101 protein-coding genes (1 of these 101 running past the window's edge) are annotated in these 114,223 nt (G+C 60.5%); 34 read left to right on the top strand and 67 right to left on the bottom strand.

Going from position 1 to position 114,223, the window contains the following annotated elements; genetic code table 11:
• Positions 1–50 precede the first annotated feature (50 nt).
• Positions 51–2,678: an alanine--tRNA ligase gene (gene alaS, locus ACF8MC_RS19585; protein WP_164105358.1), complete on the bottom strand. Its 2,628-nt coding sequence runs from the start codon at positions 2,676–2,678 to the stop codon at positions 51–53.
• Between alaS and ACF8MC_RS19580 the strand changes: the two genes are divergently transcribed.
• Entirely contained in the window at positions 2,628–2,771 is a 144-nt protein-coding gene (locus ACF8MC_RS19580) for a hypothetical protein (protein ID WP_162091232.1), read from the top strand. The genes alaS and ACF8MC_RS19580 overlap by 51 nt on opposite strands.
• Before the next feature lie 40 nt (positions 2,772–2,811).
• On the opposite strand, the gene recX is transcribed toward ACF8MC_RS19580, so the two are convergent.
• The 3 genes from recX to pncC all read right to left on the bottom strand — a co-directional run bounded on the left by recX (position 2,812) and on the right by pncC (position 5,049).
• Positions 2,812–3,324, bottom strand: coding sequence for a recombination regulator RecX (gene recX, locus ACF8MC_RS19575; protein WP_047569255.1), 513 nt, complete (start codon positions 3,322–3,324; stop codon positions 2,812–2,814).
• Between the two features lie 60 nt (positions 3,325–3,384).
• A complete protein-coding gene (recA, locus tag ACF8MC_RS19570) occupies positions 3,385–4,449 on the bottom strand; it encodes a recombinase RecA (protein ID WP_004932541.1) in 1,065 nt (354 codons plus the stop codon).
• Between the two features lie 111 nt (positions 4,450–4,560).
• A complete protein-coding gene (gene pncC / locus ACF8MC_RS19565) occupies positions 4,561–5,049 on the bottom strand; it encodes a nicotinamide-nucleotide amidase (RefSeq protein WP_033649270.1) in 489 nt (162 codons plus the stop codon).
• Positions 5,050–5,292: 243 nt separating this feature from the next.
• Here pncC and ACF8MC_RS19560 point away from each other — a divergent pair, with 243 nt between their 5' ends.
• Entirely contained in the window at positions 5,293–6,672 is a 1,380-nt protein-coding gene (locus ACF8MC_RS19560) for an MFS transporter (RefSeq protein WP_049213106.1), read from the top strand.
• 11 nt (positions 6,673–6,683) lie between these two features.
• Here the strand turns inward: ACF8MC_RS19560 and chbG are convergent, their stop codons facing one another.
• From chbG to ACF8MC_RS19530, 6 genes are all read right to left on the bottom strand, one after another.
• On the bottom strand, positions 6,684–7,445 hold the full coding sequence (chbG, locus tag ACF8MC_RS19555; protein WP_060423406.1) for a chitin disaccharide deacetylase: 762 nt from the start codon (positions 7,443–7,445) through the stop codon (positions 6,684–6,686).
• A gap of 148 nt (positions 7,446–7,593) precedes the next feature.
• Positions 7,594–8,442 (bottom strand): transcriptional regulator ChbR, encoded by an 849-nt coding sequence (gene chbR, locus ACF8MC_RS19550; RefSeq protein WP_033637170.1) that lies wholly within the window; start codon positions 8,440–8,442, stop codon positions 7,594–7,596.
• 15 nt (positions 8,443–8,457) lie between these two features.
• Positions 8,458–9,843, bottom strand: coding sequence for a glycoside hydrolase family 1 protein (locus ACF8MC_RS19545; RefSeq protein ID WP_164105359.1), 1,386 nt, complete (start codon positions 9,841–9,843; stop codon positions 8,458–8,460).
• A gap of 43 nt (positions 9,844–9,886) precedes the next feature.
• On the bottom strand, positions 9,887–11,248 hold the full coding sequence (chbC, locus tag ACF8MC_RS19540; RefSeq protein WP_004932557.1) for a PTS N,N'-diacetylchitobiose transporter subunit IIC: 1,362 nt from the start codon (positions 11,246–11,248) through the stop codon (positions 9,887–9,889).
• A gap of 12 nt (positions 11,249–11,260) precedes the next feature.
• On the bottom strand, positions 11,261–11,578 hold the full coding sequence (locus ACF8MC_RS19535; RefSeq protein WP_004932561.1) for a PTS sugar transporter subunit IIB: 318 nt from the start codon (positions 11,576–11,578) through the stop codon (positions 11,261–11,263).
• 417 nt (positions 11,579–11,995) lie between these two features.
• Positions 11,996–12,889: a LysR family transcriptional regulator gene (locus ACF8MC_RS19530; protein ID WP_164105362.1), complete on the bottom strand. Its 894-nt coding sequence runs from the start codon at positions 12,887–12,889 to the stop codon at positions 11,996–11,998.
• Positions 12,890–12,995: 106 nt separating this feature from the next.
• Here ACF8MC_RS19530 and ACF8MC_RS19525 point away from each other — a divergent pair, with 106 nt between their 5' ends.
• From ACF8MC_RS19525 to ACF8MC_RS19510, 4 genes are all read left to right on the top strand, one after another.
• Positions 12,996–13,796: an SDR family NAD(P)-dependent oxidoreductase gene (locus ACF8MC_RS19525; protein ID WP_051917591.1), complete on the top strand. Its 801-nt coding sequence runs from the start codon at positions 12,996–12,998 to the stop codon at positions 13,794–13,796.
• Between the two features lie 12 nt (positions 13,797–13,808).
• Positions 13,809–14,780, top strand: a complete 972-nt coding sequence (locus tag ACF8MC_RS19520; RefSeq protein WP_060430858.1) for an aldo/keto reductase — start codon at positions 13,809–13,811, stop codon at positions 14,778–14,780.
• Between the two features lie 29 nt (positions 14,781–14,809).
• Positions 14,810–15,802 carry a hypothetical protein gene (locus ACF8MC_RS19515; protein ID WP_239506365.1) on the top strand — a complete coding sequence of 331 codons (993 nt, stop codon included), beginning with the start codon at positions 14,810–14,812 and terminating at the stop codon, positions 15,800–15,802.
• 196 nt (positions 15,803–15,998) lie between these two features.
• A complete protein-coding gene (locus ACF8MC_RS19510) occupies positions 15,999–16,616 on the top strand; it encodes a Fic family protein (RefSeq protein ID WP_060439082.1) in 618 nt (205 codons plus the stop codon).
• Here the strand turns inward: ACF8MC_RS19510 and ACF8MC_RS19505 are convergent.
• Positions 16,613–16,780 (bottom strand): hypothetical protein, encoded by a 168-nt coding sequence (locus tag ACF8MC_RS19505; RefSeq protein ID WP_162846236.1) that lies wholly within the window; start codon positions 16,778–16,780, stop codon positions 16,613–16,615. The genes ACF8MC_RS19510 and ACF8MC_RS19505 overlap by 4 nt on opposite strands.
• 392 nt (positions 16,781–17,172) lie before the next feature.
• On the opposite strand from ACF8MC_RS19505, the gene mutS reads away from it, so the two are divergent.
• Complete coding sequence (gene mutS, locus ACF8MC_RS19500; protein WP_060422784.1) at positions 17,173–19,728, top strand: DNA mismatch repair protein MutS; 2,556 nt, start codon at positions 17,173–17,175, stop codon at positions 19,726–19,728.
• A gap of 79 nt (positions 19,729–19,807) precedes the next feature.
• Here the strand turns inward: mutS and rpoS are convergent, their stop codons facing one another.
• The 8 genes from rpoS to ftsB form a co-directional block, all read right to left on the bottom strand.
• Positions 19,808–20,806, bottom strand: a complete 999-nt coding sequence (gene rpoS, locus ACF8MC_RS19495; protein ID WP_004932578.1) for an RNA polymerase sigma factor RpoS — start codon at positions 20,804–20,806, stop codon at positions 19,808–19,810.
• Between the two features lie 54 nt (positions 20,807–20,860).
• Positions 20,861–21,859, bottom strand: a complete 999-nt coding sequence (nlpD, locus tag ACF8MC_RS19490) for a murein hydrolase activator NlpD (protein ID WP_033649258.1) — start codon at positions 21,857–21,859, stop codon at positions 20,861–20,863.
• A 325-nt stretch (positions 21,860–22,184) separates the two neighbouring features.
• Positions 22,185–22,811, bottom strand: coding sequence for a protein-L-isoaspartate(D-aspartate) O-methyltransferase (locus ACF8MC_RS19485; protein ID WP_033637164.1), 627 nt, complete (start codon positions 22,809–22,811; stop codon positions 22,185–22,187).
• Positions 22,805–23,566: a 5'/3'-nucleotidase SurE gene (surE, locus tag ACF8MC_RS19480; protein ID WP_103774043.1), complete on the bottom strand. Its 762-nt coding sequence runs from the start codon at positions 23,564–23,566 to the stop codon at positions 22,805–22,807. The genes ACF8MC_RS19485 and surE overlap by 7 nt, the downstream gene beginning before the upstream one ends.
• The gene (gene truD / locus ACF8MC_RS19475) at positions 23,547–24,593 is read right to left on the bottom strand and encodes a tRNA pseudouridine(13) synthase TruD (RefSeq protein WP_164105364.1); all 1,047 of its coding nucleotides are present in this window, start codon (positions 24,591–24,593) and stop codon (positions 23,547–23,549) included. Before truD ends, surE begins: the two co-directional genes overlap by 20 nt.
• A gap of 4 nt (positions 24,594–24,597) precedes the next feature.
• On the bottom strand, positions 24,598–25,071 hold the full coding sequence (gene ispF / locus ACF8MC_RS19470) for a 2-C-methyl-D-erythritol 2,4-cyclodiphosphate synthase (protein ID WP_004932594.1): 474 nt from the start codon (positions 25,069–25,071) through the stop codon (positions 24,598–24,600).
• A 10-nt stretch (positions 25,072–25,081) separates the two neighbouring features.
• Entirely contained in the window at positions 25,082–25,789 is a 708-nt protein-coding gene (ispD, locus tag ACF8MC_RS19465) for a 2-C-methyl-D-erythritol 4-phosphate cytidylyltransferase (RefSeq protein WP_060430866.1), read from the bottom strand.
• 3 nt (positions 25,790–25,792) lie between these two features.
• Positions 25,793–26,113, bottom strand: coding sequence for a cell division protein FtsB (gene ftsB / locus ACF8MC_RS19460; RefSeq protein ID WP_016929043.1), 321 nt, complete (start codon positions 26,111–26,113; stop codon positions 25,793–25,795).
• Positions 26,114–26,516: 403 nt separating this feature from the next.
• On the opposite strand from ftsB, the gene ACF8MC_RS19455 reads away from it, so the two are divergent.
• The 3 genes from ACF8MC_RS19455 (at position 26,517) to ACF8MC_RS19445 (ending at position 28,941) form a co-directional block, all read left to right on the top strand.
• Positions 26,517–27,287, top strand: a complete 771-nt coding sequence (locus tag ACF8MC_RS19455; RefSeq protein ID WP_033637160.1) for a basic amino acid ABC transporter substrate-binding protein — start codon at positions 26,517–26,519, stop codon at positions 27,285–27,287.
• 180 nt (positions 27,288–27,467) lie between these two features.
• A complete protein-coding gene (locus tag ACF8MC_RS19450) occupies positions 27,468–28,235 on the top strand; it encodes an amino acid ABC transporter permease (protein WP_086556831.1) in 768 nt (255 codons plus the stop codon).
• The gene (locus ACF8MC_RS19445) at positions 28,219–28,941 is read left to right on the top strand and encodes an amino acid ABC transporter ATP-binding protein (protein ID WP_039568894.1); all 723 of its coding nucleotides are present in this window, start codon (positions 28,219–28,221) and stop codon (positions 28,939–28,941) included. Before ACF8MC_RS19450 ends, ACF8MC_RS19445 begins: the two co-directional genes overlap by 17 nt.
• A gap of 52 nt (positions 28,942–28,993) precedes the next feature.
• On the opposite strand, the gene ACF8MC_RS19440 is transcribed toward ACF8MC_RS19445, so the two are convergent.
• From ACF8MC_RS19440 to cysG, 5 genes are all read right to left on the bottom strand, one after another.
• On the bottom strand, positions 28,994–29,320 hold the full coding sequence (locus ACF8MC_RS19440) for a DUF3561 family protein (RefSeq protein ID WP_004932611.1): 327 nt from the start codon (positions 29,318–29,320) through the stop codon (positions 28,994–28,996).
• Between the two features lie 84 nt (positions 29,321–29,404).
• Positions 29,405–30,094, bottom strand: a complete 690-nt coding sequence (cysC, locus tag ACF8MC_RS19435) for an adenylyl-sulfate kinase (protein ID WP_077791443.1) — start codon at positions 30,092–30,094, stop codon at positions 29,405–29,407.
• Positions 30,033–31,460 carry a sulfate adenylyltransferase subunit CysN gene (cysN, locus tag ACF8MC_RS19430; protein WP_164105366.1) on the bottom strand — a complete coding sequence of 476 codons (1,428 nt, stop codon included), beginning with the start codon at positions 31,458–31,460 and terminating at the stop codon, positions 30,033–30,035. Before cysN ends, cysC begins: the two co-directional genes overlap by 62 nt.
• A gap of 11 nt (positions 31,461–31,471) precedes the next feature.
• Positions 31,472–32,380 (bottom strand): sulfate adenylyltransferase subunit CysD, encoded by a 909-nt coding sequence (cysD, locus tag ACF8MC_RS19425; RefSeq protein ID WP_164105368.1) that lies wholly within the window; start codon positions 32,378–32,380, stop codon positions 31,472–31,474.
• A gap of 22 nt (positions 32,381–32,402) precedes the next feature.
• Positions 32,403–33,833 (bottom strand): siroheme synthase CysG, encoded by a 1,431-nt coding sequence (gene cysG / locus ACF8MC_RS19420; RefSeq protein WP_033652938.1) that lies wholly within the window; start codon positions 33,831–33,833, stop codon positions 32,403–32,405.
• Positions 33,834–34,094: 261 nt separating this feature from the next.
• On the opposite strand from cysG, the gene ACF8MC_RS19415 reads away from it, so the two are divergent.
• Positions 34,095–35,165 (top strand): aminopeptidase, encoded by a 1,071-nt coding sequence (locus ACF8MC_RS19415; RefSeq protein ID WP_033649282.1) that lies wholly within the window; start codon positions 34,095–34,097, stop codon positions 35,163–35,165.
• Between the two features lie 55 nt (positions 35,166–35,220).
• Here ACF8MC_RS19415 and ACF8MC_RS19410 read toward each other — a convergent pair whose 3' ends face one another.
• The 3 genes from ACF8MC_RS19410 to cysJ all read right to left on the bottom strand — a co-directional run bounded on the left by ACF8MC_RS19410 (position 35,221) and on the right by cysJ (position 39,535).
• Positions 35,221–35,955 carry a phosphoadenylyl-sulfate reductase gene (locus ACF8MC_RS19410; RefSeq protein WP_016929052.1) on the bottom strand — a complete coding sequence of 245 codons (735 nt, stop codon included), beginning with the start codon at positions 35,953–35,955 and terminating at the stop codon, positions 35,221–35,223.
• Positions 35,956–36,017: 62 nt separating this feature from the next.
• Positions 36,018–37,733, bottom strand: a complete 1,716-nt coding sequence (gene cysI, locus ACF8MC_RS19405) for an assimilatory sulfite reductase (NADPH) hemoprotein subunit (RefSeq protein ID WP_164105370.1) — start codon at positions 37,731–37,733, stop codon at positions 36,018–36,020.
• Positions 37,733–39,535: an NADPH-dependent assimilatory sulfite reductase flavoprotein subunit gene (gene cysJ / locus ACF8MC_RS19400; protein ID WP_033649245.1), complete on the bottom strand. Its 1,803-nt coding sequence runs from the start codon at positions 39,533–39,535 to the stop codon at positions 37,733–37,735. Before cysJ ends, cysI begins: the two co-directional genes overlap by 1 nt.
• Positions 39,536–39,971: 436 nt before the next feature.
• Between cysJ and queD the strand changes: the two genes are divergently transcribed.
• Positions 39,972–40,331 carry a 6-carboxytetrahydropterin synthase QueD gene (gene queD, locus ACF8MC_RS19395; protein ID WP_004932638.1) on the top strand — a complete coding sequence of 120 codons (360 nt, stop codon included), beginning with the start codon at positions 39,972–39,974 and terminating at the stop codon, positions 40,329–40,331.
• A 29-nt stretch (positions 40,332–40,360) separates the two neighbouring features.
• On the opposite strand, the gene queE is transcribed toward queD, so the two are convergent.
• A complete protein-coding gene (gene queE / locus ACF8MC_RS19390; RefSeq protein ID WP_074026011.1) occupies positions 40,361–41,032 on the bottom strand; it encodes a 7-carboxy-7-deazaguanine synthase QueE in 672 nt (223 codons plus the stop codon).
• A 326-nt stretch (positions 41,033–41,358) separates the two neighbouring features.
• Between queE and ACF8MC_RS19385 the strand changes: the two genes are divergently transcribed.
• From ACF8MC_RS19385 to ACF8MC_RS19370, 4 genes are all read left to right on the top strand, one after another.
• On the top strand, positions 41,359–42,699 hold the full coding sequence (locus ACF8MC_RS19385) for an aromatic acid/H+ symport family MFS transporter (protein WP_164105372.1): 1,341 nt from the start codon (positions 41,359–41,361) through the stop codon (positions 42,697–42,699).
• A 379-nt stretch (positions 42,700–43,078) separates the two neighbouring features.
• Positions 43,079–44,770, top strand: a complete 1,692-nt coding sequence (hutU, locus tag ACF8MC_RS19380) for a urocanate hydratase (RefSeq protein WP_025159649.1) — start codon at positions 43,079–43,081, stop codon at positions 44,768–44,770.
• Positions 44,767–46,302, top strand: a complete 1,536-nt coding sequence (gene hutH, locus ACF8MC_RS19375; protein WP_164105374.1) for a histidine ammonia-lyase — start codon at positions 44,767–44,769, stop codon at positions 46,300–46,302. The genes hutU and hutH overlap by 4 nt, the downstream gene beginning before the upstream one ends.
• 102 nt (positions 46,303–46,404) lie before the next feature.
• The gene (locus ACF8MC_RS19370; RefSeq protein ID WP_033649240.1) at positions 46,405–47,799 is read left to right on the top strand and encodes an amino acid permease; all 1,395 of its coding nucleotides are present in this window, start codon (positions 46,405–46,407) and stop codon (positions 47,797–47,799) included.
• 36 nt (positions 47,800–47,835) lie between these two features.
• Here ACF8MC_RS19370 and ACF8MC_RS19365 read toward each other — a convergent pair whose 3' ends face one another.
• The 8 genes from ACF8MC_RS19365 to rlmD form a co-directional block, all read right to left on the bottom strand.
• On the bottom strand, positions 47,836–49,029 hold the full coding sequence (locus ACF8MC_RS19365; protein WP_164105376.1) for a methionine gamma-lyase: 1,194 nt from the start codon (positions 49,027–49,029) through the stop codon (positions 47,836–47,838).
• Positions 49,030–49,065: 36 nt separating this feature from the next.
• Positions 49,066–49,461 carry a hypothetical protein gene (locus ACF8MC_RS19360; RefSeq protein WP_077791442.1) on the bottom strand — a complete coding sequence of 132 codons (396 nt, stop codon included), beginning with the start codon at positions 49,459–49,461 and terminating at the stop codon, positions 49,066–49,068.
• Positions 49,458–50,648, bottom strand: coding sequence for an NAD(P)/FAD-dependent oxidoreductase (locus ACF8MC_RS19355; RefSeq protein ID WP_039568868.1), 1,191 nt, complete (start codon positions 50,646–50,648; stop codon positions 49,458–49,460). The genes ACF8MC_RS19360 and ACF8MC_RS19355 overlap by 4 nt, the downstream gene beginning before the upstream one ends.
• 298 nt (positions 50,649–50,946) lie before the next feature.
• A complete protein-coding gene (gene eno / locus ACF8MC_RS19350) occupies positions 50,947–52,242 on the bottom strand; it encodes a phosphopyruvate hydratase (RefSeq protein ID WP_033637140.1) in 1,296 nt (431 codons plus the stop codon).
• 81 nt (positions 52,243–52,323) lie between these two features.
• Positions 52,324–53,961, bottom strand: a complete 1,638-nt coding sequence (gene pyrG / locus ACF8MC_RS19345; RefSeq protein WP_033637139.1) for a glutamine hydrolyzing CTP synthase — start codon at positions 53,959–53,961, stop codon at positions 52,324–52,326.
• Between the two features lie 348 nt (positions 53,962–54,309).
• A complete protein-coding gene (gene mazG, locus ACF8MC_RS19340) occupies positions 54,310–55,104 on the bottom strand; it encodes a nucleoside triphosphate pyrophosphohydrolase (protein ID WP_033649234.1) in 795 nt (264 codons plus the stop codon).
• Positions 55,105–55,206: 102 nt separating this feature from the next.
• Positions 55,207–57,438, bottom strand: a complete 2,232-nt coding sequence (relA, locus tag ACF8MC_RS19335) for a GTP diphosphokinase (RefSeq protein ID WP_392423751.1) — start codon at positions 57,436–57,438, stop codon at positions 55,207–55,209.
• Positions 57,439–57,447: 9 nt separating this feature from the next.
• Positions 57,448–58,797, bottom strand: coding sequence for a 23S rRNA (uracil(1939)-C(5))-methyltransferase RlmD (gene rlmD / locus ACF8MC_RS19330; RefSeq protein ID WP_033649231.1), 1,350 nt, complete (start codon positions 58,795–58,797; stop codon positions 57,448–57,450).
• 66 nt (positions 58,798–58,863) lie between these two features.
• Here rlmD and barA point away from each other — a divergent pair, with 66 nt between their 5' ends.
• Positions 58,864–61,590, top strand: a complete 2,727-nt coding sequence (gene barA, locus ACF8MC_RS19325; protein WP_353038557.1) for a two-component sensor histidine kinase BarA — start codon at positions 58,864–58,866, stop codon at positions 61,588–61,590.
• Positions 61,591–61,655: 65 nt separating this feature from the next.
• Here barA and degP read toward each other — a convergent pair whose 3' ends face one another.
• Together degP and dgt are read right to left on the bottom strand one after the other, a co-directional pair.
• Entirely contained in the window at positions 61,656–63,095 is a 1,440-nt protein-coding gene (gene degP, locus ACF8MC_RS19320) for a serine endoprotease DegP (RefSeq protein WP_033649228.1), read from the bottom strand.
• A gap of 180 nt (positions 63,096–63,275) precedes the next feature.
• Positions 63,276–64,793 (bottom strand): dGTPase, encoded by a 1,518-nt coding sequence (gene dgt / locus ACF8MC_RS19315; RefSeq protein ID WP_049234089.1) that lies wholly within the window; start codon positions 64,791–64,793, stop codon positions 63,276–63,278.
• 129 nt (positions 64,794–64,922) lie between these two features.
• Between dgt and mtnN the strand changes: the two genes are divergently transcribed.
• From mtnN to ACF8MC_RS19295, 4 genes are all read left to right on the top strand, one after another.
• A complete protein-coding gene (gene mtnN, locus ACF8MC_RS19310; RefSeq protein ID WP_033652925.1) occupies positions 64,923–65,624 on the top strand; it encodes a 5'-methylthioadenosine/S-adenosylhomocysteine nucleosidase in 702 nt (233 codons plus the stop codon).
• A 52-nt stretch (positions 65,625–65,676) separates the two neighbouring features.
• Positions 65,677–66,432 carry a vitamin B12 ABC transporter substrate-binding protein BtuF gene (gene btuF / locus ACF8MC_RS19305; RefSeq protein WP_392423812.1) on the top strand — a complete coding sequence of 252 codons (756 nt, stop codon included), beginning with the start codon at positions 65,677–65,679 and terminating at the stop codon, positions 66,430–66,432.
• Entirely contained in the window at positions 66,432–67,046 is a 615-nt protein-coding gene (locus ACF8MC_RS19300; protein WP_049213097.1) for a TRIC cation channel family protein, read from the top strand. The genes btuF and ACF8MC_RS19300 overlap by 1 nt, the downstream gene beginning before the upstream one ends.
• 200 nt (positions 67,047–67,246) lie before the next feature.
• Positions 67,247–67,492: a hypothetical protein gene (locus ACF8MC_RS19295; protein WP_152692914.1), complete on the top strand. Its 246-nt coding sequence runs from the start codon at positions 67,247–67,249 to the stop codon at positions 67,490–67,492.
• A 56-nt stretch (positions 67,493–67,548) separates the two neighbouring features.
• On the opposite strand, the gene erpA is transcribed toward ACF8MC_RS19295, so the two are convergent.
• Both erpA and clcA read right to left on the bottom strand, forming a co-directional pair.
• Positions 67,549–67,893, bottom strand: a complete 345-nt coding sequence (gene erpA, locus ACF8MC_RS19290; protein WP_033649222.1) for an iron-sulfur cluster insertion protein ErpA — start codon at positions 67,891–67,893, stop codon at positions 67,549–67,551.
• A gap of 89 nt (positions 67,894–67,982) precedes the next feature.
• Positions 67,983–69,422 (bottom strand): H(+)/Cl(-) exchange transporter ClcA, encoded by a 1,440-nt coding sequence (clcA, locus tag ACF8MC_RS19285; protein WP_033652923.1) that lies wholly within the window; start codon positions 69,420–69,422, stop codon positions 67,983–67,985.
• 174 nt (positions 69,423–69,596) lie between these two features.
• Between clcA and hemL the strand changes: the two genes are divergently transcribed.
• Positions 69,597–70,886: a glutamate-1-semialdehyde 2,1-aminomutase gene (hemL, locus tag ACF8MC_RS19280; RefSeq protein WP_033652922.1), complete on the top strand. Its 1,290-nt coding sequence runs from the start codon at positions 69,597–69,599 to the stop codon at positions 70,884–70,886.
• A 60-nt stretch (positions 70,887–70,946) separates the two neighbouring features.
• Here hemL and ampE read toward each other — a convergent pair whose 3' ends face one another.
• Positions 70,947–71,801, bottom strand: a complete 855-nt coding sequence (ampE, locus tag ACF8MC_RS19275) for a beta-lactamase regulator AmpE (protein WP_025301586.1) — start codon at positions 71,799–71,801, stop codon at positions 70,947–70,949.
• Complete coding sequence (ampD, locus tag ACF8MC_RS19270; RefSeq protein WP_033652921.1) at positions 71,801–72,397, bottom strand: 1,6-anhydro-N-acetylmuramyl-L-alanine amidase AmpD; 597 nt, start codon at positions 72,395–72,397, stop codon at positions 71,801–71,803. The genes ampE and ampD overlap by 1 nt, the downstream gene beginning before the upstream one ends.
• 84 nt (positions 72,398–72,481) lie before the next feature.
• On the opposite strand from ampD, the gene nadC reads away from it, so the two are divergent.
• From nadC to hofC, 4 genes are all read left to right on the top strand, one after another.
• Positions 72,482–73,372, top strand: a complete 891-nt coding sequence (gene nadC / locus ACF8MC_RS19265; protein WP_019455086.1) for a carboxylating nicotinate-nucleotide diphosphorylase — start codon at positions 72,482–72,484, stop codon at positions 73,370–73,372.
• 189 nt (positions 73,373–73,561) lie between these two features.
• A complete protein-coding gene (gene ppdD / locus ACF8MC_RS19260; RefSeq protein WP_033649215.1) occupies positions 73,562–73,999 on the top strand; it encodes a prepilin peptidase-dependent pilin in 438 nt (145 codons plus the stop codon).
• 5 nt (positions 74,000–74,004) lie between these two features.
• Positions 74,005–75,447 carry a type II secretion system protein GspE gene (gene gspE, locus ACF8MC_RS19255; protein ID WP_060451838.1) on the top strand — a complete coding sequence of 481 codons (1,443 nt, stop codon included), beginning with the start codon at positions 74,005–74,007 and terminating at the stop codon, positions 75,445–75,447.
• The gene (hofC, locus tag ACF8MC_RS19250; RefSeq protein WP_074026007.1) at positions 75,444–76,643 is read left to right on the top strand and encodes a protein transport protein HofC; all 1,200 of its coding nucleotides are present in this window, start codon (positions 75,444–75,446) and stop codon (positions 76,641–76,643) included. Before gspE ends, hofC begins: the two co-directional genes overlap by 4 nt.
• A gap of 52 nt (positions 76,644–76,695) precedes the next feature.
• Here the strand turns inward: hofC and ACF8MC_RS19245 are convergent, their stop codons facing one another.
• The gene (locus tag ACF8MC_RS19245; protein WP_015376656.1) at positions 76,696–77,739 is read right to left on the bottom strand and encodes a GMP reductase; all 1,044 of its coding nucleotides are present in this window, start codon (positions 77,737–77,739) and stop codon (positions 76,696–76,698) included.
• 362 nt (positions 77,740–78,101) lie between these two features.
• On the opposite strand from ACF8MC_RS19245, the gene coaE reads away from it, so the two are divergent.
• From coaE to yacG, 3 genes are read left to right on the top strand one after another with little or no spacing between them, the layout of a single operon-like run.
• Positions 78,102–78,716: a dephospho-CoA kinase gene (gene coaE, locus ACF8MC_RS19240; protein WP_033637119.1), complete on the top strand. Its 615-nt coding sequence runs from the start codon at positions 78,102–78,104 to the stop codon at positions 78,714–78,716.
• A gap of 5 nt (positions 78,717–78,721) precedes the next feature.
• A complete protein-coding gene (gene zapD, locus ACF8MC_RS19235) occupies positions 78,722–79,474 on the top strand; it encodes a cell division protein ZapD (protein WP_039568833.1) in 753 nt (250 codons plus the stop codon).
• 51 nt (positions 79,475–79,525) lie between these two features.
• Entirely contained in the window at positions 79,526–79,717 is a 192-nt protein-coding gene (yacG, locus tag ACF8MC_RS19230; protein WP_004932737.1) for a DNA gyrase inhibitor YacG, read from the top strand.
• Positions 79,718–79,756: 39 nt separating this feature from the next.
• Here the strand turns inward: yacG and mutT are convergent, their stop codons facing one another.
• From mutT to secM, 3 genes are all read right to left on the bottom strand, one after another.
• Entirely contained in the window at positions 79,757–80,161 is a 405-nt protein-coding gene (mutT, locus tag ACF8MC_RS19225) for an 8-oxo-dGTP diphosphatase MutT (protein WP_033652916.1), read from the bottom strand.
• A 79-nt stretch (positions 80,162–80,240) separates the two neighbouring features.
• Positions 80,241–82,949, bottom strand: a complete 2,709-nt coding sequence (gene secA, locus ACF8MC_RS19220; RefSeq protein ID WP_049213091.1) for a preprotein translocase subunit SecA — start codon at positions 82,947–82,949, stop codon at positions 80,241–80,243.
• A gap of 82 nt (positions 82,950–83,031) precedes the next feature.
• Entirely contained in the window at positions 83,032–83,562 is a 531-nt protein-coding gene (gene secM, locus ACF8MC_RS19215) for a secA translation cis-regulator SecM (RefSeq protein ID WP_049213090.1), read from the bottom strand.
• A 26-nt stretch (positions 83,563–83,588) separates the two neighbouring features.
• On the opposite strand from secM, the gene ACF8MC_RS19210 reads away from it, so the two are divergent.
• Positions 83,589–84,104 (top strand): DUF721 domain-containing protein, encoded by a 516-nt coding sequence (locus tag ACF8MC_RS19210; protein WP_033637110.1) that lies wholly within the window; start codon positions 83,589–83,591, stop codon positions 84,102–84,104.
• A gap of 104 nt (positions 84,105–84,208) precedes the next feature.
• On the opposite strand, the gene lpxC is transcribed toward ACF8MC_RS19210, so the two are convergent.
• The 16 genes from lpxC to mraZ form a co-directional block, all read right to left on the bottom strand.
• Positions 84,209–85,126 (bottom strand): UDP-3-O-acyl-N-acetylglucosamine deacetylase, encoded by a 918-nt coding sequence (gene lpxC, locus ACF8MC_RS19205; protein ID WP_025159644.1) that lies wholly within the window; start codon positions 85,124–85,126, stop codon positions 84,209–84,211.
• Between the two features lie 103 nt (positions 85,127–85,229).
• Complete coding sequence (gene ftsZ / locus ACF8MC_RS19200) at positions 85,230–86,384, bottom strand: cell division protein FtsZ (RefSeq protein ID WP_004932757.1); 1,155 nt, start codon at positions 86,382–86,384, stop codon at positions 85,230–85,232.
• A gap of 74 nt (positions 86,385–86,458) precedes the next feature.
• A complete protein-coding gene (gene ftsA, locus ACF8MC_RS19195; protein ID WP_004932758.1) occupies positions 86,459–87,715 on the bottom strand; it encodes a cell division protein FtsA in 1,257 nt (418 codons plus the stop codon).
• Complete coding sequence (ftsQ, locus tag ACF8MC_RS19190) at positions 87,712–88,563, bottom strand: cell division protein FtsQ (protein ID WP_033637108.1); 852 nt, start codon at positions 88,561–88,563, stop codon at positions 87,712–87,714. Before ftsQ ends, ftsA begins: the two co-directional genes overlap by 4 nt.
• Before the next feature lies 1 nt (position 88,564).
• A complete protein-coding gene (locus tag ACF8MC_RS19185) occupies positions 88,565–89,485 on the bottom strand; it encodes a D-alanine--D-alanine ligase (protein WP_033641257.1) in 921 nt (306 codons plus the stop codon).
• Entirely contained in the window at positions 89,478–90,953 is a 1,476-nt protein-coding gene (gene murC, locus ACF8MC_RS19180) for a UDP-N-acetylmuramate--L-alanine ligase (RefSeq protein ID WP_060438123.1), read from the bottom strand. The genes ACF8MC_RS19185 and murC overlap by 8 nt, the downstream gene beginning before the upstream one ends.
• Positions 90,954–91,037: 84 nt before the next feature.
• A complete protein-coding gene (gene murG / locus ACF8MC_RS19175) occupies positions 91,038–92,102 on the bottom strand; it encodes an undecaprenyldiphospho-muramoylpentapeptide beta-N-acetylglucosaminyltransferase (RefSeq protein ID WP_004932773.1) in 1,065 nt (354 codons plus the stop codon).
• 3 nt (positions 92,103–92,105) lie between these two features.
• The gene (ftsW, locus tag ACF8MC_RS19170; RefSeq protein ID WP_004932776.1) at positions 92,106–93,308 is read right to left on the bottom strand and encodes a cell division protein FtsW; all 1,203 of its coding nucleotides are present in this window, start codon (positions 93,306–93,308) and stop codon (positions 92,106–92,108) included.
• Positions 93,305–94,624, bottom strand: a complete 1,320-nt coding sequence (gene murD, locus ACF8MC_RS19165; protein ID WP_033652914.1) for a UDP-N-acetylmuramoyl-L-alanine--D-glutamate ligase — start codon at positions 94,622–94,624, stop codon at positions 93,305–93,307. Before murD ends, ftsW begins: the two co-directional genes overlap by 4 nt.
• 2 nt (positions 94,625–94,626) lie before the next feature.
• Complete coding sequence (mraY, locus tag ACF8MC_RS19160) at positions 94,627–95,709, bottom strand: phospho-N-acetylmuramoyl-pentapeptide-transferase (RefSeq protein ID WP_004932782.1); 1,083 nt, start codon at positions 95,707–95,709, stop codon at positions 94,627–94,629.
• Positions 95,703–97,064, bottom strand: a complete 1,362-nt coding sequence (gene murF, locus ACF8MC_RS19155; protein WP_033649202.1) for a UDP-N-acetylmuramoyl-tripeptide--D-alanyl-D-alanine ligase — start codon at positions 97,062–97,064, stop codon at positions 95,703–95,705. The genes mraY and murF overlap by 7 nt, the downstream gene beginning before the upstream one ends.
• Positions 97,061–98,548, bottom strand: a complete 1,488-nt coding sequence (murE, locus tag ACF8MC_RS19150; protein WP_049234067.1) for a UDP-N-acetylmuramoyl-L-alanyl-D-glutamate--2,6-diaminopimelate ligase — start codon at positions 98,546–98,548, stop codon at positions 97,061–97,063. Before murE ends, murF begins: the two co-directional genes overlap by 4 nt.
• Positions 98,535–100,298 carry a peptidoglycan glycosyltransferase FtsI gene (locus tag ACF8MC_RS19145; RefSeq protein WP_004932790.1) on the bottom strand — a complete coding sequence of 588 codons (1,764 nt, stop codon included), beginning with the start codon at positions 100,296–100,298 and terminating at the stop codon, positions 98,535–98,537. Before ACF8MC_RS19145 ends, murE begins: the two co-directional genes overlap by 14 nt.
• Before the next feature lie 42 nt (positions 100,299–100,340).
• Positions 100,341–100,661, bottom strand: a complete 321-nt coding sequence (ftsL, locus tag ACF8MC_RS19140; protein ID WP_012005204.1) for a cell division protein FtsL — start codon at positions 100,659–100,661, stop codon at positions 100,341–100,343.
• Complete coding sequence (gene rsmH / locus ACF8MC_RS19135) at positions 100,658–101,599, bottom strand: 16S rRNA (cytosine(1402)-N(4))-methyltransferase RsmH (RefSeq protein ID WP_033637099.1); 942 nt, start codon at positions 101,597–101,599, stop codon at positions 100,658–100,660. The genes ftsL and rsmH overlap by 4 nt, the downstream gene beginning before the upstream one ends.
• Before the next feature lie 2 nt (positions 101,600–101,601).
• The gene (gene mraZ, locus ACF8MC_RS19130) at positions 101,602–102,060 is read right to left on the bottom strand and encodes a division/cell wall cluster transcriptional repressor MraZ (RefSeq protein ID WP_025159638.1); all 459 of its coding nucleotides are present in this window, start codon (positions 102,058–102,060) and stop codon (positions 101,602–101,604) included.
• Between the two features lie 863 nt (positions 102,061–102,923).
• On the opposite strand from mraZ, the gene ACF8MC_RS19125 reads away from it, so the two are divergent.
• Complete coding sequence (locus tag ACF8MC_RS19125) at positions 102,924–103,364, top strand: L-alanine exporter AlaE (protein WP_033637098.1); 441 nt, start codon at positions 102,924–102,926, stop codon at positions 103,362–103,364.
• 37 nt (positions 103,365–103,401) lie between these two features.
• Here ACF8MC_RS19125 and cra read toward each other — a convergent pair whose 3' ends face one another.
• The 5 genes from cra to leuO form a co-directional block, all read right to left on the bottom strand.
• Positions 103,402–104,406 (bottom strand): catabolite repressor/activator, encoded by a 1,005-nt coding sequence (gene cra / locus ACF8MC_RS19120; protein WP_004932801.1) that lies wholly within the window; start codon positions 104,404–104,406, stop codon positions 103,402–103,404.
• A 218-nt stretch (positions 104,407–104,624) separates the two neighbouring features.
• Positions 104,625–105,116, bottom strand: a complete 492-nt coding sequence (gene ilvN, locus ACF8MC_RS19115) for an acetolactate synthase small subunit (RefSeq protein WP_004932806.1) — start codon at positions 105,114–105,116, stop codon at positions 104,625–104,627.
• A 2-nt stretch (positions 105,117–105,118) separates the two neighbouring features.
• The gene (ilvI, locus tag ACF8MC_RS19110) at positions 105,119–106,837 is read right to left on the bottom strand and encodes an acetolactate synthase 3 large subunit (protein ID WP_049213085.1); all 1,719 of its coding nucleotides are present in this window, start codon (positions 106,835–106,837) and stop codon (positions 105,119–105,121) included.
• Between the two features lie 316 nt (positions 106,838–107,153).
• Complete coding sequence (locus ACF8MC_RS19105) at positions 107,154–108,962, bottom strand: long-chain fatty acid--CoA ligase (protein ID WP_060439094.1); 1,809 nt, start codon at positions 108,960–108,962, stop codon at positions 107,154–107,156.
• A gap of 466 nt (positions 108,963–109,428) precedes the next feature.
• The gene (leuO, locus tag ACF8MC_RS19100; RefSeq protein WP_033649194.1) at positions 109,429–110,376 is read right to left on the bottom strand and encodes a transcriptional regulator LeuO; all 948 of its coding nucleotides are present in this window, start codon (positions 110,374–110,376) and stop codon (positions 109,429–109,431) included.
• 872 nt (positions 110,377–111,248) lie between these two features.
• Here leuO and leuA point away from each other — a divergent pair.
• The 3 genes in view from leuA to leuC are tightly spaced (at most 2 nt apart) and all read left to right on the top strand, a layout consistent with a single transcriptional unit that may run on beyond the window.
• The gene (gene leuA / locus ACF8MC_RS19095; RefSeq protein ID WP_004932820.1) at positions 111,249–112,823 is read left to right on the top strand and encodes a 2-isopropylmalate synthase; all 1,575 of its coding nucleotides are present in this window, start codon (positions 111,249–111,251) and stop codon (positions 112,821–112,823) included.
• Between the two features lie 2 nt (positions 112,824–112,825).
• On the top strand, positions 112,826–113,917 hold the full coding sequence (gene leuB / locus ACF8MC_RS19090) for a 3-isopropylmalate dehydrogenase (protein WP_033649192.1): 1,092 nt from the start codon (positions 112,826–112,828) through the stop codon (positions 113,915–113,917).
• Position 113,918: 1 nt separating this feature from the next.
• Positions 113,919–114,223: the 5' end (the start) of a 3-isopropylmalate dehydratase large subunit gene (gene leuC, locus ACF8MC_RS19085; protein WP_033649190.1), read on the top strand. Its footprint extends 1,096 nt past the window's final position; the window shows 305 of its 1,401 coding nt (coding positions 1–305); it begins with the start codon at positions 113,919–113,921; its stop codon lies beyond the right edge, outside the window.

The following is a 114,223-nucleotide window of genomic DNA, read 5'->3' as shown; positions in this document are numbered from 1 at the left end:
GCCATAATCAACAAAGTATTATGGCGTTTGTGCGTGCTATTTATTTATATTCACAGCTTCGAGGCCACCCAGGCTTCTACGCTGTTTAACGCCGCTGGCAGGGCGTTGATATCCGTCCCCCCCGCCATCGCCATATCCGGGCGACCACCGCCCTTGCCGCCGACCTGCTGCGCCACGTTGCCGATCAACTCGCCGGCTTTCACGCGGTCAGTCAGATCCTTGGTCACACCAGCAACCAGGCTGACTTTGCCATCAGCCGTCGTTGCCAACACGATGATGGCCGAACCCAATTGATTTTTCAGGTCATCCACCATGGTGCGCAGCATTTTGGCTTCGACATTGTCCAACTGGCTGACCAACAGCTTCACGCCGTTAACCACTTTTGCCTGGCTGGACAACGAAGCGCTCTCCTGCGCCGCCTGCTGATCTTTCAACTGCTGCAGTTCTTTTTCCAGCGCGCGCGTGCGATCGAGCACCGAGCGCACTTTATCGGTCAGGGTGTTACTGTCGCCTTTGACCAACTGAGCAACGTCTTGCAACAAATCGCTTTGCTGATGCAGCGTAGCGATAGCGCCAGCGCCGGTCACCGCTTCAATACGGCGGATGCCCGCCGCGGTGCCCGACTCGCTCAGAATGCGGAACAGGCCGATATCGCCGGTGCGGCTGGCGTGGGTGCCGCCGCACAGCTCGGTGGAGAAGTCGCCCATGGTCAACACGCGCACGTTGTCATCGTACTTCTCACCGAACAGCGCCATCGCGCCCTTCTCTTTGGCATCTTCCAAGGCCATCAGCTCGGTCTGCACCGGCAGGTTACGACGCACCTGCTGGTTCACCAGATCTTCCACCTCGCGGATTTGCTCCGGCTTCATCGCTTCGAAGTGCGAGAAGTCGAAACGCAGGTATTTGTCGTTAACCAGCGAGCCTTTCTGCGCGACGTGGTCGCCCAACGTTTGGCGCAGCGCGGCGTGCAGCAGGTGAGTTGCGGAGTGGTTCAGACGAATGCTGTTACGGCGCTCAGCGTCGATCTGCGCGTCCACGCGATCGTTCAGCTTCAGCGAACCCTGCGCCAGTTTGCCCTGATGGCCGATAGCCTGACCGTATTTCTGGGTATCGTTGACCGTAAACTCAGCGCCGGCGGCTTTCAGCACGCCTTTATCGCCGACCTGGCCGCCGGACTCGCCATAGAACGGCGTCTCATCCAGCACCACCACCGCCTCTTCCCCGGCGTTGATCTGATCGACCGGCTGGCCGTCGCGGAACAGCGCGATGACCGTCGCCTGCTGCTCGTCGTGATCGTAACCGCTGAACTGGCTGCTGCCGTCCACGCGGATCAGGCTGTTATAGTCGGCGCCAAAGCCGCTGGATTCGCGCGCACGGCGGCGCTGCGCTTCCATCGCTTCTTCAAAGCCCGCTTCGTCGACTTTCAAACCGCGCTCGCGGCAGACGTCAGCGGTCAGATCGATCGGGAAACCGTAGGTATCGTACAGACGGAAAGCGGTTTCGCCGTCCAGGGTATCGCCCTGCAGCTTGGCCAGCTCTTCGTCCAACAGCGCCAGGCCACGCTCCAGCGTGCGGGCAAACTGCTCTTCTTCGGTTTTCAGCACCTGCTCCACCAGCGATTGCTGGCGTTTCAGTTCGTCGGCCGCCGGGCCCATCACTTCGATCAACGGCGCCACCAGTTTGTAGAAGAAGGTGTCTTTCGCGCCCAGCATGTTGCCATGGCGGATCGCGCGACGAATGATGCGGCGCAGCACATAGCCGCGGTTTTCGTTAGACGGGATCACGCCGTCCGACACCAGGAAGGCGCAGGAACGAATGTGGTCGGCGATAACGCGCAGGGATTTGTTGTCCAGATCGGTTGCGCCGGTCACTTTAGCCACGGCGGCGATCAGGGTACGGAACAGATCGATTTCATAGTTGGAGTTCACATGCTGCAACACCGCCGCAATGCGCTCTAGACCCATACCGGTATCCACAGAAGGTTTCGGCAGCGGCAGCATGGTGCCGTCGGACTGACGGTTGAACTGCATGAAAACGATGTTCCAGATCTCGATGTAGCGGTCGCCGTCTTCTTCCGGGCTGCCTGGAGGGCCGCCCCAGATGTGATCGCCGTGATCGTAGAAAATCTCGGTGCACGGGCCGCATGGGCCAGTGTCGCCCATCTGCCAGAAGTTGTCGGAAGCGAAAGGCGCGCCCTTGTTGTCGCCGATGCGGATAATGCGCTCGGCCGGTACGCCGATTTGCTTCTGCCAGATGTCGAACGCTTCGTCATCGGTTTCATACACGGTGACCCACAGTCGCTCTTTCGGCAGGTTGAACCAGTTTTCACCGGTCAGCAGTTCCCATGCGTAGCCGATCGCGTCGTGCTTGAAGTAATCGCCGAAGCTGAAGTTGCCCAGCATTTCAAAGAAGGTGTGGTGACGCGCGGTATAACCGACGTTTTCCAGGTCGTTATGCTTGCCGCCTGCGCGCACGCAGCGCTGCGAGGTGGTGGCGCGGGAATAGGCGCGTTTGTCGAGCCCCAGGAAAACATCCTTAAATTGGTTCATGCCGGCATTGGTAAACAGCAATGTCGGATCATTGTTAGGCACCAGGGAGCTGCTCGCTACAACCTGATGACCCTTACTATGAAAGAAATCGAGAAACGCTTGACGGATCTCAGCGGTGCTCTTGCTCATAATTTTCCTGGAAAGGCTAGAATAACGACACGTGAGCCGGTGACGCGTCATCCCGACGATGACAACCAGCTCACGAACAAAAAGTGGGGATAAGATAAATTTTCTTCAGAGGGAAGTAAAACCCCGTGTGCGCTCATTGCGCAAAATCACGGTAAATTGACTGAATTTCTTCCTGGAAGAACCCGCGATAGAGCAGATAACGCTGCACTTTGGCTTTCTCTTTCCAGTCGGTTGGCAACGCATCGCCAAATTTTCGCTGCGCCACCTGTTTTGCCTGTTCGCACCAGTCGATATCGCATTCCGCCAGCGCGTCCTGCACCAGCGCTTTGTCGACGCCCTTTTGCATCAGTTCGCTGCGGATGCGCTGCGCACCGTAACCTTTACGGCTGCGGCTACCGATGTAGCTGTGAGCGAAACGCTTATCGTCTAGCCAATTATGCTGGTAACAGTAGGCGATAACCTGCTCGATCAGCGCAGGATCCACCGGCTCTTCAACCACCGGCGGTGATGCCGGCGCATGTGGCCCCTTGCTGCCAAAACGGGCTTTCGCCACAAACGGCTGCGCCGCAAGTTTGCGGCGCAGTTCAGCTTCACTATGATCGCGTTGCGACAGCAGGCGCATGGCGCGGCTTAGCAAGTCATTCATCATTCAAGCCTGAATTTATGGGATATGCGCCACACGAACGGCGGCGCACATCTTCAGCGATTAGAACTGCTCGCTGGTTTCCGCTTCGTCGTCTTCGAAGTCGTCACCGGAAGCGGCCACCAGCTCACCGCCGCTGTGCAGCAGCAAATCGCGCAGCTTCTTATCCAGCTCGGCGGCGATAGCCGGGTTTTCTTTCAGGAAGTTACAGGCATTCGCCTTGCCCTGACCGATTTTCTCGCCGTTATAGCTGTACCAAGCGCCGGCTTTTTCGATCATCTTGTGCTTCACGCCCAGATCGACCAGCTCGCCACGGCTGTTGATGCCTTCGCCGTACATGATTTGGAATTCAGCCTGTTTGAACGGCGCAGCGATTTTGTTCTTCACCACTTTCACGCGGGTTTCGCTGCCCACCACTTCGTCGCCCTCTTTAATGGCGCCGATGCGGCGGATATCCAGACGCACCGAAGCGTAGAACTTCAGGGCGTTACCGCCGGTCGTGGTTTCCGGGTTGCCGAACATCACGCCAATTTTCATACGGATCTGGTTAATGAAGATCAGCAGGGTATTGGCGTTTTTCAAGTTGCCGGCCAGCTTACGCATCGCCTGGCTCATCATGCGCGCCGCCAGACCCATGTGCGAATCGCCGATTTCACCTTCGATTTCCGCCTTCGGCGTCAGCGCCGCCACGGAGTCGACGATGATGACGTCAACCGCGCCGGAGCGGGTCAGCGCATCACAGATTTCCAGCGCCTGCTCGCCGGTGTCCGGCTGGGAGCACAGCAGGTTGTCGATATCGACGCCCAGCTTTTTCGCATAGATAGGATCCAGCGCGTGCTCGGCGTCGATGAACGCACAGGTTTTGCCTTCTCGCTGCGCAGCGGCGATCACCTGCAGCGTCAGGGTGGTTTTACCGGAGGATTCCGGGCCGTAGATTTCGACGATGCGGCCCATCGGCAGGCCGCCGGCGCCCAGAGCGATATCGAGTGACAGTGAGCCGGTGGAGATCGTTTCCACGTCCATGGAGCGGTCTTCACCCAGGCGCATGATGGAGCCTTTGCCGAACTGTTTCTCAATCTGGCCCAGTGCCGCAGCTAACGCCTTTTGCTTGTTCTCATCAATAGCCATTTTTGCTCCTTCGTTTCGCAATGCCGGTGTTACCCCACACTGCCACTGAATGTATGTTGTGCAGGAAATGTCACTAATTATACTGTATGGTCATACAGTATCAAGCCTAATTTACAAAAATTCGTCGATGGCGGTTTGCAGCGCGAAAATCGTCGCCTGCAGCCGCACCGCATCGCGATCGCCCTCGAATTGCATCTTGCGCGACAGCCCCCGGCCATCGCTGCCGGCGAAGCCGAACCACACGGTGCCGACCGGCTTTTCCGCGCTGCCGCCGTCCGGGCCGGCGATGCCGCTTACCGAGAGCGCCAGATCGGCCCGCGCCGCACGCAGCGCCCCTATCGCCATCTCGCGCACCACCTCTTCGCTGACCGCGCCGTGCGCCGCCAACGTGGCTTCGCTCACCCCCAGCAGGTCGTGCTTCGCCGCATTGCTGTAGGTGACGAAACCGCGATCGAAATAGGCGGAGCTCCCCGCGATATCGGTAATGGCCTTGGCGATGCCGCCGCCGGTGCAGGATTCCGCGCAGGTGATCCAGCGGCCCTGAGCCTTCAGTTTTTCCCCCGCCAGCACGCTGAGCCGGCGCAGTTGGTTTTCACTCATAACCCCTCCCTCGCGAATTCAGGTATATGCGCCCGATAGTAGCATTTATCAAGGCGGCACGACGTCTGGCGCGCAGAAATGCGCAGCGCCTCGCAGGAGGTGCGGTTTTAAGCGCCCGGCCAAGCTGCTAGTATCAAAAGAAGCGCCCCAGCGAGCGGCGGCGCACCAGCACAAGGAACATCACGGAGGCGGCACGCTGCGGCGGCGGCCTCAGGGCGCACCAGAAGAGATTAGGACGATAGCGTGAAAAAAACGTTGGGCGTATTCTTGCCGTTGTACACCACCACCCTGCTGCTGCTGTTGGGCTCGGGCCTGCTCACCACCTACGTCTCGCTGCGGCTGGCCTCCATCCACGTCAGCAGCGCGCTGATCGGCGCCATCATCGCCGCCAACTACATCGGGTTGGTGATCGGCGGTAAGGTCGGCCACTTTCTCATCGCCCGCGTCGGGCATATCCGCGCCTACGTGGCCTGCGCCGGCATCATTACCGCCGCGGTGCTGGGGCACGGCCTGACGGCGTTCATTCCCGCCTGGGTTGCGCTGCGCCTGGTGATCGGGCTGTGCATGATGTGTCAGTTCATGGTGCTGGAAAGCTGGCTGAACGACCAGGCGGAATCCAACCAGCGCGGCATGGTGTTCGGTTTCTATATGGCGGCGACCTATCTCGGCATGTCTCTGGGCCAGATCGTGCTGATGCTGCAAAGCAATCTGGGCATCGCCACGCTGCTGGTGATCGCACTGTGCTTCGCGCTCTGCCTGGTGCCGATCGCTCTCACCACCCGCACCAATGCGCGCCACATGTCGCCGGCGCCGATGGAACTGCGTTACTTTGTCGGCGCTATTCCCAAGGTGCTGGCCACCACGCTGGTGATCGGCATGGTGGTAGGTTCGTTTTACGGCCTGGCGCCGGTCTACGCCAGCCTGCAATCCTTAAGCACACAGCAAACCGGCCTGTTCATGGCGCTGGCCATCTTCGCCGGGCTGGTGGCGCAATTCCCGCTCAGTTGGCTGTCGGATCGCTATAACCGCCCCTTGCTGATGCGCCTCAACGCCATTTTTCTGATCGTGGCGGCGCTGCCGCTGGCGCTGCTGCCGCACATCGATTTCCCGCTGCTGCTGGCGGTGGGGTTCGTCGTCAGCATGCTGCAGTTTACGCTCTACCCGCTGGTGGTGGCATTGGCCAACGATCTGATCGAGCCGGAGCGTCGCGTCTCGCTGGCCGCCTGCCTGCTGATGGCGTTCGGCGTCGGCGCCAGCATCGGGCCGCTGGCGGTCGGCGCGCTGATCGAGCCGCTTGGCGGCAATATCCTGTACGCCTTCTTCGCCCTGTGCGGCGTGCTGCTGGCGGCCCTCAGCCGCACGGCGAAAGCGGAGGAGCCGCAGCTGGCGCAGGACGCGCCGGTGCCGCACATTCCGCTGCCGGACAGCCTCGCCAGCTCGCCGCTGTCGCCGGCGCTCAATCCGACCTTTGATGAGCAGATCATTCACGACACCATGCCCCCGCCGGAAGCGGCGCCCGATGTCGACGAGCCGCAGCCTGAAGAACAGGAAACGGAGCACTTGCCTCAGGGCGCCGATCCGCAAGAGGACACCGGCCTGAAAAAGGCGCACGCCATGCTGTAAACGGCGCGGAGCTACAGATCCAGGAAAGAGCCCAGCAGAAAACCGCGTTCGGCGATCGCCGCTTTCAGTGTCGGCGCGGTCAACACATCCAGCTCGACGAGGCGCGGGTGGCAGTATTTGCTCTGCAGGATCGTCGCGTCGAGGAACGCCGGGTGGCACATCATTTCCAATGACTCGGCACCCTGCTCGTCGGCGCGCGCCAACCGCTGCAGGAACAAGGCTTCGGAAATCGTTTCGCCGTAGAATCCCGCGTCAAACGCGTCGGTGCTGCAGGGCGTCTGCAACGCAATATCGCGCCGTTTCGCCTCTTCGCGATCGAGGCGCAGCGGCAGACCCTGCGCCTGCGCAAACGCCTCCACCAGCGGGTAAATCTGCGGCTGCATATGTACATGGTGGTGGCTGTCGATGTGCGTCGGCGGCCTGCCGAACAGCGTCACAAACCGCGCGAACTGGCGCTGCAGCTCCTCCTGGATCTCGTCCAGCTGCAGCTCGCCGGCCTCGGCGCGGCGCCACAGCCATTTACCCAATTCGCCATGCTCGTTGACCAGCGAAGGCATGGCGCCCAGCGGCCTGCCATGGGTCAAAACGAAATGCAGCCCGATCGGTAACCCCGGATATTGCCGGCTGAGCGCCGCCGCGTGCTGTGCGCCGCCGCCGTTCACCATCGCCGTGGTAGAGGAAACGACGCCATGCTGATACGCCTCGATAACACCGTAGTTTTGTCCCTTGCTCAGGCCGAAGTCATCGGCATTCACGATCAGTAGTTTTTCCATAGTGGCTCCCGCGGGATGAATTTTTGGCAAGGGAAGCCCGACCGACCGGCGCGGCATTCCCCTTCGCTAAGGTAAAAATCGAATGATTAACCGGCCGGCGGCCTGAAGCTCATCGGCATATCGGCGTTGATACTGATCGGGAGCGGCCCTAAAGAGGGCCGTAGCACTTTTTTCGGTAGTTGCCTGGGGTCACATCGGTGAGCCGCTTGAAGTTTTTAATGAACAGGCTGACATCGCCATAGCCGGAATCGAAGGCGATATCGGAAACCGAATAGTTGGTGACCTCCAGCTGCGTCTTGGCGAAGTTGATGCGGATCTCATTGATCACCTGCATCGGCGTCTTGTGGTAGTAACGCCGCATCGCCCGGGTCAGATATTCCTGGGTTTTCCCCGACAGCGCCACCATGTTAGCCAACGCCCTTTCGCCGAACATCGCCTTGTCATGCATGCCGGCCAGGGTGTTCTTCAGCCACTGCGGGATATCATCGCCGCCATCGTTTTCTTCTTTATGGTGACGAATACGGCTGATCACATAGAAGGTCAGCGTTTCGAGAAATTCGGCGAAGTCGTCCTCGCGAAACTGCGGCGAACTCACCACCGATTCGATATAGGCCAAAAACTCGTTTCTCAGGCTGTAGGCCTGCGAGGCGACGAAGCAGCGCGGCAGCTGCTGCAAATAGTGCTCTTCAAAGAACGCTTTGCTGACCGCCACGTTGAAGATTTTCGTCGCGCCGAACTCGTAAAAGCTCTGGTGGTAGGAGCCGATGGGGATAAAGACGAAATCCCCGCGCTCCAGCAGCACCCGCTTGCCGTTGATCTCCTGATAGCATTTGCCGCTCAGCACGATGGTGAACTCGTAATAGTCGTGCTGATGCAGCCCGGTGGCGCTTTCCACCTTGTTGTAGATAAACAGGTGAAAATCTTTGCAGTTAAAAAAATCCTGCTCGCGAATCAGCTTCACGTCGTTGGCACTCAGCGAAATTCGGTTGTCGGACACGGCGCCGGCCTCCCGTTAGTCAAATCCGTTGCGTCTGGCCGCCTCGGCAAACCAGTAGCCGCTTTTCTTGATGGTGCGGCGCTGATCCGCCCGATCCAGCCGCACCAGCCCATAACGATTCTTGTAGGCGTTCAGCCAGGACCAGCAGTCGATAAAGGTCCACAGATGATAGCCTTTGCACTGCGAGCCTTCCGCCAGCGCGCGGTGCAGCCACTTCAGGTGCTCGCGAATAAAGTCGATGCGGTAATCGTCCTCCACCCGCCCATTGGCGCCGATAAACGCCTCTTCGCCCTCAACGCCCATGCCGTTTTCCGAAATATAACAAGGCAGGTTGCCGTAGTTCTCTTTCAGATCCATCAGGATGTCGTACAGCCCCTTTTCGTAGATCTCCCAGCCGCGGTGCGGATTGATTTTGCGGCCCGGCATTGCATAGTAACTGAACAAATCCTCCGGCGATGCGATCGGCCCCTCGGCATGACGCCCCTCTTTCGCCTGCACCCTGCGCGGCTGGTAGTAGTTGACGCCGAGGATGTCCACCACGCCGCCTTCAATCAGCTGCGCATCCTGCGGCTCGCAGTGGGGCATCAGCCCATGCCGCTCCAGCAGCTGCAGCAACGCCGCCGGATAACGCCCTTTGGCGACCGGATCGAGGAAACTGCGGTTGAGCAGCAGATCGGCGTCGTGCGCGGCCTGCCGATCCTCCGGCGCGTCGGAACGTGGATAGGTCGGGCTCAGATTCAGAATGATGCCGATGCTCCCCGGCAGCTCCCGCGCTCTGAAACGCTGCACCGCCATGGCGTGCGCCAGTACGCTGTGATACGCCACGGTGACCGCCCGTTTGAAGTCCACCACGCAAGGGTAATGCAGGTCATTCAGGTAACCGGCCTCCACCGGCACGATCGGCTCGTTGAAGGTGAACCAGTGGGTGACCCGATCGCCAAACAGGCCGAAGCAGATATCGGCGTAACGCGCATAGGCTTCGACCACCGCCCGGCTTTCCCAGCCGCCGCGCTGCTGCATGCACAGCGGCATATCGAAGTGGTAGAGATTGATAAACGGGGTGATGCCCTGCGCCAGCAGCTCGTCGATCATCGCGTTATAGAACGCCACCGCCTGCGGGTTCACCTCGCCGTCACCGTCCGGGATCAGCCGCGACCACGAGATAGACGTTCTGAAGGTATTGTGGCCCAGCGTTTTGAGCAGCCCGATATCGGCGCGGAAATGGTCGTAAAAGGTCGAGGCCTCGGCCGGCCCCACCCGATCGTGAAAGCGCTCGGGCGCGATCTCGTACCAATAGTCGAAGATGTTGCGGCTCTTGCCGTCGCGCGCGGCCGCCCCTTCAGACTGCGGCGCGGAGGTGGCGCTCCCCCACCAGAACCCGTCGGCAAATTGATATTCCATACTCGCGTCCCTCGCGGGGCGGCCGCGCCGCCCCGTTCCACAGTTAGAATTTCAGCGCCTTGGCGATGTCTTCTTCGCTTTCCGTCGCCGCGTCGATCTGGCTCTGCGCCTTGTTGGAGATCGCCACGAACGGCAGATAAATCACGGTGGCGACCGCCAGGTTAAACAGGCTCAACAACATGGCCATGATGCTGCCGTTGGTGTTGAAGAACGCCCCCAGGCCGACCGGCATGGTCCAGGGCGCGATGTTGGTGATAGGCGGGATCAGCCCGGAATAATAAGCCAGCGAGGTGATAATGGTCAGCACCGGCTGCACCAGGATGAACGGAATGAACATCACCGGGTTCATGATCACCGGCAGGCCGAACAGAATCGGTTCGTTGATCTGAAAAATGCCGGACGGCGTCGCCAGCTTGGCGACCTGGCGGTAATCCTCGCGGCGCGAGGCGATGAAGATGGCGATGATCAGGCCCAGCGTCGAGCCGGTGCCGCCGAGGTAGATGTAGGAGTCGACGAACGGCTTCGCCCACATGTGGAACTCTTTCCCGGCGGCCACCGCCGCTTCGACCGAACCGTATTTGTTGTACAGCTCCACGTTTTCCAGCGCGAACGGCGTCATGATGCCGCTGTCCAGCGCCGCCAGCGCCATGGAGCCGTGCACCCCAAAGAACCACAGCAGCGAGGAGAACAGCACGTACACCCAGCCCACCACGCTGCCCATCTTGGCCAGCGGTGCCGAAATGCCGTCCATGATGATCTGGTGGAAGTTGGTGCCCCAGTGCGCCAGCGCGAACGCCACCAGCCCCATGATGGAGAGGATGATGAAACCGGGGATCAGCGCCGAGAAGGAGCGCGACACCGAAGCCGGCACGCTGTCCGGCAGGCTGATCACCCAGTTGCGCCGCACGATGAAAGCAAACATCTCGGCCACCACCAGCCCGATCACCATACCGGAAATGATGTTGGCGCCGCCCAGCCAGTTGGCGCCCACCGCATAGGCCTCGCCGACGTTGAACGGTGTGACGGTCATAAAAGCAGCCACCGCCAGCAGCGCCGAGGCGAGCGGATCGACCTTGCGCTCTTCGGCCAACGCCATGCTGATAAAGAACGGCGTCATCAGGGACATGATCCCCAATGTGCCGTTGTACACGCTGCCGCCGATGCTCTTCAGGCTATTGAGCGTCTCGATGGTGGAGGCGTCCAGGCGCACGCCCAGCGAATAGAAGAACGATCCTTCGCCGAAGCTCAGGAACACGTTGTTGATCAACACGAACATCGCCCCGGTCAAGGTCAGCGGCATCAGGCGGATAAAGCCGTTCTTGATGGCGTTGACGTGGGGCTGCTTGCCGATTTTTACGGCGAAAGGCAGGATAACCTTCTCGAGCGAGGCAATGAGGGTATTCACGGCGGCCTCCTGTTATTGGTTGGCTTTCTTGATGGCGGCCACCGCGGCCTTCAGCACGCCCAGCCCATCGACCTTGCCGTACAGCAGCGGATCGATGACTTCAACGGGTTTGTTGGGCAGCTGTTTTTGCACTTCCGGCAAGGTGTAGGCAATCTGCGGCCCCAGCAGGATCAGATCCGCTTCAACGCCTTTCTCCGCAGCCAGCGCTTCCGGGTAGGCGGCGATGATCACCGGCACTTCGTATTTCTCGGCCTGCGCCTTCATTTTTGAAACCAACAGGGAAGTGGACATACCGGCAGAACAAAACAGATAGATTTTTTTCTTTTCCATACCAAGCACCTCAGATAATCAAAAAAACCCCGTGTTATTTGTATGCCAGATGCAATCACGATTGCTTCACGCACATTCCTTATGAAAATTTCCGTCACGTTGCCCTGGTTGCAGACAGTATACGGAGCATGAAAAACGGATCGGTAAGCCAGGGGAGAGGATAACCGTCTCTCCTTGACCTGATGGCTTGACCCCCTTCACATTTCGCATAAAAAAATAGTGTGACCGGGCTCTCAAATAACCGATATAAACTCAGAATATTCGCAATAAATACTCAAATAACAATTATAAACAGGTAGTTATAAACACGCCGAGAATTTAAGGGTTTATTTGCGCCTGAACAAACGAAAAGAGAATAAAAATAGTTCAAGCTTGATTCGCCTGCTGCTCTCCGAACGCGATGGCAGGCGAAGAGGATTAGGTGGGCAGACGCAGCAACTCGATCACCGTGGCCAGCGCCACGGAATGGTTCCTGCGGTTGGGGTAATAGAGGTAAAAACCGGGAAACGGCGCGCACCAGTCGGCCAACACTCGCCGCAGCCGCCCGCTCGCAAGATGACCTTCCACCTCCTGCTCGATGGCGAAGGCGATGCCGACGTGCGCCAGCGCCGCCTGCAGCAGCAGCCTGGCGTCATCCACGATCAGCGGGCTGTTGACCGCTACGGAAAACCGCTGCTCACCCTGCTGAAACGCCCACTTGTAGCGCTCGCCCGAAGAGGCCTTGCGCCAATCGATGCAGCGGTGCTGCAGCAAATCCTGCGGGTGCGTCGGTTCGCCGTGCCGTTGAAAATAGTCCGGCGTGGCGACGATGGCAAAACGCAGATCCGGCGTCAGACGCACCGCGCGCATATCGTTGTGCAGATCCTCGCCGAGCCGAATACCGGCGTCAAAGCCTTGCTCGACGATGTTGGCGAACCCTTCGTCCGCCACCACCTCCAGCGTAATGCCGGGATATTCGCTGGCCAACCGCCCCAGATGCGGCACGATGGCGAGATCGATCGCCGAACGCGGCGCGTTGATGCGCACCAGGCCGCGCGGCCCTTCGCGAAACGCATTCAGGCTCTCCAGCGCGGCGTCGATGTCGGTAAAGGCCGGCACCAGCTGTGCCAACAGATGCTCACCGGCCTCCGTCGGCGAAACGTTGCGGGTGGTGCGGTTCAGCAGGCGAATGCCCACCTGCGCTTCCAGTTCGCGCAGGGTGTGGGTCAGCGTCGGCGGCGTCACGCCCAATCGGGCGGCGGCGCGGCGGAAGCTGCGTTCACTGGCGATAGCCACGAAGGTCGCCAGGCCGGACAATTCGGGTTTCTTCATGCTATTAATATAAATTATCTAATAGTGAGATGAATTTTTAGCGGATAGTTATCCGTTATCTAACAACATAGCATTACGATCGAACCCATTACCAGGTATCGATGCGATGATTAATGCTACAGCTCCAACTCATGAAACGCCGCGCCGTCTGGCGGACAAAGTCGTGCTGGTGAGCGGCGGCGGCACAGGCATCGGCCGCGCCGCCGCGCTGGCCTATGCCCGCGAAGGCGCCAAAGTGGCGCTGGCCGGCCGACGCGCGGCGGAAATCGAAGCCACGGCGCGCGACATCGCGCTCGCCGGCGGCGACGCCCTGCCCATCGTGGCCGACGTCTCCCAGGAAAACGATATCCGCAGGCTGCTCGCCACGGTGACCGCCCACTACGGCCGGCTCGACGTCGCCTTCAACAACGCCGGCATCATCGGCAACTTCGCTCCCATCACCGAACAGAGCAGCGAAGATTTTGACCGGGTGATCGCCATTAACCTCAGAGGCGTCTGGCTGGCGATGAAATACGAGATTGAAACCTTCCTGGCTCAGCGCTCGGGCGGCGTGATCGTTAACACTTCCTCCTGGCTGACCCACGGCGCGCTGGCCGGCTCATCCAGCTACTCCGCCAGCAAAGGCGCGCTCGATGCGATGATCCGCGCGGTGGCGCTCGAATACAGCGGCCAGGGCATCCGCGTCAACAACATCAACCCCGGCATCATCGACACGCCGATGGCGCGCGGCAGCGTGGCCGACAGCGCGGCGTTCGCGCCCTTTATCGCCCACACGCCCGCCGGCCGCCTGGGCGAATCGGAAGACATCGGTGATGTGGCGCTGTGGCTGGCGACGGACGAAGCCCGCTTCATCACCGGCCAAAGCCTGCTGGTGGACGGCGGTTACACCATCGCCGGCATGCGCTGAGGAGACGACGCCATGAACTACGTTCGGCTTGGCGACAGCGGCCTGAAGGTGTCCCGCCTCTGCTTGGGCGGCATGACCTACGGCGATCCGGCCTGGCGCCCCTGGGTGCTGAAGGAGGATGAAGCGCGCCCCTTTATCCGCGAGGCGCTGGAAGCGGGCATCAATTTCTTCGATACCGCCAACATTTACTCCGACGGAGAAAGCGAACGCATTCTCGGCCGCGCGCTGAAGGCGTTCGCCCGTCGAGAAGACGTGGTGATCGCCACCAAGGCCTACTTTCCGATGGACGCGCAGCCGAACAGCCGGGGGCTGTCGCGCAAGCACCTGCTGCACAGCATTGACGCCTCCTTGCAGCGGTTGGGAACGGATTACCTCGATCTGTTCGTGCTGCACCGCTTCGACACCGAAACGCCGATCGAAGAAACTGCCGACACCCTCGATGGCCTGGTGCGGGCGGGCAAGATCCGCTATCTCGGCGCGTCTTCACTGCACGCCTGGCGCCTGATGAAAATGCTGGCCTTTCAACGTCAGCACCGCCTGGCGCCGTTTATTTCGTTGCAAAGCCAATACAACCTGGTGACGCGTGAAGACGAAGAGGAACTGATCCCGCTGTGCCTGGAGGAAGGTCTTGGCCTGACGCCCTGGTCGCCGCTGGCCCGCGGCGTGCTGGCCGGCTCCGGCAGTGGCGGCACGCTGCGCGCCGCCACCGACGAGCAGGCCCCCCGTTGGTACGGCGGCAGAAAAGAGGTCGAACGCACCGTCGCTGCGGTAGCGGAGGTGGCGGCCGCGCGCGGCGTTCCCCCGGCGCAGATTGCGCTGGCCTGGCTGTTGGCCAAACCCGGCGTGGCATCGCCGCTGGTGGGCATGTCCAAGCCACACCATCTGCAGGATGCGCTGGCGGCGCTAGACCTCAGGCTATCGCAAGAAGACGTGGCCGCGCTGGAGGCGCCAATGGCGCACGCTGCCCGCCCCGAACGTTGGTAGCCCCTTTTCCTTCATTCCAGGAGAAAGACATGGCATACGCTGTGACCGCGCGAGCGGCGTTATTCACCCTCGCTACTACACTCACCCTCAGCGCGCCGGCGCAGGCCGCCGTCGATGCACACTGTACAGAAAGCAGCATGACGCTGCCGCCCGGCGCGCTTTACCCCAACGGCATCGCCCGCGCGGCGGACGGCACGCTGTATGTCGGCCTGATCACCAGCGGCAACGTGCTGCGCAAACGGCCGGGTAAAGCGTGGGAAACCTTTTTCCCCGGCGCTGACACGGTGTTCGCCTCAAACGCGCTGCGGCTGGACGAACGGCGCGGGCTGCTGTGGGGCAATTCGCCGGATTTCCTCTCCGGCGGCAAAACGCGCGCCAACCGCATCTACGCGCTGAACGTCGCGGATGGCACGCTCAACCGCAGCCTGGCGCTGCCGGCGGGAGAAATGGGCAACGATATCGTGCTCGGCGCAGACGGTACGGTGTACGTGACGGAAACCCGCGGCGGCGGCATCCTGCGCCTGCGGCCGGGCGAAGCGGCATTCAGTACGCTGTATCAGGATCCACGCTTAGCGGCGCCCAGCGGGCTGGGCGCCGCCGGGATCGTGCTGCTCGACGACCGGCTGCTGGCTGTCGCCAATTTCGGCACCGGTAAGCTCTACACCTTCCGCTATAACGATCCAAAGCCGCAGCTGACGGAAATGCAGCTGCCGCGCCTGATTGAAAACCCGGACGGGATGGGGTTGGCACCGGACGGCGCGCTGATCGTGCTGGAAAACGGGATCCAGAGCGGCCAGGGGCGGATCCTGCGGATCCCGTCTCCCAAGGCGGCAGGCATGCACCGGATTGAGGTCTTGCGCGAAGGCATGGAATCGCCGGTCAATCTGACTATCACCCCACAAGGCTGCGCCTTCGTCAGCGAATCGCGCATTCGCCACCGCCTGCTGCCCGGCCATGAATCCGAAGTGCCCGACAGCTTCCGTCTCTATCAACTGCCCCTGCCCCTCACCGCCGCGCAATAAACTCCACGCCGCCTCAGCGGGCGGCGACTTGCGTTGTGCCGTTAACATCCAATGAATTGAAAATATTTATTTCGATGGTATTAATCAGAACTATGATTAATTCTAACTTAACAAACTGATTTTAATTAAATTGTTCCACTACACATCGCTGATTATACTTGCCTTATCCCCCACCTCATTATCATCGAGCGTATTCATGAGCCGATACCATATTTCCAGCAGCGAAGGTCAATATGAGAAAGAATCCGGCGAGCAAGTTCTAGCCAATAAGCTGGGCATCACCGATAGCGACGAACTCGACGGCGCCGAGTTGGTGTTGCTGGAGCAGCTCTACCGTTCCGTTTTCGAACAGCACTTTCCATTAGGAAGAATCACCGTCGAGATGCTTAAGGGATGGCATCACCGCTGGTTAGGCAATATTTATGCGTGGGCTGGACAAGCAAGAACCGTCAATATCAGCAAAGGAGGCTTCATGTTTGCCCCTTCGACGCGATTGCCCAAACTACTGGACGATTTCGAAGTGAAATACCTGGCAAGTTACACACCTTGCTCAGACATGAGCGAAGAACAGCTGATAGAAGCGATCGCGATAATCCATGTTGAACTGATACTCATACATCCTTTTAGAGAAGGGAATGGCCGTTTGTCACGGCTGCTGGCCGATGTGATGGCGGTTCAGGGTGGGCATAAACCGTTGGATTATCAAAGCTGGGAACAAAACAGAGCCCAATATATCTCGGCTATTCACTCGGGTATGAACATGAACTACGAGCCGATGAAACACTGGGTCAACCAAGCACTAAGAAAGTATTAGGCAAGGCGCAGATGAGCGAATTTTTTACGCACTTCTTCTAAAGAAGCTTCAATTCTGGCTGAAGGTTGACCTGTTTCAACCGCCGTTGATGTCGCCACTGAGCGGGCAATGTCCGTACGAGATGGCTTAACATAACCCACCGGCACTTTTTTAGTATTACTCATGACGCCCCCCGATCAGAAAATTCATTGATGAGATTATATCAAGGATTGTTCATAACTTCATGCCCCTCACCGCCGCGCAATAAACTCCACGCCGCCTCAGCGGGCGGCGACTTGCGTTGTTGCCCGCAGGCGAACGACAATCTCGCTTCGTTACAACTCCTCCTTGCGCAGCGCTTCCCATTTTTACCTGTGACAGCCGATTGCCCGCTGGGCTAGTATAAGCGTCTGTGCAAACCTCGGGTTTGAGCGCGCCGTTTGGCGTTTTGATGATTTGATTTGCGCCGCCCGCCAAGCGCTGAATGGGGCGGCGCCTGCTGAAACAATGTGATAGCGAATGACGACAATGAAAATCACAGTTCCCTTTACATTCAATGGATTGGAAAAATAATCGCATGAATAGCACCGATAAACTCGATTCGCATACGCCGATGATGCAGCAGTACCTGCGCCTCAAGGCCCAGCATCCTGAAATCCTGCTGTTCTACCGCATGGGCGACTTCTACGAGCTGTTTTACGACGACGCCAAGCGCGCTTCCCAGCTGCTGGATATCTCGCTGACCAAACGCGGCGCCTCGGCGGGTGAACCGATCCCGATGGCCGGCGTGCCGCACCACGCGGTAGAGAACTACCTGGCCAAGCTGGTACAGCTCGGCGAGTCCGTCGCCATCTGCGAGCAGATCGGCGATCCGGCCACCAGTAAAGGGCCGGTCGAGCGCAAAGTGGTGCGTATCGTCACCCCCGGCACCATCACCGACGAAGCGCTGCTGCAAGAGCGCCAGGACAACCTGCTGGCGGCGATCTGGCAGGACGCGCGCGGCTTCGGCTACGCCACGCTGGACGTGAGCTCCGGCCGCTTTCGCGTCGCCGAGCCGCAGGATCTGGAAACCATGGCCGCCGAGCTGCAGCGCACCAATCCGGCCGAGCTGCTCTACCCGGAAACCTTCGAACAAATGGCGCTGATCGAACAGCGCCACGGCCTGCGCCGCCGCCCGCTGTGGGAATTCGAGCTTGAGACCGCGCGTCAGCAGCTCAACCTGCAGTTCGGCACCCGCGATTTGACCGGTTTCGGCGTCGAACAGGCGCACCAGGCGCTGCGCGCCGCCGGCTGCCTGCTGCAGTACGTCAAAGATACTCAGCGCACTTCGCTGCCGCACATTCGCGGCATCACCATGGAGCGCCAGCAGGACGGCATCATCATGGACGCCGCCACCCGCCGCAACCTGGAACTGACGCAGAGCCTGTCCGGCGGCAGCGACAACACGCTGGCGGCGATCCTCGATCGCACGGTCACGCCGATGGGCAGCCGCATGCTGAAACGCTGGCTGCACATGCCGACCCGCGATATCAAGGTTCTCACCGCCCGCCAACAGGCGATCGGCGCATTGCAGGAGCTGTTCACCGATCTGCAGCCTTCGCTGCGTCAGGTGGGCGATCAGGAGCGAATTTTGGCGCGTCTGGCGCTGCGCACCGCCCGGCCGCGCGATCTGGCGCGCATGCGCCATGCTTTCCAGCAACTGCCGGACATCCGCGCGCTGCTGCAAGATGTGGATACCCCGCACGTGCAGCAGCTGCTGTCTCAGGTGGGCCAGTTCGACGAGCTGCGCGAGCTGCTGGAGCGCGCGGTCATTGAATCCCCGCCGGTGCTGGTGCGCGACGGCGGCGTGATCGCCCCCGGTTACAACAGTGAGCTGGACGAGTGGCGCGCACTGGCCGACGGCGCCAGCGATTACCTCGATCGGCTGGAGATCCGCGAGCGTGAAAAGCTGGGGCTGGATACGCTCAAGGTCGGCTTCAACGGCGTACACGGCTACTACATTCAGGTCAGCCGCGGCCAAAGCCACCTGGTGCCGATCCACTATGTGCGCCGTCAGACGCTGAAAAACGCCGAGCGCTACATCATCCCGGAATTGAAAGAGTACGAAGACAAAGTGCTCACCTCCAAGGGCAAGGCGCTGGCGATCGAGAAAAGCCTGTACGACGAGTTGTTCGATCTGTTGCTGCCACACCTGGCGGAACTGCAGCAAAGCGCCGCCGCACTGGCCGAACTGGACGTGCTGGCCAACCTGGCCGAGCGCGCCGATACCCTGAACTACGCTTGCCCGACCATGAGCGAGCAGCCGGGGATCCGCATTACCGAAGGCCGTCACCCGGTGGTGGAGCAGGTGCTGAGCGAGCCGTTTATCTCCAACCCGCTCACCCTGTCGCCACAGCGCCGTATGCTGATCATTACCGGCCCGAACATGGGCGGTAAAAGCACTTATATGCGGCAAACGGCGCTGATCGTGCTGATGGCGCACATCGGCAGTTACGTGCCGGCCACCAAGGCCACCATCGGCCCGGTGGATCGCATCTTCACCCGCGTCGGCGCGGCGGACGATCTGGCTTCCGGCCGCTCCACCTTCATGGTGGAGATGACCGAAACCGCCAACATCCTGCACAACGCCACCGAGCACAGCCTGGTGTTGATGGATGAAATCGGCCGCGGCACCTCCACCTACGACGGCCTGTCGCTGGCCTGGGCCTGCGCCGAGAACCTGGCCAACCGCATCAAGGCGATGACGCTGTTCGCCACCCACTACTTCGAGCTGACGACCCTGCCGGAGAAAATGGAAGGCGTGGTCAACGTGCATCTGGACGCGCTCGAACATGGCGATACCATCGCCTTCATGCACAGCGTGCAGGACGGTGCCGCCAGCAAAAGCTATGGCCTGGCGGTCGCCGCATTGGCCGGCGTACCGCGCGACGTCATCAAGCGCGCCCGCCAGAAGCTGCGCGAGCTGGAGTCTATCTCCAGCCACACCGCCTCGGGCAGCGTCGATGCCACCCAGATGACGCTGCTGCAGGAAGAAACCTCGCCGGCGGTTGAAGCCCTGGAAGCGCTGGATCCGGATTCCCTGTCGCCGCGCCAGGCGCTGGAATGGATCTACCGGCTGAAAAATATGGTGTAGTCTGGCGCCAAACGCGGGCATAAAAAAACGGTGAGCATGACGCTCACCGTTTTTATTTGATGCGGTTCAACAACCGGCGTTATTCGCGGAACAGCGCCTCAATGCTCAGGCCCTGCATCTGCAGAATCTCACGCAGACGGCGCAGACCTTCAACCTGAATCTGACGGACGCGCTCGCGCGTCAGGCCAATCTCCCGGCCTACGTCTTCCAGCGTCGCCGCTTCATAGCCCAGCAGGCCGAAACGACGCGCCAACACTTCACGCTGTTTGGCGTTCAGTTCGAACAGCCATTTGACGATGCTTTGCTTCATATCGTCGTCTTGCGTGGTGTCTTCAGGCCCGTTGTCCTTCTCGTCGGCCAGAATGTCCAGCAGCGCTTTCTCCGAATCCCCGCCCAGCGGCGTATCCACCGAGGTGATGCGCTCATTCAGACGCAGCATGCGGCTGACGTCATCCACCGGCTTGTCGAGTTGCTCGGCAATCTCTTCAGCGCTCGGTTCATGATCCAGCTTGTGGGAAAGCTCGCGCGCGGTGCGCAGATAGACATTCAGTTCTTTGACGATATGGATAGGCAAACGAATGGTACGGGTTTGGTTCATGATCGCCCGTTCAATCGTCTGACGGATCCACCAGGTTGCGTAAGTGGAGAAGCGGAAACCGCGTTCCGGGTCGAATTTTTCCACTGCGCGAATCAGACCGAGGTTACCCTCTTCGATCAGATCCAGCAGCGCCAGACCGCGGTTGCTGTAGCGGCGGGCGATTTTCACCACCAGCCGCAGGTTGCTTTCAATCATGCGGCGGCGGGACGGCACGTCACCGCGCAGAGCACGCCGCGCAAAATAGACTTCTTCCTCTGCGGTCAGCAGAGGTGAATAACCGATCTCACCCAGATAGAGCTGCGTCGCATCCAATACGCGTTGCGTAACGCCTTGAGACAACAGCTCTTCTTCCGCTAAATCGTTCTCGCTGGTCTCTTCTTCTACCAGCGCTTTTTCATCAAACGACTCGGCCTCAGCTCCATTCTCGTCGAAATCCGCATCATCATGTAACTCGTTAACTTTCAGCGTATTTTGGCTCATATGCTGCTCCTACCCGTGATACCGCGAGCAGAATCTCAGCGTATTCTGCCCAATCTATCGCTGCGGAAGATAACGCAGCGGGTTTACGGATTTCCCCTTGTAACGAATTTCAAAATGCAAACGTACTGAACTGGTACCGGTGCTACCCATGGTGGCTATTTTTTGACCCGCCTTCACTTCTTGTTGTTCCCGGACCAGCATTGTGTCGTTATGAGCGTAGGCGCTCAGGTAATCATCATTATGTTTGATGATGATTAGATTACCGTAACCCCGTAAAGCGTTGCCTGCATACACTACGCGGCCATCGGCGGTAGCGAATATCGGCTGCCCACGGGAACCGGCGATATCGACACCCTTATTCCCACCTTCTGATGAGGAAAAGTTATCAATAACCTTACCGTCAGTCGGCCATCTCCAGGTACTGACCGGAGCGCTGTTGCTGACGGTGCTGCTCACTGGTGGAGCGGCTTCCGGCGCGGTAACAGGCGCAGCCGCGGTCCCAACCGCTGCGGCCCCTGCTGCAGGTAACATCTTACCTACATTCTGTTTACCCGAGTTTTCAGAATACGCGTTAGTTGATTGAGAATCAACCGTTGCCGTCTGGATCTGGGAGGTGGAAGGTGGCTTCGGAACGCCGCCTTGGGTCGCGTCAGTCGTCGCCAACATACCGCCGCCGCCGTTGGCGGAACCATTACCAAGCTGAATGGTTTGGCCAACATTCAGGCTGTATGGCTCGGGAATATTGTTGCGCTGCGCCAGGTCGCGGAAATCGTTGCCGGTGATCCAGGCAATATAAAACAGCGTGTCGCCGCGCTTGACCGTATAGGTGTCGCCGCCGCTGTAACTCCCTTTAGGAATGGCGTTATAACTGCGGTTATAAACAATGCGGCCCTCTGGACTGGCCTGCTGCGCCCCGCCATTATTATTGCCGGATGGAACGGCGCCGCCGCCACCCACGCTGCTGATAGGGGCCGACGTTGAGGCATTGTTCGTACAACCCGCCAACCACAAACTTACCATCGTACACACCGCAACCCGGCGTAACGTAATCATTGGGCTTCCCGTGCTCATGCTTCCCCCATGACAGCAATATCAGTGATATATCCAAAATACCCTTTACATCGTAGCCGAGCTTTTGCCACTTCCCAGTTTCTGCGATGTAAAGGCGCCGCCGGCCGATCCCTGAATGCCAGGTCATCTCGCGCCGGAGCATCAAAACGCGCGCCAATGCTAACCAGATTGGCGTTGCCGCACCATAAGACAACTACGTAGAAAGGCCAATTCTAGTGAAAATTAACCTGATTGGAACGAGAAAACCTTATCCGGGCATGATGAAAGTGCAACAGATTTTGCCGACGGTCGAAAAATCAGACGATCGCTAGGCCAATTCGCCTTTCACCAGCGGCACAAAGCGCACCGCTTCTACCGCATCGACAACGAACTCGTTGCCATGACGCTGAATGCGTTTGAGAGTTTGAGCCTGCTCCCCCACCGGCAACACCAAAATGCCGCCGTCGTCCAACTGTTCCACCAGCGCCTGCGGGATCTCCGGCGGCGCGGCAGTGACGATGATCGCATCGAACGGGCCGCGCGACGCCCAGCCCTGCCAGCCATCGCCGTGGCGGGTGGAAACATTGTGGAGATCGAGCTGCTTCAGGCGGCGCTTGGCCTGCCACTGCAACCCCTTGATGCGTTCGACGGAACAAACGTGTTGCACCAGATGCGCCAGGATGGCGGTCTGATAGCCGGAGCCGGTGCCGATCTCCAACACCCGCGAGGTGGGCGTCAGATTCAGCAGTTCGGTCATCCGCGCCACCATATAAGGCTGGGAAATGGTCTGGCCGGAGCCGATCGGCAATGCGGTGTTTTCGTAGGCCTTATGATCCAGCGCTTCGTCGACAAAACGCTCGCGCGGCACCGCCTCGATCGCCCGCAGCAGCTTTTCGTCCCGGATTCCCTGCTGCCGCAGCTGCGTCAGCAATGTTTGCATGCGCTTGTTCACCATTCCCCGCTAACCTCTGCTTTGGTTAACCATGTTTTCACGACTTCTTGCGCCGCGTAGGCGGTTAAATCCACCTGCAGCGGCGTTATCGCCACATAGCCTTGTTCCACCGCCGCAAAGTCGGTATCCGGCCCGGCATCAAATTTATCACCAGGCGGCCCGATCCAGTAGATATTTTGTCCGCGCGGATCCTGCTGGCAGAAGACCTTGTCGGCTGGATGGCGGCTGCCGCAGCGGGTCACGCGCAGGCCTTTGATCTCCGTCAGCGGCAGATCCGGTACGTTGATATTCAGGATTTTTCCGGTTCGCAACGGTTCGCGCTGCAGCGCGCGCAGGATGCGGCAGGTAATGACGGCGGCGGTCGCGTAGTGCCGGTGGCCGTTCAGCGACACCGCCAGCGCCGGCAGCCCAAGGTGCCGGCCCTCCATCGCCGCCGCGACGGTGCCGGAATAGATGACGTCGTCGCCTAAATTCGGCCCGGCGTTGATGCCGGAGACCACGATATCGGGCGCCGGGCGCATCAAGGCGTTGACGCCAAGGTAAACGCAGTCGGTCGGCGTCCCCTGCAGCACCGCAATATCCCCGTTGGCCAGCGTCTGCGTGCGCAGCGGCGACTCCAGCGTTAAGGCATTGGAAGAGCCGCTGCGGTTACGATCCGGCGCCACAACCTGCACCTCGGCGAATTCCCGCAGCGCCGCCGCCAGCACCTGAATGCCCGGAGCGCTGACGCCGTCATCGTTACTCAGCAATATCCGCATCGCTGTCATCCTGCTGCATGATCTCGCGAACCACGCTGGTGGCGAAGCTGCCTGCCGGCAGCCAGAAGCGCAGTTCCACGGTAACGTCATCCCACCAGCTCCACCGCATATTTTGCGGCTGCAGCAGCAGGGCCCGACGAGCGGGGTCGACACGCTCGCGCTTTAAAAGCGTAAGCAATTCCGGCTGCTCCGCCAAGCATTGTTGTTCAAATGCCAACGCGCTGCCGGCGCTGCCCGGCTCGCCGTCGCCCGGCAACGTCGCGGTGACAACCAGCTCACCGGCATCCAAGCGCTGTTGCAACGTCTCCAGCTCATCGGCTTTGGCGACAAACCAGCTGCCGCGGCCGCTCAGCTGCAGGGCGTCACCTTCCAGCACGGTGCGCTGCAGGCCGTCCGCCAGGCGCCTGCTCGCGACCTGATTAAACAGCGCGCTGCGGCTGGCAGAGAGGTAAAAACTGCGCTTGCTGCGCTCTTTGACGCGAATTTCATCATTCGCCCAGCGGCGCGCCATCACCAGGTTGTTGCCGCTACGGCCGAAACGCTGGCTGCCGAAGTAGTTCGGCACGCCCTGCGCGGCGATGGCCTGCAGGCGGTGTTCCACATCCTGCCGATCGGAAATATGGCGCAGCACCAGCGTAAAGTGGTTGCCCTTCAGGTTGCCGATGCGCATTTTACGCAGGTGGCGGGCGTACGAGAGCACCTCGCAGCCTTCCAGCGCAAACCGGGAGAAATCCGGCGTGTCCTTGCCCGGCATATGCAGGCAGAACCACTGTTCGGTCACCGCGTGGCGATCCTTCAAGCCGGCATAGCTGACGGAACGGGCGTGAATACCGGCGAAGCGCGCCAGATAGTCGGCCACGAACTGGGTATTGCAGCCGTTTTTGCGGATGTTCACCAGCACGTGCTCGCCTTCACCGTCCGGTGCAAAGCCCAGATCTTCCACCACCACGAAATCTTCCGGATTGGCTTTCAACACCCCGGTGCTCTGCGGCCGGCCATGCAGCCAGGTCAGATTCGCCATATCCATGCGGTTATTCCTTGATCAGCAAGGCAACCGCTTCGCAGGCGATGCCCTCACCGCGCCCGGTGAAGCCGAGCTGCTCGGTGGTGGTGGCCTTCACGTTGACGTCATCCATATGGCACTGCAGATCTTCCGCCAGGAAAACGCGCATCTGCGGGATGTGCGGCGCCATTTTCGGCGCCTGGGCGATAATGGTGATATCGAGGTTACCGAGGCGATACCCTTTGGCGCGAATGCGTTTCCAGGCTTCGCGCAGCAGTTCGCGGCTGTCGGCGCCTTTGAACGCCGGATCGGTATCGGGGAACAGCTTGCCGATATCGCCCAGCGCCGCCGCGCCCAGCAGGGCATCGGTCGCGGCGTGCAGCGCGACGTCACCGTCGGAGTGGGCCAGCAAACCTTTGTCGTAAGGGATGCGAACACCGCCGATCACCAACGGGCCTTCGCCGCCGAATTTATGTACGTCAAAACCGTGACCGATACGCATGATGCGCTCCTTAATTGTCTAACTGAGTCAAATAGAACGCCGCCAGCGCCAAATCCTCCGGCCGCGTTACTTTAATGTTGTCCGCCCGGCCGGCGATCAGCAGCGGATGGTAACCGCAATGCTCCAGCGCCGAGGCTTCGTCGGTGACGTTCGCGCCTTCATCCAGCGCGCGCTGCAGGCACTGCTTGAGCAACGGCAGCGGAAACAGCTGCGGCGTCAGCGCGTGCCACAAATCCTGCCGATCGACGGTATGGGCGATGGTTTCGCAGCCGGGTTCGGCGCGTTTCATGGTGTCGCGCACCGGCGCGGCGAGAATGCCGCCGACCTTACTGTGTGCGGTAATCGCCAGCAGGCGCTCGAGATCGTCGGCGTGCAGGCAGGGGCGCGCGGCGTCGTGCACCAGCACCCAGTCCGCATCGCCCGCCAGATTCAGCCCGGCCATCACCGAATCCGCGCGCTGCTTGCCGCCCTCGGTGACGATCACCCGCGGATCCTGGGCGATCGGCAACTGTTCGAACTGGCGATCTTCGGGGCCGATCGCCACGATCACCCGCTCGATGCGCGGGTGGCGCAACAGGGCATGGATGGCGTGTTCGACGATGCTATGCCGACCGATAGTTAAATATTGCTTCGGGCATTCCGCCTGCATGCGGCTGCCGATACCGGCAGCGGGCAGGACGGCAATCACCGAGGGAAAGGTGCCTGCGGAGTGATTCATGCGTTATTTTTGTGCGTTGTTTTGCGAGGAAGACGCCGCGTTGCGTCTGGATTGGTCAGGAACCAGACGATAGAAAGTCTCACCGGGCTTGATCATGCCCAGCTCATTACGCGCACGCTCTTCGATCGCTTCCTGTCCGCCGTTCAAATCGTCGATTTCGGCAAACAGCTGATCGTTACGCGCTTTCAACTTGGCGTTGTTGCCCTGCTGGACCGCAACGTCTTCATTGACCCGCACGTAATCGTGAATACCATTTTTGCCCAGCCACAGTGAATACTGTAACCAACCGAGCAATGCCAGCAATAGCAGCGTAAGTTTTCCCATCTCCGCCCCCTGAAAAACCGACCAATCATCCCACAACTTCTCGTTGGACTCCACACTGAGAGCGGCATTTCAACGCCAAATTCAGAATACGGATGAAGGGTTCCCGAGTTTATAACCCAAATCCGCGGCGAAAGCGGCAAAAAAAGCCCCTTTTACCCGACGCGCGCGGCGCGTTTTCCGATGAGAGACACACTGCCCTTCCTCCATTATGCAGCAAGAATCACTGCACCGCCGCTTACCGGCCCATCGCTTACGCCACAGCAATGCAAAAAATGAATATTTACCACCATAGAAAGAATAATCCTCATGCAGCGGTTGCACTTTCATTCATTGAAGCTTATTTTTATGCACTACTAGTGCATAAATAATTCCAATGTATAACCTTTCATTATCGGGGATCGCGATGTTAAAACGTTTAGTTCTGATCGGCGCCTGCCTGGCCGCCACCTTCTCCACCGCCGCGTTGGCGGCTGAACCTACCTACGTCGTCGGCTCCGGCGGCACCTATCGGCCGTTCGAATTTGAAAACAGCCAAAAACAGCTGGAAGGGTTCGACATCGACATCATCAAAGCGGTGGCCAAGGCCGAAGGCTTCCAAATCAAACTGATCAATACGCCGTGGGAAGGGATCTTCGCCACGCTGAATTCCGGCGATCGCGATATCATCATTTCCGGCATCACCATCACCGACAAACGCAAGCAAATGGTTGATTTCTCTGCGCCTTACTTCCCGGCCGAACAGGCCATCGTCGTGCCGCAAGACTCGACGGTCGATTCCATCGCCGCGCTGAAAGCGCTGAAGGTCGGCGTGGTGAACTCCAGCACCGGCGACATCGTGGTGTCCGATGTGCTGGGCAAAAACAGCACCGCCATCAAGCGCTTCGACAATACGCCGCTGATGCTGCAGGAGCTGTATGAAGACGGCATCGGCGCGGCGGTCGGCGACGTCGGCGTGGCCAAGTTCTATATCAAAACCCACCCTGAGAAGGCCTTCAAGCTGGTGTCCGACGCCAAGTTCGAGCGCCAGTATTTCGGCATCGCCGTCGCCAAAGGCAACGACGAACTGCGTAACAAGATTAACGCCGGCCTGAAGAAGATCGTCGCCGACGGCACCTACGCCAAGATCTACCAAACCTGGTTCGACAGCAACGTACCGACACTGCCGGCGGAATAATCAACTGGCGCGCCTCAGCGCAGTCGGCCAGTAAATAAACAGGCGTAGCGAGCTAAGTCAGATTGGGTGCGGCCAGCGCACAGCCACCGGAGTGGACACGCAGTCCATGAGGATGGCGAGCACTGCCCAATCCCAAGATGACAACGCGCAGTAGCCTTAACACGCTTAAATAAGGATCTGATCTTGAACTTCCGCTGGGAGATCATCCAGGAATACGCGCCGCTGTTTATGGAAGGCGCCTGGATGACCATCAAATGCACCATTATCTGCGTGCTGCTGGGCACCACCTGGGGATTGATCCTCGGGCTGGGTCGTTTGGCGCAGGCGCCGCACGGCATCTGGAAACCCATACTGCATTACGGCGTTCAGTGGCCGGTGCGCATCTACATCAGCGCCTTTCGCGGCACGCCGTTGTTCGTACAGATCATGGTCGTGCACTTCGCGCTGGTGCCGCTGTTCATCAACCCGCGCGACGGCCTGCTGGTCACCAGCGGCCTGATGAGCGTCGATTTCGCCCGCGCGCTGCGCGCCGACTACGGCGCCTTTCTCTCCTGCGTGGTGGCGATCACGCTCAACGCCGGCGCCTATGTGTCGGAAATCTTCCGCGCCGGGATCCAGTCTATCGACCGCGGCCAAATGGAAGCTTCGCGTTCGCTGGGCATGAGCTACGGCAAGACCATGCGCCAGGTGATCCTGCCGCAGGCCTTCCGCCGCATGCTGCCGCCGCTGGGCAACAACGCCATCGCCATCGTCAAGGATTCGTCGCTGGCCTCCGCCATCGGCCTGGCGGATCTGGCCTATGCCGCCCGCACCGTCTCCGGCGCCTACGCCACCTACTGGGAGCCCTACCTGACCATTTCGCTGGTCTATTGGGTCATCACCTTCCTGCTCTCGCTGCTGGTGCAACACATGGAAAAGAGGTTCGGTAAAAGTGATTCGCGTACATAACCTGCAAAAACAGTTCGGCGAGAGCCACGTGCTGCGCGGCATTTCCTGCCGGATCGCCGCCAACGAAGTGGTGTGCGTCATCGGCCCTTCCGGCTCCGGGAAGAGCACCTTCCTGCGCTGCATCAACGCGCTGGAAACGCTCTCCGGCGGCGAGATCGAGGTCAACGGCTTCGCCGTCCACGATCAGAAAACCGACCTGAACAAGATGCGTGAAAGCGTGGGCATGGTGTTCCAGCGCTTCAACCTGTTCCCGCACATGACGGTGTTGGAAAACATCATCATGGCGCCGGTGAGCGTGAAGAAACGGCCGCGCGCCGAAGCCATCGCGCAAGCCGAACAGCTGCTGCGCAAGGTCGGCCTGCTCGACAAGATCGACGCCTACCCCAACAGCCTGTCCGGCGGCCAGCAGCAGCGGGTGGCCATCGCCCGCGCGCTGGCGATGGAGCCGAAGATCATGCTGTTCGACGAACCCACCTCCGCGCTCGATCCGGAGCTGGTGGGTGAAGTGTTGGCGGTGATGAAGTCCCTGGCCCACGAGGGCATGACCATGGTGGTGGTCACGCATGAGATGGGCTTTGCCCGCGAGGTGGCCGATCGGGTGCTGTTTATCGATCAGGGGATCATTCAGGAGGAAGGTGCGCCGCAGCAGATCTTCAGCCATCCGGCCAATCCGCGCACACAGGCGTTTCTGAGCAAAGTTTTGTAACCTTCGGCACCGCTTTGCAATCCTTCGGGCGCCGGCATCGGCGCCCGCTCTCTCACCACCCGGTCAGGAAGCTGAACACCAGCCAGAACAGGCACAGCACGATGGCGCCGGTCAGCAGCAGCGTCAGGATCAGACGACCGCGCAACAGCATGCTGAGGGTGATGCCGATCAGCACCGACAGCGGCATCAGCGCCAGGAAGAACGGCCAGGTATAAAGCAGGAAAAACAGCGTGTTGGAACCGTAAACCAGAAACGGCAACGCGAACGCCAGCCAGTAGAAAACAAAGCCGCTGACGCCGCCCAGGAAAGAATAAGAAGGCTCCTCTCTCTCCTGTTTTGACTGCTTGGAGTCGATCAAGATAGGCGTGACATTTTGCATAGTGATCCCTGGTTATTCGGCTCGCTCTGCGGCGGCTTAGAGTAAAAAGCGCATGGCGAAAAACGCCACACGCTTTTTTTGAATTCAGGGTTTGATAATAGCCTGACCACGCAACACGTCTAACAATTGCGCAATCAAATTTGTTACCAATTGTTGGCCATCGAGGTGGATTTCCGGCTGCTGCGGCGCCTCGTAAACCGCGTCGATGCCGGTGAAGTTGCGCAGCTCGCCGGCGCGCGCTTTTTTATACAATCCCTTCGGATCGCGCGCCTCGCAGATCGCCAACGGCGTGTCGACGAACACTTCGATAAAGCGATCGTCGCCGAGCATCTCGCGCACCATCTGCCGCTCGGCGCGGTGCGGCGAAATGAACGCGGTCAGCACCACCAGCCCGGCATCCACCATCAGTTTGGCCACTTCCCCCACCCGGCGGATGTTCTCGCGCCGATCTTCGTCCGAGAAGCCGAGATCGCGGCACAGGCCGTGGCGCACGTTATCGCCGTCCAACAGATAGGTGCTGACGCCGAGCCCGTGCAGCGCCTGCTCCAGCGCGCCGGCGACGGTGGATTTGCCCGAGCCGGACAGCCCGGTAAACCACAGCACCGCGCCGCGGTGGCCGTTGCGCGCTTCGCGATCCGCGCGCGTCACCGCGTGCGGATGCCAAACCACGTTCTCATCGTCCGGCCCGGTCGCCCTCAGTTCAGCGGCCACCTTATCGGCCACCGAGCAGATCGCGTGCGCCCCAGTGCGGGAAGTGCTTGCGCACCAGCGCATTCAACTCCAGCTCGAAAGCGCTGAACTCGCCGTGCGCCGCCGATGCGGCCTGCAGCGTTTCACGCACCAGACCGGCGCCCACCGTGACGTTGCTCATGCGATCGATGAAGATCAGCCCGCCGGTGTCGTGATTGCTCTGATAGCTGTCCAGCACCAGCGGCTCGTCGAAGGTCAGCTCCACCAGGCCGATGCCGTTAAGCGGCAACGTGTCTGCCGGGTGTTGCGCCAGCGTATTGATCTCCACCTGATGGCGGATGCTCTCCACGCGGGCGCGGGTCTTTTTACCGGCGATCTTGATGTCGTAGCTCTGGCCCGGCACCAGCGGCTGCTCGGCCATCCATACCACGTCCACCAGCGCGCTCTGCGCCGCCTGCAGGCTTTCGCCGGCGTCGACCAGCAGATCGCCGCGGCTGATGTCCACCTCATCCTTCAGCACCAGCGTAATCGCCTCGCCCGGCACCGCCTCTTGCAGATCGCCGTCGAAGGTCACGATGCGCGCCACGCTGGACTCCACGCCGGAAGGCAGCACCTTGACCCGTTGCCCCACCCGCACCACGCCGGCGGACAGCGTGCCGGCATAGCCGCGAAAATCGAGGTTCGGGCGGTTGACGTACTGCACCGGGAAGCGCAGCGGCTGATTTTCTCGCTCGCTGACCACGTCCACGCTTTCCAGCACTTCCAGCAGCGTCGGGCCGCTGTACCACGGCATATGGGCGCTTTCGCTCGCCACGTTGTCGCCGTCCAGCGCCGACAGCGGCACGAATTTGATGTCCAGATCGCCTGGCAGCTGCTGGGCGAAGGTCAGGTAATCCTGTTTGAACTGCTCGAACACCGCTTCCTGGTAGTCCACCAGATCCATCTTGTTCACCGCCACCACCAGATGGCGAATGCCCAGCAGGGTCGCGATAAAGCTGTGGCGGCGAGTCTGGTCCAATACCCCTTTGCGCGCGTCGATCAACAGGATCGCCAGATCGCAGGTGGAGGCACCGGTGGCCATGTTGCGGGTGTACTGCTCATGCCCCGGGGTATCGGCGATGATAAATTTGCGTTTTTCGGTCGAGAAATAGCGATAGGCCACGTCGATGGTGATGCCCTGCTCGCGCTCGGCCTGCAGGCCGTCCACCAGCAGCGCCAGATCGAGCTTCTCGCCCTGGGTGCCGATGCGTTTGCTGTCGCTGTGCAGCGTCGACAGCTGATCCTCGTAGATCTGGCGGGTATCGTGCAGCAGGCGGCCAATCAGGGTGCTTTTGCCGTCATCGACGCTGCCGCAGGTCAGAAAGCGCAGCAGGCTCTTGTGCTGCTGCGCGTGCAGATAGGATTCGACGCCGCCCTGGTCGGCGATTTGTTGTGCGATTGCGTTGTTCATCCGGCGGCTCCTTAGAAATACCCTTGACGCTTTTTCAGCTCCATCGAGCCGGACTGATCGCGATCGATCATCCGCCCCTGGCGTTCACTGGTGGTGGAGACCAGCATCTCTTCGATGATCTCCGGCAGGGTTTGCGCCTGCGAGTCCACCGCGCCGGTCAGCGGCCAGCACCCCAGAGTGCGGAAACGCACCATGCGCTGGCTGATCACTTCACCCGGCTGCAGATCGATGCGATCGTCGTCCACCATCATCAGCATGCCGTCGCGCTCCACCACCGGGCGAGGTTTCGCCAGGTACAGCGGCACGATGTCGATCTTTTCCAGGAAGATGTACTGCCAGATATCCAGCTCGGTCCAGTTCGACAGCGGGAAGACGCGGATGCTCTCCCCTTTGTTGATCTGGCCGTTGTAGTTGTGCCACAGCTCCGGCCGCTGGTTTTTCGGATCCCAGCGGTGGAAGCGATCGCGGAACGAATAGATGCGCTCTTTGGCGCGCGATTTCTCCTCGTCGCGCCGCGCACCGCCGAAGGCGGCGTCGAAACCATACTTGTTCAACGCCTGCTTCAGGCCCTCGGTCTTCATGATGTCGGTATGCTTGGCGCTGCCGTGCACAAACGGGTTGATGCCCATCGCCACCCCTTCCGGGTTTTTATGCACCAGCAGCTCGAAGCCGTACTCCTTCGCGGTGCAATCGCGGAATTCGTACATTTCGCGGAACTTCCAGCCGGTATCGACGTGCAGCAGCGGGAACGGCAACGTGCCGGGGAAGAACGCCTTGCGCGCCAGATGCAGCATCACGGAAGAGTCTTTACCGATGGAATACAGCATCACCGGGTTGGCGAATTCAGCGGCGACTTCACGGATGATATGGATACTCTCCGCCTCCAATTGCCGCAAATGAGTGAGTCGTTTTTCGTCCATAACAGATCCTTAAAAGCCTTGCCTATGCCAAATTCACGACGGCCGGGCGCGCGGCCCCTTCCGTCTGCGATTGATGCCCGAACCAGGCGATTTGATGGTGCAGTTCCACCACTTCGCCAATCACCAGCAGCGCCGGCAGCGGCGCCCGTTGGGCCAGATGTTCCAGTTGATCCAGCGTGCCGATCTGCACCTGCTGATCGGCGCGCGTGCCGCGGCTGATCACCGCCACCGGCGTATCGGCAGCGCGGCCGTGGGCGATCAGGCGTTGGCTGATGTCCGCCGCCTTCATGGTGCCCATGTAGATAGCCAGCGTCTGCCGCGCCCGGGCCAGATCGGCCCAGTCCAGGCCATCGCCGTCGGGGCGGCAGTGGCCGGTGATAAAGGTCACGCTCTGCGCGTGGTCGCGGTGCGTCAGCGGAATGCCGGCGTAGGCGGTCGCCCCCGCGGCGGCCGTGACGCCCGGCACCACCTGAAACGGAATGCCGGCGGCGGCGGCCACCTGCAGCTCTTCGCCGCCGCGGCCAAAGATGAACGGATCCCCGCCCTTCAGGCGCACCACGCGTTTGCCCTGCTGCGCCAGCTCCACCAGCAGCCGGTTGGTCTCTTCCTGGATCACCGAGTGCGCGCCGGCGCGTTTGCCCACGCAGATGCGCTCGGCGTCGCGGCGCACCAGATCGAGGATCTCGCCGCTGACCAGGTGGTCATACAGCACCACGTCCGCCTGCTGCATCACCTGCAGCCCGCGCAGGGTCAACAGCCCCACGTCGCCCGGCCCGGCGCCCACCAGGGCTATCTCGCCCTGCACGCCTTCATCGCCTGCGGCGAAGCTTTGCAAATCCTGCTCCAGCTGCCGCTCCGCCTGCGCCGTCTGGCCGTTGGCCACCAGCGTGGCGAAACGGCCGCCGAAGGCTTTCTCCCAGAAACGACGACGTTCGCCGATCGAGGCCAGCCGCTGTTTGGCCTGGCCGCGCCAGCGGCCCGCCACCTGCGCCATCTGCCCCAAACTGGCGGGCAGCAACGCCTCCAGCTTTTCGCGCAGCAACCGCGCCAGCACCGGAGCCTGGCCGCTGGACGACACCGCCACCACCAGCGGCGAGCGATCGATGATCGACGGGAAGATGAACGAACAGCGCGGCTGATCGTCCACCACGTTGGCCAACACCCGGCGTTTATCCGCCTCGGCGAACACCGCGGCATTCAGCGCGTTGTCGTCCGTGGCGGCGATCGCCAGAAACACCTCGTCCAGCTGTTGCGGGTCAAAGGTTTTCCCCAGCCAGAGCAGTTGCCCTTGCTGACGTTGTTGTTCCAGTTCCGGTGAGAGCGACTGCGCAACTATCCGTATTTCAGCCCCGGCGCGCTGAAGCAGATCGACTTTGCGCGCAGCCACGTCACCGCCGCCAACGACCAGCACCGGACGTTGTTTCAGGTCGGCAAATATTGGTAGATAGTCCACAACAGCCTTTTCATATAACAGAAAGATAGTGTGACTATACGGGCTGAGATTTAGCCTCTGAAATGACGAAAAGGAATGATTAGTTCCTTTATGGAATATAGGCCGCAACGCCAGAGGCAAACGGTGATAACTGCGGCGACGGTTTGCGCATTCGCGCGAAAATTAAGAGACGGGGAAATTGTGTAATGCCGCCCGGCGTCTCATACTGGGTGCCGAAGAAAAATGATCGGCAGCGCCGATAGCAAAGAAGGATTTTTCGGTATGTTTTCCCGTTTTTACCTGAAGACCAGCCTGCTGGCCCTCGCACTCGGCGGCGTCTTCAGCGTTTGTGCCGCACAGCCCGCAAAAGACGCGCCAATGGGCCGTTTCGCCGCCGAACAGACCCGCCACATCGCCACTTACTTCCCCGGCCGCATGGCGGGCAGCCCGGCCGAATTGCTCACCGCCGACTACCTGAAGCAGCAGTTCAGCAAGATGGGTTATCAAAGCGATATTCGCAGCGTCAACACGCGCTATCTCTACACCAGCAAAGACGGCAAGAAGAATTGGAACAACGTCACCGCCAGCTCGGTGATCGCCGCCCGCAACGGCGACAGCCCGAAACAAATAGTGATTGTCGCCCACTTCGACACCTACACGCCGCAGAGCGACGAAGACCTGGATAACAACCTCGGCGGCCTGACGCTGCAGGGCGTCGACGACAACGCCTCCGGCATCGGCGTGATGCTGGAACTGGCGGAGCGCCTGAAAAGCATCCCCACCGCCTACGGCCTGCGCTTCGTCGCCACCAGTGCCGAAGAGATCGGCTCGCTGGGCGCACAAAACTACCTGCAACGCATGAGCGCGGAAGAGAAAAGCAACACCGTGCTGGTGATCAACCTCGACAGCCTGATCACCGGCGATCGTCTGTACTTCAACGCCGGGCGCAACACGCCGCCGCAAATGGCGAAACGCTCCCGCGATCGCGCGCTGGATATCGCCCACCGCTACGGCATCGCCGCCGCCAGCAATCCGGGTAGCGCCCAGCATCCGAAGGGCACCGGCTGCTGCTCCGATCAAGAGGTGTTCGACGCCGCAGGCATCCCGGTGCTGTCGGTGGAGGCCACCAACTGGTCGCTGGGCGACAAGGACGGCTACCAGCAGCGCGCCGTCAGCCCGCACTTCCCGCAGGGCATCACCTGGCACCGCCCGCAGTATGACAACCTGCAGTATCTGGATCGCTATCTGCCGGGGCGGATCGACAAACGCAGCCGCGAAAGCGTGCAGATCCTGCTGCCGCTGATCAAAGAGCTGGCGCAGGCGCACCCGCCGAAAGCACAGAAGAAAAAGTAGTCCGCAAAAAAACAGGGCCCAGCACTGCTGAGCCCCGTCATGTTGATCGCGCCGTTTAGCCTTCGTGCAGGCCGCACTCGCGCTTCAGGCCGAAGAAACGCGTCTCTTCCTCGCTCATGCCCGGCTCCCACTTCTGGGTGGTGTGGGTATCGCCTACCGACAGGTAGCCCTGCTCCCACAGCGGGTGATAGCTCAGCCCATGTTCGGTCAGATACTGGTAAATCTTGCGGTTGTCCCAGTCGATGATCGGCAGGATCTTGAACACCCCGCGCTGCACCGCCAGCACCGGCAGATTGGCGCGGCTGCCGGACTGCTCGCGCCGCAGGCCGGCGAACCAACTCTGCGCCCCCAGCGTCTCCAGCGCGCGGTTCATCGGCTCGACCTTGTTGATCTGGTTGTACTTCTCAATCCCTTCCACGCCCTGCTCCCACAGTTTGCCGTAGCGCGCCTCTTGCCAGGCGGGAGACTGCTCGGCGCGGAACACCTGCAGATTCAGCTTCAGCTGGTCGGTCAGTTGATCGATAAAGCGGTAGGTTTCCGGGAACAGGTAACCGGTGTCGGTCAGGATCACCGGGATATCCGGCCGGATGCGCGTCACCAGGTGCAGGCATACCGCCGCCTGAATGCCGAAACTGGACGAGAGTACGAACTCGCCGGGCAGATGCTCCAGCGCCCATGCAACGCGCTGTTCGGCGCTGAGGGTCTCCAGTTGGCCGTTGACCACCGCCAATGCCAGCGCCTGCCCGGATTTGGGCAACGCGTTCAGCGCCGCCAGATCGAATTCAGCCATGTTGTCTCTCCTGCTACTTGAAATTACCTGTGCGGCCCCTCTGCCCCAGGGGCCGCCCGGCCTCACTCCCAGAAATCTCGCGCCGGATCCAGCACCGGTTTGACGATGCCCGCGCGGATGGTGAAGTCGCCGAAGCCTTCGCCGGCGTTGCGCTCCTTCGCCCAGCGCCCCATCAACAGGTCGATCTCGCTCAGGATCTCGTCTTCGTTGATGTTCTCGCGGTACATGCGCGGAATGCGCGTGCCTTCGCGGTTGCCGCCCAAATGCAGGTTATAGCGGCCGACCGCCTTGCCCACCAGCCCCAGCTCCGCCAGCAGCGCGCGGCCGCAGCCGTTTGGGCAGCCGGTGATGCGCAGCACGATATGCTCGTCGCCCACCCCGTGCCGATGCATGATCCCCTCCACCTTGGTGACGAACTGCGGCAGGAAGCGCTCGGCCTCCGCCATCGCCAACGGGCAGGTCGGGAACGATACGCAGGCCATCGAGTTCTTGCGTTGCTCGCTGATCTCGTCGTCGATCAGGCCATGATCGCGCGCCAGGGCTTCGATCTTCGCCTTCTCGCTTGCCGGCACGCCGGCGATGATCACGTTTTGGTTCGCCGTCAGGCGGAAGTCGCCTTTATGGATCTTGGCGATCTCCGCCATGCCGGTCTTCAGCGGGCGCCCCGGATAGTCCAGCAGGCGGCCGTTCTCGATAAACAGCGTCAGGTGCCATTGATCGTCGATGCCCTTCACCCAACCGATGCGATCGCCGCGGCCGGTGAATTCATACGGCCGGATCGGCGCGAAGGTGATACCGGCGCGCTTTTCCACTTCGGCGCGGAAAACGTCCACCCCGACGCGCTCCAGCGTGTATTTGGTTTTGGCGTTCTTGCGATCGGTGCGGTTGCCCCAGTCGCGCTGCGTAGTCACCACCGCTTCCGCCACCGCCAGCGTATGCTCGAGCGGAATGTAGCCGAATTCGCTGGCCTGGCGCGCGTAGGTCTTCTTGTTGCCGTGTTCGATGGACAGCCCGCCGCCCACCAGCAGGTTGAAGCCTACCAGCTTGCCGTTTTCGGCGATCGCCACGAAGTTCATGTCGTTGGCGTGCAGATCGACGTCGTTCTGCGGCGGGATCACCACCGTGGTTTTGAATTTGCGCGGCAGGTAGGTCGGCCCCAGAATCGGCTCTTCGTCGGTGGTGGCCACCTTCTCCTGATCCAGCCACACCTCAGCGTAGGCGCGGGTGCGCGGCAGCAGGTGTTCGGAGATCTTCTTCGCCCACTCGTAGGCTTCCTGATGCAGCTCGGACTCCACCGGGTTGGAGGTGCACAGCACGTTGCGGTTGACGTCGTTGGCGGTCGCCAACGCGTCCAGCCCCAGGCGGTTCAGCAGCTGGTGCACCGGTTTGACGTTGCCTTTCAGAATGCCGTGAAACTGGAACGTCTGGCGGTTGGTGATGCGAATGCTGCCGTACAGCGTGCTCTCCTGCGCGAACTTGTCGATGCCCAGCCACTGCTGCGGGCTGATGATGCCGCCCGGCAGGCGGCAGCGCAGCATCATGGCGTGGCGCGGTTCCAGCTTCTGCTCGGCGCGTTCGGCGCGAATATCGCGGTCATCCTGCTGATACATGCCGTGAAAACGGATCAACAGGAAGTTGTCGCCGTTGAAGCCGCCGGTCAGGCCGTCGTTCAAATCTTCGGCGATGGTGCCGCGCAGGAAGTTGCTCTCCTTCTTCATGCGCTCCGCATCGGCCAGTTTGCCTTCGACTACCAAAGGCCCGGGGTGTTTATCACTCATCAGTAAACATCTCGCTGATAACGGCGCTCAAGGCGCAGCTCACTTAAAAATTCATCCGCCTGCTCGGTATCCATGCCACCGTGCTCGGCCACCAGTTCCAGTAATGTGTTTTCCACGTCTTTCGCCATGCGATTGGCATCGCCGCAGACGTAAATGTGCGCGCCTTCCTGAATCCAGCGCCACACTTCCGCGCCCTGTTCGCGCAGTTTGTCTTGTACGTATATTTTATGTTGCTGGTCGCGGGACCAGGCCAGATCGATGCGGGTCAGCAGGCCGTCTTTCACGTAACGCTGCCATTCGACCTGATACAGGAAATCTTCGGTGAAGTGCGGGTTGCCGAAGAACAGCCAGTTTTTGCCGCCGGCGCCGTCGGCGTCGCGCTGCTGCATAAAGGCGCGGAACGGCGCGATGCCGGTGCCCGGGCCAATCATGATCACCGGCGTTTCCGGGTTGGCCGGCAGGCGGAAGTTGTCGTTGTGTTCGATAAACACCCGCACGTCGCCGTCTTCCTCCAGGCGATCCGCCAGGAAGCCGGAGGCGCCGCCGCTGCGGGCGCGCCCGTCGATGTCGTAACGCACCACGCCCACGGTGATGTGGACTTCGCTTTCGTTCTCCGCCTGCGAAGAGGCGATGGAGTACAGACGCGGCGTCAGCGGGCGCAGCAGGCCGACCAGCTGTTCGGCGCTCAGATCCGCCGGCGCCTGACGCACCATGTCGACGATCGGCGTGTTGTGCGCGTACTGCTGCAGCGCGGCTTTATCCGCCAACAGGCCGATCAGCGTTTCGTCGCGCGACAGCGCGGCGTATTTATCGACGATCGGCGTGGTGTTCTGCGTCAGCTCGAAATGGCTGCGCAGCGCCTGCGCCAGCGGCAGGGTTTGCCCTTCCACCTCGACCGGCTCGTCGCCTTTCAGCCACAGCAGCTGCACCAGTTCGTCCACCAGCGCTGGATCGTTGTCGAACCATACGCCGAGCGCATCGCCCGGCTGATAGCGCAGGCCGGAGTCGCCCAGATCGATTTCGATATGGCGCACGTCTTTATCCGACGCGCGGCCGGTAATTTTCTGATTGACCGCAAGCTGGGCGGTAAGCGGTTGTTCCTTGCTGTACGGGCTGCTGTCGATCAGATCGACCGCGCCGCTGGCCAACACGCCCGGTGCGGCGCTTTCCGCCGGCGCGCGCGCCTTCAGCACCGACACCACCTGTTTGCGCCAGGCGGCGGCCAGTTCCTGGTACTCCACGTCGGCGTCCACGCGCTCCACCAGGCGCTCGGCGCCCAGCTCGGCCAGCTTGCCGTCGAAATCCTTACCAGACTGGCAGAAATTCTCATAAGAGGTGTCGCCCAGCCCGAACACCGCAAAAGCGGTGTCATTCAGCTTCGGCGCCTTCTTCGAGAACAGGAATTTATGCAGCGCCACCGCTTCTTCCGCCGGCTCGCCTTCCCCCTGCGTAGAGGCGACGATCACCAGCAGGCGCTCTTGAGCTATCTGCTTGAACTTGTAGTCGCCGGCGCTGATCAGCGTGGCGCTCAGATTGGCGGCCAGCAGATCGTCGCGCAGCTGCTCCGCCAGGCGGCGCGCATTGCCGGTCTGCGAAGCGGAAATGATGGTGATGCCGGCGGCAGCCGCAGGGGCGACAGGCGCAATGGCCACGGCTCCGGGCTGTTGATTGACCATGCCCCAAAAATAGCCGGACAGCCACGCCAGCTGCGTCGGCGAATAGTCGCCGATCGTCGCCTGCAGGCGCGCCAGCTGTTCGGGCGTCAGCGGGAGCAAAGATGTTGGAGGAGCCTGAGTCGTCATTGCTGTACTTATTTCCTATACTTAGCGCCTTTCCTGCCAGGCGCGCGCCAGTGTCAGTCGCTGTCTCTTCGCTGCGTCGGGTGTGCGGAAAAGATCAGGAGAGTTTGTAAGGTTACCGAGCAGAATAGCAACGATTAAATAAGGGATAGCAATAAATCATAACCAAAATGACTAAGCTGTTTTTCCGGTAAGGGATAACGCTTAAACCGTTAAACAAAGTTTTTTATCCAGATGAAATTAAAGCGCTTTTTTTCATCGTTTTTTCACCGTTCAACATTTCGGCTCATTACCCCAGCCGATAGGTGCCGCAAACACCAAACAAAAAAAGTGTTAACCGGATGCGTTTGCCGTGGCGGTAGACCATAACGGTATAAATGGCAAGCAGACGCGCTTTCCGGTACTATGCGGCGGTTTTTGAGTCAATGAGGCCGTAATAATGGCAACCACGCTGTTTAAAGATTTTCAGTTTGAAGCCGCACACCGTTTGCCCCACGTGCCGGAGGGCCATAAGTGCGGCCGTCTGCATGGGCATTCGTTTATGGTGCGTCTGGAAGTGACCGGTGAAGTGGATCCCCACACCGGTTGGGTGATGGATTTCGCCGAGCTCAAGGCTGTGTTTTCCCCGATCTGGGAGCGGCTGGATCACCATTATCTGAACGATATTCCAGGATTGGAAAATCCCACCAGCGAAGTGCTCGCCGCCTGGATTTGGCAGCAGCTCAAGCCCCAGTTGCCGGAACTGACTGCGGTGATGGTGAAAGAGACCTGTACTGCGGGATGCGTATATAAAGGTTAAAAGAAAGGGCGCCCAAGGGCGCCCTGATTTTAGGCGATGTTCAGATACTTGTGGGTCTGCATCGACAGCCGCCAGTTGCGCGCGATACAGGTTTCGATGCACAGGCGGGTCGCCTCTTCTTTCTGGCTGATCGGCTGCAGCGCGATAATGCGCGCCTTGTCGTCCTGCAGCGTCGCCAACAGCGCGTCCAGCGCCTCGATGTCGCGCTCGCGCGCCACCGGATGCTTCACCTCGTCGGCGCGCCGCAGCGCCTGATCCAGCACCTTCATGCCGCCGCGCATATTCACCTTCGGCGAAACCGTCACCCAGGTGTTGGCGGAACAGCGCACCTCGTGGGTGCCGCTGGTCTCAATCTGGCAGCCATAACCATGCTGTTCGAACAGCTCGGTCAGCGGCGCCAGATCGTAGATGCAGGGTTCGCCGCCGGTGATCACCACATGGCGCGCGGTGTAGCCTTGTTGACGCATCACCGCCAACAGCTGCTCGGCGCCGGCATTGCCCCAGGCGTCGCTCTCTTCTGTTTTGACCAGGATCCGTTGCAGGTCGACTTCCCGATTGGCTTCCTTTTCCCAGGTATGTTTGGTATCGCACCAACTGCACCCTACCGGGCAGCCCTGCAAGCGGATAAAAATGGCCGGCACGCCGGTGAAAAAGCCTTCGCCCTGCAAGGTTTGGAACATCTCATTGATCGGGTACTGCATCGGTTTCTCAATCTGGAAAAGTAAAAAGCGATTATCGCAGATTCCGGCCCGGCGACCAAACGGCCAACATTGTATTAAATTTTATTCTCAGCGCCGCCGCCAGCATATCTCACCACCCACGGCGTTCATTTAATTTGTGAGTCGGGCTTTGGCCTTTCATTCACGGTGTAACCTGCTTCGCAAAAACAACATTTATTTAACGCATAAGATAAATATATTTGACATAAAGCGCCGACGCGCAGATGTATATACAAGCAAACACAAGCCGAGCGTCAGTTTCGGCCACGTTCCATCCATCACGACTACATCTGCGTTTAGAGGGTGCCATGACTCATTCCACCAGCGAGTTGAACATTCAGCAGGCCATCGACGACAGCAAGTTTTCGCTGTTTCACTGGACCCTGATCATTCTCGGATTCCTGATCCTCGCCATCGACGGTTTCGATACCGCCGCCATGGGCTATATCGCCCCCTCGGTCGCCAAAGACTGGGGCATCGTCAAACAGGATCTGGGGCCGGTGCTGAGCGCCGCGCTGCTGGGGCTGTCGCTCGGCGCGCTGATCGCCGGGCCAATCTCCGACCGCATCGGCCGCAAACGCGTGCTGGTGTTTTCCTGCCTGTTCTTCGGCCTGTCGAGCCTGGCCACTGCCTACGCCGGCTCGCTCAACAGCCTGACGCTGTGGCGCTTTCTCACCGGCCTCGGGCTGGGAGCGGCGATGCCCAACGCCATCACGCTGATCTCCGAATACGCGCCGCAGCGCTGCCGTTCACTGGCGATCAATACCATGTACTGCGGCTTTCCGCTGGGCGCGGCCGGCGGCGGTGCCATTTCATCGTGGCTGATCCCGAGCTACGGCTGGCACAGCGTGCTGTTGCTCGGCGCCATTGCGCCGCTGGCGTTGACGGTTTTGCTGATCCTGCTGCTGCCGGAATCGGTCAAATACATGGTCAACCGCGGGCAGGATGCGGCGAAGATCAAGCGCATCGCACAGCGCTTCGTCAGCCAGAGCCTCGACGGCGTAACGCGTTTTTACCTGTATGAAGAAAAGCTGACGCAGGCCAAGACCAGCGTCGGCCTGCTGTTCAGCCGCCCTTACCTGCTCGGCACGCTGATGCTGTGGGTGACCTACTTCATGGGGCTGGTGATCTACTACGTGTTGCTGAGCTGGATGCCAATCCTGATGCAGGGGCTGGGCTATCAGTTGGAACAGTCGGCGATGCTCACCTCGCTGTTCACCTTCGGCGGCACGCTCGGCATCCTGGTAGCTGGCTGGCTGATGGATCGCTGGAATGCGCACAAGGTCGTCTCTAGCGGCTTTGTCGTCACCGCCCTGCTGATCGTGGCGATGGCGACCGAAGACAAGCAGATCGTATTGCTGGGCGCCTTCATCTTCCTGATGGGCGTCACCATGAACGGCGCGCAGTCCGGGCTGCAAACGCTGGCGGCCACCTTCTACCCCACCCACAGCCGCGCCACCGGCATCGCCTGGATGCAGGGCATCGGCCGCTTCGGCGGCGTCGCCGGCACCATGATGGGCGCCCAACTGCTGGCGATGCAGTGGGAAGTGCAGAGCATCCTGATGTTCCTGTGCGTGCCGGCGCTGATCGCCGCCATCGCCACGGTATGCAAAATGAGCCGCAAACCGACGCTGCAACCGGCGGCCTGACCCTGGCAAGCCCGCCACCGACGGCGGGCTTTTTCCCTGCGGCGATAGGGTTTGTTTATCCCCTGGCCGCAACTGTAATCAGTCTGTAAAAATATTGTGACTAGCCGCCCAAAAATGAGTCATTTTTAATTCATTTTTGCCGAACAGCTCACTTTTCTCCGGCTTTCCATACATGAAGCCGGCGATAAAAAATCGCATATCAAACTGATATAAAAAGAAAATAAATTTTTCTTATGCCACTTTTAAGCGGCAACTGGTCAGTGTTGCATATGCTTGTACATACAAGTATATGTTAATAAACCCTACGCATTGTTATGCCGTGGTACTCATCCCCCACCGCGGCATGGAATCTGCACCGATACTGTTTGAGGAAACTGCTGTGACTACAAATAACAAAGTTCGCAATGTCGATGTACGCGCGCCACGCGGCACACAATTAAACGCAAAAAGCTGGCTGACCGAAGCGCCGTTACGCATGCTGATGAACAACCTCGATCCTGAAGTTGCGGAGAACCCACACGAGCTGGTGGTGTACGGCGGCATCGGCCGCGCCGCGCGCGACTGGGATTGCTACGACAAGATCGTCGAAACGCTGAAAACGCTGGAGGAAGACGAAACCCTGCTGGTGCAGTCCGGCAAGCCGGTCGGCGTCTTCAAAACCCACAGCAACGCGCCGCGCGTGCTGATCGCCAACTCCAACCTGGTGCCGCACTGGGCGACCTGGGAACACTTCAACGAACTGGACGCCAAAGGCCTGGCCATGTACGGCCAGATGACCGCCGGCAGCTGGATCTACATCGGCAGCCAGGGCATCGTTCAGGGCACCTATGAGACCTTCGTCGAAGCGGGCCGCCAGCATTACGACGGCAGCCTGCAGGGCCGCTGGGTGCTGACCGCCGGCTTGGGCGGCATGGGCGGCGCGCAGCCGCTGGCCGCGACGCTGGCGGGCGCCTGCTCGCTGAACATCGAATGCCAGCAGAGCCGCATCGATTTCCGCCTGAAAACCCGCTACGTCGATGAGCAGGCTAAAGATTTGGACGACGCGCTGGCACGCATCAAAAAATACACCTCGGAAGGCAAAGCCATCTCCATCGCCCTGTGCGGCAACGCGGCGGAAATCCTGCCTGAGCTGGTTCGCCGCGGCGTGCGCCCGGACATGGTCACCGATCAGACCAGCGCCCACGATCCGCTGAACGGCTACCTGCCGAAGGGCTGGAGCTGGGAAGAGTATCGCCAGCGCGCCCAGACCGAGCCGGCCAAAGTGGTCGCCGCCGCCAAGCAGTCGATGGCCGATCACGTCAAAGCCATGCTGGCCTTCCAGCAGATGGGCGTGCCGACCTTCGACTACGGCAACAACATTCGCCAGATGGCGAAAGAAACCGGTGTCGACAACGCCTTCGACTTCCCGGGCTTCGTGCCGGCCTACATCCGTCCGCTGTTCTGCCGCGGCATCGGGCCATTCCGCTGGGCGGCGCTGTCCGGCGATCCGCAGGACATCTACAAAACCGACGCCATGGTGAAAGAGCTGATCCCGGATGACGAACACCTGCACCGCTGGCTGGACATGGCGCGCGAGCGCATCAGCTTCCAGGGCCTGCCGGCGCGCATCTGCTGGGTTGGCCTCGGCCAGCGCGCCAAGCTGGGCCTGGCGTTCAACGAAATGGTGCGCCGGGGCGAACTGTCCGCCCCCATCGTCATCGGTCGCGATCACCTGGATTCCGGCTCCGTTTCCAGCCCGAACCGTGAAACCGAAGCGATGAAAGACGGTTCCGATGCGGTTTCCGACTGGCCGTTGCTCAACGCCCTGCTGAACACCGCCAGCGGCGCCACCTGGGTTTCCCTGCACCACGGCGGCGGCGTCGGCATGGGCTTCTCCCAACACTCCGGCATGGTGATCGTCTGCGACGGCACCGACGAAGCCGCCGAGCGCATCGCCCGCGTCCTGCACAATGACCCGGCTACCGGGGTCATGCGTCACGCCGACGCCGGTTACGATATCGCTATCGACTGCGCCCGTGAGCAAGGCCTGAACCTGCCGATGGTTGCCGCGACCCAAGGAGAAAAAGCATGAAAGCGCTGACTATTCGCCCGGGCAAACTGACGCTGGCCCAGCTACGCGACGTCAATCAACACCCGGTGACGCTGACGCTGGACGACAACGCCTACGCGCCAATCCAGCAGAGCGTGGCCTGCGTGGAACGCATCGTTGAAGAAAACCGCACCACTTACGGCATCAATACCGGGTTTGGCCTACTGGCTTCGACGCGCATCGCCCGCGACGATCTGGAAAACCTGCAGCGTTCGATCGTGCTGTCGCACGCCGCCGGCGTGGGCGAGCCGACCGACGATAACCTGGTGCGCCTGATCATGGTGCTGAAGATCAACAGCCTGTCGCGCGGCTTCTCCGGCATTCGTCTGGAAGTCATCCAGGCGCTGATCGCGCTGGTCAACGCCGAAGTTTATCCGCATATTCCGCTGAAGGGCTCGGTCGGCGCCTCCGGCGACCTGGCGCCGCTGGCGCACATGAGCCTGGTGCTGCTGGGCGAAGGCCAGGCGCGCCATCAGGGCCAATGGCTGCCGGCGACCGAAGCGCTGGCCAAGGCCGGCCTGAAACCGCTGACGCTGGCGGCGAAAGAGGGCCTGGCGCTGCTGAACGGCACCCAGGTCTCCGCCGCCTTCGCGCTGCGCGGCCTGTTCGATGCCGAAGACCTGTTCGCCGCCGCGACCGTGGCGGGCAGCCTGACGGTGGAAGCGGCGCTGGGCTCTCGCAGCCCGTTCGATGCGCGCATCCACGAGGTGCGCGGCCAGCGCGGCCAGATCGACGCCGCCCTCGCCTACCGCCACCTGCTCGGCGCGCGCAGCGAAGTCTCCGACTCGCATCGCAACTGCGAAAAAGTGCAGGATCCTTACTCCCTGCGCTGCCAGCCGCAGGTGATGGGCGCCTGCCTGACGCAGATCCGCCAGGCCGCCGAGGTGCTGGAAATTGAAGCCAACGCCGTCTCGGATAACCCGCTGGTGTTCGCCGAACAGGGCGACGTGCTGTCCGGCGGCAACTTCCACGCCGAGCCGGTGGCGATGGCCGCCGATAACCTGGCGCTGGCGTTCGCCGAAATCGGTTCGCTGTCAGAACGTCGCATCTCGCTGATGATGGACAAGCACATGTCGCAACTGCCACCGTTCCTGGTGGAAAACGGCGGCGTGAACTCCGGCTTCATGATCGCCCAGGTGACCGCCGCGGCGCTGGCCAGCGAAAACAAAGCGCTGGCGCATCCGTCGAGCGTCGACAGCATCCCGACCTCCGCCAACCAGGAAGACCACGTTTCCATGGCGCCGGCCGCCGGTCGCCGCCTGTGGAGCATGGCGGACAACGTGCGCGGCATTCTGGCGGTCGAATGGCTGGCCGCCTGCCAGGGCCTGGATTTCCGCAACGGCCTGAAGACCTCGGAAGGTCTGGAGCAGGCGCGCCGTCTGCTGCGCGAGCATGTCAGTTTCTACGACAAGGATCGTTTCTTCGCCCCCGACATTGAAGCCGCCAGCCAACTCTTGGCGGCCGGTCACCTGACATCGCTGCTGCCTGCGGCGCTGCTGCCTAGCCAGGCATAATCATCACACACTGAATCACGCAGTTTGTTCTGCCCCGCCGGGTGCGTTCCACCCGGCGCGGGCAGCGCGTGCCTGTTCGGCAAACACTTAACGGGAAGCAACATGCGTAACGAAACAACACAACTCAGACGCGGACTAAACGCGCGGCACATCCGTTTCATGGCTCTCGGCTCGGCGATCGGCACCGGCCTGTTCTACGGCTCCGCCGGCGCCATCCAGCTGGCCGGCCCGGCCGTGCTGCTGGCCTACCTGGTGGGGGGCGCAGCGGTGTTCATGGTGATGCGCGCGCTGGGTGAAATGGCGGTGCACCAGCCGGTTTCCGGCTCGTTCGGCCACTACGCCAACCACTATCTCGGCCCGCTGGCCGGGTTCCTCACCGGTTGGACCTACACCTTCGAAATGGTGATCGTCGCCCTGGCAGACGTCACCGCCTTCGGCATTTATATGGGGCTGTGGTTCCCGGACGTCGCCCAGTGGGTCTGGGTGCTCAGCATCATTCTGTTTATCGGCGCGCTCAATTTGTGCAGCGTCAAGGTGTTCGGTGAGCTGGAGTTCTGGCTGTCGCTGGTCAAGGTCGCCGCCATCGTGGCGATGATCGTCGGCGGCGCGGCGGTGATGCTGTTCGGCTTCGGCCAAGCCCAGCACGCTACCGGTATCAGTAACCTGTGGCAGCACGGCGGCTTTATGCCTAACGGCATGGGCGGCGTGGTCGCGTCATTGGCGGTGGTGATGTTCGCCTTCGGCGGCATCGAGATCATCGGCATTACCGCCAGCGAGGCGAAAGACCCCGCCAAAGTGCTGCCGAAGGCGATCAACGCCGTGCCGGTGCGGATCCTGCTGTTTTACGTGCTGACGCTGACGGTGCTGATGGCGATCTACCCGTGGAACAGCATCGGCCAGAACGGCAGCCCATTCGTTGAGATCTTCAGCAACCTCGGCATCAGCTCCGCCGCCAACGTGCTGAACGTGGTGGTGATCACCGCCGCCATCTCGGCCATCAACAGCGACATCTTCGGCGCCGGCCGCATGATGTACGGCATGGCGCAGGACGGCCAGGCGCCGCGCAGCTTCACCAAACTGACCGCCAGCGGCGTGCCGTGGATGACGGTGCTGGTGATGTCGGTCGCCCTGCTGCTGGCGGTGGTGCTCAACTACCTGATCCCGGAGAAAGTCTTCATGATCATCGCCTCGATCGCCACCTTCGCCACCGTCTGGGTGTGGCTGATGATCCTGCTGTCGCAGATCGTCATGCGCCGCACGCTGTCGCCGGAAGAAACTCGTCAGTTGAGCTTCCCGGTGCCGTGGTGGCCGGTGGCGCCGGCATTGGCGACCGCCTTTATGGCATTCGTCATCGGCCTGCTCGGCTACTTCGAAGAGAGCCGCATCGCCCTGTACGTCGGGCTGGTGTGGATCGCTTTACTCACCGTGGCTTACTGGCTGTGGGTGCGCAAGAAAGGCGGGGGTTCGCCGGTGACCGCGGCAACGCAGCAGATGTAACGCTCGCTTCTGATAAAACCCGCTGCGGCGGGTTTTTTAATGCGCCTGCGCCAATGCTTGCAGGACATCCGCCTGCAAGTCATCAAACGCCTCCAGCCCGGCGGACAACCGCACCAATCCCTCGCTGATATGATGGCGCCACCGCTCTTCGGGGCTGTAGGCCGAGTGCGTCATGCTGGCCGGGTGTTGCACCAGGCTTTCGCAATCGCCCAGGCTGACCGCGCGCAAGATGAGCTGCAGCACATTGAGGAAGCGAATGCCTGCACTCATGCCGCCCCGCAGTTCAAACGCCAGCATGCCGCCGGGGCGCGCCATTTGCCGCTGCGCCAACGCATGCTGCGGGAAGTTCGCCAGGCCGGGATAATACACCCGCTCGACCGCAGGATGCTCCGCCAACATCTCCGCCAGACGCTGCGCGTTATCGCAATGACGATCCATGCGCAGCGGCAAGGTTTTCAAACCGCGCAGTACCAGCGCAGCATCCTGCGCCGACAGCACTGCCCCGTTCATGTCCTTCAGCCCCTCAAGCCGGATCGTCTGCGCCAGCGCCTCGCTCGTCACCGCCAGCCCGGCCAGCAGATCGCCGTGGCCGCCGAGGTACTTGGTGGCCGAGTGCACCACGATGTCGGCGCCCAGCGTCAGCGGCCGCTGCAGGTACGGCGTACAGTAGGTGTTGTCCACCAGCAGCAACGCCTGATGCCGGTGTGCAATCTCCGCCACTGCGGCGATATCGATCAGTCGCATGTTGGGGTTGGCCGGGGTTTCGCAATACACCAGCCGGGTGCGCCTACCGATCGCGGCGGCCAGCCGCTCCGGCCGGGTCAGATCAACATGGGTTATCTTGACGCCAAAGCGCGCCAGACCGTGATGAAAATAGCTGAAGGTGCACCCATACACCGTTTCATCGACGATCAGCTCATCGCCCGGGCTGAGCAACGTCCAGCAACAGGCGGTGATCGCCCCCATGCCGGAAGAGAACGCCACCGCCGCTTCCCCCTCTTCGAGGTTGGCGATGCGCTGCTCCAGCAGATTCAGCGTCGGGTTGGCGATACGTGAATAGAAATACCCCGGTTCGGTGCCGGCAAAGCAAGCGCCGCCATATTCCGCCGTGGGAAAGGTAAAAGTGGAGCTCATAAACACCGGCGGGCTCAGCGCCCCCTGATGCTGCTGAGGATCGTAGCCATAATGAATAGCGCGGGTAGCGAAGGCATGGTCAAGTTTGCCGGACATAACGACTCCTTATCTGAGTGAACGAAGCCGATTCAATTATTCATCGGAAGCATCCGGCGGCAACGCGCCATCCCGTGTACGCCGCCCGATAATTTGCAGAGTGCGCAGCAGCAGCATGACGCCCAGCAGGGTGTCCGGCTGCTTCAGCAAGGCGTAAGCCGCACGAAAATTGGCGGGCGGCGGGTTCAATTGCAGCTCGCTGTGCGCCATCTTCAACGCAGTCCCTCCCTCCCAACCGACCGTAACCAGCCCTTCGAATACGCCGGCCAGTTTTTCCACCAGCGCGTTGTCGGCGATATCCACTACGTCCGACAGCAACGATAGCAGATCGACCACGTTGTCCAGCCGCCCGCCGGCCAGCAGCGGCCGCAGTTTTTCCAGCAAGCCCGCCAGCGATTGGAGTTCATCACCATGCACCGTGCTTTCCGTCATATCAGCCCCCTTACCGTGGCCCAATACAGACCGCGGTTAAAACCGTTTCGCAGCATGCCGCCCACCTTGGTGGCCGGGGTCGGCAGCACGTCGTGACGGTAGTCGTACACCAGCGGCATGCCGGCATTCAGCCCCATTTGCGCGACCGCCTGCACCTTGCCGTCGTAATGGCTGACCGTTTGCCCCAGCCGTATTTCCGCCACGATGTTGTCGGCGATCACCGGCGCCTGATTGTGGCAAGAACCGCCTGCCTTGCTGACCGGCAGATCCACGGTATCGCCTATCACGTATACGCCCTGCTGGCCGTACACCTGCAGCGTTTGGTGATCGGTCGGCAACCACCCCTCGCCGTTTTGAATATCGCTCAGGCCGGTGTTGCGCACCGCTTCCACCGCCCGGATCGGCGGCGTGGCCATCAGGATGTCAAACGGCTGTTCCTCCCCCTCGGCGGAATAGGCGATGTTGCGCTGTGCGTCCACCCGGCTGAGGGTAAAACCGCGCTGGTGACGGATATCGCGCGCGGCAAAAATGGCGGGCAGCGCTTCGCCGGTCGGGCGCTGCAAAAACAGGCAGTTGCGCAGCAATTGGGAAATAGTCGGATAGGTATAAACGATCTCCACCGCCTTACGCACGCCGCGCCGCCGCAGGTAGTCATCCAGCATCAAGGTGGTTTCGATCGGCGCGATGCCGCACTGGTGGGGCACGTTGGGGGTTTCAGGGAAGGAAACGGTGATGAAGATACGCCCTTTCTCGATAGTCGCCAGTTTTTGCGCCAACCGCCTGGCGGCCTGATACTGGTAAAAATGATCGCCCGCCTGCGCCAGCCCTTCGATACGCTCCGGCCAGGGGACGCAGCCGGTAGCAAAGACCAGGAAGTCATAGGAATAAATTTTACCGCTTTGCGTGGCTATATTTCGCTGTGTTAAATCGAAAGATTCCGCTTTATCAACAATGAATTGTATTTCAGGGCGCAATAAACTCCGCTGTGAGCGCGTGAGTTCCTGTTTGAAAAAAGTATTGAACGCCACATACATAAACGCCGGTTTGTAATAATGCAGCGGTGAATCCGATATCATTAATAACTCGACTTTATTATTAATAATTTCTCGGTGCAATTTTTCGGCCAATACATTGGCCAGGATGGTGCCGCCGGTTCCGCCGCCGACAATGACGATTCGCTGTCGCATCAAGCCCTCGCTCAACCGGCCAGCAAGCCGGCAGTATTAAGGCATAGTGAGGATGAAGATCTACGGCAGAACGGCGAGAAATAAACTGCCTCATTGGCAGTCTAGTAACGAATAATTATAAAGCAAATAAAAATGGAATATAAAATAAACACAGTCACTATCTTTAATAAAATTATCGGGTTAAATAGGACCACGTTTTCAATAAAAAACTTATTATTAGACTGACATTCATCACGAATTTAAAACATAAAAAAACCCGCCGCGGCGGGTTTTTATTTAGCAACCGAATCGGTCGAACTTACTGGCCTTTAACTTCTTTCAGGCCGTTGAACGGCGCACGGTCACCCAGCGCTTCTTCGATACGGATCAGTTGGTTGTACTTGGCAACGCGGTCAGAACGGCTCATGGAACCGGTTTTGATCTGGCCAGCCGCAGTCCCTACCGCCAGGTCGGCGATGGTCGCGTCTTCGGTTTCACCGGAACGGTGAGAGATCACCGCGGTGTAGCCGGCGTCTTTCGCCATCTTGATAGCAGCCAGAGTTTCGGTCAGAGAACCGATCTGGTTGAATTTGATCAGGATGGAGTTAGCGATGCCTTTCTCGATGCCTTCTTTCAGGATCTTGGTGTTGGTAACGAACAGATCGTCGCCCACCAGCTGGATTTTGTCGCCCAGAACTTTGGTCTGGTAAGCGAAGCCCGCCCAGTCGGATTCATCCAGGCCGTCTTCGATAGACACGATTGGGTACTGTTTGGTCAGATCTTCCAGGAAGTGAGTGAACTCTTCGGAAGTGAAGGCTTTGTTGCCTTCGCCGGCCAGCACGTATTTACCGTCTTTGTAGAATTCGGAAGCCGCGCAGTCCATCGCCAGAGTGACGTCTTTGCCCAGCTCGTAGCCCGCCGCTTTTACCGCTTCAGCGATAACCGCCAGCGCTTCGGCGTTGGAACCCAGGTTTGGTGCGTAGCCGCCTTCGTCGCCCACGGCGGTGTTCATGCCTTTGGCTTTCAGAACTTTCGCCAGGTGGTGGAACACTTCAGAACCGATGCGCACCGCTTCTTTCAGGGTTTTCGCGCCAACCGGCTGAATCATGAATTCCTGAATGTCGACGTTGTTGTCAGCGTGCTCGCCGCCGTTGATGATGTTCATCATCGGCAGTGGCATGGAGAATTTGCCTGGGGTGCCGTTCAGTTCAGCGATGTGCTCGTACAGCGGCATACCTTTAGAGGCTGCAGCCGCTTTCGCTGCTGCCAGGGAAACCGCCAGAATGGCGTTGGCGCCGAAGTTGGATTTGTTTTCGGTGCCGTCCAGCTCGATCATGATCTTGTCGATGTTCGCCTGGTCTTTGGCATCTTTACCCAGTACTGCCTGAGCAATCGGACCGTTTACTGCAGCAACGGCTTTCAGTACGCCTTTACCCAGGAAACGAGACTTGTCACCGTCACGCAGTTCCAGCGCTTCGCGGGAACCGGTAGAAGCACCTGACGGCGCAGCAGCCAAGCCGACGAAACCGCCTTCCAGATGAACTTCGGCTTCAACAGTCGGGTTACCGCGGGAGTCGATGATTTCACGACCGATGACTTTAACGATTTTGGACATTAGGTTTTCCTCAGTACAAGTTAAACTAAAACTCCAGACAAACAGCGCGCGGTTCTCACCGCGCGCCGCCTACCAAATATTTTATTTCACCTGGCGCTTCTGATGCTCGCCTGCGGCTTTCACGAAGCCGGCGAACAGCGGATGCCCATCACGCGGCGTAGACGTAAATTCCGGGTGGAACTGACAGGCTACAAACCACGGGTGATTCGGCAGTTCAATGATCTCGACCAGCTTGTTGTCGGCGGAACGACCGGCGACACGCAGCCCTGCGGCTTCGATCTGCTTCAACAGCATGTTGTTAACTTCGTAACGGTGACGGTGACGCTCGACAATGGTCGGTTCGCCATACAGCTGACGCACCAGGCTGTTGTCGATCAGGTTGCACTGTTGGCCACCTACGCGCATCGTGCCGCCCAAATCGCTTTCTTCGCTGCGCACTTCGACGTTGCCGTCTTCGTCGCGCCATTCGGTGATCAACGCCACCACCGGGTACTTACAGTCTGGCATAAACTCGGTGGAGTTGGCGTTTTCCATGCCCGCCACGTTGCGAGCGAACTCCATCAACGCCACCTGCATGCCCAGGCAAATGCCCAGGTAAGGAATGTTGTTCTCGCGCGCATAGCGTGCGGTCATCACTTTGCCTTCCACGCCGCGGTAACCGAAGCCGCCCGGGATCAGGATCGCGTCCAGCCCTTTCAGCACTTCCACGCCGCGGGTTTCCACGTCCTGCGAGTCGATCAGCTTGATGTTCACGGTCAGACGGTTTTTCAGCCCGCCGTGCTTCAGCGCTTCGATCACCGACTTGTAGGCGTCCGGCAGCTCAACGTATTTGCCGACCATGCCGATGGTCACTTCGCCGCCCGGATTGGCTTCTTCGTAGATCACCTGTTCCCATTCGGCCAGGTTGGCTTCCGGTGCGTTCAAGCTGAATCGTTTACAAATATAATCGTCCAGCCCCTGAGATTTCAATAGGCCTGGGATTTTATAAATAGAATCAACGTCTTTCAGAGAGATAACCGCTTTTTCCGGCACGTTGCAGAAAAGCGCGATTTTAGCGCGTTCGTTAGCAGGAACTGCGCGATCGGAACGGCAAATCAGCACATCAGGCTGAATACCGATGGAAAGCAGCTCTTTTACGGAATGCTGGGTCGGCTTGGTTTTCACTTCGCCGGCCGCCGCCATGTACGGCACCAGCGTCAGGTGCATATACAGAGTGTGCTCGCGGCCCACTTCCACCGCCATCTGACGGATAGCTTCGAGGAACGGCAGCGATTCGATATCGCCGACGGTGCCGCCGATTTCCACCAGCACCACATCGTGGCCTTCGCCACCTTCGATGATGCGCTCTTTGATCGCGTTGGTGATGTGCGGAATGACCTGCACGGTCGCACCCAGATAGTCGCCGCGGCGTTCTTTACGCAGCACGTCGGAGTAGATGCGGCCGGTGGTGAAGTTGTTGCGACGCGACATTTTGGTGCGGATGAAGCGCTCGTAGTGACCCAAATCCAGATCGGTTTCTGCGCCGTCTTCGGTGACGAAAACTTCCCCATGCTGAATCGGGCTCATGGTGCCCGGATCCACGTTGATGTACGGGTCCAGTTTCATGATGGTAACGTTGAGGCCACGGGCTTCAAGAATAGCCGCCAGAGAGGCTGCGGCAATGCCTTTACCCAGAGAGGATACGACCCCGCCGGTCACAAAAATATAATTAGTTGTCATGCTGAACCTGAGAGTTTAGGTTTAAAGACGATGGAAGAACCAGGACGGGAAAGTAGTATACCCGAACCTCTCCTGACCTACAAACGATCGTTTTGCTGTCCATCATCTCGGCCGCCCTCCCGTGTTCATCAGGGTTTACTCCGCCGGCGCCGCATAAACCCTCCAGGTAAAACAAAGAGTTAGCAGAGAAAATTTCTTTTTACCGCCCCTCAGGAGCGATAAAACGCCTTAGATTTCAGTTTGTTGCCCTTTTGCTGCCGCCGGCAGCCATGCGCCTCTAACCTGACCGAAAGCTTAACCGTTTCAGCTCAAGCGAACCTTGTCGGCGATCAACATTGTCGCGGCGATTCAGCTTTCCTGACGTTTCACCTGCTGCCAGGCCTCTTCCATCTGCTCCAGCGTGGCGTCTTCAAGCCGCAGCCCGCTTTGCTGGACAATCTCTTCCACCTGGCGGAAGCGGCGCTCGAACTTGCGGTTCGCCGCCTGCAGCGCGTTCTCGGCCTTGTGGCCTAAATGGCGCGAGAGGTTCACCGTGGCGAACAGCAGATCGCCGATCTCCTCTTCCAGCTTGCTCTCGTCGACCACCGCCTGGCGGGCTTCGTGCATCACTTCGTCGATCTCTTCGTACACTTTGTCCAGCACCGGGCCCAGGGTATTCCAGTCGAAGCCGACCGAGGCACAGCGTTTCTGGATCTTGTGCGCTTTCATCAACGCCGGCAGCGCCTGCGGAATATCGTCCAGCACCGAGTGCAGCGCTTTTTCGGCGCGCTCACCGGCCTTCAGCTGCTCCCAGCGCGCCGCCACGGCTTCGCTGTCTCCGCCCTCGGCGTCGCCGAAGATGTGCGGGTGACGGCGCTCCAGCTTGTCGCTGATGGCGGTGCACACCTCATCGAAATCGAACAGCCCCTGCTCCTGCCCCATTTGCGCGTAAAACACCACCTGAAACAGCAAGTCGCCCAGCTCGTCGCGCAGATCGGCATAGTCCTGCCGCTCGATGGCGTCCAGCACTTCGTAAGTCTCTTCCAGCGTATAAGGCGCAATGGTGGCGAAGGTTTGCTTGCGGTCCCACGAGCAACCGATCTGCGGGTCGCGCAGCGTTTTCATGATGTTCAGCAGACGCTGCAGCGGAGTGGATTGGGTCATAAAAAATCTCTGAGAAAGCATGGGGGCGCAGGGGAGCGCCCGCCGAATTCATGGATTTCGGGCCGCATCCGCTATCGATACGGCCCGAAAGGCGATGTGGGCTTAGTTGCCGTGCAGACGCTTGGCGTCTATCACGTCCGGCAGCTGGTTCAGCTTCGCCAGCACCCGGCTCAGCACCTGCTGGTTGTAGATTTCGATATCCATGTCGATGGTGGCCAACTGCTTCTTGGTGTCGCTGCGGCTGGCGACGCCCAGTACGTTGACCTTTTCGTTGGCCAGAATGGTGGTAATGTCGCGCAGCAGCCCGCTGCGATCGTTGGCCATCACGCGCACCACCAGCGAATAACCGCTGGAGTAGCTTTCACCCCATACCGCGTCGACGATGCGCTCCGGCGCGTGCGATTGCAGATCGACCAGCTGATCGCAGTCCGCCCGGTGGATCGAAATACCGCGCCCCTGGGTGATAAAGCCGACGATGTCGTCGCCCGGGATCGGCTGGCAGCAGCGGGCGATGTGGTGCATCAGGTTGCCCACGCCTTCCACCACCACTCGGCCGTTGTCCTTGTTGCGGGCCGGCGGCGGCGCTTTCTGCTGCACCAGCTGGCGCAGCGCCTCGCGATCCTGCTCTTCGGCGCTCGGCTTGTTGAACTTGCCCTGCAGGTAATTCACCATCTGGTTCAGGCGAATGTCCCCGCCGCCGATCGCCGCCAACACCTCGTCCAGCGAGTTCATGTTGTAGCGCGGGATCAGCAGCTTCTCGGCCTCTTTCAGGCTGATGCCGAGGTGTTCCAGTTCGTTGTCCAGCATCTGGCGGCCGGCGAGAATGATCTTGTCGCGATCCTGCTTGCGGAACCAGTTGTGGATCTTCGAGCGCCCGCGGCTGGTGGTGACATACCCCAGGTTCGGGTTCAGCCAGTCGCGGCTCGGGTTCGGCTGCTTCTGGGTGATAATCTCAATCTGGTCGCCCATCTTCAGCTGATAGGTAAACGGCACGATGCGGCCGCCGATCTTGGCGCCGATGCAACGGTGGCCGACGTCGCTGTGAATGTGGTAGGCGAAATCGAGCGGCGTGGAGCCGGCCGGCAGATCCACCACGTCGCCTTTCGGCGTAAACACATACACCCGATCGTCGAACACCTGGCTGCGCACTTCGTCGAGCATCTCGCCGGAGTCCGCCATTTCTTCCTGCCAGGCGATGAGCTTGCGCAGCCAGGCGATGCGTTCTTCGTAGCCGGAGCGCACGGTCACGCCCGCGCCCTCTTTGTACTTCCAGTGCGCGGCTACGCCCAGCTCGGCGTCTTCATGCATTTGCCGGGTGCGGATCTGAATCTCGACGGTTTTGCCGCGCGGCCCCAGCACCACGGTGTGGATAGACTGGTAGCCGTTGGGTTTCGGGTTGGCGACGTAGTCGTCGAACTCGTCCGGCAGATGGCGGAAGTGGGTATGCACGATGCCCAACGCCGCATAGCAATCCTGCAGGCGCTCCGCCACGATGCGCACCGCGCGCACGTCGAACAGTTCGTCGAACGCCAGGTGCTTTTTCTGCATCTTGCGCCAGATGCTGTAGATGTGTTTCGGCCGGCCGTAGATCTCCACCCGAATGCCTTCGCTGGCCATTTCGGCGCGCAGCCCGGCGACGAAATCGTCGATGAACTGTTCGCGATCGATGCGGCGCTCATGCAACAGCTTGGCGATGCGCTTGTATTCTTCCGGATGCAGGTAGCGGAAGCAGAAATCTTCCAGTTCCCACTTCAGCTGGCCGATGCCGAGCCGGTTGGCCAGCGGGGCGTAGATGTTGGAACACTCTTTCGCCGCCAGCACGCGCTCGTCTTCCGGCGCGTCTTTCACCTCGCGCAGGTGAGCGATGCGCTCCGCCAGCTTGATGACCACGCAGCGGAAATCCTCCACCATCGCCAACAGCATGCGGCGCACGTTGTCGACCTGTTCGGAGGCCATCGAGTCGTTTTGGGTGGCTTTCAGTTGGCGAATGGCGTCCATGTCGCGCACGCCGTGCACCAGCGCGACAATGCCCTTGCCGAACGCTTCGGTCAGGGTCTCTTCCTGCACGATGCCGGCGTCCACCAGCGGGAACAGCAGCGCAGCGCGCATGCTGTCGTTGTCCATGCTCAGCGTCGAGAGGATTTCCACCATCTCCAGACCACGCCACAGCAGCAGCGAGGCGTCGGGGTGATTCTGGGTCTGCTGCTCACAATAACGCCAGGTTGCGGCCAATCGCTCACATGACTGCGGGTTAGGTAGCCCCAAGCCGGCTATCCACTCATCGAGAGCGAACTCACCCGCCGTATTCAGATGTGCACTTCTTACCGCAACCATAACTTCTCCCTACTTTGCAGCGACCTCTGGCGCGCGCTCGTTGATAAACAGCGCCATTGATTCAAGATGCCCCGTGTGCGGAAACATATCCAACATCCGCACGCGCGCAAGACGATAACCGGCGCTCAACAGCACTTTGCTGTCGCGAGCCAGCGTGGTGGGGTTACAGGAAACATACACCACCCGCGCCGGCGCCAGTTTTACAATGTGTGACATCACCCCGGCCGCACCGGCGCGGGCGGGATCCAGCATCACCTTATCAAACCCTTGTGCTGCCCAAGGTTGCCGCGCAACGTCGTCCTCCAGATTCTCGTGGAAGAACGATGCATTATTCAGCTTATTCTTATGTGCATTATATTGCCCATTCGCTACCAGCGTGGCAACACCTTCGATGCCCACCACCGCAGCGGCGCGGCGCGCCAGCGGCAGAGTAAAATTGCCCATGCCGCAGAACAGGTCCAGCACCCGATCATTGGGTTGAATGTCGAGCCATTCAAGGGCCTGCGCCACCATTTGTTGGTTTACGGCGTCATTGACCTGAATAAAGTCGCGCGGGCTGAAGTCTAAGCGTAGCCCGTCAACCTGATAATACGGCGTGTCACCGCACAGTTTTTCCACGCGATCGCTGTCCGGCGCCAGGTAAACGGCGAGGTTTTCCCGCTCGCCAAACGCCAACAACGCCTGCCGATCCGCCTCTTTCAGCGCGTCGAGATGGCGCAGCACCAGCAGCGGGCCGTTATCCGCCAGCACCAGCTCTACATGCCCCAGCCGCCGTACCGCCTGCAGCCCGCTCAGGCAGGCGCGCACCGGCGCCAGCAGCCGTTCCAGCTCCGGCCGCAGCACCGGGCAGTGCTCCACCGCCACCAGCTCGCTGGAGGCCGCCTGTCGAAAGCCCATCATCAGGCGCTGCAGCTTGGGCTGCCACGCCAGGCTCAGGCGGGCGCGACGGCGATAACCGTATTCCGGGCCGGCGATCACCGGCTCCTGCTGCGGGGTCACCCCGGTTTCGCGGGCGATCATGCGCACCAGCGCCGCCGCCTTGCTCTGCTGTTGCAGCGCCTCATCCGCATGCTGCTGCTGGCAGCCGCCGCACACGCCGAAATGCGGGCAGCGCGGCGCCACCCGCTGTGGGCTGCGGCTCAGCAGGCGCTTGAGCTTGCCTTTGGCGAACTGGCGCTTATCTTCGGTCAGCTGGATTTCCGCCTGCTCGCCCGGCAATACGCCCGGCACGAACACCGCTTTGCCGTCGTGGCGCGCCACGCCCTGGCCGAAAGGATCGAGATCGCTCACCGTCACGGTGAAGATTTGTGAGCTCTGCCGGGTCGTCACGCGGCGTTTGGGAGAGTAGAATTGCGCCATATTTGTCGATTGTGTGCTGGTTCATTAAGCTAGTGTCAGCTGTCAATTCTCCCACATTGGAATCCCATGACCAAATACAGCCTGCGTGCGCGCATGATGATCCTGATTCTGGCCCCGACCTTGCTGATTGGTTTGCTGCTCAGCACCTTCTTCGTGGTGCACCGCTATAACGAGCTGCAGGAGCAACTGGTCGACGCCGGCGCCAGCATCATCGAGCCGCTGGCGGTGGCCAGCGAGTACGGCATGACGTTCCGCAGCCGCGAATCGGTCAGGCAGTTGGTCAGTCTGTTGCACCGCCGCCATTCGGACATCGTGCGTTCGATCACCGTGTTCGATGCGCAGAACAATTCGTTCGTCACCTCCAATTATCACCACAACTTCGCTCAGCTGCAGCTGCCGAAAGGCGTGCCGTTGCCTACCGAGCTGATGCTCACCCGACGCGGCGATTCGCTGATCCTGCGCACGCCGATCCTATCGGAAAGCCAGTATCCGGATGAAACCGCCGACGGCGGCAGCCACCCCGACAACAACCTGGGCTATGTGGCGATCGAGCTGGATCTGCAGTCGGTGCGGCTGCAGCAATATAAAGAGGTGTTCGTCTCCACCCTGCTGCTGTTGCTGTGCATGTGCATCGCCATCCTGTTCGCTTACCGGCTGATGCGCGACGTGACCGGCCCGATCCGCAATATGGTGAATACCGTCGACCGTATCCGCCGCGGCCAGCTCGACAGCCGCGTGGAGGGCTACATGCTCGGCGAGCTGCACATGCTGAAGAACGGCATCAACTCGATGGCGATGTCGCTCACCGCCTATCACGAAGAGATGCAGCAGAACATCGATCAGGCCACCTCCGACCTACGTGAAACGCTGGAGCAAATGGAAATTCAGAACGTCGAGCTGGATCTGGCGAAAAAACGCGCGCAGGAAGCGGCGCGCATCAAGTCCGAATTCCTGGCCAACATGTCGCACGAGCTGCGCACCCCGCTCAACGGCGTAATCGGCTTCACCCGCCAGATGCTGAAAACCGATTTGAGCGCGACCCAGACCGACTATTTGCAGACCATCGAACGCTCGGCCAACAACCTGCTGACCATCATCAACGACGTGCTGGACTTCTCCAAGCTGGAGGCCGGCAAGCTGGTGCTGGAGCATATTCCGTTCGCCCTGCGTGAAACGCTGGACGAAGTGGTGGTGCTGCTGGCGCCCAGCGCCCACGATAAGGGGCTGGAACTGACGCTGGATGTGCACAACGACGTGCCGGAGCAGGTGATCGGCGACTCGCTGCGCCTGCAGCAAATCATCACCAACCTGCTGGGCAACGCCATCAAGTTCACCGAAACCGGCAATATCGATATTCGCGTCGAGCTGCGCAAACGGCTGGATCGCCGGGTGGAAGTGGAAGTGCAGATCCACGACACCGGCATCGGCATCTCCGAACGCCAGCAGTCGCAGCTGTTCCAGGCGTTTCGTCAGGCAGACGCCAGCATCTCCCGCCGCCACGGCGGCACCGGGCTGGGGCTGGTGATCACGCAAAAACTGGTGAAAGAGATGGGGGGCGATATCTGCTTCCACAGCCAGTTGAACCGCGGCTCGACCTTCTGGTTCCACATCACGCTGGATCTGAACGAGGGCATGCTGTCGCTGGCGCCGAGCCTGCCGGATCTGAACGGCAAAACGCTGGCCTATATCGAGTCCAACCCGACGGCGGCGCAGGCGACGCTCAACATGCTCAGCGTCACGCAGCTGGTGATCACCCACTCGCCGACGCTGGCCCAGCTGCCGCCAGGCCACTATGACTTCCTGCTGGCCGGCGTGCCCATCCCGTTCCGCGACAACATGGCGCAGCACGAGGACAAATTGCTGGCCTCGCTGAAGCTGGCCGATCGGGTGATTCTGGCGCTGCCGTGCCAGGCGCAGATCGACGCCGAGCTGCTCAAGCAACAAGGCGCGCTCGGCTGCCTGATCAAGCCGATCACCAGCACCCGGTTGTTCCCGCTGCTCAGGATGGAGACACCGACACGCCTCACCGCGCCGCCTGAGCGTAAACGCCTGCCGCTGACGGTGATGGCGGTTGACGACAACCCGGCCAACCTGAAGCTGATCGGCACGCTGCTGGGGGAACAGGTAGAAAAAACCCTGCTGTGCGAGAGCGGCGAGGAAGCGCTGGCGCTGGCGCGCGACAACGTGCTGGATCTGATCCTGATGGACATTCAGATGCCGAAGATGGACGGCATTCACGCCAGCGAGCTGATCCGCCAGCTGCCGCATCACAACTCCACGCCGATCGTCGCCGTTACCGCCCATGCCGCCAGCGGCGAGCGCGAGCACCTGCTGCAGGCCGGGATGGACGACTATCTGGCCAAACCGATCGACGAGAAAATGCTGACCCGCGTGCTGTCGCGCTACCACAGCGGCGACGTGGAAAACGCCGTCGCCGACGACGCGCCGCTGTCGCTCGACTGGCCGCTGGCGCTGCGTCAGGCGGCCAATAAACCGGATCTGGCGCGCGATCTGCTGCAAATGCTGCTCGATTTCCTGCCGCAGGTGCGCGAACGGGTGCAGGCGCTGCTCGACGGCCAGCATGACGACGAGATCCTCGATCTGGTCCATAAGCTGCACGGCAGCTGCAGCTACAGCGGCGTGCCGCGCCTCAAGCAGCTGTGTTTCTACCTCGAGCGGCAGCTGCGCCAGGGCGTCACCAACGACGAGCTGGAGCCGGAGTGGCTGGAGCTGTTGGATGAGATTGAACTGGTGATCCACGCGGCGCGCGCGCATCTGACGCAACCGGCCTGAATCCTCAGGCCGTAACGCAAAAAGGCACGCCGCAGCGTGCCTTTCTTTTTAACGCCTGATGCTTATCACTGCGCCAGCAGGTACAGCTGGCTTTCGCCGCGCTGGATATTCAACGCCAGCACCGACGGCTTGCTGTCGAGGATTTTACGCAGCTCGCCCAGGTTCTGGATCGGCTGCTGGTTCACGCCCAGGATCACATCGCCCTTTTTCAGGCCGATGCGCGCCGCGGCGCTGCCGGCTTTCACGCTGTCCACCTTGACGCCCTTCACATTGCCGACCTGGGTGTTGCTCAGCTCGGCGCCTTCGATGCCGGTGTAGATATTGCCCGAGGCCACCTGAGTCTGCGCGCTTTGCTCCAGCGTGACGTCAATCGTCACCGGTTTGCCGTCGCGAATAATGCCCAGCGACATCTTGCTGCCGACCGGCAGCGTGCCGATCTCCGCCCGGAACGAGGCGAAGCTGGAGATGGCCTTGCCGTTCATGGTGACGATCACGTCGCCGGCCTTGATGCCCGCCTTCGCGGCGGAAGACTTCGGCATCACCTGGCTGACGAAGGCCCCGCGCTGCGCGTCGACCTTCATCGCCTTGGCCAGCTCAGAGTTCAGCTCGGTGCCCATGATGCCCAGCTCGCCGCGTTTCACCTGGCCATATTCGACCATTTGCGCCGTCAGGTTTTTCACCATGTTGCTCGGAATGGCGAAGCCGATACCGATGTTGCCGCCGTCCGGCGCCAGGATCGCGGTGTTGATGCCGATCAGCTCGCCGTTCAGGTTAACCAGCGCGCCGCCGGAGTTACCGCGGTTGATCGCCGCATCGGTCTGGATGAAGTTTTCATAGTTTTCGATGTTCAGGCCGCTGCGCCCCAGGGCGGATACGATGCCCGAAGTGGCGGTTTCACCCAGCCCGTACGGGTTGCCGATCGCCACGGTGTAATCGCCGACGCGCAGCTGATCGGAATCCGCCATCTTGATCGCCGTCAGATTCTTGAAGTCTTTCAGCTGGATCAACGCGATATCGGAACGCGGATCCTTGCCGATCACCTTGGCGTCGAAACGGCGGCCGTCGCTCAGCTGCACCTGAATCTTGTTGGCGTTGTCCACCACGTGGTTATTGGTCACCACATAGCCCTTGGCGGCATCGATGACCACCCCGGCGCCCAGCGCCTGGAATTTCTGCTGCGTGCCCTGCGGCTGGCCATCCGGCCCTGGCTGTTCGCCGCCCTGACACATCGGTGAGCCCTGGAATGGCGAACCGTCCTGGCAGAACGGCGAATCTTCGCCGAAGAACTGTTGGAACTGCTGCGGCATGCGCGGCGTATTGACCGTGGTGCTGCCCTCAACGTTAATGCTCACCACGGAAGGCATCACCTTTTCCAGCATCGGCGCCAGGCTCGGCAGCTGTTGGGTGTTGGAAGAGGCGGTTTCAGCGGCGCTGGCCGTGACCGGGCCCATCGCCATACCGATACTGAATGCCAGTGCGCTCAGAACTAATGCGGTTTTTTTCATCTGTGTGTCTCTTATAAAGTCGTTCAAAAAGAATGGCCGTCTTGCGTGCTTATTCAGAGTTAATTAATAGCCCGAAGTTCCGGCACAGATGATTGGCAATAGTAAACAAATATTGTCCGTCTTTACAAAAGTCGAGACAGCCAACCGGTTGGAATTGCTGACAATTATTCTTCAGTTGAATTATTCCGCCGCCATCAATCGACGATATTCATCATAGGCGTAAAGGTCGGTCATTCCGCTGATATAGTCCTGCAATAAACGGGCGCGGAAATAATATTCCCGAATGGCTTGCTGCTCCGGCGATAAATGCTGCAGCCCCTCTACCGCCTCCGCATACGCCAGCCGATGCTTGGTGGACAGCTTGTGGAACAGGCGCGTTTCGATCGGGTAAGCGCGGTGGCTGTCCTCGCGCACCAGCTGGCTGAAGTCCGCCAGCGACATCGCCAGCAGCGGGCTGTAAATGTCCAGCAGGCCGCTGATCACCCGGTAGCCTTGCAGCTCGAGCTGCTCGACCTCCGGGTGGTTGAACACGTGCTTGAACGCCACATTTTTAAATATTTTCAGTAGCCGGTACGCCGGGCTGAAATCCTCCAGCAGCGCCTGATTGAAACTGCCCTGATAGACCGCGTCCAGATTGTCGATAAAGCGCTGCGCCGCGTGCGGCACCAGCCGCGCCACGGTAAACACCCGCAGATACATGAAGAACTGATCTTCCGCGCTGCGCCGCGCGCCGCCGCGATCGATCTTGCGAAACGCGCTGGCGACGGTCTTGTCGAACAGATCGCCCGGCGCCACTTCGCCCCACTCCTGAATCAGGTGCTGATACAGCTGCTCGACGGTGAAAATGCTCTTCTCCACCGCGTCTTCCAGATCGGCCACGCAGTACGAGATATCGTCGGCGGCCTCCATGATATAGGTCAGCGGGAAACGATCGAACTCGCCCATGTGCAGCTCGCGCCGCAGCCGATCGACGAAGGCCTCTTCCGCCAGATAGTAGCCGGGCTTTTTCATCAGATAGCTGTGGCTGGCGGGGATGTCGCTCGCCCAGTAGGCCGGGCGGGTGTATTTCAAAATGCAGCCGACCTGCGCGTAGGTCAGGTTGAGCTTCAGCAGGCTGTACACCATGCGGATCGCCTGGGCGTTGCCCTCGAAGTGGCTGAGATCCTGACGGATCCGGCTGCGCAGCCGGTTCAGATCGCTCTCCCCTTCATGCAGGCGCAGCGTCGCCACCTGGCAGCGATCGTGGCTGCCCGGCTCGCTGCCGCAGCTGGCGGGATCGAGCCGTTGGGCGAACCAGTCGTTGATCGCCGACTCGCCGAAGTGACCGAACGGCGGATTGCCGATGTCGTGCATCAGACAGGCCATTTCCACGATGCTTTCAAACGGATCGAGCAGCCGGGTCAGGCCGAGCTCATCAATTCTCCCCGCCTGTTTGAAGCGGTTGAGGATCTCTTTGGCGATGTGGCGCCCGACCTGCTGCACCTCCATCGAGTGCGTCAGGCGGCTGCGCACCGCCGCGTTGCGCTCCAGCGGAAACACCTGGGTTTTTTGCTGCAGACGGCGAATGGCGGCCGAGTTGACGATGCGCCCGCGATCGCTCTCGAACTGCCGCACGATGTCGTACTCTTCCTCGGCCTCGATCGGTTTGCTGAAAGGCCGTTGGAAGCTGATTTTTTGCTTGAAGTCGATCCCGGACATCTGTTTCTCCGCCGTTGCGCCCTGCCCCCGTGATAACAATTCCCGGCGGCGGATGCAACGCATTATCTCTCTCACACAGCCATGATAGACTATGCCGCAATTCTCACGGCCAATCAGCGAGTGTTATTTATGAAAGTAGGCATCATCGGCGCAATGGAGCAGGAAGTCACCCTGCTGCGCGAGCAAATCGAAAACCGTCAAACCATCCAGCGCGCGGGCTGCGAAATCTACACCGGCCAGATCGGCGGCGTTGAGGTGGCCCTGCTGAAATCCGGCATCGGCAAAGTTTCTGCGGCCATGGGCACCACCCTGCTGCTGGAACACTGCAGCCCGGATCTGGTGATCAACACCGGTTCCGCCGGCGGCCTGGCCAGCACCCTGCGCGTGGGCGATATCGTGGTGTCGGAAGAAGTGCGCTACCACGACGCCGACGTCACCGCCTTCGGCTACGAGCCGGGCCAGATGGCCGGCTGCCCGGCGGCGTTCGTCGCCGACGACGCGCTGATCGCGCTGGCGGAAGGCTGCATCAAACAGCTGGATCTGCACGCGGTGCGCGGCCTGATCTGCAGCGGTGACGCCTTCATCAACGGCGCCGAGCCGCTGGCGCGCATTCGCGCCACCTTCCCGCGCGTCGCCGCCGTGGAAATGGAAGCCGCGGCGATCGCCCACGTCTGCCATCTGTTCGGCACGCCGTTCGTGGTGGTGCGCGCCATTTCCGACGTCGCCGACAGCGAGTCGCACATGAGCTTTGACGAGTTCCTGGTGGTAGCGGCCAAACAGTCCACGCTGATGGTCAACGCCATGCTGCAAACCCTGGCCAAGCGCGGTTGATGTGAGGCTGCGCTTTACCTCGATCCTCTGTTTGTTGGCGCTCTGGCTGGCCATGCCGGCCGGCGCCGCCCAGCGGGTGATCAGCCTGGCGCCCAACGCCACCGAACTCGCCTATGCCGCCGGCATGGGCGATGTGCTGGTGGCGGCGAGCGCCTATTCCGATTATCCGCCGCAGGCCGCCAGGCTGGAGCAGGTGGCCTCCTGGCAGGGCATCAATCTGGAGCGGGTGCTGGCGCTCAAGCCAGATCTGATCCTCGCCTGGCGCGGCGGCAATCCGCAGCGCGTGCTGGATCAGCTCGCCGCGTTCGGCATCCCGATCTTCTATGCGGACGCCGACAATCTCGAAGGGATCGCCGGCTTGCTGGACCAGCTGGCGCAATACAGCCCGCACCCGGAGCAGGCGCATCAGGCGGCGGAAGGCCTTCGCCGCCAGTTCGCCGCTCTCAAACAACAGTACGCCGCTAACTCGCCACGGCGCGTGCTGCTGCAGTTCGGCACCCAGCCGCTGTTCACCAGCGCCGGCGCCACATTGCAAAGCCAGGTGCTGGCGCTGTGCGGCGGGCAGAACGTCTTCGCCGACAGCCGCCCCCCTTGGCCGCAAATCAGCCGCGAGCAGGTGCTGACGCGTCGGCCGCAGGCCATCGTCATCACCGGCGGCGCGAAAGAAGCCGCCAATGTGAAAGCCTTCTGGGCGCCGCAGCTGCAGGTGCCGGTGATCGCGCTGAACGAAGACTGGTTCAACCGCGGCGGGCCACGCATCCTGTTGGCGGCACAGCAGCTGTGCCGCCAGCTGGCAGAGATCCGCTGATGCTGGTGTTCTGGTTGGATATTCTCGGTACGGCGGTGTTCGCCATCTCCGGCGTACTGCTGGCCGGCAAGTTGCGCATGGATCCGTTCGGCGTGCTGGTATTGGGCGTGGTCACCGCGGTCGGCGGCGGCACCATCCGCGACATGGCGCTGGCCAACGGCCCGGTGTTCTGGGTCAAGGATCCCACCGATCTGGTGGTGGCGATGATCACTTGCGTCTTGACGCTGCTGCTGGTGCGCCAGCCGCGCCGTCTGCCGCAGTGGGTGCTGCCGGTGCTGGACGCCGTCGGGCTGGCGGTGTTCGTCGGCATCGGCGTCAACAAGTCCTTCGCGGCCGGCACCGGCCCGCTGGTGGCAATCTGCATGGGAGTGATCACCGGCGTCGGCGGCGGCATTATCCGCGACGTGCTGGCGCGCGAGATCCCGATGATCCTGCGCACCGAAATTTACGCCACCGCCTGCATCATCGGCGGCATCGTGCACGCCACGGCGTTTTACACCTTCCACATGCCGCTGCAACAGGCCATGATGCTGGGTATGATCATCACCCTGGCCATTCGGCTGGCGGCCATCCGCTGGCACCTCAAATTGCCCGCCTTTATTCTCGAACGCTGAGCCGTCGCCCTGTGGGGCGGCGCTTGGCAACGCCGCATTTGGTGATTTATTAGACTAAAAACGGGCTTGGTGGTATTATTTTCAACCAATAAATAGCGTAGTGACGATGTAAAATTCTGTTATCCGCAGGTTAATCCCTTCCCCGCGCTGTTAAACCTTTTTAACTTTTTGCCGATAAGTCATCACAAGATTGCTTACGGATGGCTATTCCCGCAATGATGAAAAAAATCCTGCTTGCCTGCTGTAGCGCCCTGCTGAGTGGCGCCGCGCATGCCGATGCCGTCAGCGGCCGGATCGGCGTTACTCTGACCATTGAACCGCAATGCGCCGTGCGCCTCGAGGCCGCCGCCCCACGGGCCGAATGCAGCCATGCGGCGGCGCAGCCGAACATTACCCGCCAACCGGCGCAGGAGAACAGGGCGGAAGTGATCCTCGTGGAATGGTAGGCATAAAAAAACCCGCCGGCCGTAAGGCGAGCGGGTTGATATTCTGACAGGCAAACTCAGATGCTGAACGACGAACCGCAACCGCAGGTGGTTTTGGCATTCGGGTTGGTCACCACGAAGCGCGACCCTTCCAGCCCTTCGGTGTAGTCCACCGAGCCGCCGACCAGATACTGCAGGCTCATCGGATCGACCACCAGCGCCACGCCCTGCTTCTCGATGGTCATGTCGCCATCGTTGACCTTGTCGTCAAAAGTGAAGCCGTACTGGAATCCGCTGCAGCCGCCGCCGGTAATGTAAACCCGCAGCTTAAGGTTCGGATTTTCTTCGTCAGCAATCAGGAACTTAACCTTGCTTGCTGCTGCCTCGGTAAATTGCAGGGGCAGTGCCGTTTGATCACTCATACTCTTTACTCCCAACATTGTTCAGCATCAGATCGCTACTATGGCTGCCTGATTAATATTAACGATTATCCGATACCTGAGTGTTGCGTTCAAGTATTCACCGCATTTGTTGTATTTTCCTTACCTGTTTTCTCCGCCGCTTCCCGCGCCAGCTGCGCCTCCTGCCTTTGCAGCGTGCGGGCCAGGATCGACGAATACAGCGGCTTGCCGCCGAGCAGCTGCGCCACCACTGTGGCGCCGAGGCAGGTGATGATCATCGGTAAAATGAGTTGGTAGTTGTCGGTCATTTCCAGCACCAGCACGATGCCGGTCAGCGGGGCGCGCACCGTGGCGGCGAACAGCGCCCCCATGCCGGCGATGGCGAAGGTGCCCGCCTCGATGCCGTACTGCGGGAACAGATGCGCCCCCGCCAGCCCGAAGGCGGTGCCGAACAGCGTGCCCAGCGCCAGCATAGGCGCGAAGATGCCGCCCGGCGCGCCGGAGCCGAAGCACAGCAGCGTGGTGAAGATGCGGGTGATAAAGATAAACATCAACATGCCGACGCTGTAATTGCCCGCCGCGGCGATCGGGATCAGCCCAAAGCCGCCGCCCGCCGCCTCCGGCTGGATCAGCCCCAGAATGCCGCACACGCCGCCGAGCAGCCCGCCCATCAGCAAGACATTGCGCATTCTGCCGCCGTGCAAACGCGCGAACATGTCTTGAGTGCGGAAGATCAGCGCGTTGAACCCCACGCCCACCGCGCCGAATATCGCCCCCAGCACCAGATAGAGCCACAGGGTATTGATGGGCGCCGAAGAAAGTTTGTCGACCGCGATCACCGAGCCCTGGCCGTTAAACAGCTGGAATACCACGCTCGACATGATAACGCCGATAAACACCGCTTTAATCGAGATCAGGTTGTAGCGAAACTGCGGCCGCATCTCTTCGATGATGAACAGGATGCCGGCCAGCGGCGCATTGAAGGCGGCGGACAGCCCGGCGGCAGCCCCGGTCGCCAGCAGCGTATGACGCGCCTCGGCGCCGCGAATGCGCAGCACGTCCAATACCATGCGCCCGACGTTGCCGCCCATTTGCACCGTGGGCCCTTCGCGCCCCAGCACCATGCCCGCCCCCAGCGTGCCCATGCCGCCGATGAATTTCACCGGGATCACGCGCCACCAGCGCACCGGCCGCAGCTCCTCCAGCGCGCCTTCGATCTCCGGAATGCCCGAGCCGCCCGCCTCAGGGGCAAAGCGTCGCACCAGGTAATAGCCCAGCGCCGCCAGCGCGGCGGACAGGATAAACGCCAGCGGCCACACCAGGATCCAGGAGTCGGCGACCTGCGCCAGCGAAGCCAGCCGCTGCTGCTGCACCCACTCCACCGCCTTATCGAAGGCCACGCCGAGCAAACCGGCCAGCGTCCCCACCAGCGCGGCCATCACCAGGATCGCCACCGGCGTTTTATCGCGGCGAATAAACTGACGCACCGCATCGCTGCGGCTAAGACGCGGGCTCAACGTCCCGACTGGCTGTGAATGTGTTTCCGTCATCGCGAGTAATTCGTCAGGTAATTTGTAATACAAATAGGCAAGGCGGTTATTCTACCCCAACCCGGCGGCGCGCGCTGCCGTTAATGGTATCTGACTGTGATCGTTTCATAACGCGGCGCTCTCCTCTAGAATAGCGCGGTCAAATCATTCAAAAGAGAATCCAGGAGCCGATTTATGAGCCTACACAGCAAGTCCGAAAGTCTGTACGCCCAGGCGCAACAGTTGATCCCCGGCGGGGTGAACTCTCCGGTGCGTGCATTCACCGGCGTAGGCGGTGTGCCGCTGTTTATCGAGCGGGCAGACGGGGCTTACCTGTTCGATGCCGACGGCAAGGCCTATATCGACTATGTCGGTTCCTGGGGGCCGATGGTGCTGGGGCATAACCACCCGGCGATCCGCGACGCGGTGATCGAAGCGGCGCAGCGCGGCCTGAGCTTCGGCGCGCCAACCGAGATGGAAGTCAAAATGGCGCAGTTGGTCACCGAGCTGGTGCCTACCATGGATATGGTGCGCATGGTGAACTCGGGCACCGAAGCCACCATGAGCGCCATCCGCCTGGCGCGCGGCTACACCAACCGCGACAAAATCATCAAGTTCGAAGGCTGCTACCACGGCCACGCCGACTGCCTGCTGGTGAAAGCCGGTTCCGGCGCGCTGACCCTCGGCCAGCCGAACTCACCGGGCGTGCCGGCCGATTTCGCCAAGCACACCCTGACCTGCACCTATAACGACCTGGATTCGGTGCGGGCCGCCTTCGAGCAGTACCCGTCCGAGATCGCCTGTATCATCGTCGAGCCGGTCGCCGGCAACATGAACTGCGTGCCGCCGCTGCCGGAATTCCTGCCGGGCCTGCGCGCGCTGTGCGACAAGTACGGCGCGCTCTTGATCATCGATGAAGTGATGACCGGCTTCCGCGTGGCGCTGGCCGGCGCACAGTCCTATTACGGCGTCGAGCCGGATCTGACCTGCCTCGGCAAAATCATCGGCGGCGGCATGCCGGTGGGCGCCTTCGGCGGCCGCCGCGACGTGATGGACTCGCTGGCGCCGACCGGCCCGGTCTACCAGGCGGGCACCCTGTCCGGCAACCCGATCGCCATGGCGGCGGGCTATGCCTGCCTGACCGAAGTGTCGCAGGTGGGCGTGCACCAGACGCTGACCGAACTGACCGAGATGCTGGCCGCTGGCCTGCTGCACGCGGCGCAGGAAGAGAATATCCCGCTGGTGGTCAACAACGTCGGCGGCATGTTCGGCCTGTTCTTCACCGACGCGCCGGCGGTCACCTGCTACCAGGACGTGATGCAGTGCGACGTGGAACGCTTCAAGCGCTTCTTCCATCTGATGCTGGAAGAAGGGGTGTATCTGGCTCCGTCCGCCTTCGAAGCGGGCTTCATGTCCGTGGCGCACAGCAAGGAAGACATTCAGCGCACCATCGACGCCGCGCGTCGCTGCTTCGCCAAGCTGTAATCCCGGCCGAATGGCCAAAAAAACGGGTGCCTCGGCGCCCGTTTTGCTTTTCGCTGCCGCTTAAAGCAGCGTGCCGTAAATGGTCAACAGCGCCACCACCACCACGATGATCATCGTCACCTTGCGCGCCAGCGTCACCGCCGCCCGCGGCGTTTGCACCGGATCCATATGCGGATCGCGCGCCAGCGAGAACTGCGCCAGCCGCGTCAGCACCTGATACGACGATGAATGCCGATCCCCCAGCGAGGCGAACCAGGCCGGCAGCGCCCGCTCGCCGTGGCCAAACAGCGCGTAGGCCACCCCGGCCAAACGCACCGGGATCCAGTCCAGCCAGTTCAGCAGGTGATCGATGCCCGATTGCGAACGCTCCAGCGGCGTATTGTGGCGCGCCAGCCAGGTTTGATAGGCGCGCAGGAAGGCATACCCCGCCAACGCGATCGGCCCGTAAGGCCCAAAGACCACGAACCAGAACAGCGGCGCTAGATAATAACGGAAGTTGATCCACAGCAGCGCGTTTTGCAGCTCGCGCAGGCGCAGCTCTTCGCTGCAGTCCACCGGCAAACCGTGGATCAACGCCAGCTCTTCCGCCATCTGATCGCTGGCGTGGGTATCGCCCTGCCGCGCCGCTTTCAGGTAGGCGCGGTAGTGTTTGCGCTTGATGCCGGCGCCGACGCACAGCAGATCGATGACGATCCACAGCAGCAGCGTCACCACGCCGAAGAACAACCCGTGCGACAGCCACAGAACGCCCCAGACGACCACCATCCAGGCGGCGGTCATCGCCAGCGTCTGCGCCAGCGAAACCCGATGCAGCCGCTGAAACACCACTTCGAGACGGTGATCCAGCTGCCAGTGTTCTCCCAGCTTAAACAGGCGCTCCCAGGCCAAAACCAGCAACAGCGTAAACAGCGTCATTAGCGATTCCTCTCCCTATTTCTTGTCTCAAGCATAGCGTCGGCGGGCGCGCCGCGTTGTTCCAGAGATGCCAGATAGCGATCCCAATCGAACGCCGGCCCGGGATCGGTCTTGCGGCCGGGGGCGATATCGCAATGCCCGGCGATATTGGCCACCAGCGGCGGATAATGTTCGGCCAGCAGCGCGGTGACCGCCTGCAGCGCGCGGTATTGCGCCTCGGTGTAGGGTAACTGATCGGTGCCTTCCAGCTCGATGCCGATGGAGAAATCGTTGCACCGGTCGCGCCCCTGATACAGGGAAACGCCCGCGTGCCAGGCGCGCTGGTCGAAGGGCACGTACTGCACGATCTCCCCGTCGCGGCGGATCAGGCAGTGCGCCGACACCCGCAGCTGATGGATCTCGGCAAAATAGGGATGCTGTGCGGGATCGAGCGTGCCGGTAAACAACTGGTCGATATAGGGGCCGCCGAACTCGCCGGGCGGCAGGCTGATGTTGTGGATGACCAGCAGCGACGGCGGCTCGTCATCCGGGCGCCGATCGCAGTGCGGCGAGACCACTCGCGTCACCCCGATAATCCAGCCATTTTCCAACTGCATCAGACACCTCTCTGCGGTGGTACTTATTCCTGCAACAGAGTAGCATGTTCCCCTACGATCTAACCGTCCATTTCGGAGTTTTCCATGCCGACACGCCGCTACAGTGCCGACAGTCGCCGCACCGAGCTTCTTGAACGAATTGAAAGTGATATTCCCTATGCCGTCGCCCAGGCGCTGCGCGAAGACCTGGGGGGTGAAGTCGACGCCGGGCGCGATATTACCGCGCAACTGTTACCGGCGGACAAGCAGGCCGAAGCCACCGTCATCACCCGCGAAGCCGGCGTATTCTGTGGCCGCCGCTGGCTGAATGAGGTCTTTATTCAGCTGGGCAATCAGGTGCAGGTGGAGTGGCTGGTGGCGGACGGCGACCGTCTGACGCCGAACCAACCGCTCTGCCGGCTGCGCGGCCCCGCGCGGGTGATGCTGACCGGCGAGCGCACCGCGCTGAACTTCGTGCAGACGCTCTCCGGCGTGGCGACCGAGGTCAGCCGCTATGTGGCTCTGCTGGAAGGCACCCGGACTCGCCTGCTCGATACCCGCAAGACCCTGCCCGGCCTGCGCACCGCGCTGAAATACGCCGTGCTGTGCGGGGGCGGCAGCAACCACCGGCTGGGGCTGTCCGACGCCTTCCTGATCAAGGAAAACCACATCATCGCCTCCGGCTCTATCAAGAACGCGGTGGAAAAAGCCTTCTGGCTGCACGCCGACGTGCCGGTGGAAGTGGAAGTCGAATCGCTCGATGAACTGCAGCAGGCGCTGGACGCCGGCGCCGACATCATCATGCTGGACAACTTCAGCGTCGAGATGATGCGCCAGGCGGTCGCCCAAACCCAGGGCCGCGCCCAGCTGGAAGTATCCGGCAACGTCACCAGTGAGACGCTGCGCACCTTCGCCGAGACCGGCGTGGATTACATTTCGGTCGGCGCGCTGACCAAGCATGTGACCGCGCTCGATCTGTCGATGCGCTTCAAATGATCCCCTCGCCCCCGGCCGCTGCCGGGGGCGTTACCGTAAAATTGCGAAGCCCCTCGCACCCTTTTATTCACCGCTGCAAACAACGTCATTACTGATGGAAGCGCGCCGAGAAACGCGCAAAAGCCCCTCGCCGTGCCCCCGCGCAAACCGCTACCGTTGCCTTCCACACCCTTATGGAGGAGACAACGCATGGAAACGCAACGCGGCTTTACCCTGATAGAACTGATGGTGGTGATCGCCATCATCGCCATCCTCAGCGCCATCGGCATTCCCGCCTACCAGCGCTACATCCAGAAAGCGGCGATGACCGACATGCTGCAAACCATGTCGCCGTACAAACTGGCGGTCGAGCTGTGCGTCCTGGACGAAGGCGCCCCCACCGGCTGTGAAGCCGGCAGCAAAGGCATTCCCACCGGCGGCACGTCGCGTTACGTCAGCGGGGTGAAAGTCGTCAAAGGCGTGATCACGCTGACCGGCACCCAAACGCTGCAGGGGCTGGCGGTGGCATTAACCCCCAAAGCGAACGCCGATGGGCTGACCCGCTGGAGCCGGCTGTGCAGCAGCGAAAACGCAACGCTGGTTGAAGTGTGCCAGGAAGTCTTCCGCTTCGACAACGCGGCGGAGTAACGGCGATGAACGCGCAAATCAGCGAAGAAGTTCACGCCCTGTGCCGGCGCTATCAGGCGCTGGCGCTGAACGAAGATCCAACCACCCTGACGATCGCCCTCAACGAAGAGGCGCCGCAAGGGCTGCTGGCGGCGCTGCGTTTCGCCACCGGCAAGCGCATCCATCTGGAGCAATGGCCGGCGGCCAGGCTGGAGCAGGCGCTGAACCAACGCCAGGAACCGCTGCCGGCGCCGCTGGCGGCCGAAGAAGACAGCGCCGACATCGCCTACCCCGACGACGGCGACGCGCCGGTGGTGCAGTTCATCAACCAGACGCTGCGCCTGGCCATTCAGCGTCGCGCCTCGGACGTCCACTTCGAGCCCTTTCGGCAGCATTTTCGCATTCGCCTGCGCATCGACGGCGTGCTGCAAACCCTCGCCTCGCCGTCACCCCAGCTGACCGCACGCCTCATCGCCCGGCTGAAGATCCTCGGCCAGCTGGATATCGCCGAGCGCCGTCAGCCTCAGGACGGGCAGCTCAGCCTGACGTTGGACGGCGCGCGCTATGCCATGCGTATCGCCACTCTGCCGACGCTACACGGCGAAAAGGTGGTGCTGCGCGTTCAGCAGGGCGAACAGCAGGAGCTGCCGCTGGATCAACTGGGCATGAGCCGAGCGGATCTGGCGCGCTACGCGGCGGCGCTGGCCTGCCCGCAAGGTTTGATCCTGGTGACCGGCCCGACCGGCAGCGGCAAGACGGTAACGCTGTACAGCGGCCTGCGCCAGTTGAACGATGCGCAAAGCAACCTGTGCAGCGTCGAAGATCCTGTCGAGATACCGCTGTTCGGCGTCAATCAAACCCAGATCAACGCCAAAACCGAGCTGAGCTTCGCCCGGGTGCTGCGCGCCCTGCTGCGCCAGGATCCGGATGTCATCATGATCGGCGAGATCCGCGATGCGGAAACCGCCGAGATCGCGGTCAAGGCCGCGCAAACCGGCCACCTGGTGCTGTCGACGCTGCATACCAACTCCACCGGCGAAACCCTGACGCGCCTGATGCACATGGGTATCCCCGGCTACCTGCTCGCCGGCTGCCTGAAGCTGGTCATCGCGCAGCGGCTGGTGCGCAGGCTGTGTCGCCACTGCCGCTACCCGCACAGCCAGCCGACGCATTTTCCTGCCTCGGTCTGGCCGGAGCCGCTGACCGCCTGGCGCGCCGACGGCTGCGAGCATTGCTTCGGCGGCTACTATGGGCGCATCGGCGTGTATGAGCTGTTGGCCATTACGCCGGAAATACAGGCGGCGTTGCTGGCGAACGCCGCGCCCAGCCGGCTGGCGGATATCGCCCGCGAACAGGGGCAGCTTTCGCTGCTGCAGGCGGGCCTGGCGCTGGCCAGCGAAGGCGCGACCTCGCTGGAAGAGCTGTACCGCGTGATCGACGTCGTCCAGCTCGGCGTAACCGCGCCATGAAAGCGCGCCGGCTGTTTCTGTGGCAGGCTTTCGACGCCCAGGGTGCCCTGCGCCACGGCGAACTGATGAGCGATGAAAAACGGCAGGTGAGCCGGTTACTGATTGAGCAAGGTATGCAACCCTGGCGGATCGGGCACGGCAAACGCGTCACGCCCGGCCAGTGGCGCGGAGAACCTTTGATCCACTTCACCCGCCAACTCGCCACCCTGCTGCAGGCCGGGTTGCCGCTGGTCAATACGCTGCAGCTTCTGGCGGCAGAGCACCCTTCGGCGGCCTGGCGTTGCCTGTTGCGCCAGTTGGCAGAACAGGTGCGCGAAGGGCAGCCGCTCTCCGAAACCCTTGCCGCGCAGCCAGGCGTTTTTCCACTTATCTATCGCCAACTGATCGCCATCGGCGAGCTAACCGGCAATCTCGATCGCTGCTGCCTGCAGCTGGCGCAGCAGCAGGAAGCCCAATTGCTGCTGCGCCGCAAAGTGACCAAAGCGCTGCGCTATCCCCTCTTCATCTGTGCGGTTGCGCTGCTGGTCAGCGTGCTGATGCTGGTGATGGTGCTGCCGGAATTCGCCAAGGTTTATCAGTCGTTCGATGCGCCGCTACCCTGGTTTACCCAAGGGTTATTGGGGTTGTCAGCGCTGCTGATCGCCGTTGGCCCCTATTTGGCGCTGCTGCTCGGCGCATTGCTGTTCGGCTATTGCCGCTGGCTGCATCCGCGCCCGCCGTGGCGCCGACGTGAGCAGGCCGCCTTGCTGCGCCTGCCGCTGATCGCCCGGCTGGTGAGCGGCGGCGCGCTGAGCCAAACCTTTCGTATTCTGACCATGACCCAACGCGCGGGGCTGACGCTGGTGGAAGGCTTGAACGCGGCGGTGCTGGCGGCCGACCATCTGCTGTACCGGCAGGCGCTGGAGCAGGTGCAGCGGCAGCTCGCCGAAGGCGAGGCGTTTCATCACGCCCTCGCCCTGCAACCGCTGTTTCCGCCGCTGTGCCGGCAGCTGGTGCGGGTGGGCGAAGAATCGGGCTCGCTGGACGTCTTGCTGGATAAATTGGCGCAGTGGTATGAACGGCAGACGCACGAGCTGGCCGATACGCTGGCGCAAACGCTGGAGCCGCTGCTGATGCTAGTGGTGGGCGGGATTGTCGGCGCTTTGGTGATCGCCATGTACCTGCCTATCTTTCAACTGGGCAGCGTGCTGGGATAAAAAAGAGGATAGCGGGCACCGCAGTACGCGACGCCCGAATGCAAGGTGCGGCTTATTTGCTGCCGAATACGCGGTTTTCCTGCTCCGCCACGCGGATAAAGGTGGTGCGCTTGGTCAGCTCTTTCAGGCGCTCAGCGCCAACGTAGGTGCAAGCAGAGCGCAGGCCGCCGAGGATATCGCGCACGGTAAACTCCACCTCGCCGCGCAGCGGCAGCTTGACGGTTTTGCCTTCGGCCGCGCGATACTCCGCCACGCCGCCGACGTGGCGCTTCATCGCCGACTCGGAGCTCATGCCGTAGAACAGCATGAACTTTTCGCCGTTCTCTTCCACCACGGTGCCTTCACACTCGTCGTGGCCGGCCAGCATGCCGCCCAACATCACGAAGTCAGCGCCGCCGCCGAAGGCTTTAGCGACGTCGCCCGGCACCGAGCAGCCGCCGTCGCTGACGATTTGGCCGCCCAGCCCGTGGGCCGCATCGGCGCATTCGATCACCGCCGACAGCTGCGGGTAGCCCACGCCGGTCTTCACGCGGGTAGTACAGACTGAGCCCGGGCCGATGCCAACCTTAACGATGTCGGCGCCGGAGAGGATAAGCTCTTCCACCATCTCGCCGGTCACTACGTTGCCGGCGCAGATCACGTGATTCGGGCAGGCTTCGCGCGCTTTCTGCAGGAAGGCGACGAAGTGTTCAGAGTAGCCGTTGGCCACGTCGATGCAGATGAATTTCAGCGCCGGAGACAGGGCCAGGATCTGCTGCATTTTGGCGAAGTCGGCTTCGGAGGTGCCGGTGGACACCATCACGTGGCGCAGCACCGATTCCGGCATGCGCTGCACGAAGTCAGCCCATTGCTCGACGCTGTAATGTTTGTGTACGGCGGTGAGAACGTCGAAAGAAGCCAGGGCCTCGGCCATGCGGAAGGTGCCCACCGTGTCCATGTTGGCGGCGATAATCGGCACGCCGGACCAGCTGCAACCTGAATGCTTGAAGGTAAACTGACGTTCCAGTTCAACCTCGGAGCGGCTTTTCAGCGTGGAGCGCTTAGGGCGGATCAACACGTCTTTAAAGCCCAACTTCAAATCTTCTTCAATACGCATGACTTCTGATTTCCTGGTTAATGGCGACGGATCGCAAGGAGGATATTCGAACCTCTGCCCGACGGCTTTCCAGTGGCGCAAAAAGACGGCGGCGAGATTAATGCCAGTTCCAGTGACGCTATCATACGCGCTAATAATCGCCGAACAAGACTGCGAATTCGCCTTTATTTACGCTACAATCCGACAAATTTACCTGCATAATCGCAGTGTGATTGCCCGCTCATTTTTGCCGTGCCGCTGCGCTTTTTCTCGCCGCCCGAACGGTGCCGACGCGCAAGCGCCGCCTGCCGACTTGCACTTCTGCGCGATCGCTTTATGATTCGACTATTATTTTTTTATGAACATCGGATGCACCTAACACCATGGCCTACATTGTTGCGTTGACCGGGGGCATAGGCAGCGGCAAGACGACCGTCGCGAACGCCTTTGCGCGCCACGGCGCAACCCTTGTCGATGCCGACGTGATCGCCCGTCAGGTCGTCGAGCCGGGCACCCCTGCCTTGGCCGCGATCGCCGAACGATTTGGTAATGAAATGTTGCTGCCGGACGGCGCGTTGAACCGTGCTGCGCTGCGTCAGCGCATCTTCAGCCATCCCGATGACAAAACCTGGCTGAACCAGCTGCTGCATCCGCTGATACACCGTGAAACCCAGCGCCAACTGGCGCAGGCCGCCAGCCCGTACGCGCTGTGGGTGGTGCCGCTGCTGGTGGAAAACGGCCTGCAGGATCGCGCCGATCGGGTGCTGGTGATCGACGTCGACGCCGAAACCCAGCTGGCTCGCACCATCGCGCGCGACGGCGTCAGCCGTGAGCAGGCGCAAAGCATTCTCGCCGCCCAGGCCACGCGCCGGCAGCGCCTCGCCGTGGCGGATGACATTATTGACAACAGCGGCGCCGCTCAGGGGATAGAGCCACAGGTCGCCGCACTGCATCGTCGCTACCTTGAACTGGCGGCAACAGCGCCCCAACAGGATTAAACTGCATGAGTGATGTTTCCCCAACCGTTCTCTTTGAACACCCGCTGAACGAAAAAATGCGCACCTGGCTGCGCATCGAATTCCTGCTGCAACAGCTGCACGGCCAACGCGCCCTGAGTGAAACCGCCATCGCCCTCACCTTCTTTCGCACCGTCTCCGACTTGCTCGACGTGCTGGAACGCGGCGAAGTGCGCACCGAACTGCTCAAAGAGCTGGAGCGCCAGCAGCAAAAACTGCTGGCCTGGGCCGATGTGCCGGGCGTGGACATGGCGCTGATCGACCAGCTGCGCGGCCAGTTGAAGTCGCGTGCATCGGCGCTGATGGCGGCGCCGCGCCTCGGCCAGGCGCTGCGTGAAGACCGGCTGATCGGCCTGGTGCGTCAACGGCTGAACATTCCCGGCGGCTGCTGCAGCTTCGATCTGCCGACCCTGCACATGTGGATGCACGCGCCGCAGCAGGATCGCGACGCCGACGTCGCCACCTGGCTGCAGTCGCTGGATCCGCTGAACCAGGCGCTGACCATGGTGCTGGATCTGATCCGCCAGTCCGGGCCGTTCCGCAATCAAATCAGCCTGAACGGCTTTTTCCAGGATAATGCCGAAGGGGCAGATCTGCTGCGCCTGCGCCTCCATCTGGCGCCGCAGCTTTATCCGCAGATTTCCGGCCACAAGACCCGCTATGCCATTCGTTTCCTGCCGCTGGACAGCGAAAATGGCGTGGTGCCTGAACGCCTGACGTTCGAACTGGCCTGTTGTTGAACTTCTGAAAGAAAGCCTTCTCAGCACTGACAGAAGGCGTAAGGAACCGTTATGACGACCGTAGTAAAATGCCCAACCTGTGGCACCGGCGTGGTTTGGGGTGAAGTCAGCCCGTTCCGGCCGTTTTGCAGCAAGCGCTGCCAGCTGATCGATCTCGGCGAGTGGGCCGATGAAGAGAAGCGCATTCCGAGCAACAGCGATCTGTCGGAAAGCGAAGACTGGAGTGAAATGGACGATCGCTGATCGCCCACGGTTGGCCTGGCGGGCGCCAGGCCACGCTTGTCATTGCGCGGCGTTCGCCTGCGCCACCAACAGTCGGATGATGCCGACGTTGGCTTCCGGGAATTCGTCTTCACGCAGATCCGCCTGTTTTACCCAGCGCATCGGTTGCCCTTCACGGCCGAACGGCTCGCCTGCCCAGGCCTCCACCAGATAAAAATTCAGCGTCACGATGCGATCGCTGAAGCGATGCTCCACCACCTCCAGCAGCTCGGCACGTTCGGCTTCGATACCGGTCTCTTCCCGCAGCTCGCGGCTCAGCGCCTGTTCCGGCGTTTCACCCTGTTCGATCTTGCCGCCGGGAAACTCCCAGAACCCGGCCATATGCGCGTCGGCGGCGCGGCGGGTAATAAAGATCTCCCGTTGCGCATTGCGGATGATGCCCACGGCGATATTCAGATGTTTCATCTCACCCTCCTGATGGGTGTCAAAAAACAGGGGCTCAGCAAGCTGAACCCCTGGTGTTATCGGTTAACCGCGGCCGGCATTACTGCAGGCGGCCGTGGCACTGCTTGTATTTCTTGCCGGAGCCGCATGGGCATGGATCGTTGCGGCCCACTTTACGCTCGGCGGTCGCCGGCGCGTTCGGATCTTCGGTCACCAGCGCGTTCTCGTCGTGGTGGCTCAACTGTTGGTGCTGCGCCAGGCGCTCGGCCTCTTCACGGCGCTGCTGTTCCAGCGCTTCCACCTCTTCCGGCATCCGCACCTGAACCTTGCTCAGCACGCTGATCACTTCATATTTCAGCGATTCCAGCATGGTGGCGAACATGTTGAAGGATTCGCGCTTGTACTCCTGCTTCGGATCCTTTTGCGCATAACCGCGCAGGTGGATACCCTGACGCAGGTAGTCCATCGCCGCCAGGTGCTCTTTCCACAGGGAATCCAGCGTCTGCAGCATCACGCCCTTCTCGAAGTTGCGCATCATTTCGCTGCCGACCACGTCTTCCTTACGCTGGTATTGCTCTTTGGCGTTCTCCAGAATGCGTTCGCGCAGCGTCTCTTCGTGCAGCTCCGGCTCTTTGTCCAGCCATTGTGCGATCGGCATCTCCAGATCGAAGTCGTTCTTCAGGCGCTCTTCCAACCCCTGAATGTCCCACTCTTCTTCCAGCGACTGCGGCGTGATGTAGTTGTCGATGGTGCTCTTGAACACGTCCTCGCGGATGCTGGCGATGGTTTCGCTCACGTCGGACACGTCCAGCAATTCGTTACGCTGGCTGTAGATGGCGCGGCGCTGATCGTTGGCGACGTCGTCGTATTCCAGCAGCTGCTTACGGATGTCGAAGTTGCGGCTCTCTACCTTGCGCTGGGCGTTGGCGATCGCCTTGGTCACCCACGGGTGCTCAATCGCTTCGCCTTCTTTCATACCCAGTTTACGCATCATGCCGGACACGCGATCCGAAGCGAAGATACGCATCAGGGCATCTTCCATCGACAGGTAGAAGCGGGATGAACCGGCATCGCCCTGACGACCGGAACGGCCGCGCAGCTGGTTATCGATACGGCGCGATTCATGGCGCTCGGTGCCGATGATATGCAGGCCGCCTGCCGCCAGCACCGCGTCGTGGCGTTCTTTCCAGGCGGCTTTGATGGCTTCGATCTGCTCTTCGGTTGGCGCTTCCAGCAGCGCCACTTCGGCCTGCCAGCTGCCGCCCAGCACGATATCGGTACCACGGCCCGCCATGTTGGTGGCGATGGTCACCGCGCCGCTCTGGCCGGCCTGGGCGACGATATCCGCTTCCATGGCGTGGAATTTGGCGTTCAGCACCTTGTGCTCGATGCCCGCTTTGGTCAGTTCGCGGGAAACCACTTCGGATTTCTCGATCGAGATGGTACCCACCAGCACCGGCTGGCCTTTGGCGGTACGCTCGCGGATGTCTTCGATGATGGCGCCGATCTTCTCTTTCTCGGTCATATATACCAGATCCGGCATGTCCTTACGGATCATCGGACGGTTGGTTGGCACCACGATGGTGTCCAGCTTGTAGATCGAGCTGAATTCGAAGGCTTCGGTATCAGCGGTACCGGTCATCCCCGCCAGCTTCTCGTACAGACGGAAGTAGTTCTGGAAGGTGATCGAAGCCAGCGTCTGGTTCTCGTTCTGGATCTCCACGCCTTCTTTGGCTTCCACCGCCTGGTGCAGGCCGTCGGACCAGCGGCGGCCCTGCATGGTACGGCCGGTGTGTTCGTCGACGATGATCACTTCGCCGTCTTTCACGATGTAGTCAACGTCGCGGGTGAACAGCACGTGGGCGCGCAGCGCGGCGGTAACGTGGTGCATCAGCATGATGTTGGTCGGCGAGTACAGCGACTCGCCCTCATCCATGATGCCGGCTTCCACCAGCATCTCTTCGATCAGGATCAGGCCGCGTTCGGTCAGGTGGACCTGGCGCGCCTTCTCATCCACCGAGAAGTGCCCTTCACCCTTGAAGGTGTCGGAGTCTTCTTTTTCCTGGCGGATCAGTTTAGGGATCAGCTTGTTGACCTTGATGTACATCTCGGAGCTGTCTTCGGCCGGGCCGGAGATGATCAGCGGCGTACGCGCTTCATCGATCAGGATGGAGTCCACCTCATCCACCAGCGCATAGTGCAGTTTGCGCTGCACGCGCTCTTCCGGGCTGAACGCCATGTTGTCGCGCAGGTAGTCGAAACCGTATTCGTTGTTGGTGCCGTAGGTGATGTCGGCGGCGTAAGCTTCACGCTTGGCCGGCGCCGGCATGCCCGGCAGGTTGATACCGATGCTCAGGCCGAGGAACTCGAACAGCGGACGGTTGTTTTCGGCGTCACGCTGCGCCAGATAGTCGTTGACGGTCACGACGTGCACGCCGCGGCCGCTCAGGGCGTTCAGGTAAGCCGGCAGCGTGGCGGTCAGGGTTTTACCTTCACCGGTGCGCATCTCGGCGATGCAGCGATCGTTCAGCACCATGCCGCCCAGCAGCTGCACGTCGAAGTGACGCATGCCGAACACGCGTTTGCTCGCCTCACGCACTACGGCGAAGGCTTCCGGGATCAGGCTTTCCAGCGATTCGCCCTTCTCCAGGCGCGCGCGGAATTCGTTGGTTTTCGCTTTCAGCTCATCATCGGACAGTTTTTCCATGTCCGGTTCCATGCGGTTGATCTGCTCAACCACTTTGCGCATGCGGCGCAGGGTACGATCGTTACGGCTGCCAAAAACTTTGGTTAATAATTTCACTAACATGATGTTTGATATCTCTGTCATGACGGCCTGACACGGCAGTCAACTTGCTATTATTTATGGTTTTTGTGCCCGAAGGGCGGAGTCAGACGAGCGCGGCAGGCCCGGCGCGAATGCCCTGTACCTGCGCCACCCACAGGCCGGTCTGGTGCCTTGCCAGCGTTGGCAGCACCTCAAGGTGGGTATGGCGAATGATGGTCGGCGGCTTCGGCTCGTGCGTCAGCAGCGCGTTGAGGGTGGACAGCAGCGCCAGTTGCGCCACCTGCAAAGGGGGTTCCGCTTGGGTTTCGCTCTCCTGCACCCGCGCATAAACCGCCTGCGGCGCCAGCGCGAAAGAAAGGTGACGAATGACGGTGCGCAGCGCATGTTGCTGCCAATAATCTACGCTGAAGGTAGGACGGCGGTGCGCGTCCTGCAGCAGGGCCAGGCTGTTGAAGGTACCATTGGCCGCATTTTGCCGGTTAAGGCTGGACGACGTATTCGGCAGTGCGGCCTGATCGGGGGCGCCGGACAAACTGGAAGACGCGCCAAGCGTGGCCGCAACCATCCCTAACAGGAGATGGGGCCAGAAATAACGTCTGCCAAATTGTCGCCAACGATTTAGAATACCGATCACGAGTTTATAATCCGCCGGAGCCCATTATGCGCGATAGCCGTCCACAATTATTAGATGTCCTGTTCGACGACGCGTCTGCCGGCAGCAAAGGGCCGCTGCATAACGTCCAGCAACGCGCGGTGGCGCTGCTCAAGCTTAACCGTGCAGTGAAGGGCCTGTTGCCCGCTCCCCTGCATCCCTGGTGCCGCGTCGCGAATTTCCGACAGGGTATTTTAGTGCTCGAAACGGCAAATGCCAGTTGGATGATGCGCTTGCGCTACGAACAACCCGCTTTGCTGTCTGCACTACGAGCGCAAATTCTACCATCATTGTCGTCGATCGACATCAGGATTAATCCGGCCTTGATGGCGAAAGGCAGCCACCAGGTGCAAAACGCAGAGAAAGCGCCGGAAAAACCGGTGCCGATGCGGCATTTGAGTCTGGAAAGTGCGGAAGAACTGAGAGGATTGGCGAGCCGTAGCCCGGAAAAACTGCGCAAGATATTGGAACGGCTGGCTGCATTGGCCGGAGAGGGTACCAACACAACCAGTCGTGATAAGTAATCAGCGACACAACTGCAAAACATCAGACCGCATCACGAGCCTGAATGCTCAGGCTCTCAGAGGATGCGCCTGCCGTTATTCGCAGCGGGCGAGGAATTCAGACCTTACGCCAATACGGTAGACGGTGCCTTGAATGCCAACGGCATTTCGGCTTCGTCCTGGAAGGTCACGTATTCCCACGCTTCCTGCTTGGCCAGCACGGCCTGCAGCAGTTTGTTGTTCAACGCGTGGCCAGACTTGTACGCGGTAAACGCGCCAATGATGTTGTGGCCGCACATGAACAGGTCGCCGATGGCGTCCAGCATTTTGTGACGTACGAATTCGTCTTCGAAACGCAGGCCGTCTTCGTTCAGCACGCGGTAGTCATCCACCACGATGGCGCAGTCGAAGCTGCCGCCCAGGGCCAGGCCGCGGGACTGCAGGTATTCGATGTCGCGCATGAACCCGAAGGTGCGCGCGCGGCTGATTTGACGCACGAACGACTCAGCCGAGAAATCAAGACGATAGCGCTGAGAGCTGGCGTCGATAGCCGGGTGGTTGAAGTCGATGGTGAAGTCCAGGCGGAACCCGTTATGCGGGGACAGCTCGGCCCATTTGTCGCCATCTTCAACACGCACGGTCTCTTTCAGACGCAGGAATTTCTTCGCCGAGTTCAGTTCTTCGATGCCGGCATCCAGCAGCAAGAACACGAACGGACTGGCGCTGCCGTCCATGATTGGGATTTCAGCGGCGTCGACTTCGATGACGATGTTGTCGATGCCCAACCCAGCCAGCGCGGCGTTGAGGTGCTCAACGGTCGAAATACGCACGTCATGCTCATTCACCAGGCAAGTACAGAGCATGGTATCACGCACGGATTTTGCATCAGCCGGAAAATCAACCGGTGGATTCAAGTCAGTGCGACGATAGATGACCCCGGTATTAGCCGGCGCTGGGCGCATTGTCAGCGTGACTTTCTTGCCGGTATGCAAACCGACGCCAGTCGCCTGAACAATACGTTTTAATGTCCTTTGTTTGATCATCGTTTTATCTCGCAATGTTATCCATCCTACCAGCCAAGCATACAGCATGGCTGGCGGGACAGTTTAGCACAAAGAGCGGAGATTCCAAATTCTCAGGATATTCTTAGTCTGCCTGTTTACGCAGGAAGGCTGGAATATCAAGATAGTCGGGCTCTTTATTCGGTTGCGCAGCTTGGTCGTTGACCACCTTGGCGGCAGGTTTCACTTCCTGCGGCAGAGGCGACATGCCGTGCTGCTGATAACGGTGATCCATCACCGGCTGGCTGGCCTGTTTATTGGTCACCAGGGTGATTTCAGGACGCTTGTCCATACCGATACCGGTTGCAACCACGGTAACGCGCAGTTCGTCGTTCATTTCCGGATCCAGCGAGGTACCGATAACCACGGTCGCGTTGTCGGAAGCGAACGCACGGATGGTGTTACCCACGGTTTCGAACTCATCCAGACGCAGGTCGAAGCCGGCGGTAATGTTGACCAGCACGCCGCGCGCGCCGGACAGGTCGATGTCTTCCAGCAGTGGGCTGGAGATCGCCATTTCGGCAGCTTCTTCGGCACGGTCTTCACCGCAAGCCACGCCGGAACCCATCATCGCGTAGCCCATTTCGGACATCACGGTGCGCACGTCGGCGAAGTCGACGTTCATCAGGCCCGGACGGGTGATCAGCTCGGCGATACCCTGCACCGCGCCTTTCAGCACGTCGTTGGCCGCGCCGAACGCGTCCAGCAGAGAGATGCCGCGCCCCAGAACTTTCAGCAATTTGTCGTTCGGGATGGTGATCAGCGAGTCCACGTGTTTGGACAGCTCAGCGATACCCTGCTCCGCGAATGCCATGCGCTTCTTGCCTTCGAAGTTGAAAGGCTTGGTCACCACGGCCACGGTCAGAATACCCAAATCTTTAGCCACTTCAGCCACCACTGGCGCCGCACCGGTACCGGTACCGCCGCCCATGCCGGCCGCGATGAAGACCATGTCTGCGCCGTCCAGCGCTGCGCGCAGGGCTTCGCGGTCTTCTTCCGCTGAATTGCGACCCACTTCCGGGTTCGCGCCCGCACCCAGACCTTTGGTAATACCGCTACCGATCTGGATGGTTTGGCCAACCGCCGTTTTGCGGAGCGCCTGGGCGTCCGTGTTCACAGCGAAGAATTCAACACCTTCGATGCGCTCGCGCACCATGTGTTCAACGGCGTTGCCACCGCCGCCGCCGACGCCGATGACTTTAATCACCGCGTCATTGGTTAGTTCCATTGGTTCAAACATAGTTTCTCTCCGTTTTGTGCCTGTCGCTGCGAGATCATAAAAAGATTACTCAGCATGATCTCTTTGTTGAAACATTAAAACTCTTTTCTCAGCCAGCTATTGATGCGTTTAAACCAATTGCCCACCGAGGCGCGTTTTTCTACTTCCGTCTCACCGCTCAGGTGAGACTCTTTTCCATAGTGCAGCAGACCTACCGCCGTCGAGTAGTAAGGCTCCTGCGCATAATCCGTCAGACCCGTGATGTTCAAGGGTTGGCCGATGCGTACCTGGGTGTGGAACACCCGTTGCGCACAGGCTGCCAGGCCATCAATCTGGGCGGCGCCACCGGTCAGCACGATACCTGCCGCCAGATGATGCTTCACCCCTTGCTGACGCAGTTGCTCCTGCAATTGCAAAATTTCATCGTTAACCAGATTCAACAGTTCGGTGTAGCGTGGCTCAATGACTTCAGCCAGCGTCTGTCTTTGCAGACTGCGCGGAGGACGTCCCCCGACGCTAGGCACCTCTACATTCTCATCCTTGCTAACAATCGACCCAAGCGCACAGCCGTGTCGAACTTTAATCGCTTCCGCGTCGGTCGGCGGCGTGCCGAAGGCGTAGGCGATATCGCTGGTGACCACGTTCCCGGCATAAGGGATCACTTTGGTGTGGCGCAGCGCACCGCCGGTGTACACCGCCATATCCATGGTGCCGCCGCCGATATCCACCACGCAAACGCCGAGTTCGCGTTCATCTTCGGTCAGCACCGCGTAGCTCGCGGCCAGACCGGCGAAAATAAGTTGGTCAACTTTCAGGCCGCAACGTTCCACGGCCTTGACGATGTTCTTCGCCATATCGTTATGGCAGGTAATCAGATGCACCTTGGCCTGCATGCGCACGCCGGACAGCCCAACCGGGTTTTTGATGCCTTCCTGATAATCGATGGCGTATTCCTGAGGAATCACGTGCAGAATGCGGTGTTCGTCGCGCACGCGCACCGATTTGGCGGTGTGCACCACGTTCTCCACGTCGTCCTGCGTCACTTCCTCTTCCGAGATCGGCACCATGCCGATTTCGTTCTGGCAGCTGATGTGTTTGCCCGACAGCGCCAGATACACCGAGGAAATCTGGCAGTCCGCCATCAGCTCGGCCTGATCGATGGCGCGCTGTACGCACTTCACCACCGACTCCAGGTCGTTTACGCCACCCTTATCCATACCGCGAGACGGGCAACTGCCCACCCCGATAATGTTGACCATGCCATCGGGCAGAACTTCCCCTACCAACGCGGAGACTTTTGCAGTACCGATCTCCAGTCCAACTACCAGTTTTCTGTCCGTCGACTTGATCATTGTTGTTTTGCCTGTGCCTGATTCTGTTGCTGATTACTGTTTTGCTGACCGCCAAGCGCCTGCGGATCGACCAACACCGGAGCCCACCCTACCGAAGCGCCGGACTCGTAGCGCAGATCGACATAGCTGACACGCTTGCTCTCCGCCTGGCCCTGCTGCTGCAATACCGGGTAAAGCTCGATAAACCGCTGCAAACGCCCATTGCGGTCATCGCGCCCCAGCTCAAGCCGGACATCGTTGTCCAGCGCCAGCTGCCAGGAATGGCGCGCGGTCATCGCCGCCATTTTCAGCGTATATTTGCTGGCCGCCAACGAAGCGCTCATCGCCCGATAGCCTTCCAGCACATCCTGCTCGCTCCCTTCCGGCCCGTAGAGCAGCGGCAGCTTCTGCTTGCCCGCCCGCTCCGCCGGCACGCTGAACGCTTTGCCCTCGGCGTCCACCATGTGCAAATCGTTCCAGCGCGCCACCGGGACGTACTCCACCAGATGGATCTTCAGCTCATCCGGCCATTGTTTGCGCACGCTGGCCTGCTTGATCCACGGCAGACGCTCGATCTGCTGCTGGATAACGTCCACATCCTGCGTCATAAAGGTGCCGGGCGCGCCCAGCGCCAGGATCGCCTGACGAATATCATCGTTGGTGGTGTAGTGGCGTTCGCCGGTCACCACCAGCCTTGAGAGCGGCAGGCGACTGGCGTCTTTCATCCAGCCAAGCACCGCCCAACCGCTCCACACGACCGTTCCCAACACCATCAGCAGGAAAATCATTCCCGCCAACTGGGTTCCATTGCTGCGGCGCGGGCCGTTATCCACCTCGCGATCGCGCGCATTCAGGGCAGCTTGCGACATATCAGTCGGCCAACTCCAAAATTCTCGCCACCAACTGCGAGAAGCTTAATCCAAACTGGCGCGCCGCCATCGGCACCAGGCTATGACTGGTCATGCCCGGAGAGGTATTCACCTCAAGCAGATAGAAGCTGCCATCGCTGTCTTGCATCACGTCGACGCGGCCCCAGCCGCTGCAGTCCAGGCCGCGATAGGCGCGCAGCGCCAACGCCGCCATCTCGGCTTCCTGCTCGGCGCTCAAACCGCTCGGGCAGAAGTACTGCGTGTCGTCCGAAATGTACTTGGCCTGATAGTCGTAAAACACGCCGGCCGGCTGGATGCGGATCGACGGCAGCACCTGGTCGCCCAGCATCGCCACGGTATATTCCGGGCCGCTCAGCCATTTCTCCACCAGCACATCGTCGTCATGACGGAAGGCCTCTTCCAGCGCGGCTTCCAACGCGGCGCTCTCGGTGACCTTGCTCATGCCGACGCTGGAGCCTTCGCGGCTCGGCTTGACGATCAGCGGCAGGCCGAGATCCGCCACGCGCGCCAGCAGCGCTGCTTTTTCAGCGCCGAGATACAGCTGGCGATTCAGCGCCACGTAAGGCGCCACCGGCAAGCCCATCGACTGCCACACCATCTTGGTGCGCCATTTGTCCATGGTCAGCGCCGAGGCCATCACGCCGCTGCCGGTATAAGGCAGCTCGAGGAACTCCAGCAGCCCCTGCAGGGTGCCGTCCTCGCCGCCGCGGCCATGCAGCGCGATAAACACTTTGGTGAACCCCTGCTCTTTCAGCTGGGTCACCGGGAAATCGCGGGTATCGACGCCGTGCGCATCGATACCGGCTTCGCGCAACCCGGCCAGCACCGCGGCGCCGGATTGCAGGGAAACGTCACGTTCAGCGGAGGTGCCGCCCAGCAGAACTGCAACTTTATCAGCCATGGTGCTCCTCCTCTTTCTTCGGCGGCTGCAGCTTCAGCTCGGCCAGTTTACGGGCGATTTTGCCCACGTTGCCGGCGCCTTGCACCAGCACCAGGTCTTCATCCTGCAGCAGCTGCGCCAGGGTTTCCGGCACGGTATCGGCATCGGAAACCAGGATCGGATCCAGCTTGCCGCGGCTGCGGATGGTGCGGCACAGCGAACGGCTGTCCGCGCCCGGGATCGGCGCTTCGCCGGCGGCGTACACGTCGAGCATCAGCAGCACATCCACCTGCGACAGCACGTTGGCGAAATCGTCGTACAGATCGCGGGTGCGCGTATAACGGTGCGGCTGGAAGATCATCACCAGACGCTTGTCCGGCCAGCCGGCGCGCGCCGCTTTCAGCGTGGCGTCCACTTCGGTCGGATGGTGGCCGTAGTCGTCCACCAGCATCGCGCTGCCCGCTTTGCCGTTGACCGGCTCCAGCGGGAACTCGCCGAGGAAATCGAAGCGGCGCCCGGTGCCCTGGAAGCCCGCCAGCGCGCGCAGGATATCTTCGTCTTCGATGCCTTCTTCGGTCGCTACCGCTACCGCCGCTGCGGCGTTCAACGCATTGTGGCGGCCCGGCGCGTTCAGCGTCACCGTCAGCAACGGCTTGTCCTGACGGCTCAGGGTAAAGTGCCCCTGCGGCCCAATCTGCCGGTAGTCTTCGATGCGCACATCGGCATCTTCACTGAAGCCATAGGTGGTGATGTGGCGACCCACGCGCGGCAACAGCTCGCGCACTACCGGATCGTCGATGCACATCACCGCGCGGCCGTAGAACGGCAGGTTGTGCAAGAAATTGATAAACGTCTGCTTCAGGTTCTCAAAGTCGCCCTGGTAGGTGTCCATGTGGTCGGCTTCGATATTGGTGACCACGGCCACCATCGGCTGCAGATGCAGGAACGACGCATCGCTCTCATCCGCTTCCGCGATCAGATAACGGCTGGACCCCAGTCGCGCGTGGGTGCCCGCCGCCTTCACCAGCCCGCCGTTGACAAAGGTCGGGTCCAGGCGGGCTTCGGCGTAAATGCTCGAAACCATCGCCGTGGTGGTGGTTTTGCCGTGCGTGCCGGCGATAGCGATGCCGTGGCGAAAACGCATCAGCTCCGCCAGCATCTCTGCGCGGCGGATCACCGGGATGCGCGCTTCACGGGCGGCGACGATCTCCGGGTTGTCGGCGGAGATGGCGGTAGACACCACCACCACGCTCGCATCCAGCACGTTTTCCGGACGGTGATTGAAGTAAATCGTCGCCCCGAGCGCGCTCAACTGTTGGGTGACCGGATTCGGCGCCAGGTCGGAGCCGCTGATCTGATACCCTTCGTTTGCCAACACTTCGGCGATACCACCCATGCCGGCACCACCGATGCCGACAAAGTGAATGTGCCGGACGCGACGCATCTCGGGCACGATAGTACGTAGTTTCGCCAGTTGTTGTGTATTCATCACTCTCTCTAATCCGGATCCGGTACCCCGGCCCTACATCACATTGCTTTTATTCAGGTTCGGCGCACCGAACCCCTGCACTCGTTACTTGGCGAGCCGCACCAGCTCCGCCGCCACGCGCTCGGTGGCGTCCGGAATGGCGACCGCGCGCGCTTTCTCGGCCATGGCCAGCAGCGTCTTGCGATCCCAGCTCGCCAGCAGTTCGGCCACCACATCGGCGTTGAACTGCGGCTGTTCGATAATCTTCGCCGCGCCGGCTTCTTCCAGCGGGCGCGCGTTCCAGTACTGCTGACGATCCTTATGCATGAACGGCACGAAGATCGCCGGCAGCCCCGCCGCCGCGATTTCGCTGACGGTCAACGCGCCGGAGCGGCAGACCACCACGTCGGCCCAGGCGTAGGCGGCGGCCATGTCGTCGATGAACTCGGTCACCTTGTGCTGCGTCTGCCCTACCCTTTCGTAGTCGCGCAGCACCGTTTCCAGCGCGCCTTTGCCAACCTGATGCCAGAGCGTAATTCTATCGCCCAAACGCGCCGCGACTTCAGGAACTGTCTGATTCAGCACGCGCGCGCCCTGACTTCCGCCAATCACCAGCACGCGGATCGGGCCTTCGCGCCCCTGCAACCGCTCCGCCGGCAACGGCAGCGCCAACACGTCGGTGCGCACCGGGTTGCCCACCACCTCGGCGTTCGGGAACGCACCGGGGAAGGCCTGCATCACTTTGGCGGCGATGCGCGCCAGCCAGCGGTTGGTCAAGCCGGCGATGCCGTTCTGCTCGTGCAGCACCACCGGGATGCCGCACTGCCAGGCCGCCAGGCCGCCGGGGCCGGAAACGTAACCGCCCATCCCCAGCACCACATCCGGCTGATAGCTGCGCATGATGGCTTTCGCCTGGCGCACCGCCTGCCAGATCCGCAGCGGCGCAGTCAGCTGGGCCTTCAGGCCTTTGCCGCGCAGGCCGGAGATGCGGATAAAATCAATCTCGATCCCGTGCTTCGGCACCAGATCGGCTTCCATTCGGTCTGCGGTTCCGAGCCAGCGCACCTGCCAGCCCTGCGCCATCAGATGATGCGCGACCGCCAGCCCCGGGAACACGTGCCCGCCGGTACCGCCTGCCATCACCATTAAACGCTTAGGTTTCCCGCTCATCCCTTACCTCTTCACAAACGCCTGAGCCTTGGTCAGGCGCGTTTCATAATCAATTCGCAGCAACAGCACGATGGCCGTCGACATAATCAGCAAGCTTGAACCGCCGTAACTGATCAGCGGCAGCGTCAGACCTTTGGTCGGCAGCATGCCCGCCGCGGCGCCGACGTTAACCAGCGCCTGGAAGCTGAACCATACGCCGATCGCGCAGGCCAGGAAGCCGGAGAAGCGTTGGTCGATCTCCAGCGCGCGGCGCCCGATGGACATCGCGCGAAAAGCGACGAAGAATACCATTAACAGGGCTAAAACCACACCGATATAGCCCAGTTCTTCACCCAAAATGGAGAAGATGAAGTCGGTGTGCGCTTCCGGCAAATACTCGAGTTTCTGCACCGAGTTGCCGAGCCCCTGCCCCCAGAACTCGCCGCGGCCAAACGCCATCAGCGACTGGGTCAGCTGGTAGCCGCTGCCGAACGGGTCGGCCCACGGGTTCCAGAACGAGGTCACGCGGCGCATACGGTACGGTTCCGCGATGATCAGCAGCACCACGGCGAACACGCCGGAGCCGATGATCGCCAGGAATTGCCACATTTTCGCGCCGGCCAGGAACAGCATCGCCAGCGTGGTGATGAACAGCACCACCACGGTACCGAGGTCCGGCTGCGCCAGCAGCAGCACCGCCAGCACCACCATCACGCCCATCGGCTTGCAGAAGCCCCAGAAGTTGCTGCGCACCTCTTCCACCTTGCGCACCAGATAGCTCGCCAGGTAGCAGAACAGCGACAGCTTGGACAGCTCCGCCGGCTGAATACGCAGCGGGCCGAGCGCGATCCAGCGCGAGGCCCCGTTTACCGAGCTCCCCACCACCAGCACGATCAGCAGCATCACGATCGACATCAGCAGCATCACGTTGCTGTAACGCTGCCAAACTTCCATCGGGATACGCAGCGTCACCAGCGACAGACCGAACGCCAGGCCGAGGTACAGCGCGTCACGTTTGGCGAACAGGAACGGATCGTCCGCCAGGCGTTGGCCGATCGGCATCGACGCCGAGGTCACCATCACGAAGCCGATGATCGCCAACCCGAAGGTCAGCCACAGCAGGGTGCGATCGTACAGCACCATGTTGACCGCATCGTTGTCGCGCGCGCCGGTCACCCAGTCTTTCATCCGTTCTGTCAGCCCGAAGTTCGGCAAGCGTAGTTTCATCCGCCAAGCTCCTGCGCCAGGCGGGCGAACTCATCGCCGCGCACTTCAAAATTACGGAACTGATCGAGACTGGCGCAGGCCGGCGACAGCAATACCATGTCGCCGGGCTGTACGCGGCCGGCGATGGTGCGCATCGCCTGCTCCATGGTCTCGGTCAGCGTCGCCACCTCCGGCCGCAGCTGTGCCAGCTGGGCGCCATCGCGGCCAAAGCAGTACAGACGCACGTTGTCGCCCTGCAGATAGCGCGCCAGCGGCGAGAAATCGGCGGACTTGCCGTCGCCGCCCAGCAGCAGATGCAGCGTGCCGTCTACCTGCAGGCCGTTCAGCGCCGCTTCGGTGCTGCCGACGTTGGTGGCTTTGGAATCGTTGATCCAACGCACGCCGTTGTTCTCCCAGGCCAGCTGGAAGCGGTGCGCCAGGCCGGTGAAGGTGGTCAGCGCCTTCAGGCTGGACGCGCGCGGAATATTGACCGCATCCGCCAACGCCAGCGCCGCCAGGGCGTTGGTGTAATTGTGGCGGCCGGTCAGCTTCATCTCGCGCGTATTCAGCACCTTCTCACCGCGCACCCGCAGCCAGGTTTCGCCCTGCTGACGGTTCAGGTGATAGTCGCCCACGTCGGCGCCGAAGCTGACGCAGCGCGCGTCGGCGCCGCGCACCGGCATGGTCAGCGCGTCGTCGGCGTTCACCACGCACACCGCGGCGTTTTCATACACGCGCAGCTTGGCGCCGCGATACTGCTGCAGGCCGAACGGATAGCGATCCATATGATCTTCGGTCACGTTCAGGATGGTCGCCGCCGCCGCTCGCAGGCTATACGTCGTTTCCAACTGGAAGCTGGACAACTCCAGCACGTAAAGCTGGCATTCCTGACGCAGCAGGCTCAGCGCCGGCAGGCCGATATTGCCGCCCACGCCCACCGCCCAACCGGCGGCTTTCGCCATCTCGCCCACCAGGGTGGTGACGGTGCTTTTACCGTTGGAGCCGGTGATCGCCACGATCGGCGCCTGCGCTTCACGGCAGAACAGTTCGACGTCACCGACGATTTCCACGCCGGCGTCCGCCGCGGCGCTCAATGCCGGGGTCGCCAGTGCGACGCCCGGACTGGCGACGATCAGATCCGCCGCCAGCAGCCAGTCCTGATTCAGATCGCCCAGATGGCGCTCCACGCTTTCAGGCAGTTTGTCCAACCCTGGCGGCGCGATACGGGTATCCATCACGCGCGGCGTCACGCCGCGCGCCATGAAGAAATCGACACAGGACAGGCCGGTGAGGCCCAACCCGATGATGACGACTTTTCTACCCTGATAGTCTGCCATGATTAACGCACCTTCAGCGTTGCCAGGCCAATCAGCACCAGCATCAGCGAAATGATCCAGAAGCGCACGATAACGCGCGGTTCCGGCCAGCCTTTCAATTCATAGTGGTGGTGAATCGGCGCCATGCGGAAAATGCGTTGCCCGCGCAGCTTGAACGATCCCACCTGCAGGATCACCGACAGCGTCTCTACCACGAACACGCCGCCCATGATCACCAACAAGAACTCCTGGCGCAGCAGCACCGCGATGGTGCCCAGCGCGCCACCCAGCGCCAACGACCCGACGTCACCCATAAACACCTGGGCCGGGTAGGTGTTGAACCACAGGAACCCGAGGCCGGCGCCGACGATGGCGGTACATACGATCACCAGCTCACCGGCATGACGCAGATACGGAATATGCAGGTAGTTGGCGAAGTTCATGTTACCGGTCGCCCAGGCCACCAGCGCAAAGCCGGCCGCCACGAATACCGTCGGCATGATCGCCAAGCCGTCCAGGCCATCGGTCAGGTTGACCGCGTTGCTGGTGCCGACGATGACGAAATAGGCCAGCAGGATATACAGCAGGCCCAGCTGCGGCATCACGTCCTTAAAGAACGGCACAACCAGCTCGGTGGCTGGCGTGTCTTTTCCTACGGCGTACATGGCGAATGCGACAATCAGCGCAATCACCGACTGCCAGAAATACTTCCAGCGGGCGATCAGCCCTTTGGTGTCCTTACGCACCACCTTGCGGTAGTCGTCGACGAAGCCGACGATGCCGTACCCCACCAGCACGAACAGCACGCACCAGACATACGGGTTGGACGGGTAAGCCCACATCAGCACCGAAATGGTGATGGAGGTCAGGATCATGATGCCGCCCATGGTCGGCGTGCCGCGCTTGCTGAAGTGCGACTCGGGGCCGTCGTTACGCACCACCTGGCCGAAGGACATTTCTTGCAGGCGCTTGATCACCCGCGGGCCCATCCACAGCGACAGGAACAGCGCGGTCAGCAGGCTGACAATGGCTCGGAACGTCAGATAAGAAAAGACGTTGAAGCCTGAGTAATACTTGACCAAATGCTCGGCCAGCCAAACTAACATGGTGCTTTCTCCTGTAACGCGCGTACTACCTGCTCCATTGCGGCACTACGTGAACCTTTGATTAACACGGTAATGACCGCATGTTCCGACAGTAATTCCGCCACGCGCGCGATCACTGCTGTCTTGTCCTGATAATGTTCGCCGTTGCCGGAGGCTTCGCTCAGCACGCGGCTCAAACCGCCGACGCTGATTACTTTGTCGACCCCGGCCAGACGGGCGGCTTCGCCCACCTGACGGTGACACTCTTCCGCTTCCGCACCCAGCTCGGCCATATCGCCGACCACCATCACGCGGTAGCCCGGCATCTCTGCCAGCACCTGCGCCGCCGCGGTCATCGACCCGACGTTGGCGTTATAGCTGTCGTCCAGCAGCAGCTTGCCTTCGGCCAGCGCCACCGGGAACAGACGCCCCGGCACCGCCTGCAGCTGTTTCAGCCCCTGACGCACCGCTTCGAGGGTGGCGCCCACCGACATCGCCAGCGCCGTCGCCGCCAGCGCATTGGCCACGTTGTGGCGCCCCGGCAGCGGCAGCGCGATCTCGGCGGTGCCGAACGGGCTGTGCAGCGTGAACTGCGTGCCCGCGCCGTTTACCCGCACGTCGTCCGCGAAGAAGTCCACGCCTGCGGCGGCCTGCGGCGAGAAGCGCCAGACGGTTTTGCCGCCCAGCATGCTCTGCCAGTGCGGCCAGTCGTTGTTATCGGCGTTGATGATCGCCACGCCGTCGGCCGGCAGGCCGGTAAAGATTTCACCTTTCGCCTGGGCGACGCCGGCCAGCGAGCCAAAGCCTTCCAGGTGAGCCGCCGCCAGGTTGTTCACCAAAGCGGTCTGCGGCCGCGTCAATGCGGTGGTGTAAGCAATTTCGCCAATGTGGTTAGCGCCCAGCTCTATCACGGCAAAATCATGCTGCGGTTCCAGACGCAGCAACGTCAGCGGCACGCCGATGTCGTTATTGAAGTTGCCGGCGGTATACAGCACTTCGCCGCATTCGCGCAGAATGGCGGCGGTCATTTCTTTCACCGATGTCTTGCCCGAGGAGCCGGTCAGCGCCACCACGCGCGCCGGCACCTGCTGACGCACCCAGGCGCCAAGCTGCCCCAGCGCCAGACGGGTGTCTTGCACCACCAGCTGCGGCACGTCCACCAATAAGCGCTTACTGACCAGCAGCGCCCCGGCGCCTGCGGCTACGGCATCCGCCGCGAAGTCGTGAGCGTCGAAACGCTCGCCTTTCAGCGCCACAAACAGGCAACCGGCGGTCACCTTGCGGGTGTCTGTCGTCACCTCGACAATTTGGCAATCGGCGCCAATCAGCTCAGCGCTCAATACCTCAGCCAGTGTCTGAAGAGAGACAGGGATCATGCCAGCACCCCCAGCAGTCGGGCGACCGTCGTGCGGTCGGAGTAATCCAGGCGGCGGTTGCCTACCAATTGGTAATCTTCGTGGCCTTTGCCCGCCACCAACACCACATCCTGTTCCTGCGCCTGCATGATGGCGCTGGTTACCGCTTCGGCGCGGCCGTGGATCACCAGCGCCTGCCCGGCGTCCAGCAATCCGGTCAGGATATCGTTGATAATCGCGCGCGGCTCTTCGGTACGCGGGTTGTCATCGGTGATCACCACGCGATCGGCGAACTGTTCGGCGATGCCGCCCATCAGCGGACGCTTGCCCTTGTCGCGATCGCCGCCGCAGCCGAACACGCACCACAGCTGCCCCTGGCAGTGCAGGCGCGCGGCTTCCAGCGCTTTTTCCAGCGCATCCGGCGTGTGGGCGTAATCCACCACCACCGTCGGTTTGCCCGGCGCGTTAAATACTTCCATGCGGCCACAGACCGGCTGCAGACGGCTGCCGGTTTCCACCAGCGCCTCCAGCGGATAGCCCAGCGACAGCAGCGTCGCCAAGGCCAACAGCAGGTTGCTGACGTTGAACGCGCCCATCAGGCGGCTTTCGATCTCGCCGTCGCCCCAGCTGGAGCTGAAGCGAACGGTGGCGCCGTTGTCGTGATAGTCGACCGCCGTGGTTTTCAGCCAGCGGCCGTGGCCGCCCGGCTGCAGGTTGCCCTGCATCGTCACCGCCACCGCATCCGGCAGCTTGCTCAGCCAGCGCTGACCGACTTCATCGTCGGCGTTGATGATCGCCTGCCCCACGCTGTGGGCGGCGAACAGCGACCATTTGGCCGCCTCGTAATTGGCCATATCACCGTGGTAATCCAGGTGATCGCGGCTCAGGTTGGTGAAGACCGCCGCGGCGAACGGCAGCGCCGCCACCCGGTGTTGCACCAGACCGTGGGAAGAAACTTCCATGGCGGCGAAGGTCGCGCCCTGTTCCGCCAGCTCGTTTAATACGTGTTGAACATCCACCGCAGAACCGGTGGTATTCTCGGTCGGGCACACCTGGCCCAGCAGGCCGTTGCCGACGGTGCCCATCACCGCGCTGGTTTCGCCCAGCAGTTGGCTCCACTGCGCCAGCAGCTGCGTAGTGGTGGTTTTGCCGTTGGTGCCGGTCACGCCGACCAGACGCAGACGCTCGCCCGGCTGGTGGTAAAAACGCCCGGCCAGCGCGGAAAGGCGCTGGTTCAGTTGGCTCAGGTAGATCACCGGCACGCCGTGCATTTCAACGATGGCGCCGTCTTCGGCCTGACCGTCAGCTTCGGCGATCACGGCGGAGACGCCCTGCGCGATGGCCTGCGGAATATAGCGGCGTCCATCCGTTTGATGGCCGACAACGGCGACAAACAGATCCCCGGCAGCCGCCACACGGCTGTCTAATGTCATTTCCCGCAGCGCGCGCCCGGGTGCCGTCGGCACCCACGGGGCGAGTAAGTCGCGCAAATTACGATCTGCCACCTGAACCCTCTTTCTTGTTAATCACTAATTCGCTTTTGTCACCGGTAGGCAACGCGTCAGGCTCGACGTTCATGGTGCGCAATACGCCGCCCATGATGGCACCGAACACCGGCGCGGAGATTGCGCCACCATAGTATTTCCCACCCTGCGGGTCGTTGATGACGACCACCAGGGCAAAACGGGGGTTACTTGCCGGCGCGACGCCGGCGGTATAAGCGATGTATCGGTTGACGTATTTGCCGTCCGGGCCCACTTTTTTCGCGGTACCGGTTTTGATGGCGATACGGTATCCCTTGATGGCGGCTTTCACGCCGCCGCCGCCCGGCAGGGCCACGCTTTCCATCATGTGCACCACGGTGCGCACCAGAGGTTCAGGGAAAACGCGCTCGCCGGCGACCGGAGGGTCAACCTTGGTGATCGACAATGGGCGATATACGCCCAGGCTGCCGATCGTTGCATAGACTCGCGCCAACTGTAACGGAGTTACCATCAGCCCGTAGCCGAAAGAGAAGGTGGCCCTCTCTATGTCAGACCACCGTTGTTTTTTTGGGTATATGCCACTGCTTTCTCCGACCAGCCCCAAATTGGTCGCTTTTCCCAGCCCAAAACGAGAGTAAGTATCTACTAACGCTGAGGACGGCATCGCTAACGCCAGCTTTGAAACACCGACGTTACTCGACTTCTGCAAGATCCCGGTCAATGACAGCTCCGAGTACCGCGCCACGTCTTTGATCTCGTGGCCCTGAATGCGGTACGGGATGGTGTTCAGCACGCTGTTTTCTCTCACCACGCCGTTTTGCAGCGCGGTCATCACCACCATCGGCTTCACGGTTGAACCGGGTTCAAAAATATCGGTGATAGCACGGTTACGCATGGTCTCTTTCGGCGTACCGGCCATGTTGTTCGGGTTGTAAGACGGGCTGTTGGCCATCGCCAGCACTTCGCCGGTGTTCACGTCGATCAGCACCGCAGTGCCCGACTCGGCCTTGTTGAACGCCACCGCGTTGTTCAGCTCGCGATACACCAGCGCCTGCAGGCGTTCATCGACGCTCAGCACCAGGTTGTGCGCCGCCTGGCTGTCTACGGAGGAAATATCTTCGATGACCCGGCCGAAGCGGTCCTTACGCACCGTTCTCTCGCCCGGTTGCCCGGTCAGCCAGCGGTCGAAGCTCTTCTCGACGCCTTCAATGCCTTGTCCGTCGATGTTGGTCACGCCGATGATGTGCGACGTCACCTGCCCCGCCGGGTAGTACCGGCGCGACTCCTGCCGCAGGTAGATCCCCGGCAGCTTGAGCTTGTGGATGTAGTCGCCGATCGCCGGGTTCACCTGGCGCGCCAGATAAACGAAGCGCCCTTTCGGGTTGGCGTTGATGCGGTTGGAGAGTTGGTCCAGCGGGATGTTCAGCGCATCGGAAAGCGCTTTCCAACGGCTGTCCAGCGTGATACCGCCGCGCTCGTTCAGCTCTTTCGGATCCGCCCACACCGCATTGACCGGCACGCTGACCGCCAACGGACGGCCGGCGCGATCGCTGATCATGCCGCGCGCGGTCGGCACTTCCTGCACGCGCAGCGAACGCATGTCGCCTTCTTTCACCAGACGATCGGGGTTGATGACCTGCAGGTACGCGACGCGCAGCATCAGGCCGACCATCGCCAGCAAAATGCAGCCACACAGCAACGCAAAACGCCAGCTGACAAAGCTGGCCTGATCTTCCTGGCGTCTCAACTTACCGGGGCGCGCTGCTTTCATGCGTTTCCTTTCTACTCCGTGTCATTATTCCGGTTAAACCATTCATTGTTTAACGATGATATTTTCCTGCGATGGATCAACGTGTTGCATCTGCAGTTTTTCTGTCGCGATACGTTCAACCCGGCTGTGATCGCCGAGGGCGTTCTCTTCTAAAATCAGGTTGCGCCACTCGATATCCAGCGCATCGCGCTCCAGCACCAGCTGTTCGCGCTCGGCGGTCAGCAGGCGGGTGCGGTGCGCGGTGGTCACCACGAAAACCGCGGAGACCAGTGACGCAATCAGTAAAATCAGGGGGATCTTGGCATTGCGCAGCAGATCGCCGCCAATCACCCCGACCAGGCCGTGACGTTCGTTGCCGATCACGCGGGCATCCTCTCAGCAATACGCAGCACCGAGCTGCGCGCACGCGGGTTGTCCGCCACTTCCGCTTCCGACGGCATCATTTTGCCCAGCGCTTTCAGCGTTCGCCCGCCCATGCTGCGCAGTTGCTCTTCGGTCAACGGAATGCCCGCCGGCACCTGGGCGCCGCGGCTGTGGTGACGCATAAAGCGTTTGACGATGCGGTCTTCCAGCGAGTGGAAGCTGATGATCGACAAACGGCCCCGTGGGGCCAGCACTTCCAGCGCGCCGTCGAGCGCACGCTCGATCTCTTCCAGCTCGCTGTTGATATAGATGCGGATCGCCTGGAAGCTGCGCGTCGCCGGATGCTTGTGCTTTTCACGGAACGGGCTGGCATCGGCAATCAGATCCGCCAACGCTTTGGTGCGCGTCATCGGCTCCACGCGGTTTCTTTCCACGATGGCGCGCGCGATGCGCTTGGCGAAACGCTCTTCGCCAAAGGTTTTCAGCACCCAGGCGATGTCGTCCGCTTCGGCCTTCATCAGCCACTCTGCGGCGGACAGGCCGGTGGAGGGATCCATGCGCATGTCCAGCGGGCCATCGCGCATAAAGGAAAACCCGCGCTCTGCGTCGTCAAGCTGCGGCGAAGAAACGCCCAGATCGAGCAGAACGCCGTCGATCTTGCCCACCAATTCACGTTCCCGCACGTAGTGCGACAACTCGGAGAATGGGCCGTGTACGATGGTAAAACGAGGATCTTCAATAGATTTGGCGGCTGCAATCGCCTGAGGGTCACGGTCAATCGCCAGCAAGCGTCCTTCCGGCCCCAGTTGGGACAGAATCAGACGAGAATGGCCACCGCGACCAAAAGTACCGTCGATATATATGCCGTTGCTGCGGATGTTGAGGCCGTTGACGGCTTCGTCCAGCAGGACGGTGGTGTGTTTATAGTTTTCCAACATGCTTATAGCGACAAGTCCTGTAGCCGCTCAGACAACGGTTCCTGAGTCGACTGTTCAGCGTCAATATCATCCTTGACTTGTTGATACCAGGTCTGTTCATCCCACAGTTCAAACTTGTTGAACTGACCGACCAGCATCACTTCTTTCGTGAGCCCGGCGTGTTGCCGCAGCGTATTGGCGAGCAGCAAACGACCGGCACTATCCATCTGACACTCACTGGCATGCCCCAGCAACAGGCGCTGAACGCGGCGCTCGGCGGGATTCATGCTCGACAGACGTGATAATTTTTGTTCAATAATTTCCCATTCGGGCAAAGGATAAAGCAGCAGGCAGGGCTGATGGAGGTCAATGGTACAGACCATTTGGCCTTGCGATTCCTCGTTGAGCAATTCCCGATATCGGGTAGGTACGGCGAGCCGCCCTTTGCTGTCGAGGTTGACCATCGTCGCTCCACGGAACATTCCTGAGCTACCCCTTAGTGACCGTTTTCACCACTTTACCCCACAAATTCCCACACAATGGAGTTTACGGAGGGTATGAAAACCTTGTCAAGCCAGAGCGCCAGCGCTTTGGCAATATTTCTCTGGTCATTTTGGGAGCTAACTCGCGAAAGAAACTCTGATTATTCGACGATTAAAAATTAACACCATGATAAACGGAGAGAATTTTCTAAGCGGAAAGAATCTGATTAAAAACCTGACGAACTGGCGATTAATTAACTCATTACTTCCTTCTGCAAGCCATGTCTCATTTTTCAGCTCGGCAATCTCAGTGCGGTAACCGCTGGCGAGCCGCGCCCGCCAAGGCTCGGCGCCTGGCGAATCGATCGCGGAATAAGGCCATAACTCCTTGAGTTAATAACGCTCAATCGTTATTCACCGTAAAACCGGTCGCTATTTTACTTCAATTTGCACTGCCGTGATGAGGCCGCGAAAAAAATAAATGGCTCGGATATTACGAGCAGAAGTAATTTCGATTTAAATCAATTTGGTAAGATTATTCCCAAAATACCTGTTTACAATTATGGTTTCATTTTCTTACACCTTTATTTCCACAATTTCTGCCGGAAAAAATCCTCACTTGAAGCAAAAAAATCGCAACCACATGTTTTTAATGAGTTTATTTTAAAATGCCGATTTTAATCCCTCTACCCTCACCTCTTCCCCAGTTCCGCGGGACAAAAACCGAACAAATGTTAAAAATAAAAATATAAACCTAGTTAAAAAACATAATGCAGATTAGTACACTATAAAAAACGCAAAAACCCAGACTTAACATCCAAGAATTAATAATTTAACAGCAGGTTAACCAAAGGGGATGACACATGCTTTCGCCCGCCGCTCACTGGCGTAGCGCCGCTGCCGATACGTTCGCACTGGTGGTGTACTGCTTTATCGCCGGCATGGCGATAGAAGTGTTGATCTCCGGCATGAGCTTTCAGCAATCCCTCTCTTCGCGCCTGCTGTCGATTCCGGTCAACATCCTGATCGCCTGGCCCTACGGCCGCTATCGCGATCTGTTTATTCGCACGGCGCGCCGCTGCCCGCGCGGCCAGTTCGTGCTGCGCAACCTCGCCGACCTGCTGGCCTACGTCAGCTTCCAGTCGCCGGTTTATGCCGCCATTCTGTGGAGCGTAGGCGCCGACGGCCCACAAATGCTGGCGGCGGTGACCAGCAATGCGCTGGTCTCCATGGCGATGGGCGTGGTGTATGGTTATTTCCTGGAATATTGCCGGCGGCTGTTCCGGGTGGCGGGCTACGTCTAAACCAGGAGCCCGACAACGCGGGCTCCCGTAGAGCGAACTACTTGCGGCTCAGGCTGCCGCGGCGGAACAGATTGCGGCGAATACGCGTCAAACCCGGCTTGGGTTTACGCGGTTCGTCCAGGCTGGCCAACACCAGCTCGAGCACGCGTTCGGCCACGTCGCGATGGCGCTGCGCCACCGCGAGCACCGGGCACTCGAGGAAATCCAACAGTTCATGGTCGCCGAAGGTGGCAATTGCCAGATCGGTCGGCAAACGGCCGCGTTGCTTCAGCGTCACGTCCATCACGCCCTGCAACAGCGAGAACGAAGTGGTGAACAGCGCCTGCGGCATCGGGTGCGTTTTCAGCCATTCGGCGAACAGCGCGCCGGCGGCTTCACGTTCATAGCTGTTGGCGTACAGGTAATCGACATGGCGGGGATCCTCTTGCCAGGCCTGACGGAAGCCCTGCTCGCGCAGGAAGCTCACCGAAAGCTCCGGCAAGGCGCCCAGATACAGCACCGATTCCGCCGGGAAGGTGCGCAGCTCCTGCGCCAGCGCAAAGGCGTCTTCCTGATCGGCCCCGACGACGCTGATGAAATGCTCGCGATCCAGCGCGCGGTCCAGCGCGATGATCGGCAGCGGATCGTTGGCCCAGCGTTGATAGAAAGGATGCTCCGGCGGCAAGGCGGTGGAGACGATGATGGCGTCCACCTGGCGCTGCAGCAGGTGCTCGATACAGCGCATTTCGTTGTCCGGCTGATCTTCGGAACAGGCGATCAGCAATTGGTAACCACGCTGGCGCGCCTGGCGTTCCAGGTAGTTGGCGATGCGGGTATAGCTGGTATTTTCCAGATCCGGGATCACCAGACCGATAGAACGGGTACGCCCGGCGCGCAGCCCCGCCGCGACGGCATTCGGGTGATAGTTATGCTCCCTGACCACGGCCATCACTTTCTCGACGGTTTTATCGCTGACACGATACTGCTTCGCCTTGCCGTTGATGACGTAACTGGCCGTCGTGCGCGAAACGCCCGCGAGACGCGCGATTTCATCCAGTTTCACATGAACCCCTTAATGACGCTGAAAATAGAAGTGAAGGCTGTGCTCGGATTAACCATGACATCCCGTGCGGTTATTCAATCCAGCCTCTGCGATCTAACAGCAGAAAACACTGCCTAGCAACCGCTTTTGCCGAAAGGTGCCAGCAATCGGGCAAAAAATACCGAAAAACAAAGGGCGCAGCCACGCCGCGCCCCCGATTATTCGCCGCCAGACCGCGCTCAGCGCATGATTTTGTCGCCGCGCGACACGCCGACCACCCCGGAACGGGCCACTTCCACGATCTCCGCCACTTCACGCACCGCGCTCAGGAAAGCGTCGAGCTTGTCGCTGGTGCCGGCCAGCTGTACCGTGTACAGCGTCGCCGTCACATCCACGATCTGGCCGCGGAAAATGTCGGCGCAGCGCTTCACCTCTTCACGGCCGTAGCCGCTGGCCTGCAGCTTCACCAGCATGATCTCGCGCTCGACGTGGGCGCCCTGCACCAGCTCGCTGACGCGCAGCACGTCCACCAGCTTGTGCAGCTGTTTCTCAATCTGCTCCAACACTTTCTCGTCGCCGACGGTCTGGATAGTCATGCGCGACAGCGTCGGATCGTCGGTCGGCGCTACCGTCAGGCTCTCGATGTTATAACCGCGCTGGGAGAACAGCCCGACCACGCGCGACAAAGCGCCGGATTCGTTTTCCAGCAAGACAGATAAAATACGGCGCATGATCAGGTCCTCTCCGTTTTGCTAAGCCACATTTCGTCCATGCTTCCGCCGCGGATCTGCATCGGGTAAACATGTTCGGTTTCATCGACGGTCACGTCGACGAACACCAGCCGCTCTTTTTCCGCCAGCGCCAGCGCCAGCTTGCTCTCCAGCTCATCCGGCGTGCGGATGGCGATGCCGACATGGCCGTAAGCCTCGGCCAGCTTGACGAAGTCCGGCAGCGAATCCATGTAGGACTGCGAGTGACGGCCGGAATAAATCATGTCCTGCCACTGCTTTACCATGCCCAGATAGCGGTTGTTGAGGTTCACCACCACCACCGGCAGGTTATATTGCAGCGCGGTGGACAGCTCCTGAATATTCATCTGAATGCTGCCGTCGCCGGTCACGCACACCACGGTTTCCTCCGGCAGCGCCAGCTTGACGCCCAGTGCCGCCGGCAGGCCGAAGCCCATGGTGCCGAGGCCGCCGGAGTTGATCCAGCGGCGCGGTTTATCGAACGGATAATAGAGCGCGGCGAACATTTGGTGCTGGCCGACGTCCGAGGTGACATACGCATCGCCTTTGGTCAGGCGGTGCAAGGTTTCGATCACCGCCTGCGGTTTGATGGTGCCGCTGTGCTTGTCGTAACCCAGGCAGTCGCGGGCACGCCACTGCTCGATAGACTGCCACCAGTCGCGCAGCGCATCGTGATCCTGCGCTTTCTCGTCCTGTGCCAACAGCTCCAGCATCTGCACCAACACCTGTTTGGCATCGCCGACGATCGGAATATCGGCGTCCACCGTTTTGGAGATCGAGGTCGGATCGATATCGATGTGCAGCACGGTGGCGTCCGGGCAGTATTTGGCCAGATTGTTGGTGGTGCGATCGTCGAAACGCACGCCGACGGCGAAGATCACGTCGGCGTGATGCATGGTTTTGTTGGCTTCATAGGTGCCGTGCATGCCGAGCATGCCGACGCTCTGGCGATGGGTGCCAGGGAAAGCGCCCAACCCCATCAGGCTGCTGGTCACCGGCAGGTTCAGCTGTTCCGCCAACGCCAACAGTTCGGCTTCGCAACTGGCGTTGATCGCGCCGCCGCCGACGTACATCACCGGCTTTTTGGCCGCCAGAATGGTTTGCAGCGCGCGTTTTATCTGCCCGCGGTGCCCCTGCACCGTCGGATTGTAAGAACGCATGCTCACGTCCTGCGGATAGGCATAAGGCATCCGCACCGCCGGGCCAACGATATCTTTCGGCAGATCGATCACCACCGGGCCGGGGCGGCCGCTGGAAGCCAGGAAGAACGCCTTCTTCAACACCGCCGGGATGTCTTCGGTGCGTTTTACCAGGAAGCTGTGCTTCACCACCGGGCGCGAAATCCCCACCATATCGCACTCCTGGAAGGCGTCGTAGCCGATCAGCGAGCTGGGCACCTGCCCCGACAGCACCACCATCGGGATCGAGTCCATATAGGCGGTGGCGATACCGGTAATGGCGTTGGTGGCGCCGGGGCCAGAGGTCACCAGCACCACGCCCACTTCACCGGTGGCGCGCGCGTAGCCGTCTGCCATGTGCACCGCCCCCTGCTCGTGGCGCACCAGAATATGATCGATCCCTCCAACCGTATGCAGGGCGTCGTAGATATCGAGCACCGCCCCGCCGGGGTAGCCGAATACATGCTTAACGCCCTGATCGATCAACGATCGGACGACCATCTCGGCTCCTGACAACATCTCCATGGGTTTGCCTCCAGGCTTGCTTATTCTTCTCTGGCGCTGGAACGTAGCGCCTGCTGCGGGGCAATGCCCCAAAGTTTTTATGGGTTGTCGCTATCGAATTAACATAACGTCAGAATTTGGGGCAGGCAAACGACAAAATGGCTTAGCGGAGGCATGGTTATTGCCAAGCGGCTGGATATCACGGCTTTATAAAAACAATGCGCTAGCCGCAGGGTTGTCAGGCTAGGCATTGTTTCGAACAGAGGGAAAATTACAGAACTAAATCAGGTGAAGGATATGCCGATTTTTTCGCCGGGCACATGGCCCGGCGGCGGCGTCAGGCCTGTTCCTGGTACATTGAATCGATTTCGCGCTGATAGCGCTGCAGGATCACTTTGCGGCGCAGCTTCAGCGTTGGCGTGAGCTCTCCCAGCTCCATAGAAAAGGCCGCCGGCAGCAGGGTGAACTTCTTCACCTGTTCGAAGCGCGCCAGCTCCTTTTGCATCTCGCGCAGACGCTTTTCGAACATCTCGAGGATTTCGCCGTTGCGCAGCAGTTCCAGGCGATCCTGGTATTTCAGGTTGACGGACTTCGCATACTCTTCCAGCGACTCAAAGCACGGCACGATCAGCGCGGAAACGAACTTGCGCGCATCGGCGATGATCGCCACCTGCTCGATAAAGCGATCCTGCGCCAGCGTGCCTTCCAGCATCTGCGGCGCGATGTATTTGCCGCCGGAGGTTTTCATCAAATCCTTCAGCCGTTCGGTGATGAACAGGTTGCCCTCTTCATCGATCGCCCCGGCGTCGCCGGTTTTCAGCCAGCCGTCCTCGGTAAAGGTCGCGGCGGTTTCCAACGGTTTGTTGAAATAGCCGCGCATCACGATCGGCCCGCGCACCTGGATTTCATTTTCCTCGCCAATGCGCACCTCGACCTCAGGCAGCGGTTTGCCGATAGAGCCGAAGCGGAAATGCCCCTCTTCCCAGCAGGAGACGGTGGCGCAGGTTTCGGTCATGCCGTAACCGTACTTGATGTTGACGCCCATCGCCTGGAAAAACAGGATCACATTGTCGTCCAGCTTGGCGCCCGCCGCCGGCAAAAAGCGCACCCGGCCGCCGAGGATACCGCGCAGCTTGCTCAACACCAGCTTGTCGGCCCAGCGGTGGGTGAAGTCGAACACTTTACCCAACGGTTTGCCGGCCCGCTCCTGCAGGAATTTGCGCTCGCCGCAGACGATCGCCCAGTGGAACAACGCACGGCGCAGCCAAGGGGCGCGCGCCACTTTTTCATGCACCGCGCTGAAAATCTTCTCGTAGAAACGCGGCACCGCACACATCAGCGTCGGGCGGATCTGCCCCATCGCTTCCCGCACCCAGTCGGTATTCGGCAGGAAGACGTTCTGCGCGCCGGAATGCATCACAAAGAAGCTCCAGGCCCGCTCGAACACGTGCGACAGCGGCAGGAAGCTGAGCGACACATCCTCTTCGCCGACCGTCAGCCTTTCATCATGCAGGTAGAGCTGCGCCGCCAGGTTGCGGTAGTCCAGCATCACCCCTTTCGGCTCGCCGGTAGTACCCGAGGTATAAATCAGGGTGAAGAGATCCTGCAGGTCGCACTCTTCAATACGCTGCCGACGTTGAGCGGCAAAAGCCGCCGGATCGGCAGCGCGCTCGAAGGCGCTCAGATGCTGTGCGATCTCGCAGCCGCGCAGATCGGCCCCCTCGTCGAAGACGATAATGTGCCGCAGCTGTGGGCAGACGCCGCGCAGCGCGATGGCGGCGTCAAGCTGCGCCTGCTCACCGACGAACAGTATGCGGATGTCGGCGTCGTTGGTGACAAACGCCGCCTGCGCCGGCGTATTGGTGGAATAGAGCGGTACGCTGACGCCACGCAGGTGCAGGATCGCGAGATCGGTCAACGACCAGGCCATCGTGTTATTGGCGAAAATACCGATGCGTTCTTGCACTTCGACGCCCAGCCCCAGCAGCCCGGCGGCGATGCGATCGATGCGGGCGGCGGCCGCTCCCCAGGTCAGTTGCAACTCGCCGTTGGGCGACCATTGGCGAAAAGCTGTGCGATCGGCTCGGTGGGTGATTTGATGCTGTATACGATGGATCAGATGGTATTGCAGCAGATTAGTGATCATAGTGCTCTAAGCCTGAAATGAATCATACAGTTAAGCCTGAACGACGCCTTGCGGCCCTCATCTCAGCTTACAGGTGTTTACTTTTTTCCGCGCAGTCTACCTACTCTCAGGCAGGGGGAAAAGCGATTTCAGCGTAGAAGTGTGAGCCAAAACTCAAGCCGGCTTTCGTGCTTTCATCAGTTGGACAGAACGGGAAGGAAAAGGTTTGCCGGCGGCAATAAAACGCGGCCCATCCGGGCCGCTGCATCGAGTTAGTTTAAAATACTAGCCGGAAAGTAAAAATCAGAATATTAATTTATATTAATTATTTTTGCTGAACGAACAAACCCACTATGAAAATAAGTTATTTTATCGCCGTAAAACCAAGAAACATCTTAATAAAAACACAGATAGTTCTTAGTTTTTATCATGAGAAAAAAACGCTCAGTTGAATATTATCTTTATATGGCTCCCATTTTTTATCGATTTACTTTGGGTTACCTGCCTCAATCAGGACGGATTTCATCCACTGGTGCCCTTTATCCCGCTCGGAGGATTCATGCCAGGAAAGATAGCAGGTTGCTTTATTGTGATTGGCGCACAAAGGAACCGCCTTTATTTTCAACGCCTCCGTCTGTTGTCTCACCAGCCAGGCTGGTGCAATCGCCACCATCTCCGTTTGCGACACCATATTCAACACGCTGTAGAGATCCGTGCACTGCTGCGTCACGGCGCGCAGCATCGGTTCCTCTAAATAAAAAGGCTTACTGAACGATCCAAAACTTTCCAGGGATACCGCCGCGTGCTGTTCGGCCAGCATTTGCTCCGGCGTCGCCTCCTCGCCCATTCTCGGGTGCGCCTGCGCGGCCGCCAGCACTAATTCGTCGTCGAACATCGCCAAACTGCGAAACTCTGCCGATTCGAAACGGCTGTAGCCGATGACAAACTCGACGTCCTGATAACGCAATTGATGTTCGATATTATTGTTGATGTATGACTTTATTTGCAGATTAAGCTGCGGCGCGATCTGTTTGACGTGATTGATTATCCCGGCGCCCAGGCGCAAGTCGAGCGGACTGCACAGCGACAAGGAAAACGCTCGCGTGCTGGTCAGCGGCTCGAACTCGGCGCCCGGCAATTCATTCTGCACCAGCTGCAACGCTTGCCGCACCGGGCCAAACAGCTGCCTGGCTCGCATGGTGGGCTGGATCCCGCGCCCGCAGCGCACGAACAGTTCGTCGTTGAACATCACCTTCAGGCGCGCTACCGCGTTGCTCACCGCCGGCTGCGACATCCCTAGCGAATTAGCGGCTCGCGTAATATTTTGCATTTGCATCACGGCGTCAAACACCGTCAGCAAATTAAGATCGACGCTGCGCAAATGAATGTCCGCCGGCTCTTTGACCATAGTGATTTCTGAATCATATTCAGCCATATTTCACTCCACTAAATCCTGTGTAGATAATCTAATCCTTATGCTCGACAAACAATGAAACGCCGCATTGTCATATCTTTGCACGACAAATCCTGCCATTACCGTCATCAACCGATAAAAAACCTCGTGTTATCGACACGATATAAGTCGTATATGGAATACATGTCAGTAGTTTCTCCCGTCAGCGGGAAGAATGCCACCTGGGTAGTACTAATAATTAGGTATCAACAATGATTAATACAACTAAACAACATAGCTGCACTGTATGAGACAAACTATAAAAACACATCATAAGCAATCAAACCATCTAAAAACACCGCTCACTTTGTGTAAAATTACATTATTTTGTTATATTATGACTAAAATAATCAATTAATCATATGAATTCAATTTAAATCATTTGTATAAAAAATGTTATTTTGTTGCCCCCCGTGATTAATCCCTCTTATTTTTTCATCGCAAATCTTAACGCAACGAAATCCAGAAGCAATTAGCGCAGTATATATTCGATTCGTTTATGCTAAGCAGCGCGCAAACTGGCCCCATTTTTTCTCTAAGGCGTCGCTTTTTTGCCGAATGATCCTCTGTTTGGCCAATGGGCTGGTGCATTGTCCCCGCATTCAATCAGGTGTTGACATCGCCAGGCCAATCACGTATCAAATTAGGCAGACACCCAATTTAAGAGAAGCTGAACCCTTATGATCCGTACTCATCGTCTACTAGGCCTACTACTCAACGCATCTTGTTTGCGCGGTATGCCTGTGGACGAAGTTCGGAGCTGACTCAGCCGATCACCCATAAGAAACCCGCGCTACTGCGCGGGTTTTTTTTTGCCCGCTTAGCGTGAAATCAACACGATAAGGAATGCACCGATGAGCCAACAAGTCATTATTTTCGATACCACGCTGCGTGATGGCGAACAGGCGTTGCAGGCCAGCCTGAGCGTAAAAGAGAAGATTCAGATTGCGCTGGCGCTGGAAAGAATGGGCGTCGACGTGATGGAGGTCGGTTTCCCGGTCTCTTCGCCGGGCGACTTCGAGTCGGTGCAAACCATCGCGCGCCAGATCAAGAACAGCCGCGTCTGCGGCCTGGCCCGCTGTGTGGACAAAGACATCGACGTGGCCGCCGAAGCGTTGCGCGTCGCCGAAGCATTCCGCATCCACGTATTCCTGGCCACCTCAACCCTGCACATCGAATCGAAACTGAAGCGCTCGTTCGACGAAGTGTTGGAGATGGCGGTGCGCTCGGTCAAACGCGCCCGCAACTACACCGACGACGTAGAGTTCTCCTGTGAAGACGCCGGCCGCACGCCGATCGACAATCTGTGCCGCGTGGTCGAAGCCGCCATCAACGCCGGCGCCACCACCATCAATATTCCGGACACCGTCGGTTACACCACGCCGAACCAGTTCGGCGGCATCATCACCACCTTGTATGACCGCGTGCCGAACATCGACAAAGCCATCATTTCCGTGCACTGCCACGACGATTTGGGCATGGCGGTCGGCAACTCCATCGCCGCGGTTCAGGCCGGCGCCCGTCAGGTGGAAGGCACCCTGAACGGCATCGGTGAGCGCGCCGGCAACTGTTCGCTGGAAGAGGTGATCATGGCGATTAAAGTGCGCCAGGACATCATGAACGTGCACACCAACATCAATCATCAGGAAATCTTCCGCACCAGCCAGATCGTCAGCCAGCTGTGCAACATGCCGATCCCGGCCAACAAGGCGATCGTCGGCTCCAACGCCTTCGCCCACTCCTCCGGCATTCACCAGGACGGCGTGCTGAAGAACCGCGAAAACTACGAAATCATGACCCCGCAGTCGATCGGCCTGAAGGACGTGCAGTTGAACCTGACCTCCCGCTCCGGCCGGGCGGCGGTGAAACACCGCATGGAAGAGATGGGCTACCAGGAGCAGGACTATAACCTGGATACCCTGTACGCCGCCTTCCTGAAGCTGGCCGACAAGAAGGGCCAGGTGTTCGACTATGACCTGGAGGCGCTGGCCTTCATCAACAAACAGCAGGAAGAGCCGGAGCACTTCAGCCTGGGCTACTTCAGCGTGCAGTCCGGCAGCAGCATCATGGCCACCGCCTCGGTGAAACTGATCTGCGGCGGCGAAGAGAAAGCCGAAGCCGCCACCGGCAACGGCCCGGTCGATGCGGTTTATCAGGCAATCAATCGCATCACCGACTACCCGATCGAGCTGGTGAAGTACCAGTTGACCGCCAAGGGCCATGGCCGCGACGCGCTGGGCCAGGTGGATATCGTGGTCTCTTACAACGGCCGCCGCTTCCACGGCGTGGGTCTGGCGACCGACATCGTCGAATCTTCCGCCAAGGCGATGGTGCACGTGTTGAACAATATTTGGCGCTCACAGCAGGTAGAAAAAGAAAAGCAGCGCCTGCAGCAAAACAAACATCAAAATAATCAGGAAACGGTGTGAACATGACGAAGACTTATCACATTGCCGTCTTGCCCGGAGACGGCATCGGCCCGGAAGTAATGGCTCAGGCGCGCAAAGTGTTGGACGCGGTGCGTCAACGCTTTGACATTCGCATCACCACTGCCGAATACGACGTCGGCGGCATCGCCATCGATCGCCACGGCAGCCCGCTGCCGCCGGCGACCGTCGCCGGCTGCGAGCAGGCCGACGCCATCCTGTTCGGATCGGTAGGCGGCCCGAAATGGGAACACCTGCCGCCGGCCGAGCAGCCGGAACGCGGCGCGCTGTTGCCGCTGCGCAAGCACTTCAAACTGTTCAGCAACCTGCGCCCGGCGCGCCTGTATCAAGGGCTGGAGGCATTCTGCCCGCTGCGCGCCGACATCGCCGCCCGCGGCTTCGACATTCTGTGCGTGCGCGAACTGACCGGCGGCATCTACTTCGGCCAGCCGAAGGGCCGCGAAGGCCAGGGCATGCAGGAGCGCGCTTTCGATACCGAGGTGTATCACCGTTTCGAGATTGAACGCATCGCGCGCATCGCCTTCGAATCCGCCCGCAAGCGCCGCCACAAGGTGACGTCGATCGACAAGGCCAACGTGCTGCAAAGCTCCATCCTGTGGCGTGAAGTGGTCAATCAGGTCGCCAAGGATTACCCGGACGTGTCGCTGTCGCACATGTATATCGACAACGCTACCATGCAGCTGATCAAGGATCCGTCCCAGTTCGACGTCTTGCTGTGCTCCAACCTGTTCGGCGACATTCTGTCCGACGAATGCGCGATGATCACCGGCTCGATGGGCATGTTGCCGTCCGCCAGTCTGAACGAGCAAGGCTTCGGCCTGTACGAACCGGCGGGCGGTTCCGCGCCGGATATTGCCGGCAAAGGCATTGCCAACCCGATTGCGCAGATCCTGTCCGCCACCCTGCTGCTGCGTTACAGCCTGGGCGCCGATGAAGCGGCCGACGCCGTGGAGCGCGCCATCAACCAGGCGTTGGAACAGGGCTACCGCACCGCCGATCTGGCCGGTGACGGCAAAGCCGTCAGCACCGATGAAATGGGCGACATCATCGCTCGCTTTGTAGCTCAGGGGGCATAACATGGCCAAGACCTTATACCAGAAGCTGTACGACGCCCACGTAGTGCACGAAGCGCCGAACGAAACGCCGTTGCTGTATATCGACCGTCACCTGGTGCACGAAGTCACTTCGCCGCAGGCGTTCGACGGCCTGCGCGCCATGGGCCGCAAGGTGCGCCAGCCCGGCAAAACCTTCGCCACCATGGATCACAACGTGTCGACCCAGACCAAAGACATCAACGCCAGCGGCGAGATGGCGCGCATCCAGATGCAGGAGCTGATCAAGAACTGCGCGGAATTCGGCGTTTCGCTGTATGACCTGAACCA

It is taken from the genome of Serratia sp. LACPHL-BACT-2024-00286 (genome assembly GCF_043109535.1).
GTDB classification, from domain to species: domain Bacteria; phylum Pseudomonadota; class Gammaproteobacteria; order Enterobacterales; family Enterobacteriaceae; genus Serratia; species Serratia sarumanii.
This window is presented reverse-complemented; position numbering and strand designations above follow the sequence as displayed.

What these genes read in the sequence shown, in the direction of transcription:
- ACF8MC_RS19580 (WP_162091232.1), top strand. Translation starts at nt 2,628, where the DNA reads ATGAAAGAAATCGAGAAACGCTTGACGGATCTCAGCGGTGCTCTTGCT.
- alaS (WP_164105358.1), bottom strand. Translation starts at nt 2,678, where the DNA reads ATGAGCAAGAGCACCGCTGAGATCCGTCAAGCGTTTCTCGATTTCTTT.
- recX (WP_047569255.1), bottom strand. Translation starts at nt 3,324, where the DNA reads ATGAATGACTTGCTAAGCCGCGCCATGCGCCTGCTGTCGCAACGCGAT.
- recA (WP_004932541.1), bottom strand. Translation starts at nt 4,449, where the DNA reads ATGGCTATTGATGAGAACAAGCAAAAGGCGTTAGCTGCGGCACTGGGC.
- pncC (WP_033649270.1), bottom strand. Translation starts at nt 5,049, where the DNA reads ATGAGTGAAAACCAACTGCGCCGGCTCAGCGTGCTGGCGGGGGAAAAA.
- chbG (WP_060423406.1), bottom strand. Translation starts at nt 7,445, where the DNA reads ATGGAAAAACTACTGATCGTGAATGCCGATGACTTCGGCCTGAGCAAG.
- ACF8MC_RS19545 (WP_164105359.1), bottom strand. Translation starts at nt 9,843, where the DNA reads ATGGAATATCAATTTGCCGACGGGTTCTGGTGGGGGAGCGCCACCTCC.
- ACF8MC_RS19535 (WP_004932561.1), bottom strand. Translation starts at nt 11,578, where the DNA reads ATGGAAAAGAAAAAAATCTATCTGTTTTGTTCTGCCGGTATGTCCACT.
- ACF8MC_RS19530 (WP_164105362.1), bottom strand. Translation starts at nt 12,889, where the DNA reads ATGAAGAAACCCGAATTGTCCGGCCTGGCGACCTTCGTGGCTATCGCC.
- ACF8MC_RS19525 (WP_051917591.1), top strand. Translation starts at nt 12,996, where the DNA reads ATGATTAATGCTACAGCTCCAACTCATGAAACGCCGCGCCGTCTGGCG.
- ACF8MC_RS19520 (WP_060430858.1), top strand. Translation starts at nt 13,809, where the DNA reads ATGAACTACGTTCGGCTTGGCGACAGCGGCCTGAAGGTGTCCCGCCTC.
- ACF8MC_RS19515 (WP_239506365.1), top strand. Translation starts at nt 14,810, where the DNA reads ATGGCATACGCTGTGACCGCGCGAGCGGCGTTATTCACCCTCGCTACT.
- ACF8MC_RS19510 (WP_060439082.1), top strand. Translation starts at nt 15,999, where the DNA reads ATGAGCCGATACCATATTTCCAGCAGCGAAGGTCAATATGAGAAAGAA.
- ACF8MC_RS19505 (WP_162846236.1), bottom strand. Translation starts at nt 16,780, where the DNA reads ATGAGTAATACTAAAAAAGTGCCGGTGGGTTATGTTAAGCCATCTCGT.
- mutS (WP_060422784.1), top strand. Translation starts at nt 17,173, where the DNA reads ATGAATAGCACCGATAAACTCGATTCGCATACGCCGATGATGCAGCAG.
- rpoS (WP_004932578.1), bottom strand. Translation starts at nt 20,806, where the DNA reads ATGAGCCAAAATACGCTGAAAGTTAACGAGTTACATGATGATGCGGAT.
- nlpD (WP_033649258.1), bottom strand. Translation starts at nt 21,859, where the DNA reads ATGATTACGTTACGCCGGGTTGCGGTGTGTACGATGGTAAGTTTGTGG.
- ACF8MC_RS19485 (WP_033637164.1), bottom strand. Translation starts at nt 22,811, where the DNA reads ATGGTGAACAAGCGCATGCAAACATTGCTGACGCAGCTGCGGCAGCAG.
- surE (WP_103774043.1), bottom strand. Translation starts at nt 23,566, where the DNA reads ATGCGGATATTGCTGAGTAACGATGACGGCGTCAGCGCTCCGGGCATT.
- truD (WP_164105364.1), bottom strand. Translation starts at nt 24,593, where the DNA reads ATGGATATGGCGAATCTGACCTGGCTGCATGGCCGGCCGCAGAGCACC.
- ispF (WP_004932594.1), bottom strand. Translation starts at nt 25,071, where the DNA reads ATGCGTATCGGTCACGGTTTTGACGTACATAAATTCGGCGGCGAAGGC.
- ispD (WP_060430866.1), bottom strand. Translation starts at nt 25,789, where the DNA reads ATGAATCACTCCGCAGGCACCTTTCCCTCGGTGATTGCCGTCCTGCCC.
- ftsB (WP_016929043.1), bottom strand. Translation starts at nt 26,113, where the DNA reads ATGGGAAAACTTACGCTGCTATTGCTGGCATTGCTCGGTTGGTTACAG.
- ACF8MC_RS19455 (WP_033637160.1), top strand. Translation starts at nt 26,517, where the DNA reads ATGTTAAAACGTTTAGTTCTGATCGGCGCCTGCCTGGCCGCCACCTTC.
- ACF8MC_RS19440 (WP_004932611.1), bottom strand. Translation starts at nt 29,320, where the DNA reads ATGCAAAATGTCACGCCTATCTTGATCGACTCCAAGCAGTCAAAACAG.
- cysC (WP_077791443.1), bottom strand. Translation starts at nt 30,094, where the DNA reads ATGCGCTGGTGCGCAAGCACTTCCCGCACTGGGGCGCACGCGATCTGC.
- cysN (WP_164105366.1), bottom strand. Translation starts at nt 31,460, where the DNA reads ATGAACAACGCAATCGCACAACAAATCGCCGACCAGGGCGGCGTCGAA.
- cysD (WP_164105368.1), bottom strand. Translation starts at nt 32,380, where the DNA reads ATGGACGAAAAACGACTCACTCATTTGCGGCAATTGGAGGCGGAGAGT.
- ACF8MC_RS19415 (WP_033649282.1), top strand. Translation starts at nt 34,095, where the DNA reads ATGTTTTCCCGTTTTTACCTGAAGACCAGCCTGCTGGCCCTCGCACTC.
- ACF8MC_RS19410 (WP_016929052.1), bottom strand. Translation starts at nt 35,955, where the DNA reads ATGGCTGAATTCGATCTGGCGGCGCTGAACGCGTTGCCCAAATCCGGG.
- cysI (WP_164105370.1), bottom strand. Translation starts at nt 37,733, where the DNA reads ATGAGTGATAAACACCCCGGGCCTTTGGTAGTCGAAGGCAAACTGGCC.
- cysJ (WP_033649245.1), bottom strand. Translation starts at nt 39,535, where the DNA reads ATGACGACTCAGGCTCCTCCAACATCTTTGCTCCCGCTGACGCCCGAA.
- queD (WP_004932638.1), top strand. Translation starts at nt 39,972, where the DNA reads ATGGCAACCACGCTGTTTAAAGATTTTCAGTTTGAAGCCGCACACCGT.
- queE (WP_074026011.1), bottom strand. Translation starts at nt 41,032, where the DNA reads ATGCAGTACCCGATCAATGAGATGTTCCAAACCTTGCAGGGCGAAGGC.
- ACF8MC_RS19385 (WP_164105372.1), top strand. Translation starts at nt 41,359, where the DNA reads ATGACTCATTCCACCAGCGAGTTGAACATTCAGCAGGCCATCGACGAC.
- hutH (WP_164105374.1), top strand. Translation starts at nt 44,767, where the DNA reads ATGAAAGCGCTGACTATTCGCCCGGGCAAACTGACGCTGGCCCAGCTA.
- ACF8MC_RS19370 (WP_033649240.1), top strand. Translation starts at nt 46,405, where the DNA reads ATGCGTAACGAAACAACACAACTCAGACGCGGACTAAACGCGCGGCAC.
- ACF8MC_RS19365 (WP_164105376.1), bottom strand. Translation starts at nt 49,029, where the DNA reads ATGTCCGGCAAACTTGACCATGCCTTCGCTACCCGCGCTATTCATTAT.
- ACF8MC_RS19360 (WP_077791442.1), bottom strand. Translation starts at nt 49,461, where the DNA reads ATGACGGAAAGCACGGTGCATGGTGATGAACTCCAATCGCTGGCGGGC.
- ACF8MC_RS19355 (WP_039568868.1), bottom strand. Translation starts at nt 50,648, where the DNA reads ATGCGACAGCGAATCGTCATTGTCGGCGGCGGAACCGGCGGCACCATC.
- eno (WP_033637140.1), bottom strand. Translation starts at nt 52,242, where the DNA reads ATGTCCAAAATCGTTAAAGTCATCGGTCGTGAAATCATCGACTCCCGC.
- pyrG (WP_033637139.1), bottom strand. Translation starts at nt 53,961, where the DNA reads ATGACAACTAATTATATTTTTGTGACCGGCGGGGTCGTATCCTCTCTG.
- mazG (WP_033649234.1), bottom strand. Translation starts at nt 55,104, where the DNA reads ATGACCCAATCCACTCCGCTGCAGCGTCTGCTGAACATCATGAAAACG.
- relA (WP_392423751.1), bottom strand. Translation starts at nt 57,438, where the DNA reads ATGGTTGCGGTAAGAAGTGCACATCTGAATACGGCGGGTGAGTTCGCT.
- rlmD (WP_033649231.1), bottom strand. Translation starts at nt 58,797, where the DNA reads ATGGCGCAATTCTACTCTCCCAAACGCCGCGTGACGACCCGGCAGAGC.
- barA (WP_353038557.1), top strand. Translation starts at nt 58,864, where the DNA reads ATGACCAAATACAGCCTGCGTGCGCGCATGATGATCCTGATTCTGGCC.
- degP (WP_033649228.1), bottom strand. Translation starts at nt 63,095, where the DNA reads ATGAAAAAAACCGCATTAGTTCTGAGCGCACTGGCATTCAGTATCGGT.
- dgt (WP_049234089.1), bottom strand. Translation starts at nt 64,793, where the DNA reads ATGTCCGGGATCGACTTCAAGCAAAAAATCAGCTTCCAACGGCCTTTC.
- mtnN (WP_033652925.1), top strand. Translation starts at nt 64,923, where the DNA reads ATGAAAGTAGGCATCATCGGCGCAATGGAGCAGGAAGTCACCCTGCTG.
- btuF (WP_392423812.1), top strand. Translation starts at nt 65,677, where the DNA reads ATGCCGGCCGGCGCCGCCCAGCGGGTGATCAGCCTGGCGCCCAACGCC.
- ACF8MC_RS19300 (WP_049213097.1), top strand. Translation starts at nt 66,432, where the DNA reads ATGCTGGTGTTCTGGTTGGATATTCTCGGTACGGCGGTGTTCGCCATC.
- ACF8MC_RS19295 (WP_152692914.1), top strand. Translation starts at nt 67,247, where the DNA reads ATGGCTATTCCCGCAATGATGAAAAAAATCCTGCTTGCCTGCTGTAGC.
- erpA (WP_033649222.1), bottom strand. Translation starts at nt 67,893, where the DNA reads ATGAGTGATCAAACGGCACTGCCCCTGCAATTTACCGAGGCAGCAGCA.
- clcA (WP_033652923.1), bottom strand. Translation starts at nt 69,422, where the DNA reads ATGACGGAAACACATTCACAGCCAGTCGGGACGTTGAGCCCGCGTCTT.
- hemL (WP_033652922.1), top strand. Translation starts at nt 69,597, where the DNA reads ATGAGCCTACACAGCAAGTCCGAAAGTCTGTACGCCCAGGCGCAACAG.
- ampE (WP_025301586.1), bottom strand. Translation starts at nt 71,801, where the DNA reads ATGACGCTGTTTACGCTGTTGCTGGTTTTGGCCTGGGAGCGCCTGTTT.
- ampD (WP_033652921.1), bottom strand. Translation starts at nt 72,397, where the DNA reads ATGCAGTTGGAAAATGGCTGGATTATCGGGGTGACGCGAGTGGTCTCG.
- nadC (WP_019455086.1), top strand. Translation starts at nt 72,482, where the DNA reads ATGCCGACACGCCGCTACAGTGCCGACAGTCGCCGCACCGAGCTTCTT.
- ppdD (WP_033649215.1), top strand. Translation starts at nt 73,562, where the DNA reads ATGGAAACGCAACGCGGCTTTACCCTGATAGAACTGATGGTGGTGATC.
- gspE (WP_060451838.1), top strand. Translation starts at nt 74,005, where the DNA reads ATGAACGCGCAAATCAGCGAAGAAGTTCACGCCCTGTGCCGGCGCTAT.
- hofC (WP_074026007.1), top strand. Translation starts at nt 75,444, where the DNA reads ATGAAAGCGCGCCGGCTGTTTCTGTGGCAGGCTTTCGACGCCCAGGGT.
- ACF8MC_RS19245 (WP_015376656.1), bottom strand. Translation starts at nt 77,739, where the DNA reads ATGCGTATTGAAGAAGATTTGAAGTTGGGCTTTAAAGACGTGTTGATC.
- coaE (WP_033637119.1), top strand. Translation starts at nt 78,102, where the DNA reads ATGGCCTACATTGTTGCGTTGACCGGGGGCATAGGCAGCGGCAAGACG.
- zapD (WP_039568833.1), top strand. Translation starts at nt 78,722, where the DNA reads ATGAGTGATGTTTCCCCAACCGTTCTCTTTGAACACCCGCTGAACGAA.
- yacG (WP_004932737.1), top strand. Translation starts at nt 79,526, where the DNA reads ATGACGACCGTAGTAAAATGCCCAACCTGTGGCACCGGCGTGGTTTGG.
- mutT (WP_033652916.1), bottom strand. Translation starts at nt 80,161, where the DNA reads ATGAAACATCTGAATATCGCCGTGGGCATCATCCGCAATGCGCAACGG.
- secA (WP_049213091.1), bottom strand. Translation starts at nt 82,949, where the DNA reads ATGTTAGTGAAATTATTAACCAAAGTTTTTGGCAGCCGTAACGATCGT.
- ACF8MC_RS19210 (WP_033637110.1), top strand. Translation starts at nt 83,589, where the DNA reads ATGCGCGATAGCCGTCCACAATTATTAGATGTCCTGTTCGACGACGCG.
- lpxC (WP_025159644.1), bottom strand. Translation starts at nt 85,126, where the DNA reads ATGATCAAACAAAGGACATTAAAACGTATTGTTCAGGCGACTGGCGTC.
- ftsZ (WP_004932757.1), bottom strand. Translation starts at nt 86,384, where the DNA reads ATGTTTGAACCAATGGAACTAACCAATGACGCGGTGATTAAAGTCATC.
- ftsA (WP_004932758.1), bottom strand. Translation starts at nt 87,715, where the DNA reads ATGATCAAGTCGACGGACAGAAAACTGGTAGTTGGACTGGAGATCGGT.
- ftsQ (WP_033637108.1), bottom strand. Translation starts at nt 88,563, where the DNA reads ATGTCGCAAGCTGCCCTGAATGCGCGCGATCGCGAGGTGGATAACGGC.
- ACF8MC_RS19185 (WP_033641257.1), bottom strand. Translation starts at nt 89,485, where the DNA reads ATGGCTGATAAAGTTGCAGTTCTGCTGGGCGGCACCTCCGCTGAACGT.
- murC (WP_060438123.1), bottom strand. Translation starts at nt 90,953, where the DNA reads ATGAATACACAACAACTGGCGAAACTACGTACTATCGTGCCCGAGATG.
- murG (WP_004932773.1), bottom strand. Translation starts at nt 92,102, where the DNA reads ATGAGCGGGAAACCTAAGCGTTTAATGGTGATGGCAGGCGGTACCGGC.
- ftsW (WP_004932776.1), bottom strand. Translation starts at nt 93,308, where the DNA reads ATGAAACTACGCTTGCCGAACTTCGGGCTGACAGAACGGATGAAAGAC.
- murD (WP_033652914.1), bottom strand. Translation starts at nt 94,624, where the DNA reads ATGGCAGACTATCAGGGTAGAAAAGTCGTCATCATCGGGTTGGGCCTC.
- mraY (WP_004932782.1), bottom strand. Translation starts at nt 95,709, where the DNA reads ATGTTAGTTTGGCTGGCCGAGCATTTGGTCAAGTATTACTCAGGCTTC.
- murF (WP_033649202.1), bottom strand. Translation starts at nt 97,064, where the DNA reads ATGATCCCTGTCTCTCTTCAGACACTGGCTGAGGTATTGAGCGCTGAG.
- ACF8MC_RS19145 (WP_004932790.1), bottom strand. Translation starts at nt 100,298, where the DNA reads ATGAAAGCAGCGCGCCCCGGTAAGTTGAGACGCCAGGAAGATCAGGCC.
- rsmH (WP_033637099.1), bottom strand. Translation starts at nt 101,599, where the DNA reads ATGTTGGAAAACTATAAACACACCACCGTCCTGCTGGACGAAGCCGTC.
- mraZ (WP_025159638.1), bottom strand. Translation starts at nt 102,060, where the DNA reads ATGTTCCGTGGAGCGACGATGGTCAACCTCGACAGCAAAGGGCGGCTC.
- ACF8MC_RS19125 (WP_033637098.1), top strand. Translation starts at nt 102,924, where the DNA reads ATGCTTTCGCCCGCCGCTCACTGGCGTAGCGCCGCTGCCGATACGTTC.
- ilvN (WP_004932806.1), bottom strand. Translation starts at nt 105,116, where the DNA reads ATGCGCCGTATTTTATCTGTCTTGCTGGAAAACGAATCCGGCGCTTTG.
- ilvI (WP_049213085.1), bottom strand. Translation starts at nt 106,837, where the DNA reads ATGGAGATGTTGTCAGGAGCCGAGATGGTCGTCCGATCGTTGATCGAT.
- ACF8MC_RS19105 (WP_060439094.1), bottom strand. Translation starts at nt 108,962, where the DNA reads ATGATCACTAATCTGCTGCAATACCATCTGATCCATCGTATACAGCAT.
- leuO (WP_033649194.1), bottom strand. Translation starts at nt 110,376, where the DNA reads ATGGCTGAATATGATTCAGAAATCACTATGGTCAAAGAGCCGGCGGAC.
- leuA (WP_004932820.1), top strand. Translation starts at nt 111,249, where the DNA reads ATGAGCCAACAAGTCATTATTTTCGATACCACGCTGCGTGATGGCGAA.
- leuB (WP_033649192.1), top strand. Translation starts at nt 112,826, where the DNA reads ATGACGAAGACTTATCACATTGCCGTCTTGCCCGGAGACGGCATCGGC.